This window comes from Roseivirga seohaensis subsp. aquiponti (assembly GCF_001267955.1).
GTDB lineage: Bacteria > Bacteroidota > Bacteroidia > Cytophagales > Cyclobacteriaceae > Roseivirga > Roseivirga seohaensis.
In genome coordinates this window covers 1-115,343 of sequence record NZ_JSVA01000008.1, presented here as the reverse complement: position 1 = coordinate 115,343, position 115,343 = coordinate 1, and the positions used below count along the sequence as shown (strand labels likewise).

Here is a 115,343-nt window from a genome sequence, read left to right as displayed (position 1 = left end):
ACCATATCGTTAAACGAAATTTTCACTGGTGAAACTTCATTCATACTAGCTCTTGCCTCAATGGCCTTATCCATGTTGATTTCCATGGTAAGGTAGAAATGAGGCGCAGTAAATTTACTTTCGGCTAAACGCTTGGCTATGGTTTTTCGCATTTGCGATACCCTTAGCTCTTCAAAACTTTCTTCACCTACAATCTTAGGAAGCTCCACTGCAGGCGTTGATGATTTTTGGGCTGGAGCTGCAGATTTGGTCTGTTCAGCTTTAACAGGAACAAAATCTTCTACATCTCTTTTTATAATTCTTCCGCCATCGCCAGAACCTTTCACTTCTGAAATATTGATTCCCTTTTCTTGAGCCAATCTCTTAGCCAAAGGGGACGCTTTAATTCTTCCGTTATTAGTTTGGGTTTGTACAGTGCTTTCTTCTTTCTTAGGTTCAGAAGTTTCTTGCTTTGGACTAGCTTTCGCAGGCTCTTCTTTGGCCGGCTCTGTCTCACTTTCTGTTTGACTTTCAGCCTTTAAAAGCGTTTCAAAGTCAGTTCCTTTTTCGCCTACAATGGCCAAAACACCATTTACAGCTACTGACTCTCCTTCTTTAGCGCCAAGATACAATACAGTTCCATCATTGTAAGACTCGTATTCCATGGTAGCCTTATCGGTCTCGATCTCAGCCATCAGTTCACCTGACTCTACCGTATCGCCTACCTTTTTATGCCAAGCCGAAATAACACCCTCTTCCATGGTGTCGCTCATTTTCGGCATTCTCACCACTTCTGCTTTGATGTTACTTGTATCTATCGCCTCGGCATCAGCTTTCTTCGCCTCTGCTGGTTTTTCTTCATTATCACCCGAGCCATTTTCACTTGACTCATTCAGAAGCGCCTTATAATCCTCGCCTTTTTCTCCAACAATGGCCAAAATGCCATTGATTTGAACGGCCTCACCTTCTTCTGCGCCAAGGTATAATACGGTTCCTTCATTATATGATTCGTAGTCCATCGTAGCCTTATCGGTTTCGATTTCGGCCATTAACTCACCTGATTCTACTTTATCACCTACTTTTTTATGCCAAACAGCGATCACCCCTTCTTCCATGGTGTCACTCATTTTCGGCATCCTAACGATTTCTGCCATAAGATTTGTGAAAATTGAGCCCAAAAATAGTTTTAAACAACCGATATTCAAATTATTGAATGACCTATTGCCCTAAGCTTTTGTTATCATTTTATAATCGGTTAATCTTCAATAGAATAATTCTGCAACTTAGCTCCTCGGTGAATGGTTCGAAGTATTAGTATTTATGAACCTGATCACTTAAATTTCTAAAAAAGTTTAATATGCCATCCAGCTATTCCATTGCCAGTTCTGCTAAAGTTATTGAAGAATATTTCAATGTTGAAGTGACTGGACAGTATAAAGAAAAGTATAATGCTTCGCCTACAAAATTACTCCCTGTAATTACTGCAGAAAACCCAGACGGACTTTCTTTTTTCTACTGGGGAATTAACCCGGCATTTGTAAAAAACCATAGTGTTAGCGAAAAACTAATTTTTGCGCCAGTAGATCAAATACTAAACAAGGCCAGCCTAAAAAAGAATTTAAAAACTCAACGCTGTGTAATAATTGCAGATGGTTTTTATGCTTGGAAAAGCATTTCAAAAAAAGAAAAAATCCCTTATCGTTTTCATTTGGCTGATAAAAGTCCCTTTGGCATTGCTGGATTATGGGATGAATTTGAAGATGAAAACGGAGAGTCGGTGCATACTTTCATGATGATAACGACCAAGGCTAATTCAGATGTAGAAGATATTACTGACCGAATGCCAGCCATACTCGACAGCGATTTGATGATAGATTGGCTAAATGAATCTAATACAGAGGAAAGCGTAATCAACTTCATTACCCCTTACAGAGAAAAACCATTAGATCGCTTCTCCATCACACCTAAAATCAGCAACCCCGATTTCGATAGCCCGGAGCTTCTCAAAAAAGCACCCCCCGCAAACCAATTCGGAAGTTTTACGCTGTTTGGATAATTTGGGATTAACGAGTTACTTGAACGTTCTCGAGATCAATTCTTGAAATTTCTCTTAGCTGATCCGTTTGGAAAGCATAATCCAGTTCGTGGGCAGGAAAATCACTATCAATAGTGTAATTGATATAATCTTGAAATAGCACTCCATTTACTTCCCTTTGGTTGTATGCTTCACGGAACCTCACTCCGCCACCATTTATATAATAGCTATACGCTAAGTAATCAATAGTGTGCGTTTTTTGGTTGATCCAGTAAACAAAAATATTTTCGAAATTCTTTCCCCCACCATTCTTTCCGTAAGTCACCTCTACTTTATAATAAGTGTCTTCTTTTATTTTTATAGAAGGCATAAGGTGTTTGTTAATGACTTCTCGGTTAGCAGCATATGGAAGCAACGCGAAATAAACCACAGACCTGGTATCACCAGCCAAAATACTAGAAATTGAATCTTCTTCCATTCGAACTTCCTTTTGGTTTACCCTTCTTATAAAGGTATTGGAAGTAACAATGTCTTCAAGTTCATTTCCATCTTTATAAGAGGTACGCTTATAAACATCTCCTTTATCAGAAATTCTAGCGTTGTAGTGATTACCACGAAAATCAAACTGAATTTCTAACGGTTCACCAGATTTATATCCATGTTTTTGTATGGCCGAATCCAGTATTTGCTGAGCGGTGGGCTCATTCACAGCACAGCTTGAAGACACCATAACCCAGGTCAGCACAATAAAAACACTTGGATTAACTCTTATCATTTTACACAAATCAATTCTTCCGTAAGCCATTACGCTAATATTCCCAATTAGTTACTTTCATTACTTGGGCGGCCGAAGAAATTCCTTTGAATCGAGTAGAACAACACATGCTGTGATGAATGGCCTTAATTTCCTTTTAAATAAGTAAGCATACAGAAACAATTTCGAACTATCGGATATTTCTTTACTTTGTATCCATAAATAGAATTGCCATGAAGAGTTCCAGAATTGTTGGTTTAGGTCATTATGTACCGAAAAACATTGTTAAGAACACAGACTTAGAAAAAATAATAGACACTAGTAATGAATGGATTATAGAGCGAACTGGTATTGAAGAGCGCAGATGGTTCGATCCTGAACAGGACACAGTATCTAATATGGCCACCAAAGCAGCAAAGATAGCGCTCGAAAGAGCAAAAACAGATGTTAGTGAAGTTGACTTTATTGTTTTTGCCACCATTACTCCAGATTATTTTTTCCCAGGCTCTGGCGTTTTAATGCAAAGAGAACTTGGGCTTCAAGGCATTGGCGCATTAGATATCAGGAACGCATGCAGTGGGTTTATCTACGCACTCTCAATTGCCGATCAATTTATTAAAACGGGCATGTATAAAACCGTTTTAGTGGTTGGTGCCGAAATTCAATCTTCGGCCATTGACAAATCTACAGCCGGGAGGTCAAGCGCGGTAATTTTTGCCGATGGTGCCGGAGCTGCTGTTCTTAAAGCTGCAGAACCTTCTGAGGGGGGAATTCTGTCTACTCACCTACATGCCGATGGTGATTTTGCCGAAGAACTTTATGTAAAAGACCCTGGCAGTAGCAGGACTGTAAGGCTTTCTCAAGAACTAATTGAAGGCTCCACTTTCCATCTTACCATGAACGGGAATGCTGTATTCAAACATGCAGTGGTTCGTTTTAGCGAAGTAATTGCAGAAGCTTTGGCCGATAACAACCTAATGGCAGAAGATATTGATCTTTTAGTTCCGCATCAGGCCAACTTGCGCATCAGTAATTATGTGCAAAAGCAATTAAACATGCCAGATGAAAAAGTATTCAACAACATTATGCACTACGGCAACACTACAGCGGCATCAATACCAATTGCCTTAAGTGAGGCCTGGGAACAAGGTAAAATCAAAGAAGGTGATTTAGTTTGTTTAGCGGCCTTTGGTAGCGGATTCACATGGGCTTCGGCATTAATTCGCTGGTAAGTCGACTACGAATTCTCAAGTGCCATTTTCGTTGACAAACCTCCTCCGTTTTGAACCAAAAACGGCTTTAAATGTTAGGTATGTAGCTCAAAAACGTTTATTGGAAGCCTGAATTGATAATCAATTTAGCAAATCCTAACGAACGTTTTTTAGTGTTGATTAAAAGACGTCATGGGGTGCAATGTTTTGAGCTTTCTTGGCGTAATATTTGAGAAGAAAGATCCGAATCATTTTTCATGAAACCCAATTGCATGCAATCCGATATACGTTCTATGCGCTTTCGTCAATTCATACTTTCAAGTTTATTTTTTACAGTGTTCAGCCTTTCAGGCTTTGCTCAAGAGGAAAGCTATGAACTAATATTCCCCTCTGACGACCCCACACTGAAGAAAGAAGGAAAAACCAAAGAAGGCAAACGTGATGGACTTTGGACCATGTACAATGCAGACAGTAGTTTTCTACAAAGAGGCTATTATGTTGAAGGTAAAAAAGCTGGGGCATGGATGATCTTTCTAGACCGACAAGAAAGGGCCAGACTCAAGTACGACAACAACGTTTTAAATGGAGCTTATGTACTTTTTAATGAAGAAGGAAAATCGACAGTCCTCACCAATTATACATCAGGTAAACTTAACGGCACATGGTCTTCATACTATGGTTCTGGCCAACTATATGAAAAAGGTGAGTTTGAAAACGGCTTAAAAACCGGAATATGGAATAGTTATTATGACAATGGTGCCCTTCAAATCAAAAGTCAATACAAAAAAGGTAAGCTCGATGGGCCATTTCAGCAATACGATCCTTTTGGTTCACTTATGATTGAAACCAATTACAAAGAAGGTTACCTCAACGGTGATTGGGTTAAATACGATGGGGCTATTGTTATTGAAAAAGGCCAGTTTGTTTATGGTGAAAGAGATGGAGAGTGGTTGTATTATGAATTCAGTGAATTCTCACCTTCAATAAAAGAGTATTATGACAAGGGTAAGAAAACGGGGACTTGGACAACTTTTCATGAAAGTGGCAGAATGGCAAGTCAAATTACGTATGTAGACGATAAACCAATTGGCACTTCTAAAGAATGGTATTCAAATGGCCAAGTGGCAAGTGAAAGCCGATATAGATTGGGTTTTATTGACAGTACTTTTACCGCCTACTACGACAATAAAGTAGTAGCAGAAACAGGTGATTTTAAGTTAGGCCTTAGGGAAGGCGTGTGGAAATACTACCACGATAATGGTATGATTTCAGAGTTTGGAAGCTACAAGAACGATCTAAGGATTGGGAATTGGAAAAGCTTTAGTCCGCGAGGAAAACTGATTTCTGAAGGCGATTACCGATTAGGAAAACAGCAAGGCCAATGGTTCACTTATCATGAAAGCGGGCAATTATCATCTATTGGAAGTTATTTGACTGGTGAAAAAGACGGGCTTTGGGGCTATTTTCATGAAGATGGTTCACCAATGCTAGAAGAAACCTACGACAAAGGAAAGCTCATGAAAGTATCTGAATTTACAGACGATGACGGTGACAAGCACAGCTCAGGCACGATAATCAATGGAGAAGGAATTAAAATTGGCTATTACCCTGATGGGACTAAATTCTCTGAAGGACCTTACAAAAACGGGCTCCCAAATGGTAATTGGACATTCTTTGATGAAAGAGGTCGCAAATTGAGTACTGGAAAATTAGAGAATGGCATAAAAGAAGATGGCTGGAACATCTACGCGAAAAACGGAAAACTCATCAGAATAGAAGTGTACGAAAAGGGAGAATTAATTGATGAAGTAAATCGTTAAACATTCTCTTTCAATTACTGTTATTTCAATCATGGGATTATTTTCAAGGAAAACAGAAAAGGAAAAGCTTCAGGCAAAGTATAAAAAGCTAATTGATGAGGCCTACAAGCTTTCGCACACCAACCGTAGAGCAAGTGATTTAAAAACAGCTGAAGCAGATGAACTTCTCAAGCAAATTGAAACATTGAATTGATTAACGCTTTGCGAATCCTTTGAGCTGTTCAACAAGTTCTTTTTTAGCGCTAGGTCTTTTAATCCCTTCTCTTATCAGCTTGCCTTCTTTTGTAATTACCATATAAGTAGGGAAGCCAGTAATGTTTACAGCCTGATCAAACTTGGCATATTGGGCGTCATCTAAAAAGAAATTCTCTCCCTTTAGCTCATGCTTTTTCACCATAGTCTCCCATGATTTCTTTTCAGATTGGGCACCTAGGTAAACAAAAACCACATTATCATCCTCTTTAAAATTGGCCTTGATTTCTGGTAAGTGAGAAAACTCCGTGATGCATGGCCCACACCAAGTAGCCCAAACATCTATATAAACCACTTTACCAGGGTAAGTTTTTTTCAGTTGACTTAGCACATCACCTTCTGAATCAACTATTTCTATTCCGTTGACAAACTTCTTATCCTTCAAAATCACAAAGTCGCTATACTTACGTTCTAGCACACTTCTGGCTGTACTATTCAAGTTTAAGGTTTTCACTTTACCCCATACTACTTGAGGAAGCTCATTTCCTCGACTAAAGTAGCTCTCATCTATATAAGTAGCGATGATACTAGATTTAGACATTGGGTCTAACTTGTCGATCCTCATTAACAAATCATCCCAAGTAATTTTTTGGTTTAATTCTAAAAGTTCTTTTGAAAACTCTTCTGTTCTGACCTTTAATGGGTCGCTTAGCTTAACATAGCCAAAATGTTTTTCTCTTTTTTTCTCTTCAATTTTCCATTCCTCAATCTCAGCCCTTCCGGTTTCAGAAATAATTTTAGACTTCAAAAAACCATAAACCTGTTCTATTCTGTAATCGTGCATTGCCTCTCTCTCTTTAGGCATCATGGCCATCGAAAACTCTCGCATTAAATCACCAAACTCTCCAGCAAGCATATTCAAAGGCTCATCATCTATCATTTCTTTAACTTTTGCCTCATAAGCCTCAGGTAAATCAATTGGAGTTAAAGCACCATTATCTGCGCCATGTAACCAGCGATACCTCATTAAATCATTTGCTGCATACAGATTGATATTTCGCTCGCTGTATTCTTTTACTATTCGGCTTGGGATATTTTCACTAAAGTAATTCTGATAAAAATTCTGATGCTCTTTTAGTAAATCTAAGCGGGACTCTAAATATTCCATGGGCTCCAAAGCCTTTTGCAAACTGTCGTTTTCAAAGTAGTTTCTCACCTTCATATACTTTGGCTTTACCACTCTCAGCTCCTCGTTTTCCTTTGCCAAAGCTCCCATAAACGAAATTGGAGATTCTGCATACCAACCATCAATACCACTAACTGCTTTTTCTTCATCTACAAATACTGCCATTTTGCTATCGGGCTCGGCTAAAAACATAGTAAAGACCTCTCCCACCCTAAACATTATATCTTGTGGATTATCTAAAGGGAAAAATATTTTGAATCGTCCCTGTTCATCTACATTCACCGTAAACTTTTGTTGCCCAGAGCTAAAGGCATGATTATAAATAACGGAAGCCGTTAAAGGCATTTCTCCTTTAGGTTTTACCACACCAGAAAGGGTTACTTGACTACTTTTGAAAAAGTCATCTTGCCAAACATGTTGGTTAGGCATTCTCTGACGGTCATCATCCAATTTATTTTTACTCAATCGTTAAATAATTCTTCCGTCTTCCAAAATCAAAAAATCACCAACCTCTCTTATTATGATTTGTCTTGCTTTTCCTGGTTGAGAAAGATTAACATGCCATTCTTTGCCTTTCTTACTAGGATCTTTGAAGCTCCAGAAATCTGATTCATACATCATATAATTATCTGAAACCCTTAATTCAAGTGTATTGGAGCCATCTACCAAAAACCAATTACCCTTTATAGAGCTAGGCAAAGAAGATTGAGCATTGAGATGAGCAACCGAAAGAACTGATAAGAGTAAAGTGAAAAACGCTTTCATAATTTCAATTTATTCAGGAAAATAACAATTATACTTAGCCAAAACAAAACTCATTTTATTTAACAATAAAAATATATCAAACTGATTTTCATAAACATTAACTTCAAGCGCCCATCATAATTTAGTTCCTTCAAATACCTTTCCTCAAAATATTGACGTTTATCCATTCTAAAACCTTCACCTTTTCCTAATTCCTATATCTTTGCTGTATGCACCATTTGACAATACTCTCCTACATCGTTTGGGATCCCATGAAAGAAATCATCAGGGGAATTCAACCGCCCGTTTGGTACAGTGTACTTTTTGCACTTGGCTTTATTATAGGCTATCAAATCATGGTCTATATTTTCAAAAAAGAAGGTAAAGACCCGCTTAACGTAGATACACTTACCGTACATATGGTATTGGCCACCATAATTGGTGCTCGTTTGGGGCATTTATTGTTTTATGAACCCGATCGCTTTTTAGCAGACCCGCTAATGTTCTTCAGAACTTGGGAAGGCGGTTTAGCGAGCCATGGTGCAGCTTTTGGGATTTTAGCAGCCCTTTTCCTATACAGAAATTACTTCATAACAGTTGGTTGGTTTCCTCCACTCAAATTCAAAAAACAGAAAAAAGCCGGCCAGAGTTATCTCTGGATTGTAGATAGAATTGTAATTACTGTGGCTCTAGCCGCAGTTTTTATTCGAATGGGCAATTTTGTGAACTCCGAAATTGTAGGAAAACCAACAGGAACCGACCAAGGGGTAGTATTTGGGCGCATTGCCGAAATGTATTTTGAAGATGGCATTAACGGTGTGGACCGTGCCGAAGCTTCTAAAGGCACAAGCACAGAAGATTTAGAACCTGGTATCGTACCAGTAGATATTTATGTAACTTTTGAAGGTACAAGCAGCACAGAGCAAGAAATAAGAGCAAAAATAGAACGCGAGTTCAAACCCATGCTTACGCGCTACCCCGTTAATGAGCATTATCAAGAACCACTAGGAACTCCTTTGAATTATGAGTTAACACCAATAGGTAGGCAGTGGGCTGCTACAATCCATACTTATGGAATTGTTCGATACCCTGCTCAGCTGTATGAGTCGGCAACATCCCTCATATTATTCTTTATTTTACTTGCGCTTTGGCTCAAATACAAGGAAAGAACGCCAGAAGGCTTACTCTTAGGAATCTTCCTTATCTGGATTTTTGGGCTACGTGTTTTTCACGAAACTTTCAAAGAAAACCAAGTGGCTTTTGAAGAAGGAATGAAATACAATATGGGACAACTATTGAGTATTCCTTTGGTGCTTATCGGATTCTTTGTTTTAATCCGCTCTATGGTTGTAAGCAAGAAAAAAGAGTGATCGACATTAAGGTAAAAAAAGGCTTAAAGGGCGGAATAATTTTATTCCTTCTGTTGATTTTCAGTCTAAATGGTTTTGGGCAAAACACTTCTGTTGAAGACAGTTTGGGTTCTGTGGCTATCAATGTTGGAAAAATCTACATTACAGGAAATAAAAAAACGAAAGCTGAAATTATTCTTAGAGAGCTAGATTTTGTTGAAGGCCAACAAATTAGTGCTAGAGAATTCAGCCAATCGATTGTTTTAAGTCAGCAAAAGCTAATCAATACGCGACTATTTGTTATTGCTGAAGTTGTCCCTCTTTTTATGTCCGACACTCAAGTCGATATTCTTATTCGACTGCAAGAGCGTTGGTATATTTTTCCATTGCCTATTTTTAAGCTTGCCGACAGGAACTTCACAGAATGGTGGGTGAATCAAAAACGTGATTTCTCAAGGGTGAATTATGGAGTTCAACTTTATCATTTCAACCTAACAGGCTATAACGACAAACTAATTTTCAGGTCGCAATTCGGCTTTACAAAGCAGTACGAATTACAATATCAGCGACCGTATATCAATAAATCACAAACCTTAGGGCTTACACTACGAACCAGCTTCGCAAATAACAAAACGGTTGCCACCAACACCGATGGGCACCGACTACAATTTGAACAGTCGGACGATATTAACCGTAGAATTTTTTCTTCTAGCGGAACACTTACTTATCGTCCATCTTTTTACAGCAGGCATTCCATTGATGCGGGCTTTAGCCGAGCAAGTGTTAGCGAGCTTATCACCAATGCCAACCCCAACTATTTTCAGAATGGAGAACAGTTGCAAAAATACTTTCGCTTGAGTTATGTGTACTCTTGGGACAACCGCGATTACTTCGCCTACCCCCTTTCTGGTAACCTGTTTAGAGGCGAAGTCAGCAACTATGGTTTAGGTATTTTCAATGACCTAAATATGTTTTCTGTCCGTGGTTCAACCAGTAACTTTTTTGATTTAGGAGGGAAATTATACTTAGCTAATTCACTTGAAGGATACTATAATTTTAGTGACGAAATCCCTTATATGCTCCGTTCTGGCTTTGGCTATAAACCAGATTTTATTCGAGGCTACGAGCGCTATGTAGTTGAAAGTAAAGCCTTTGTATCAAACCGAAGCGAATTCAAATACAAATTCCTTTCGGGTATTCAAGAACTGAACAGAAGAAGCCTGATCGATCAATTTAGAACGATGCCTTATGCTTTTTACCTTAAAGCATTTGTAGACATGGGCTATGCTGGTGAAGCCATTCGTTCTACCACTAATAATTTCTACAATAAAGAATTAATGTACAGCGCTGGTCTCGGCCTCGACATTGTTACTTATTACGACTTTGTAGTCCGTTTTGAGTTCAGCGTGAATAGAGAAAGGCAAACAGGGTTCTTTGTCAACTTCATGTCGGCACTGTAGTGTGAAAAATCAAATATTCACCTCCTCAATTTTGTAAAACATATTTATAGGATTTATTCCAAATATTGTATTTTTAGTCTGTGAAGATTGTATATACTCTTTTAATCGCACTTTGCTTTTCCTTCAATACCTCTGCTCAATTAGCCAGCAGAGCACCTGTGGGGCCACGAGCCCTCGGTATGGGTGGTGTTTCTTCCGTCTTTCACGATAGTTGGTCCATATTCAACAACCCAGCGGGCCTAACTGAAACAGAGCAACTTACCGCACTATTTGCCTACAAAACTATTTTCGATTTTGCACCTTTCAATACTGTTTCGGCTGGTGTTGCCATGCCTACTAGTTTGGGTAGTATGGGCTTTTCAGTATTCAGGTTTGGCGATGATATTTTCAATAGCCAAATGGCCAGTCTCTCTTTTGCCAGAAAAACCGGTATTATTCGACTAGGTGTAAAGTTGAATTATTTACAATATAACATCGAGGGTTTCGGAAGTAAAAGCACCCTTCTTTCGGATATTGGAGTTGTGGCCGACCTCACTCCTCAACTCACTTTTGGGGCGCACATTTATAATTTCACCCAGTCTTCAATTGCAGCAGATAATCGAGAAAAAGTACCTACAGTAATTAATTTAGGCATTGCTTATAAGCCTTTTGAAGAAATCACTTTGGTAATTGAAGGCGAAAAAGACATTGACCTTGACCCAGACTTAAAGTTAGGTTTGGAGTACCAAGTCATAGAAAAAGTAAAAGCCAGAACGGGCTTTTCAACCTTAACCAACACCCATTCGTTTGGAGCAGGTTTACAACTCAGTCGTTTTGGTTTGGATTACGGAATTCGAATTGACAGAAAATTAGGCCACACTCACAACTTCGGTTTAACCTTCCAAATCAATGAGTAATGAAGCGGGCTCGAGTATTCATATTAGCGCTTACGGCTTTACTTCTTTGTGAAGGAAAAACACTAGCACAAAAAGAAGAACAATTTGATCTAGAATTATTTATTGAAGAACTCTTCAACCTTCAGGACGAAGACATTAATTATGAAGACCTCTATGAGACTTTGCTTACTCTTTATCAAAATCCGTTAAACCTCAACACAGCCAACACCTACGAGTTACAGAGCTTGTATATACTTTCCAGTGTTCAAATTCAAAACCTGCAAAATTACATCTTAGAAAAAGGAAAGCTGATTACACTTTATGAACTACAGGTAATCGAGGGTTTTGATTTTGCAACTATAGAACGCTTAAAGCCTTTTGTAACGGTTGATTCTAAAGATGCCCTAGTAGATGATCGTCCGCTTTTGCAGCGAATTTTAGAAGAACGAAATAATTATCTCATTTCTCGCTACGAACGAATCTTAAACCAAAAGAAAGGCAACAGCCCAAAAGAATCTCCTGATGATTCGCGTTATGCTGGCTCGGCAGACAAATTTTACCTTCGGTATCGAGTTTCTAAGCCCAATGATTTTAGCATTGGGTTTACCACAGAAAAAGACGCAGGAGAACAACTTCATTGGAACCCAAAAAGCAAAACCTATTTCAGCGATTTCTGGTCGGCCCATTTTATGCTCGAAAATCAAGGTAAATGGCAAAAATTAATTGTTGGAGACTACCAATTACAATTTGGGCAGGGCTTAATATTTGGTGCTGGATTTGGGGTTGGAAAAGGCTCTGAAACAGTAAATACAGCCAACCGAGTCACATTAGGAATCAAGCCTTATACTTCAGTTTTGGAAGGTGGCTTTTTGAGAGGAGCCGCAGCCAGTTATACATTGAACAAAAAGCTTACAGCCACCACTTTTATATCTTATTTAAAGCAAGACGCCAATGTTCAAACAGGTGGAAATAATGAGGATTTTGAATCCTATTTTTCTTCTATACAACTTACCGGAATGCACCGAACGCCAACAGAATTGGCCAACAAAAAACAGGTAGGTGAAACTGTTTTGGGAATGAATCTTAATTACCGACCAAACGACCGCACCGAAGCAGGTTTTATCGCAAGTACCAATCATTTCTCAACCCCAATTTTACGTAGCGACAAACACTATAATAAGTTTGAATTTAAAGGCCAATCCAACCTGAACATGGGTGTGTATGGGAAATACCAATGGAAGCATTTTCTGCTTTTTGGCGAAAGTGCCATCTCCAAAAGTGGAGCAATTGGTGCTGTTGGTGGCTTTACAACCAGCTTAACTCCTCGTGTCGAATTTGCTATGGTGCTTCGATCTTACCAAAAGAATTTCCACACTTTTCGTGGAACCTCATTTGCCGAAGGAAGCCGTAACATCAACGAAAAAGGCGTCTATTGGGGTATCAAATACACCCTGAATCGAAAATTCTATCTCACTGCTTATTATGACACATACCATTTCCCGTGGTTAAGATTTCGGGTTGACGCGCCTTCTAATGGTCATGATTATTTGCTTAGGCTAAATTATAACCCTGGCAGCAGAATAAAACTGTATGGCCAATTCAGACGAGAGTTCAAGGACACCAATGTGAGTAGTGAAACTTTAAACAACAATATTATTGCTTCAGGGCGAAAAGATCAGTACCTCATTAATCTGGAATATGCCTCGGGCATTCGGTTTAGTTTTAAATCACGAGTACAATTCAGCGAATACCGTCTGATTACTGAAAAAACAATGGGCTATGCTTTTATTCAAGATGCCGTTTATAAAAATGGTGACTGGGTTTTTAGTGCAAGAATGGCGCTATTCGATACAGAAGGAAGCCAAAACAGACAATATGCATATGAGCGTGATGTACTCTATGCCTTTTCAATTCCAGCATACAGCGGCAGAGGCATTAGAAACTACCTACTGGTTCACTATAAAGCATTCCGAAAAATGGACCTATGGGCAAGAATTGCCAGAACTACTTATTACGACCGGAACGAAATTGGAACAGGACTAGAAACGATTAATGGAAATAAACGGACAGAGGTTAAATTTCAGGTACGGTATAAATTAAACTAAGCCCGACAAAACGGTTTAAGTTCGTAAATTTCATCCTACCAAATTTCAATTCTGTTTACTCCTGAAACAATAAATCCTACCACTCGAAAATATTGTTTTGGACTGCTGGCATCCGTTTAATACTTTACATCTTTAAACTTAAAAGACGATGACGAAAAAAATTGGAAGTTACTTCCTTTCCATGGCCTTGCTAATGTTTAGCTTACAGGCCTGTTCTCAAGGAAACGGACCTGCGGCAACAAAGCCCGACAATGAGCGATGGCAACAAGCCATTGAATACAAAATGGAAATTGATATGGACGTGAAAACCAACAGGTTTCAGGGCGTTCAGAATGTTAAATACACTAATAATTCTCCGGATGCCTTAGACCAAGTTTTCTACCACCTCTATTTTAATGCCTTCCAACCAGGAAGCATGATGGATGTTAGATCAAGAACTATTGCCGATCCAGATAGAAGAGTAAGAGATAGAATTTTCAATTTGAAAGAAGATGAAATCGGATACCAAAAAATCAAATCTTTAAAACTAAACGGTAAGCCTGTAAAATACGAAGTGGTAGGAACGGTTTTAGAGGTTCAACTTGATCAACCAATTGCCCCAGGAAGCACTGTTGATTTTGATATGGAATTTGAAGCACAGGTTCCAGTTCAAATTAGAAGAACAGGCCGCGATAATGCCGAAGGTGTACGTTACTCAATGGCGCAATGGTTCCCTAAAATGGCTGAATACGATTACCAAGGCTGGCATGCGGACGAATACATTGGCCGTGAGTTTTATGGTGTTTGGGGTAACTTTGATGTAAAAATCAAGATCGACAAAGATTATTTAATTGGCGGTACTGGTTATTTACAAAACCCTCTAGAGATTGGGCATGGATACGAAAACGAAGGAGAAACCGTGAATCAGAAAGTTGAAAACGGAAAGCTTACTTGGCATTTTGTAGCACCAAACGTTCATGATTTCATGTGGGCTGCCGACCCTGAGTACACACACAAAAAGTTGACTACCAAAGACGGTTTGGAACTTCATTTCATCCACAAAAAAGGTCAGAATGAAGAAAACTGGAATAAAGTAATGCCTCAAACAGAAATGTTATTTGAGTATGCGAGCAAACACTTTGGTAAATACCCTTACAAGCAATTCTCAGTAATTCAAGGCGGAGATGGTGGTATGGAATACCCAATGTCTACTTTGATTACAGGCTCAAGAGGAAGCTTAATAGGCGTAACCGTTCATGAAGCAATGCACGATTGGTATCATGGTATTTTAGGCAGTAACGAAGCGCTTCACCCTTGGATGGACGAAGGTTTTGCTTCATATGCTTCAACTAGAATTATGGATTACATTAACCGTAAAACTAAAGGTGAATCTGAGCCAGAAGTAACCCTTGAAAACTTAGGTAATAATTCTGGTCAAAGAAGCTATGTAGGTTTATCGAAAAGCGGAAGAGAAGAGCCTTTGAGCACACACTCAGACCATTACAACCTCAATGGAGCATATAGTAGTTCAGCATATGGAAAAGGAGCTGCTTGGATGAGCCAATTGGGCTATGTAATTGGTGAGAAAAACTTAGACAAAGGTTTACTTACCTATTTTGAGGATTGGAAGTTTAAACACCCAAATCCAAACGATGTTTTGAGATCTTTCGAAAAAGTTTCGGGCTTAGAGTTAGATTGGTACAATGAATACTTTGTATACACTACAAAATCAATTGATTATGGAGTGAAAGAAGTAAAAGGTGAAGGCAATAAAACCAACGTTACACTAGAAAGAGTTGGTATGATGCCAATGCCAATGGATGTGGTTGTAACCTATAAAGATGGTACAAAAGAAGTACACTACATGGCCTTGAGAATGATGCGTGGCGAAAAACCAGCTGAAACTCAAGACAAAAGAATTGTACACCCTGACTGGGCATGGGTAAGCCCTACTTATGATTTCTCAATTGACAGACCAATGTCTGACATTGCTTCAATTGAAATTGATCCCTCTGGTAGAATGGCCGATGTAGAAAGAGGAAATAACAAATGGGAAGTGAATTCACTGAAAACAAATAAGTAGTCTGTTTTAAACAAGAGTTAATGAAGCAGCTCAGCCGAAAGGTTGAGCTGCTTTTTTATGTTCTTCCCTAAAAACAGAAAGTTTCTTCAATCATTCTCGTTCGCAATATTAAAAGTATTACTACCGAAATAGTTTGTTTTAATTTTTATTTCAAAAGTATTTAAACCTTTTCTGAAAGTAGGCGTTAGGTTTAGGCGATATGAATAATTTAATTAGCCAAATGCAAATCCAAGTGAATGAGAAAGTCTTTTTAAAAGACCCAAACTCATCTGAACTTGGAAAAAAAATTATCGCCAAAAGTATCGAACTGATTGTTGAAATGGGGTTTGAAAGCTTTACATTCAGGAAGTTAGCTACTAAACTAGAAACTACCGAAAGCTCAATCTACCGTTATTTCGAAAGCAAGCACAAACTACTTTTATACCTTACTTCTTGGTACTGGGGCTGGTTAGAATATCACTTAGTATTTTCAACTGCTAATATTTTGTCTGCCGAAGAAAGGTTGAAAGCAGCAATAAAGGTGATATCAAAAGACATTCCCGATAATGAAATGTTTGGTCATATCAATCTGGGCTTGCTTAACAAAATCGTAATTTCAGAATCATCTAAAGCATACCTTACCAAGCAGGTAGACGATGCCAATAAGGAGGGCTTCTATGCAGGTTACAAACGTATGGTGCTTCGCATTAGTGAAATTATAAAAGAATTAAATCCGAATTTTGGTTTTGCCAGTACACTCACCTCAACAATTATAGAAGGTATTCAAGATCAAAAATACTTTGCCGAGCACCTTCCTACTCTAACAGATATTTCTGGTGACTCATCAATTTTAACACAGTTTTATACCGACATGGCCATTTCAACCATACAGCAAAACAATACACCATGAACCCTGCAATAAGTATTTCTCCTGTAAAAAGGTTTTTAAACATGCTTAAAGTGGATAAGCGTGAAATTATAAGCGTGTACGTATATGCACTCTTTAATGGCGTTATCACACTTTCACTACCCTTAGGAATTCAAGCGATCATCAATCTTATTAGTGGCGGGCAGGTATCTACCTCATGGTTTATTTTAGTGATTTTCGTAATCGTTGGAGTAATAGCCTCAGGTGTAATGCAAATTATGCAACTCACCATTACGGAAAATATTCAGCAGAAAATATTTACTCGTTCCGCTTTTGAGTTTGCCTACCGTATTCCTAGAATGAAAATGGAATCGATTAAGAATACCTATATCCCTGAGTTGGCCAATCGTTTTTTCGACACCCTATCGGTTCAGAAAGGGCTATCAAAAATATTAATCGACTTTTCGAGTGCATCGTTGCAGGTAGTTTTTGGCCTGATTTTACTTTCGCTTTACCATCCGTTTTTCATCATGTTCGGATTGCTCTTGGTGGTTGTAGTGTATTTAATATTTCGTTTTACCGCACCAAAAGGCCTTAAAACCAGCATTATAGAATCCAAAAACAAGTATATGGTTGCGCATTGGTTAGAAGAGTTGGCCCGCGCTATGGAAACTTTCAAACTGGCTGGTCAAACACCTCTACCTTTAGAGCGAACAGATGATGTTGTAGAAGGTTACCTGACCTCCAGAAAAGCTCATTTTAAAACCCTACTTACTCAATACATTAACCTGGTAGGCTTTAAAGTATTGGTTACCGCAGGTTTACTTTTAATCGGTGGTCTTTTAGTGATTAACCAGCAAATGAACATTGGCCAATTTGTAGCGGCTGAAATCATTATCATTTTGGTTTTAAACTCAGTTGAAAAGCTAATTCTGAGCATGGAAACCATTTATGATGTGCTTACTTCAATTGAAAAAATAGGAAATGTAACAGACATTCCGCTTGACAGCGACAGTGGTACTACAGCAGATACATCGGACGATCAAGGCCTTTCTATAAACATCACCAATTTAGGTTACAGGTTCAGTTACCTGAAAGAAGACACTATCAAAAATGTAAACCTAAGTATTGAAGCAGGTGAAAAGATTTGTTTATCAGGCTATAACGGTTCGGGAAAATCTTTGCTTCTACATGTTGTTTCTGGTTTATACGATGAATACAGTGGTTCAATTTCAAGCCAAGGCGTACCATTAACAAGTTGGTGTAAAGCAGATTTCCACAAACTTATTGGCGATAACCTTACGCGTGGCGACATTTTCAATGCAACTCTTTTTGAAAACATCTCATTAGGAAAACCTGAAATCACAATGAGTCGCGTTCAGCAAGTAGCAGAAATTGTAGGACTCAAAGATTTTGTAGATGCCATTCCACAGGGCTATTACACTACCTTATTACCCGAAGGCCGAAACCTACCGCAAAGCATAATTCTAAGAATAATGTTGGCCAGAAGTATTGCCGGAAATTTTAAAATGATTCTACTAGAAGACAATTTTAATCAACTGAATGAGAAAGATAAGGCTTCATTCTTGGACTTCCTTCTTAGCCAGCAATGGACAGTAATAGCGGTTTCAAACGACCCATTTGTAGCAGACAAATTTGACCGAACCATTGTGATGGAAAAGGGAGAAATTATTGCAAAGGGTACGGTATCATCAATGACGACTTACCCATGGTATTCAAACATTTTTTCTAAAAAATAATCATAGCATGCTAAACATCAGTCCAAACAAAATTGAGGGGAAGGTTGAAACATCAAAATTCCGATCGTTTGCCATGGTAAAAGATTATTATGCTGGTAAAATCTTTACTAGGCTTATTGCCATATTCTTTGCACTATTTATACTAGCCTTGTTTTTACCATGGACACAGAACATTAGGTCAACTGGTGTGGTAACTACTTTGCAGCCCGATCAACGTCCGCAAACAGTAAACTCAATTATTAGTGGTAGAATAGAAAAATGGTATGTGAGGGAAGGCAATTATGTAAATAAGGGAGATACCATTTTATACATATCAGAAGTAAAAGACGACTATTTCGATCCTGAACTTTTGTCTAGAACCCAAGAACAAATTACTTCGAAATCTTCTAGCTTGGATTCCTATTCAGGAAAAATAAATGCTTTAGACAATCAGTTAGAAGCCTTGTTAAGAACCAAGGAGCTTAAGCTTGAGCAAGCGAAAAACTACATTCGACAAATTGAGCTCAAAATCCAGTCAGATAGCATTGATTTTCAAGCTTCTAAAACAAACAATGCAATAGCCGAGAATCAATTAAAAAGGATGGAGCAACTTTATGAAAGTGGTTTGAAATCACTTACCGATCTGGAAAAATCTCGATTAAAGCTTCAAGAAACCCAAGCCAAAAAGATTAGTGCCGAAAACAAATTACTCAGCAGCAGAAATGAACTGATAAATGCTCAAGTTGAGGTTAACTCCATTGAGACCCAATACCAAGATAAAATTGCCAAAACAGAATCAGAAAAATTCACAGCCATGTCGAATAAATTTGATACGGAGGCTACGGTATCTAAAATGGAGAATCAGTATAAGAACTATTCTGTTAGAATGGGTATGCATTACATTACTGCTCCACAAAACGGATACATTACAGAAACCATTAAATCTGGTATAGGAGAAACCTTAAAAGAAGGTGAGCAACTTTTGACAATTATGCCATCAGATTATGACTTAGCCGTTTCCCTTTACATAAAACCAATGGACCTACCGCTCATTAGAGAAGGTCAACCGATACGTTTCATCTTCGATGGCTGGCCGTCTATTGCTTTTTCTGGTTGGCCAAACCTGTCGTACGGAACGTTCGGAGGAAATGTAGTAGCCATAGACAATTTCACAAGTGCAAATGGTCAGTATAGGGTTTTAGTAGCCCCAGACCCAAGTGATGAACCTTGGCCAGAAGGTTTGCGGGTGGGTTCTGGCGCTAATGGAATGGCCTTATTAAAAGATGTACCTATATGGTATGAACTGTGGCGTAAGCTCAATGGCTTTCCAGCAGACTACTATGTAGCCGAAAACAGTACTGATAAAAGCTCAAAAAAGAAGTAATGAATAGATTGATAAAAACCATCTTATTACTTTCAATCGGCTTCCATTTTGTTCAGGGTCAAGAAGAGCGTTCAATATTTACCCAAGATCAACTTCTTTGGTACATAGAAAACTATCACCCTATTGCGCAACAAGGTAAACTATTAATTCAACAAGGAGAAAGTTCAGTTAGGGCCGCCCGTGGTGGCTTCGACCCTAAATTATTCGCTAACCTAGATCAAAAGCAATTTGACGACAAAGAATATTACAGCATTCTGAATAGCGGTTTAAAAATTCCAACATGGTATGGTCTGGAGTTTAAAACTGGATTTGACCAAAACAGAGGTGTATACCTAAATCCAGAAAACAAAGTGCCAAATGGAGGTCTTTGGTATGGTGGTGTTTCAGTTTCGTTGGGCCAAGGTTTGTTTATTGACCAAAGAAGGGCCGAACTGCAAAAAGCTAAAGTATTTGCTTTATCCTCAGCGGCAGAGCAAAGGGCACTGATGAACGAACTTTACTTTGATGCCATAAAACAATATTGGAAATGGGTACAAGCCTATAATGAATATCAAGTTTATGAAGAATCTGTGACCTTGGCCGTCACACGTTTTACAGCAGTAAAAAACAGCTATTTACTTGGCGACAAACCAGCAATAGACACACTAGAAGCTAAAATTCAGGTTCAAAATAGAGAACTAGCCCGTAACGAGTATAGACTTGCTTACCAAAACGCTACGCTCGAACTTTCAAACTACTTATGGTTTGAAAACAATACTCCTTTAGAGATTACTGACGAACTCAGACCTCCGCTTTTCGATGAAATTGAGTTGAGTAACACTACCTCCTTTGATACTTTACAAGCCTTTGTTAATGCTGTACCTAATGCTCATCCCGACATGCAGATTTATCAATTCAAGCTGTCAACATTAGAAATTGAAAGAAAATTGAAAGCAGAGAAAATAAAACCAAAACTCAACCTGAACTATAATTTTCTAAGCGAACCTGTAGGAGACAATTTCCTGAATAATGTTTCGAGCCAAAACTACAAATGGGGTATTGAATTTAGCTTACCTATTTTTTTAAGAGAACAACGTGGCAACCTGCAATTGGCCAAGTACAAAATAGAGAATACCACCTTTGGGCAACGACAAAAACAGTTGGAAATAGAAAATAAAGTACTGAGTTACTTTAATGAGCATGTTGCATTAAGAAAACAGGTAGATATATATAGAGATGCGGTAAGCAACTACAGTAGCTTACTTGAAGGAGAAAGAATCAAATTTAATATAGGCGAGAGTTCTCTTTTCTTAGTCAATTCCCGCGAATCTAGTTTGATAGAAGCCCGACTCAAAGCCATTGCTCTAGTGTCTAAATACAATATTTCTAGCGCTGGAATTGACTATGCCTCTGGTAGACTTTATAAGTAATTAAGTACCCCAATATTAATATGTAGGGTTCTCAAATCGAATTGACTTATATTGAACAGCTAAACCATTCCCTCATGGAGAATACTTCACTTTATATCATGAGTGCCATGTACATTTTAGCTGGCATTATGCATTTTGTCAAACCCAAGGCCTACCTCAGGATTATGCCGAGGTATCTTCCCTACCATTTGCCCTTAGTATATTTGAGTGGTGTTTTCGAAATCGTTTTTGGTACATTACTCCTCTTTCCTTCTACTCAAGAAATTGGTGCTTGGGGAATTATAGCCGTACTCATTGGCGTTTTTCCTGCCAATATCCATATGCTCCAAACGAACAAAGTAAAAAAGACATGGTACATAATTGCCCTGTGGGTAAGGCTTCCCCTGCAGGGTTTTTTAATTTACTGGGCTTGGTTATTTACATAAAAAAAGGAGTCCGAAGACTCCATTTCTATTTCAATTTCTCTTTAAAGTGAACTAGCTAGCCTGATACCATTTAATATCCTTCTCATTATCTCCCAGAAGGTGTTCGGTTATTCTGATGTTTAAAGGTGGGTTTCAAACTGTCTGTATCGGGCGTTTCAATACCAATAAATACGGTGGTAAATAGGCGCCCAAAAGCGTGTGAGGGAAATAAGGTACTTAAAAAGAACATTACTAGTAGCGAAAAAACACACCAAATTATCAATTTACTTTTTGCTTGTAATCAAAATTTAATTTGGAAATAAGAACTAAAGTGGAGGTTACCATTAAACTACAGCACCCTACGCCCGTCTAAAAAACAACCCAATATTGATTCGGCCGCTGTTTTCAGTATATTCCTTAACTTTTCACATAGCAGTACAACCTTAAACCACAGTATGCAAGCCCCTTCTCGTTATCGATCAATCTTCTTATTGATTTTATTTCTGTCGGCCTCCCAGTATTTGTTTTCTCAAACCAATGAGTTTAAGAATTACACTTATTCCGAGTTTTTCGAAATGATAGAAAACTCTAGTGACTCTGTTTTTAGGCTTGAAAATGCGATTATCAAATATGCCCAAGGCATCGATAACCGCTTTAGTTATACAAGTTTCCCAGGAAGTTCGGTAAACACCTTCGATAACTCTGATTCAATTTATGTAAACAAAGACTTACAGCTTACCAATGTGCATTTTGATGCCCCAGACAGACGACAGCCCAGTGCTTTGCACCATATACAATTCAACAAGAACGTGATGCTCCGCAACACTTCATCAGTGCACTTTATGAACTGCACTTTTGAAGGAAGACTAACCATTATGTCGACAGAATCAATGGCCAAAACCATAGAATTGCTGGATAGAAATAGTCGTGCGATAAACTTAGCATTAACGGTAACCAACAGTAAGTTGAAAAAGAGTGTAAACATGGATTTGGGTACCACAGATGAGAAAATGCGTTCTAGAATTAGGTTTGAAAACTCTGAAATCTGGGGGTCTAAAGAAGGTAGGGGCTCTAGGTTCAATGGCATTTCGGTAGTATCTGTTACTGTTAAAAATTGTACTTTCTACGATCAAGGTAGAGTAACAATTACAGGAAATTTAACCGACCAAGTAGATATTTCAGGAAACAACTTTGGAGATTGGATTGCTGAAATAAAGGTTCTAGGCTCGATGGAACTCAACACTTCCATTTTGGAAGAAAACACATTCAACAATCATGTATTGTTGGATTTTGATGACTTAACCACCAGCAGCACTTTTGAATGGTCACAATGGGGCAATCAACTGATCTCTTCACAAGGCTATAACGACTATTTCAACACACTTTCAGATTCTGTTAAAATGAGTAGCTTCATTAGTTTTGAAGCCAATAACAGCATTCTGACCAATTATAAAAATGACATCGTTCAATTTGGAAAGTCATATAAGCAAGAAGTAAAATTGAGAGGCAAACTTCTTGATTTGTATAAGGCCCAACACGATTTGGAAGATGTAAATACAGTTTACATTGGCATTAAAAATATGGAAACTGAGCGTCTTGCTTACCTCTATTCTCAAGACCCTTCTTTTAACACTTTCTTTAAGTGGAAGGTGAATCAGTTCCTTAAGGTGTTTTCTGATTACGGAACTGAGCCCTCGAAAGCAATAGTTTTTTCGGTAAACGTGGTTATTCTATTTGCCTTAGTTTATCTCTTTTTCCCCAACAGCTGGGACGAGCAGGGTAAGCATAGAATCCTTCATCGTTTTGATTTCTTCCAAAAATATCTGCGGAGTAAAGAAGGCATGAACGATATCTATCTGGTAGAAAAAAAGAAAGAACTTAGTGAGTATGAAGCTTTCAAAAAACGGATTGAAGATGGGAAGTTAGAGCTACCTCGTTTCTTTATTGCTTGGTCCAAGCCAGTGTATAATATGGCAATGATAAGTACAAAACTGACAAGTAGAGTGCTTAAAAATACAGATATTTTGAGCGGTGAATGGCATACGCTCAACCCTTCACAAAAACGTTGGAAAAATATACAAATTGGCACCTACCTGGTGATTGGCGTTGGTTTCGATCTTTCTATACGTGTACTTAATGCACTTATGTTAAGCATTAATGCCTTCACTACTCTAGGCTTTGGCGAAATCCCTATCAAAGGCCTCCCCCGCTACTTAGCAATTATTGAGGGGTTTATTGGTTGGTTTATGCTGACTATTTTTAGCGTATCACTTATTTCTCAATTACTCAATTAAGCTACAGCATAAAAAAAGAGCAGCACCAAGGGGTACTGCTCTCAATTCTTCTTTAAGAAAGTAATTTTACTTACGCTCTATCTTCAACTTGTTTTCGCTATCGATTACTAAATGGCGAATAAAGAACTCCATCATTCGCTCTGTGTTTACTGCAGTATGACCTCTATCTGGCCCTACTTGAACTTCGAAGCTCTTGCCTGCATCTTGTAAAGCTTTGATCAATTGCATTGAGTTAGAAGGGTGCACGTTATTGTCAGCCGTTCCGTAATAAATCATCAATTCACCTTTCAAGTTTGGCGCATACTTAGCTAATCTGAAGTTATCATAACCCGCTTTATTGTCCTCTAGAAGGTTCATGTAACGCTCCGTATAGATGTTATCATAAAAAACCCAGTCCGCAACTGCTGAATTTGCAACAGCCGCTTGGTATACATCTGGGAATCTCAATAAACTCATTGCAGCCGTAGTTCCTCCATAAGAAGTTCCGTAAACACCTACTCTATTCTTATCGAAGTAAGGGCGGTTATAAAGTGACTTGATACCTTCAGCAAAATCATCTTGCTCTACGATTCCTAGGTGGCCATAAAGTTGATCAAGTAATCTCTTACCTCTACCTCTCACGTTTCTACCATCAATACTAACGATCAAAAATCCGTACTCAGTCAATGGGCTTGGAAGGGAGAAATTCTCAGAGAATTCGTTTGTAGCCGGACCACCATAGTTAGCCAAAAGTGTAGGGTATTTCTTGTTAGGGTCGAAGTTAGAAGGGAAGTGAATCATACCGTGTAACTCAGTAACCCCGTCAGCTGAAGTGAAGGTAAATACCTCTGCTTTTTTCAATCCTAATTCATTGAATTTAGTCAAATCGCTTTGAGCCAATTCAGCAACTATTTTACCTTTTGAATCAACCAAGTTGGTAAAAGGTGCAATGTTATGCGTTTGAGCAACATCCACAAAATACTTACCGTCAGGAGAAATATTTACGCTATGGTTAAATTTAGGGTCAGTTAAACGAGTGTCTTTTGTGCCGTCTAACTTCACTCGGTGCAATTGCATTTTCATGTGGTTTTCACCACTTCTGGCCATGTAATACATTTCGCCAGCTTTCTCGTCTATCTTAACAATGTTAGCTACTTCAAAAGGATGGTTTGTAATGGCATTGATTAAAGTACCATCGAAATTGTATAGGTAATAGTTGTTGAAACCTGTACGCTCAGAGGCCCAAACGAAACGTTTCCCGTCTTCCAGCACTCTAATTTCAGGCGTATTTTTAGTAAAACTTGGCAACCACTCTTCTCGAACTACAACTCTAGATTTTCCTGTAACCGGGTCAGCCGCACGGTATTCCATGATGTCTTGCTTACGGTTGGTACTGTGGAAAAGCAATTCCTTTCCATCAGGCGTCCAATCCATGCCATAAAGGTAAGTTCCTACAGCACCATCATTAAATGGTTTACCGTCACGAACATCCAATTTCTTCATTTGCTTGGTGTCTACATCATACAACATTAAATCCACAGGTAAGTTGTCGGCACCTACTTTAGGATATGACATTACCTCAAGAGAATCGTATAGCTTTAATTGATCTAAAAGCACGTAATATTTTTGAGCATTCTTCTCGTCAAATCTGTAGAAAGCAATTTTCTTGCTATCAGGCGACCACCACATTGCAGTGCGTTGTCCTAATTCTTCACCATAAACCCAAGTGGCAATACCGTATTTGATTTGGTTTTCAGCATTACCATCTGTAGTTATGGCAATTACATTGCTTCCGTCAGGGTTACTCAAGTACATGTTTCTGTCCTTGGTAAAGGCCTTTAGTTTACCATCAGGAGAATCTGCCGAAGGAAATTGTCTACCTCTGGCTGGGCCACGGCTAAAACCTCTGCCTCTTGAGGCTGGCTCAGGCATTTCGATTTCCGTAGCCTTTTTCTTTTTAACATCGTAACGGTATCTTTTACCATCCTTTGTATATTCAAAAGACGATCCATCGTCACTCCACTGAACGAAGAGACTACCCGGAACAACGGATGATCTAATTTGAGGAGCTATCTTCTGGTATTGATCATAACCAGGCATGCTTTTCAGCTTATCCTGCGCTTTCAAAATGCTCGTACTGCCAGCCAAAATGACCACAGCGGCTATCACTGATGCAAGTTTCTTTTTCATTGAGTTCATTTTAATATCGTTTTTCATTCCAAAAAGGGAATACGTGGCTAATACTACTACTTTCGGCTGTAAAAAAATAGCATAAAGTTATTATACGGTATATACATTACAGCGACAGTACATTTAGAATTATTACAACTTACTCGACTTCATAGCCAAAAAAGAGAGATAAAGCATAAGGCCAAATACTACATTGCTTATCTTCGCAGCAAAAGGATTCAGCCCAATGAGCCACTTAAAAACACTACGTTTACTCGCCATTTTAGAAGGAATAAGCTATTTACTTCTGTTAGGAATTTGCGTACCCTTAAAATACATTTTCAATATTCCAGAACCCACCCACCCCGTAGGCTTAGCCCATGGGGTCTTATTTGTGAGTTACTGTTTATGGGTACTGATTGTAGCCAAACAAAAACAATGGTCTATTGGAGTTACATTTCTGTCATTACTGGCTTCACTCCTTCCCTTTGGCACTTTTGTAGCCGAAAAAAAATATTTTCAGGATGATGTTTGAATCAGCCTCACAATCAAAAATTTTATATTAGCAAGAAATAAAGCATTATGAATACACCCAATTGGACTACCGTTAAAGAATATCAAGACATCACCTATAAAAAATCAGGCGATGGTGTAGCTAGAATTGCATTCAATCGCCCCGAAGTGCGCAATGCTTTTCGACCTAAAACTGTAGCAGAACTTTTTGATGCTTTTTTGGATGCCCGCGAAGACACTTCCATTGGAGTGGTGTTACTTTCAGGCGAAGGCCCATCGCCCAAAGATGGTGGCTGGGCATTTTGCAGCGGTGGCGACCAAAACGCGAGAGGACACCAAGGCTATGTAGATGACGATGGAATGCCAAGGTTGAATATTCTGGAAGTTCAGCGTTTAATCCGTTTTATGTCGAAAGTAGTGATTGCCGTGGTGCCAGGCTGGGCTGTTGGTGGTGGACATAGCCTCCACACGGTTTGTGATCTTACTTTGGCCAGTAAAGAACATGCCATTTTCAAGCAAACCGATGCTGATGTTACAAGCTTTGATGGCGGTTACGGATCAGCTTATTTGGCTAAAATGGTAGGCCAGAAAAAGGCGAGAGAAATCTTCTTTTTAGGAAGAAACTACTCAGCTCAAGATGCTTTTGATATGGGAATGGTGAATGCCGTGATTCCGCATGACGAGCTGGAGGACACCGCTTACCAATGGGCGCAAGAAATTTTGGAAAAATCTCCGACCTCTATTAAAATGCTAAAATTCGCCATGAACTTGACGGATGACGGCATGGTGGGGCAACAGGTATTTGCTGGAGAAGCCACAAGGCTTGCTTATATGACAGACGAAGCTAAAGAGGGTAGAAATGCTTTCTTAGAAAAGCGTAAACCCAACTTTAAAGACATTAAGTGGATTCCTTAAACGAAGCAGTCTTAAAACAGCCGTTTCTGTAATATGAAAGGAGAGATTGCTTCGTGTAATCGGCACTTCTACAAATAGCATTAACAGGCTCGCAATGACCAAAAAGAAGCCCTGTCAGTTTTACAACTAACAGGGCTTTTGTTTTAAGTTAAAGGGAGTTTTCTATAAATCTCTTTTCAATACTAATCTTGTAGTAGCCCAATAAAACAAAGCACCCCACAATATCACAAGCCCCATTTCGTGCCAAGCAATGTAATCCTGCACTTCCATAAAAACATATTTAGGGAATGGGTTATGAATTAACGCATTAATACTTTTTACAGGAAGAAGGTATTCAACCCAATCAATACTCTTCACCTTGCTCCAAACGTAAAACCCATTTTCAACAGCTAAAACCCAAAAGATCAGTAGCCCCATAGCAATAATTGATTTTCTTATCAGCGTTCCCACAAAAAGAGTAAATAATAAGAATGCAAATAGCTGGAAGAAAAAGGCCAACAGGAAATAAACATCGCTAAAAACAAGCGAGAAAGATATTTCACTCGAATAAATAAAGCCTGTAATCAAACCTAACACGAACAAGGCTATTGTCGACATCGCACTTAAAAACCCAGCCATAATAATTTTCGACCAGATAAATTCATTCTTAGTAAGACCGTCAATTACGTTTTGCCTGATGGTTCTGTATGAATATTCATTAGTAATGGAGAATATTAAACTAAAGCCCAACAACATTTTGAACCAAATCATTACACTTGTAAGGTTCTGCCAAATGTCTGGGAATTCATAAAACGGAATAATAGTGGGATCAATTCCATCCATATCAAAATCTGCAAACTTAGATTTTAAGTATTGAAAGAATGGCATAACACCCATACTGATAATCACCATCGCCACAATGTACATAATGGCCAATACCCGAAATGCGCGGTTTGGCATTACTTTTTTCAGTTCTATTTTCAGTAATCTCATCATTGGGCACCTCCTTCTTTATTACCAGCTAAAATTTCTAAGAATTGCTTTTCAAGGCTCTTCGATTGCACAAGTAAATGCTTGGCAGTGATTCCTTGCTTGAACAAATAGGCATTCAACTCGGCAGCGGAATGATCTCCCTCCATCGTCATGATGTACTTATCAAGTTCTCGCTTCACTTTAGTTCCAAGGCCAGACTCTTCCAAAACAGTTTGTAAGTCGTCATGGTCAGCTTTTACTTCTACCGAAACTGAACCTTTACCTACGTCTTCCACCAACCCGTTATAAATCAGTTTACCGCGCTGAAGCACACAAAAGTGCGAACATACCTTTTGAACTTCATCTAGTAAATGACTAGCAATAATGATGGTTTTCCCACTATTGGCAATTTCAATGATGAGTTCTCTGATTTCGGCAATTCCTTGAGGATCAAGACCATTGGTAGGCTCATCAAGAATCATTACCGTAGGGTTACAAAGCAATGCTGACGCAATGGACAGACGCTGTTTCATACCTAGCGAGAAGGTTTTGAATTTCGTATCCTTGCGTTCATCAAGTCCCACTTGCGTCAATACCTCGTCTACCCTTTCGTAAGGGACTTCCTTGATATCGCAAACAATTTTGAGGTTTTGAACCGCAGTGAGGTATGGGTAAAAAATGGGGTGCTCTAAAATGGCTCCAATCTTTTTTCGGGTATCCTTGTTGGCTTTTTCACCAAACCATTCAAACTGACCGCTGGTTTGGTTGATTACACTTAAGATAATACCGAGGGTAGTCGTTTTTCCGCTACCGTTAGGGCCGAGAATTCCGAAGACGTCTCCTTTCTTCACCTCAAGATTGAGGTTATCAAGTGCCCTGACCTTTCCATATTGCTTGGAGAGGCCTTTAATTGACAATACAGTTTCCAAATCGTGTTTTTGAGTTTTATTGATATTCAGCAACTGGCCCATCCAAAACCAGCTCCTGTACTTTACTAATTAAAAGCGTCCATGATCGACTCTAGGCCGCTAGTATTTTTGCTCATAAATTCTGAGAATTTCATGATTTGCTTTAAGTCTGGGTAGCCTTCAATATCTACCAAACTAACTCCTTCTTCTGAACGCATTACTACTACAAAGCCCTTAGGTTTTTCAGCCGTTCCCTTCATTAAAAAATTCATGTTAGCTCCAGACATTCGCGCTGACATCATGGATTCATAGCCCTCAGAAAGAATGTCTTCTTCGAGTTTAGAAAACATAGGGTCATCCATTTCATAAGTATCCTTATCGAATACAAAAAACTTGACCTTTTCGATGTTCTTAATCACGGAAGAGAAATCGGGTAATTCTTGCATTTCGTCTGCCATTTTCATCTGTATGTTGGCAAACATTTTAAGTGTACTCTTATAAAAAAAGAGCTTCAATGTAGGCTCGTTGTCACTCCTAAATTTCTCAACACTCTTGCTTTGACCAAAAGCAAGAGTGGAGAATAAGACCAGTGTTAATATCAGTGTTGTTTTGCGCATAATTCAAATATAAAAAACTGTTGAGTTTTTGAATTCCAAAAAGGATAAGGGGCTTATTTACCCCCTAAGTGTTTGAATTCGTCCATCCCTAGATTTTTAGAAAGTCTATACAATTGGTTGATATCGATACCATCACCTACAATGCTAATCATTCCAAACTCATTAGTTCCACCCATTACCATAAAGAGTTCGTCAATTTTATTGCCTTTCTCTTTGATGTAGAATTTGATGTCTTTGTCTTCATCTCTTACCGACATTAACTCTTCAAAATCTTTGCCTTTGATAGCGCCCATTACTTCTTTATACATAGCGGCACCATCAACATTTTTCTGAGCAAAGAGAACCTTTACTCCTTTGATTTTACCTAAAGACTCGACCAAAGCCCTATCTTCATCATCTTCTACCTGAATAGAATTGATCATTGCAAACATTTTACCACTGAATGATACCGCACTAAATTTTTCAGTATCCTTTTCATATTTCGCGAAATACTTTGAAATCGCATCATTTTGAGCTTGTACTCCAAAGGCCATTACAGCCATTACCATAATCATTACTAACTTTTTCATTGTGTTCTATTTTAAGTTTTTAAAATTCGCTTTCTAAAATATTCATTTCACTAATTGGCTCCATTCCTCTGGCGGCATCTCCCATATACTTAAGACTTTCCATTCCTGCATCCATTTTGCTCATGCTACCAAGTTTATCAAGATTACTTGAGCCTGAATTCATATAGTTTGAAACCATTAACAGTTGCTTTTTAAGTTCTTGAAGCGCCAATTCAGGAGAGTCAAAAGTATCTTCTTGCTCATATGTTTTTTGCTGTTGCATAAAGAAGTACGAGCTTGTAATTAACACCAGCATTGCTGCGGCTACTCCTGCATACCTTTTAAAATAGCCCGATATGTTTATTACTTTCGTTTCAGGTTCTGCCTCAATCATGGCTAAAACTTCCTGATCGAAATCATCACCCAAACTAAGCTCTTGCTCCGACTGAAAGTACCCAAATAAGGCCTTCAGTTCTTCCATCTCTTCTGAATTGTCGGCATTGGCCACCAATTCCTTCAATTCTTTTTCTTCTTGAATACTTGACTCTGAAGCCCAGTATTTTTCTAACAATTGCTCTATTCTAGAGTCCATAAGCATTTTCTTTAATAAGGCTTTCCTTCAATTTTCTGCGTGCTCTAAACAAATTCGTTTTCACCAAATTGATGTCAATCTCCAGCATATCTGCTATTTCTTTATAGCTATAGCCTTCAATATCTCTTAACTGCATCACCTCTCGTTGTCGACTAGGAAGTGCATCAATTAAAAATTGAATGCGGTTCATAATTTCGTTTCGTTCGGTAAGTACAACTGGCGTGTCCTTTTCTTTTCTAGTGTCAAATTCCACTTCAAAAAGATCCGTTTTCTTAACATGTTTAGACCGTAGCTTATCTAGGGCCTTGTTTCTGGTTACTTGCATACACCAAGCTTCCAGGTTATTAATGTGTTTTACTTCATCCCTTTTTTCCCACACCTTAATCATACATTCTTGCACCACATCTTTGGCCAATTCTTCATCTTTTACAATGTTGAAGGCAAAGCGGTAAAGTTTGTTCTTTAAAGGCAGAACGTCCGTTTTGAACTGTGCTACATCCATAATCAAAGGGTAGACGGCATGTTGTTAAGACTTGTTAACATTAGTATTGAAAATTATTTCAAGAAACAAAAAAACCGCCTTTCAGATATAAAAGGCGGCAGGGGCTTTCGAGGAAAAGGTCTTATTCTTTACTTACAATACTTTTTTATAAGCATCTCTTTTTCTGAAGATTCTGACAACGAAAATTTAGCGCAGGCTTCATCCATTCTATCTAATTCAACCAATACTAAACCCCAATAATGATTAAGTAAAGGAATGGAGTCATCATACTGCGCGGCCAGTTCTATATTTCTTAAAGCTGCATCGAAGCTCTTATTGTCATAGTAGAAAATAGCCTTATTTCGGTAAGCCCAAGGGTTACTAGGGTCAAGTTTGATCCCCATATTTATATCTGCTTCGGCTTTTTCTAGCTCGCCTAAATTTAAGTATATAAAACCTCTGTTATTACTGAAGTAGCCATTTCTGCTATCTATCTCTATGGCTTGATTTACTTGCTTCAAAGCTTCCTGGAAATCACCTTCTTGAGTAGCTATTAAGGCCAAAGTATTATAAATATTTGCTTCGGTTGCATCAATGCTTATTGCCTTCTGAAGTAATTCACGAGCTTTTTCATATCTATTGGACATATAATATGCATTGGCTTGGTTTACCACAGCTTCTACATTCTCAGGATCCTTCTGGTAAGCCATATCAAATTTAGAAATGGCCTCATCATAGCGCTTAAGGTCGGTTAGTGCCAAACCTTGATAAAGGTAAGTATAGGCGCTGTCGGGGTAAACAGTAGCCAAGTATTCCGCATCTTCCAAAGCCCGTTGGTAGCTGCCTGAAACCAAATTCACTTCGAATCTATTTTTATATGCATCGGTATACCTTGGATCTATTTGCACTATCGCGAAAGTGTAATCATTGAGGGCTTCTGCGTAATGGCCACTTTTATAAAGTGCTACACCTCTATTATTATAAGCCTCTTTAAACTGTGGGTCTTTGCCTATGGCCTCAGTATATAATCTAATGGCTTCTTTATAGTTTAAATTGGCCAATTCATTATTTCCCATCAATAAAAATCTTCCAGCTTTTGCCTTGTCATTATCGCAGCTCAAGGTGGTGCAGAAGAGTATAAGGATTAGGTAGAAATATTTAGTTTTTTGCATAACGCCCAAAATTAGTCCTCGTGCTTTTACGAACCTACTTTTCATTGCGTTATAAATCTTCTTACTTTTAACGGATGTCTGAAAAATTCTCAGTTTTGGCAAGGTTAAAAAGCTTCAATTTTGCTTTCAAAGGGCTTTGGCATGTAGTTCGGCACGAACATAACTTCAGAGTTCATTTGTTCGCAGCATTGTTGGTTATTGCTTTGAGCGCTTATGTAAACTTGACTATTAACGAGTGGTTGTGGGTGATTTCAGCAATCGCAATGGTTTTGGTGGCCGAACTTTTTAACTCATCTATCGAAAAGCTAGTTGACTTGGTTTCTCCAGCATTTAACCCCAAGGCAGGAATTGTAAAGGATATTGCCGCTGCGGCTGTTCTGATTACAGCTGTTGCCGCTGCAATTATAGGCATACTTATTTTTTACCCATATTTTTTTTAACTCATGACAAAAGCACAAAACAAGACTACCGAAACTAATGCAAGTGTTTGCGATTTTTTAAACAGTATAGCAGAGGAAAAGAAAAAGAACGATTGCGTTCTGATTAACACCCTAATGGAAGAGATCACTGGAGAAGCTCCAAAAATGTGGGGGCCTTCCATTGTTGGTTTTGGTACTTATCATTACAAATATGACAGCGGAAGAGAAGGTGATTTTCTGAAAATCGGATTTTCTCCAAGGGTTCAAAATCTTACGCTATATATAATGCCCGGTTTTGAAAAATACGAAGATTATATGGCAAGGCTGGGCAAGTACAAAACGGGAAAATCATGTCTATACATTAAGAAAATTGAAGACGTTGATATTGAAATATTGAAGCTCTTAATTAAGGATTCCTACGAATACATGACTAACAAATATGGATGATAGAAGAACGCGTTCCGAGCGCTTTGGAATAAAATGGAGATGGTTATTTCTAGTGGGTGGAATAATCTATTTGGCTAATGGAATCAGCACTATAATTAAACCTAAAGAAATATACAGCTATTTAGGCTTTGATTTTAACCGCTGGCTTTACATTGCGCTTCACCTGTTTGTTGCTTTTCTTCTGCTACTATTATTTATTAAAAACCAGAAGTTGCTAAGACAACAAATTAAGGATGAAGTTATGAGGCAGCACAATGAGGAACATTAGTCGAAAATTACTTTCTAGGTGATTCACCTATTTTGAACAAATTCAAGAAAACAAAGTGGGGTATTCACTATCAAATTGGTAGTAGTTGAAGTCAATGAAATACACTTTTACCTCACTACTTCTATTGGGAGTTTTGTTCACCAGATGCAACTCTCATGATGATCTAAGTCGTTCTGAAAATATTCAGAATGAAGACAGCATGATTCATAGAAACATGCATAAAGAAGCGTCTGAATTACTTAAGGACATGAGTTCAATTATCCAATCTGGCCTCTTCAAATTCGAGATTTATAACATAGAAGGAGTATTGATTGAAGTATTAAACAACACATCAGATATTTCAAGTGGTTTTATCAAGAAGTTTGACCCATGCCATATGAGCATCAAACCGGTTAAAGTAGAAGGAAAATTCATAATCGAAACATCAACCACCTCAGAACTATAATACTAAACTGCCACTTTAATGGCCCATTCTGGCTTGGTGGTTTTTACCTTCGCTTTCAATTCATTCAAGATATTATAGAGACCAAAGTACGTACGGTTAATATACAGTCCATCTCTTGCTCCCCTAGCCCTTTCACTCTCTCTGAACTTAGGTGACTGAGAAATCACTTCACCCATCTCGTAGATCTTTCTAAAGTAACTATCATCACCAAAATCGAATTCATCTTGATGAAATGGCTGACCCAAAATTCCCATCATATCTTTGATAACAGCAGAAAAATAGGCTTTATCGTCTGCTTTGTCATCGGGGTAAATAAACTGTAGTTGAGTAAAAAGTTCTTCCAACTCTTTATCTTCATGAAGAATATCCTTTCTGATTAGCTTGAAATATGGATCATAAAACTCATTGGGAATTACCTTAACACAGCCAAAATCGATTACTCCCAAAACGGCATCATCGCTAATAATAAAATTACCAGGGTGTGGGTCGGCATGTACTTGCCTTAAAGTATGGATTTGGAAATCGTAAAAATCCCAAAGCGCCTGCCCTACCTTGTTTCGGTCGGCTTGCGATGGGTTCGACTTTATAAACTCCTTAAGCACTTTGCCATCCATCCAGTCCATGGTGATAACACGCTCGTCTGAAAGCTCGGGATAATACTTCGGGAATCGAATATTTTCTATGTGAGCACAGGCCTCTGAGATTTCTACTGACCGCTGCACTTCTAACAAATAATCGGTTTCTTCAATCAGCTTTGTTTCTACCTCTTCCATATAATGGTCGAGATCCTTTTCATTTAAATTCATTAACCGAACCGCAAACGGACGCACCAATTTAAGGTCGGAACGAACACTAGACGCTACTCCAGGGTATTGAATTTTAACCGCGTATTCCTTTCCGTTTAAAGTAGCTTTGTGCACCTGCCCAATAGAGGCTGCATTTACTGCATTTTTAGTGAAGGTTTCGAAAATTTGAGTGGGCGATTTTTTAAAGTATTGCTGAAAGGTTTTTACCACCAAAGGGTAAGACAATGGAGGGGCACTGTATTGTGCCATAGAGAATTTATCTTGGTAAGCTGTTGGAAGCATGTTTTTATCCATGCTCATCATCTGCGCTACCTTTAGTGCACTACCCTTTAGCTCGCTCAAAGAATTATAAATATCCCGAGCATTGTCTTCGTGCAGTTGATCTTTTGAAAGAGACGGATTCATTACTTTTTTGGCGTAATGTTTCATGTAATTACCTCCCACTTTGGCGCCTGTAGTTACAAACTTAGCCGCCCTCTGCACTTTTCCTGTAGGTATTTTTGATTGTTCTTTCATCTTATATATTACAACCTTCCTAAGTTTTAAAATCCTTGGAAGGTTAGTTTCATTTATCTATTCTGAAAAAGGAATTTTCCAAAGTCAATCATGGCATCCAATGGCCCTCTCCCCATTAGATCAAAAGATAAATTGACAGCTTTTTCAATGGCTTCATCCGTTTTCTCGAATGCTTTGGAGTCGTCTTTCATCCAGAAATTGAATACGAATAAAAACTGAAGCCAAATTCCTTCATCGTACTTATCGCCAATATAAGGTCTGTTTTGCACCTCTTCAGTTTCTTTAGCTTCGGTCAAAACTTCATTCACAAAATCCTTAAAATCTTTTCTGAATTCTTTAAGATGTGCAGGAGTAAACTCTGGCTTGATTGTTTTCTTAACAGTGAGAAGAATGAAACTTCGGTTACTTTTCAGCACTTCTATGAAGGTGAAATAAAAGGCCAAAAGTTTTTCTCGAGCCGAATATTCCGCATAAACCTCTTCGGCTTTAATTGCCGTAATGGTTTCTTGGAGCCAATCGCGCCAAAGCTCCTTTTCTAGGGTATCAAAAGAATTGAAGTTTTCGTAAAAAGCCTCTTCCTTAATCTTCAGTTCTTTCACAAACTTAAAGATAGAAGCAGGTCTGTTTCCGTGTTCAAGAATGTGCTCGATGTAGGCCTTCTTGAGTTTTTCTGAATCGTTTACCTTCGCTTTAGAAGATTTACTTGTAGTCTTCTTTTCCATGATTCGATTAACCTAAGTTGTAAGCAAAAGGTTATTGTAGAAGGGTATTATTTTCAAAAAAACATTCATTCAAATCCTAAACTGTTCTACGCTGAATTTCGCTCAAAAAATCCTCCTTATATGACTCTCCTATTGGAATCCATTGTTCCTTAATTTTCACTTTGCTCTTTTCAATAATATCGATGGCATCTAAAGCAATTACAAAGGATTTGTGTACCCGTGAAAATCGGTTTGAAGGCAAAGTGGGCAAGAGTTTAGAGAAGCTTTGCAGAATCATAATCTTCTCGTTCGAGGTAACTATGCGCAAATAATCTTTCATGCCTTCTATGTATAAAATATCGGACAGGCGTATTTTCTTTGTTTTGTATTCTGTCTTCACAAACACAAAATCATTCGCTTCCTTTTCTAATGGCTCTTGCGATCCTTTGATGCGCTGAACAGACTTAAGAAAACGTTCAAATGAAATTGGTTTGAGTAGGTAATCTTTCGCTTCCAGTTCAAAACCCTCTACCGCATAATGGTTATAGGCCGTAGTAAAAATCACATCACACTTTTTCCCAATCAATTGAGCCACTTGTATGCCCGAGAGGTCAGGCATTTGAATATCTAAAAAAAGTAAATCAACCTCATTGTTATTAATATGTTCAATGGCCTCTACACCTTTATCAAAGCTTCCGACAAAATTTAACCACGGCACTTTGTTTATATACTCTTCCAAAATCTCTATGGCCAATGGCTCGTCATCGACTACCATGCATCTAATTTTATCCATGATTTCTAATGGTTAGTTTTATGTTGAAATGCAATTCGGTTTGCTCTACTTCTAAGTCGAAGTCAGAAGGATAAATAAGCTCTAATCTACGCCTAATATTCCCCAGCCCTATTCCGCCTACACTGTCTTTTTGTTGTTTATCATTCCTCCCAACCACTCCATTCCTCACCTCATACACCAAATCATCTTTGACCTTCAAACTAATTTGAATGGCATCAGGGCCATTAAGTTGGGCACCATGCTTAAAAGCGTTTTCAACAAAAGGAAACAAGATCAGTGGTGCAATATGCTTTTCAGAAACATCACCTTCTACCTTAAAACTCACAATTCCTTGGGCTTTAAACCGAAGTTCTTGAAGATCGATAAAGCTTTGGAGGTATTGAAGTTCTTTCTTCAAGGGCACCAAATCAGTATTCGAATCATAAATCATATAGCGCATCAGTTCCGAAAGCTTCATTATGGCCTCTGGTGCTCCATCTGCCTTTTTATAGGCCAACGTGTGAATATTATTGAGCGTATTGAAAAGGAAATGAGGGTTAATTTGTGACTTAAGGAAAGCCAGTTCACTGGTGAGGTTTTGATTTTCAAGCTCTCTTCTGATTCGTAAATTTTTGAACCAGTCGAATGTGAACTTACCAATACCCGCCATCATTACCACAAATAAACAAGACAACACCCGCACCCCATAAGCTGTCCAAAAGCGTGATTTTGCTAAAGCCGCTATGGGCGTAATATCTGTAGGAAAGAAATGTATTAAAGCCGAATTCATTAAAAACACCAAAAATGGGTATACGGCAAGCATCAATAATATCAGACCAAAAAACCGACCTGCTTTTCGATTCATTAGCAATTTGGGTATGCTAATGCTATAGAGGTAGTAGAATACACTCATATCGACAATAGCCACTGAAATAAAGTACCAAACACTAAATTCAGTACTAAAACGGCTACTCAAAAAAGTCAGTTTGATAAAGGAAAAGTAAAGCCCCCAAGCAATAACATGCAGAACGACTATTACCAAGTCTTCCTGATGCTGCTCAAGCCAAGTCTTAAAATTCTTCATTTCCTAAGAGGACGATTGAAATGAAGAAAGGTCTCAAAGCAATTTCAAGTATAAATAATCAATATACTAACACTATATAGTTTCAAAATTAAAGGTTCGAAAAAATAAAAATCGTTAGATTAATGGGTATATAAACCTATAGAATTTTTAAAACCCAATAGGTTTGATACAAATGAAAGGCCTAGAGAAATTTGAACCCGAAACGTACTATCATATCGTAAACCATGCGATAGGTGACGAAAATCTATTTCGAAACGATGATAACTATCGCTACTTTCTAAGGCGTTACGCTAATTATATGCCCTCCGTTTGTGGTACTTTAGCTTATTGTCTAATGCCCAATCACATCCATTTTTTAATTAAAACTCACAATGAAGAAACCCTTACAAAGCATCCCAAGTATCATAATGATTTTCATAAACTCATTATGCAGCAGCTCAGCAATTTACTGAACTCATATGCCAAAGCTTATAACAAGAAATACAATCGCAGAGGAGCTTTATGGATCGATTATACTAAAAGGTTTCAGATCAATTCGGACCACTACTTAACAAGAGCTATTAATTACATTCATCAGAACCCCATAAAACATGGTTTTACCAGAAATATTGATGATTGGGTTTATAGCTCTTACCAATCAATTTCATCTAACAAACCAACATTGCTATCTAGAAATGAAGTTGTAGGATGGTTTGGCGATATCAAAGAATACATTTCTTTCCACAGTGATCATACGGCTGAACTACTAGAAGAATGGGAGTATTAAAAATAAACTAATAAACCAAACCTATAAGGTTTTGAAAACCTTATAGGTCTAGATCGGGCATTTCATAGACAAAATTTCCTAGTTGGTCGAGTAGTTCAATGTTTAGTTACACAAAACTAGAAAGCCCATCGTCTTTCCCCTAAATACTAAAAAATGCCAAAGTCAATTATTCAAACCAACAATTTAACCTTCAATTTCGGCAGCTTTAAAGCATTAGATCAAGTAAATCTAAATGTACCCGAAGGTAGCATTTATGGTTTCTTGGGGCCAAATGGAGCAGGTAAAACCACTACCATTAGAATTCTACTCGATCTTTTTCATTCCAAACCGGGACAAGTAAAATTATTCAACAAAGAACTTCTTGCCAACAAGGTAGAACTCTTAGGTAAGGTAGGCGCACTGATTGAAAACCCTTCTATCTATAAACACCTTACTGGTCGACAAAACCTTGAAGTGGTCAGGCGCATGATTGGCGCTCCAAAGTCTAGAATTGACGAAGTGCTAAAAATCGTTCGGCTGACGGATAACGCCAATAAAAAAGCGAAGAACTATTCTTTGGGAATGTGCCAAAGGCTCGGGCTTGCTTCTGCCCTACTCAGCGACCCTGATCTGCTCATCTTAGACGAGCCCACAAACGGACTTGACCCGAGTGGTATTATCGAAATGCGCGAATTGATTATTCGCTTGAATAAAGAACACGGTAAAACGATTTTCCTATCGAGCCATATTCTTACTGAAATCGAAAAAATGGCCACCGATGTAGCCATTATAGACCAAGGCAAAATCATGTATGAAGGCAAGCTCGATGGGCTTCATAACAACGACTCTAGTCAGTTTTTAGAAATTAAGCTCGACAACTCTCAAAAGGCAATCGAAATAATCAAAGAGTTGAATTACACCATCTCTGAGCATGACAGTAAAACGATAACGTTGCCGGTTACTGACAAAACTGATATCTCAAGAATCAACAAAGCTTTGGTGCAAAACGATATTGAAGTCTATCAGCTAAAATCTACCGAGGAAACCCTCGAATCCATCTTCTTAAACCTTACCAAAAAATTAGACCAATGAATATAGCAATACAACTCAAAAGAGGGATTTCAGCAGAAATATTTAAGTACAAAAAGACCTTTACCCTCTGGCTGCTCATTTTAGCACCCGCTTTTGTGCCCGTTATTAACTTTATTATTTTCTGGCGAAAAGGCCCCCAAATTATTAATGAAGGAATGAACGCTTGGTCAACTTTACTTGGAAACAGTATTGACCCTGCTAATTTTCTCTTTCCATTTTTTGTAATGATGGTTGCTCTTTTGGTCAACAATATTGAGTACAGTTCGAATACTTGGAAATTGATATATGCGCAACCACTCTCGCGTTTGGCGCTCTACCTATCAAAAATGAAGGTGTTCATTGTCATGATCTTTATCAGCCTAATGCTTTTTGGCACCTTTACAATTCTTGTCGGTTTGTCCATGCGCATTGTACAGCCGGGTTTAGGTTTCGAAGAAAGTTTCAGTTTCAGTTTTGAATATGCGCTAATGGTTAAAATTTTCTTAGCCACTTTAGGCATGGCCTCAATCCAATTCTTTATTAGTCAACAATCAAAAAATCTGATTTTACCGCTGGGTATTGGTATTGCCGGGCTCATCTCCTTTATGATTGTTGTCAGAGGCTGGGAATACGCTCCATACCATCCATATGGCTATTCTATTCTCGCCACTGGTGGGGTAAGGCAAGAAGGCTTTCAAGTTTGGGCAGATATGGCTTCTGTGTATAAGAGCTTAATCGTTGCGGTTGTAATGTTTACCCTCGCAGGAGTGACTCAACTCAGAAAACGAATTATTTAAACAAAGGAAGTCTTCCAAATTCAATACCTATGAAAGTATTCAAAACTTCAGGCATGTTAATGATAGTAATGCTGGCCTTAACAAATAACTTCAGCTTTGCTCAGTCTAAATTCTCGAAAAAAACCCAGCAAAAGATTGAAGCTGTAGAAAGCAATTTAGCCGCAAGTACAATGACCAAAGAGCAACCTACTTGGACATTGCAGGAGCGAATGGAAACCTACAATGTACAAGGACTGAGCATAGCTGTTATTGATGGAGGTGAAATTCAGTGGACCAAAGGTTATGGCTTTACAGATGTGGCCTCGAAAACAAAAGTAGAATCAAATACCTTGTTTCAAGCGGCATCTATAAGCAAATCACTTAATGCTATGGCCATACTCAAGCTAGCACAGGATCAAGAAATCAACCTTGATGCAGACATTAATGATTATTTAAGCACTTGGAAATTCCCCTACGAATCTGGCAACAAACCCATTTCCACAGCCCATCTGCTTAGCCATACAGCAGGTCTTAACGTACATGGCTTTCCGGGTTATACATTTGAAGAACCTAAACCTTCAGTAATTCAAATATTGAATGGAGAAAGTCCTTCGAATACCGAAGCCATTAAATCCCTTTTTGAGCCCGGCATTCGGTACCAATATTCAGGAGGAGGAACATTGATAAGCCAACTAATACTTGAAGATGTCACCCATAAAAAATATAGCGATTTTTTAAAGGAAAAAGTGCTGAGTCCTCTGCAAATGAACAATAGCTTTTTTGGAGCCGGTGACCCCAAAAAAGGATCAATGTTCTCAACGGCTTACGAAAACGATGGAACAGAAGTAGAAGGCAAATTCCATATCTACCCCGAATTAGCCGCAGCAGGTTTGTGGACTACTCCCACTGACCTTGCTAAATTCATTATAGAAATGCAGCTTTCAGCCAAAAACCAATCGAATAAGGTGCTTAACCAAGATTTTACTAAGCTAATGCTTAGCCCTTTCATTGAGTCCAGCGATATCAGCATGGGCACTTTCATCGAAAAGCATGGAGAAGAATTATACTTTACACATTCCGGAGCAAACTGGGGCTTCAACTGCATTTACATCGGTGGAATTGAAAATGGTAAAGGGGTGGTAATTATGGCTAATTCAGACAACCCCCAGATACTTTATGAAATAGTAACAAGTGTGACCACAGTTTATGGTTGGGAAGGTTATGACTTACCCGAAATCAAAGATCTTTATCCTGTTAGTGATGACCAGTTAAACGAGTATGTAGGCGAGTATTCCATCAATGAGCAAATAAAGATCAATATCGCCACTGGTGATAAAGTTTTAATGCTCACGCTTCCGGGAAGACCAGCCTTTGAAATATACCCTGAATCAAAAGATAAGTTTTTTCCCATTGCATTACCTGGTCAAATAGAATTTGTAAGAAATGATAAAAATGAGATTATCAAGCTTATAGTGCACGCCAATGGGAGTTCCACTAGCGCAAATAAAACCAAGTAATAAATTCACTCATATGAAAAAGATACTTTGGATTCCGTATCCCACGGTTATACTACTCATCAGGGTATTCTTGGGCTTAATCTTCTTTGGTGCCGGAATGAGCAAGTTGTATTTCGAACATAAATTCCCAGGCATTATTGGGCCTGTTTGGCTCGAAGACGAATTAGCTCCTTATGGACTTGGACTCTATGCTAGGTTCATCGCTATTTCACAAATCATTGTCGGTTTATTATTACTTACTCAGCGATTTGCTACACTAGGTGCAGTCTTGCTTTTCCCTGTATTGCTCAATATTCTGATGGTGACGATCTCACTAGACTGGAAAGGCACACCTTATGTGAATGGATTATTCTTGCTATTGAATACTTGGCTTTTACTTTACGACTGGCCAAAGCTAAAATTTATATTTTCAGACCATACGGAATCCGTCAAGCACATTCCCCTTAAACGGACTTCTAGAAAAGCTGACAGAGGATGGGTAGTGCTGTGTATTGTTATCTTACTCACAATTCCCATTTCGTATTTAAACCTTACACTAGCTTGGGTAATTTGTGCAGGAGCTATTTTGGGTTTAATAGCGAACCAAATGATTGCCAGAAAACAAAAAAGTAATTTAAAGAAACATTGACGATTTTCAATCGTCTTAAAGGCAACCCTCGAGTAGGGTTATTTTACATCCAAATCGTGCCCTGGCTGATTATCAGTCGGGGTTTTTTTATTTTATTTTTCAGCTTCTAGGTTCTTTCTTATCTTGTGGGTCATTTAATTAAAACAATGAGCGCACAACAAGACATTAAGGTCATAGAAAATCACGAATTCATCAAATATTCGCATGTACACTATTCACTGGAAGAAATGAAAGCCCGTAGTGCGAAATTCTACGACTGGATGGAAACGCGAAGGTCTGTGCGTGATTTTTCTGACAAGCCTGTTCCTAAGGAAGTTATCGAGAATGTAATCATGTCGGCTTCTACAGCGCCCTCAGGTGCGCATAAACAACCATGGACGTTTTGTGTAGTGAGCAATCCTGAAATTAAAAAGCAGATTCGCGAAGCCGCAGAAAAAGAAGAATACGAAAGCTACACCAAACGCATGAGCGAAGAGTGGCTGGATGATTTAAAACCAATGGGCACAAACTGGGAAAAGCCTTTTCTAGAAACAGCGCCTTATTTAATCATTGTTTTCAAACGCCCATTTGAATTTGATGCTGAAGGAAAAAAGCATCAGAACTATTATGTGGCAGAATCGGTAGGCTTGGCAGCTGGCTTTTTAATTACCGCTATTCACGATGCTGGCTTAGTTACTTTAACGCACACCCCCAGCCCAATGAATTTTTTAGCGAAAATTTTAAACCGACCAGAAAACGAAAGAGCATTTTTACTTTTACCAGTGGGGTATGAGGCCGAAGAAGTATACGTACCCAATAACAGAAGAAAGTCGCTAGATGAAGTGGCCGTCTTTTATGAGTAAAAAGCTACTCATATTATTGATATGCTCTATAATCAGCATTCAAGGCCTGCATGCTCAGAGATATTCTAAGAAGAAAATTCTTAAAGACTTAAAAGACTTACCCGGTTTTGAGCAAGCCTTTGTTGGATTTAAATTGGTTGATTCAAAAAATGGAAAAACCATTGCAAGTCAGTTCGAGGATAAATACATGACTCCCGCTTCGAACACCAAGCTTTTCACCTTATATGCTGGCATCCATTTTCTTGGAAATAATATTCCAGCCCTACAGTATATCATTAAAGATGACTCATTGATTTTTTGGGGAACAGGCAATCCGCTCTTCCTTCACCCTGAATATAATGACACCACCGCATTTCATTTTCTAAAGTCAAGAACGGAGAAGCTCTACTATTGGCCGCGCCCAATGGAAGATGATAGGTTTGGCCCGGGGTGGGGTTGGGATGACTACAATGGTTATTATTCAGCCGAAAAATCTGTTTTTCCGATTTATAGAAATAGTGTTACAGCATACCTTAATAAGGAGAAGAAAACAATTGACGTATCACCATCTTATTTCAAACCTAATTTTAAACTTAAGAAAGACTCTCTTATTCGCCTGAGAAGTTACACACAGAGAGAAGAGTTTGAAAACCAATACGAATATGCCTTCCCCAGCAATCACGACTTTGATATCGTGGGCTATTCAGCGATCGATACCTTAACAAGGCCATTTCATTATTCAACCGATTTATTTACCGCATTACTTTCCGATACTCTCAAAAAGGAAATCACTCTAGTTGAAAAGCCAAAAAACTTTAGGTTCGCTCAAACCTTATATACCTCTCTTTCAGACACTCTATATAAGCACATGCTTCAGGAAAGCGACAACCTGTTTGCAGAGCAGATACTATTAATGGCTAGTGGGCTGGAAAGCGATACACTAAGCACCGAGGCTATCATTCAAAAAACGAAAACATCTTTGTTTAGAAATCAACCAGATGAATTGGTTTGGGAAGATGGATCTGGGTTATCGCGTTACAATATGTTCACCCCAAGAACCATTACCAACTTGCTCTCAAAACTTCATAAAGAACTTGGCGAGGAGAGGCTGTTTGAGCTACTTCCAGCAGGAGGTATTTCTGGAACCCTGAAAGATTGGTATGCCGGAGAGACCGAGCCCTATATTTATGCCAAATCTGGCTCGTTGCGGAACAACTATACATTAAGCGGTTACCTTAAAACTAGAAAGGGTAGAATATTAATATTTAGCTTTATTGTTAACCATTACGAACATTCCTCCGATCAGGTTAAAGAAAGCATAGAGGCATTATTGTCTAAAATAAGGGCTTTCTATTAAAAAGGATTTTATAAAACACTAAACTGAGGGGATAGTGCGTAACCGAAGTTTTGCAAAACCTACCCTTAGTCACTTTAAAAACGCAACATAGAGGCAAATATGTGTTTTTCAGCCATATAACAACATATATCACTGCTCATCAAAAACAAAAGCTGTAAATACTCTTTTATCGCCACAAGCGATGTAGTTTAAATTATTATTATTATTTTGGTATCCTTAATCAGAATCCATATCCTAGATACGGCTCTGAGGAACTACTAAAACTACTAGACTTAATGAACTACAGGCGGGAAATCAATTCCAACTTTCTACTTATTTTTTTGTACGAAAAAACAAATCGAGTAACCATTTAATGATGGAAAAACGACTTGTTAATATTACTAAAGTAGGCTTAGTTACTGCGGCTATATTCTTTCATAAGAAACAAACCGAGTCTGACACCTTCTATATCATTTCTAGCAGCAAACTAAGTCACAGAGGCTTTAATAAGGGTTATTCAATTCTTTACAATATTTATTCGAGCTCAATCAAGCCATACGCCTTCTTCAGGAATGCTATTACAAAGATCTTCTCTAACATCAATGAAACTTTTTTTGATTTTACTACAGGTTTCATTAGTGCTAGACCTATTACTAAAGCAAATAATTACATAACTAACTTAACAATTAAAATGCCTATGACAGAACCTATTACTACAACTCCCATGACGCGCTATTGCAGTAGAGCGCCATGGTCTTACAAACTATGTTTAACTAAAACACAACTTTATCTATGAAAAAGAAATGTATAAACGCCCTCTATCGAGGCGCTAAGTACTCTCTATTTGGCATTGTGATACAGACATTCGTAATGTCTTCGATGTTTGCAAATGGAGTTTTAAACGAAGACGTTAATGGTAAAACCATTGAGTCTGTAAATGTACAAGACAGAACTATTACTGGTAAAGTAACTAGTGCTGAGGATGGGCTTCCATTGATAAGCTTATCTGTTTACATCAAAGGTACAACCAGTGGTGTTGTTACTGAAAGTGATGGATCTTATAGCATAACTGTTCCACAGTCTGCTACTACTCTTGTTTTTAGATACTTAGGTTTTATTACCCAAGAAGTTCAAATCAACGGTAGAAATAACATCAATGTAGTTATGCAGCCTGAGGTAGTGGATTTCGGTGAAGTTATTGTAACTGCCTTGAACATTCCTAGAGATGCAAAAACGCTACCTTACACTGCACAACAGGTAAATGCTAAAGATTTGAACATGGCTCAGCAGCAAAACGTAACAAACGCGCTTGCTGGTAAAGTAGCTGGGGTTCAAATCAGAACAGAGTCTGGTGCTAGACTTGGTTCTAACGCTTCTGTTAGAATTAGAGGTAACATCAGTTTAACATCTGATGGTGGTGCTCTTTGGGTTGTTGATGGTACTCCAGGTATTAACCCAAGTAGTATTAACATGGATGACGTTGAGAGTGTTAACATTTTGAAAGGACCAAACGCAACTGCCCTTTACGGACAAAGAGCTGCGGATGGTGTTGTAATGATTACAACAAAACGTGCTGCTAAAGGCGACATGGCTGTTGATTTCACTACAGGTATCACTTTCGAAGAAGTAGGACGTCAGCCTAAATACCAAAACGTATATGGTGGTGGTGGTTCTGCTAACTGGATCACTTATAACTGGAATCCTAATCACCCTGCTGAATGGCAAGTATTTGATGGTAAAAAATACCACGATTATACTGATGATGCGAGCTGGGGTCCTAAAATGGATGGTTCTGAGTACATTCCTTGGTATGCTTGGTACCCTGGTTCTAAGTATTCTTTCAAGACTGCTACTTTTGATCCACAACCAAACAACATTAGAGACTACTGGGAAACTGGTAAAACTTTAAGAAACAACATCAGTTTCTCAAAAGGTGGCGAAGGTTACTCTGTTAGAGTTTCTTACACTAATGAGCAACAAACTGGTTTGATTCCTAACTCTGAGTTAAAGAAAAACTATATCTCAGCTAAATTAGATTTCGATGTTTCTGAGCGTTTCTCTATCAGAACAAACGTAAACTACCAAGATCAAGAAGTTCAAGGTGATTTCAACGATGGTTACTCAAACAATGCAACTGGTAACTTCAACTCATGGTTCCATAGAAACTTGGATATGGACATTTTGAGAGAGCTATCTCAGTTCAAAACTCCTACTGGCAATATTGCTTCTTGGAACCACAGTAACGTATCGGCTACCACAAACTTCTCTACTGCAAACTTCAATAGAGGTAACTACTGGTATAACCCATACACTTATTTTGAGTTATTGGATAATAGATCAAATACTAACAGAGTATTCGGAGATATCTCTTTAACTTATAAGTTAAACGACAAATTTTCAATCACTGGTACTGCTAGAAGATATGAAGTATTTGGACGTGGAGAAACTAGACTTCCTGCTTTATTGGCTAATTCAGCCTCTCAGGCTGGTTATTTCAACTCATATTCAACAAACCAGTCTCGTTATACTGAAGATAACTTCGAATTCTTAGCTACTTACTCTGAAACTTTCGGTGACCTTTCTGTTGACTTCAACCTTGGAGGAAACCTTAGAAACAACTTAAGTACTAGTATCAATGGTGCTACTTCTGGAGGTATGGTGGTACCAGATCTTTGGTCATTAGCTAACACTGTAAACCCTAGAGTAACAGGTCATGGCTATTCTTTGCAAAAAACTAGAAGTGCGTTTGCAAGAACTACTTTAGGTTATAAAGAATATTTATTCTTAGAAGCTACGCTTAGAAATGACTTGAGCTCTAGCTTACCAAAAGGTAAAAATGGTTATATCTACCCTTCAGTAGGTGGATCTTTTGTATTCTCTGAATTCACAGAAGACTTACTTCCTGCTTTAAGTTATGGTAAAATCAGAGCTGGTTATGCAGAGTCTGGTAGTGACCTTGGAGCTTATACAACAGAAGCATACTACGGAATCGGTGCTAACCAATTCAGTGGCAACCTATTAATGTCAGTTCCAAGCCGTCTTGTTGATCCAAACCTTTCTCCAGTAACTAACTCTTCTGTTGAATTTGGTACAGATCTTAAATTCTTTGAAAGAAGAGCTGGTATTAGCTTTACTTACTATAATGAGAAACACAGAGATGATATCCTTTCTGCGCAAATTGCTACTGGTTCAGGTTATAGCTCTATTCTTCAGAATGCTGGTTCAACAAAAAGATCTGGTATTGAGTTAGTGCTTTCTGGTACTCCAGTTCGTTCTGGTGACTTCCAGTGGGACTTAACTGTTAACTGGGCTAAGAACAAGTCTGAAATCGTAAGCATTGCTGATAACTTAGAAAGTTTAATCTATAGCTCTGGCTCATTCGGATTTGCAAGAACTGTACACCAAGAAGGAAAAGAGTGGGGTCAATTAAGAGGAACTGCCATTGCAAGAAATGCAGAAGGTCTTCCTATTCTAGATGCTAACGGTCTTTTCACTCCTGAGCAAAACGTATACTTCGGTTCTGTATTACCAGATTTCAACGGTGGTATTATCTCTACTTTAACTTGGAAAGACTTGACATTGAACATGTCATTTGACTACCAAAAAGGTGGTAAGTTCTTCTCTCTATCAGAGCACTGGGGTAACTACTCAGGTCTTTTAGATGAGACTGCAGCCATCAACGAAAATGGTAAAAACGTAAGAGATGCTGTTGCTGATGGCGGTGGTATCCGTATGGTAGGTGTTGACGCTAATGGTAACCCAGTAGATAGATATGTTTCTGCTTTCAGCTATTTCCACCAGTTCTATGGTAAAAATAGAATGGCCGAAACTATGATTTATGACGCTACTTACCTTAAAATGCGTGAGCTTTCTGTGAACTACAGAGTTCCAGTAACTAAAGTATTTGGTAACTCTCCATTCAACAGTATCAACGTGTCGTTCATTGCTAGAAACCCATGGTTAATTGCAACTGCGAAAGGTCAAGACAACTGGGATCCTTCTGATCAGTCTGCCTCTTACGGTGAAAACGGACAGCTTCCTAGTACTAGAAGCTACGGTTTGAGCGTTAAATTTGGATTTTAAAACTTATTAAAATGAGAAAAATGAAACCAATTATAAAAACGAAAAGCATATTAGCATCACTTTTGGTGTCTGTGCTATTCTTAGCGAGCTCATGTGAAGAGTATGATTTTGGAGATACTAACGTAAACCCAGCGCAAACTGGTACACCGTTACCAAATGCATTGCTTACAAGTGCTCTGTGGTCAGTTTCTGGGTACGAAACCCAAACTGCACCATCTCTTTATGTTCAGTATTTATCTGAAACACAATACCCTGAAACCTCATTATATGCAGTAGGACCTGTAAGTTGGGGCGAATACACTGGTGTATTGCAGAACTTAAATACGATCATTAACTATAACACTGATGCAGATACTAAGACAAAAGCTGCAGATTATGGTTCAAACGCGAACCAAATCGCTGTTGCTAGAATCTTAAAAGCTCATGTGTTCTCTAAAGTGACCGACAAGTGGGGTGATGTTCCTTACTCTGAAGCTTTGAATGGAAACACTTTCCCTTCATACGACACTCAAGAAAGTATCTATAAAGATATTTTAAAAGAGTTGACTGAGGCTGAAAACGGTTTTGACAATGGTGCAATGCCTTCTGGTGACATCTTGTTGAATGGCGACAAAGCTAAATGGAAGAAATTAGCAAATTCATTAAGAATGATCTATTCTCTTCGTTTATCTAAGCGCTACCCTGGAGCTGGTGATTATGCTGCTACGCAATTTAACGCTGCTTTGAATGATTCAGACGGATACATTGCTTCAAATGCAGATAACATCCTATACCCTCACTTGGACAACAACAACTTTGCAAACAGATGGTATTCTCTATTCTTAACTAGAGCCGATTATACCATTAGTGACGTGATGATTGATGAGCTTATTGCTAAAAACGACCCAAGATTAGAGGTGTATGCAAACAAAAACACCAATGGTGCTTATGTAGGCCTTCCATATGGTTATACTAGAGATCAATTGATCGCTTGGACTGCAAACAATCAGTATTCTTTGATGGGTGATGCTATCACAGGTCAAACTTCTGATAGTTACTTCATCACATCTTCTTACATCGCACTTACTCGTGCTGAAGCTGCTGAATTAGGTTGGACAACTGAAGTTGCTGCCACTCTATACGCTAAAGGTATCGAAGATTCTTGGAGACAAAGAGGTGTATATGATGCAGTTGATTTTGCAGCATATTTAGCTGATCCTCAAAATGCTTATGCAGGTAATGTTGCTGAAAAAATCGGAGATCAAAAGTGGATTTCTTTATTCCCTGATGGGTTCGAAATGTGGGCTGATTGGAGAAGAACAGGATACCCTGTGTTAACTCCAACTCCAAATTTCTTGAATGACAATGGTAATATCCCTTTGAGATATAACTACCCTTCAAATGAGTCTGATTTGAACAGTGAGAACTATGACGCTGCTGTAGCTAGATTAGCAAACGGTGACAACGATGACTCTCCAGTTTGGTGGGATAATTAATTCACCATGAATTAAAATAAAATATACTATGCAATTATAGTTAGTTAGTAGTTAGTATATTTTGCTTAAAAGGCCGATTCCAACTTTGGAATCGGCTTTTTTCATTCAGCATCTCTACAATTGATTCTCCTTAATTATAAAATCAAGTAAACCCTGTGCAGAGCGATCAATAATATCAAACACTTCTTGAAAGCCACGCTGACCTCCGTAGTATGGATCTGGAACATCTTTATTTAAACCTGCTTCATCAAAACTCCGCATTAGCTTAATTTGTCTATCATTACCTTTAGGTCTAAGCATCTCAATATTCCTAAGGTTACTCGAATCCATGGCAACTATATAATCGAAATCATTATAGTCTTGAACGGTGAACTGCCTACCTTGATGATTGAGCCGAACTCCATTGGCTAATGCATTTTTAACGGTTCGCCTGTCGGGCTGCTCTCCAATATGGTAATTAGAAGTACCACAAGAATCAATAAAAAAACGATCGGCTAGTTCCTTCTCTTCTACCTTCTTCTTAAACACACCTTCTGCCAAAGGAGACCTACATATATTTCCCAAGCAAACAAATAGCACCTTCACCTTAGACATTCCCATTTCTTTCTATTTTTGTTTAGTGATCTAAAAAACAAACCTAACCTATGGAATTTATCAAAGTAAATAAAGCTTACGCCAAACACATTGCACTAATTCAGTTGAACAGACCTAAAGAACTAAACGCGTTGAACCTGCAACTTATGGGTGAAATTAGGGATTGCCTAAAAGAATTAGATCAAGACGATGAAGTTCGAGTAATCATTATTACGGGGGATGAAAGAGCCTTCGCAGCAGGTGCCGACATCAAGCAAATGGCTGGCAAGTCTACCATTGATATGTGGAAAGTAGATCAGTTTAGCACATGGGATCAGATTAATAAAACTCGTAAACCTATTATTGCAGCAGTATCTGGTTTTGCATTAGGCGGTGGTTGCGAATTGGCAATGACCTGCGATATGATAGTAGCGTCTGAAACGGCTCAATTTGGCCAGCCTGAAATTAAAATTGGGGTAATGCCAGGAGCAGGAGGCACCCAACGACTCACTAAAGCCTTAGGCAAGGCAAAGGCCATGGAATTGGTATTAACAGGGAAATTTATCTCAGCCGAAGAAGCCCTTGGTTATGGACTGATAAATAAAGTTGTACCTGTTGAAGTATATTTAAAAGAAGCCGTTAGCCTTGCCAGTGAAATTGCGGCAATGTCCCCTATCGCTGTTCAAATGGCTAAGGAAGCCGTAAAAAGATCTTTTGAAGTACCATTAGAAGAAGGCCTTCATTTTGAAAGGAAAAACTTCTACATGTTATTTTCTTCCGAAGATCAGAAAGAAGGAATGAATGCTTTTGTGGAAAAACGAAAACCTGACTTTAAGGGGAAGTAATAATAAAAAAGGGGCTTGAGCCCCTTTTTTATTATATCACAATGTAGTACTTCTTAAATACCTGGTACAATTGGAATGTTTGTATTGCTGGCTCCTTCTCTAAAGCTAAAACCAATACCTACAGTAGCTGTATTGTATTCTTGGAAAGAGTATTCACCAAAAATGTTCAGGAATAACAATCTGACTCTTAATCCAACATTTGCCTTTACTCCACCATTTTCATAAGCTAAATCGATTGGATCAGTGTAGCTACTAGTTTCAGTAGTATATACTCCCTTCAACCCAAAAGTTGTTTTAGATTTTGCATAGCCTAAGCCTCCATAAACTGTAAGAAGTGCTATTTTTTTTGAAACCAATGCCTGAACTACAGTTCCCTTAGTTTCAAACTCCGCAGTTTGATTTAAGTCTGAATCTACAACAAACCCCGTTTTCAAATTTGTATACCCTACAAACATGGAAAGATCGAAAGGCAACTTCTTCACTACTGGCAAGTATTGCTTAATATCGTGCATTACTCCAATACCAAATAATTTCACATTGGCTTCTTCTTCATCGCCAAACGACATGTCTGGTGTATATCTAATCTTAAGGTCAGTTCCTTTTATCAAACCAACCCCTAATTGAATCATTGGAGAAGGTACTGCGTTTGTTGGAAACTCCTCTTCTAAACCTAAACCTGTTGGTGCTGAAATACGAATAGTTTCATTACCACTGTTATCCATAAATGTCAATTCCGGAAGATCATCAGCACCCAAATTAGGGCCAAATAAAGTAGGCAGTTGTGCTGAAGTACCATTCGATAATTTCACATTTGAATAATCAGAGTTTTTGAAAGTAAAGAACTCACCACTGGAAGGTACAATTGCGGCATTCACAGAAATATTCAGGTCGAAACCTAAAGTTTTATGTGGCCTAGCCGTATTATACCAACCTGCATTTACACCATAGCCAATACCTTGAAAAGCAGGCGCCATGTAAGCCTCTAATAGCTTATTAGCATCTGCCAAACCCGCTTCTAAAAAAGAGTCAAAATCAAATTGTGCTTTAGAAACATTCGCCATTGACACCATTAGTCCAGCGATCAATAATATTCTTGTATAAATTTTCATGTCAAAATGCTTTTAAAAAATTAATCTAACTGAACTCTGGCGGTTACATCAAACTTGAATAAGAAATCAAATGTGTCGCTAGCTGTTTGAAAAGTAACATTCTTCCCAACTAATACTAGTTCAATTTTGAAAGAAGTACCATTCAATAAAGCGCTTTCGATGACTGATACAGCAGCAGGATTTACATCGCCAGGAGCTGCCTTATCGAAAAGAAGCACATCTTCTGTTTTAAGATGGGCATCAACAATTGTAGTTTCCAAAAGTTCGGTTGAATTACCTCCACTGATGATATTCAAAGTAACATCCAAATCAGCTTCATTTCCAGCATTAAAGCCTTCAACCTTATACCAAATCTTGTTGATGGTAAAACGCTGAAGTTCATCCATGTACTCATCAAACTCATCCGAGGTAATATTGATTTCACCTGTTTCTACAGTAACTGGTGGAGTTTCATTGATCAATTGACCAATTGCCACCGCAGGAACATCAAGAGTTACTGTAACAGGATCAGTTTCCACAACTTGGGAGATATCTGATTGAATACCAGCTTCTCCGCAGGCACTAATGATAGTGGCCATTAGCAAAATTAACAGTACGTTTTTTTTCATTGTTAAGGTTTTAAAAAGAATGCTAAATAATTATAAGGTTGAACAGTTAAAAATATACTCAGTTAGTGTTTTGTGAAATAGAAGCGGTAATATCCCAAACTACCTCAACAGTAAAATCACTTTCAATGTCTTTATCAAAGCCTGCAGTCACGATTAAATTAAAAGGCTCTTGGTTATCTATAATAGCTTCTAAACTGGCCACTTGGGCTGCGCTAAGTTGAGAAGACGCGTTTCCGCTTTCAAAAGCAGTAAAAAGTCCATTCGCTAACGTAATACCAGTAACCGATAACACCTCTGTGGTGGTACCATTTAATTCTGTAGAAAGACTTAAACTCATAAGAACATCATTACCCGCAGTGCCAGAATAATCTGAAATCTCATAAGTCAGCTGGTTAAGCGTAATATTCTTAATCAGTTCTGAATCTTCTGTAAATAATGCCGATGGATCCACCAATCGCTCAGCGGTATAGCTGTTATTTGTGCTACCATTGGCTTCGTCACTGTTGATAGTGAATTCATAGTTACCTACAGAAGGCACAGTAATTAAAATTCCGCCTTCATCGCAAGCAGAAAGCGTAATTAGAAACATAAGAAATAGGCAGATCTTCTTCATTGATTTTGTATTAACAGGTTACGTAAAGTTAACAATAAATTCGAAGCCTGTATTTTACATTTATATGGCTTAAAACTAATCCTGATTTATCCTAAAAGAAAAACTTCAAGCATTTGATTCGACTCTATTGACAGTTATCTTTGCAGCCGAAAACACGTGAAAGACAATTTCATCAATAAATAAAAGGTGGGATTTGACTAATTTGAGTGGTCTCTTAACGTAAAGATTAGTAAAAGAAATTAATTATTCAATTCAAATAAAAAACAAATGTCATTAGTTGGAAAAAAAGCACCAATATTTAGCGCACCAGCGGTAATTAACGGAGAAGAAATAGTAGAGGGATTTTCTCTTGAGCAGTACATCGGTAAAAAAGATGTAGTATTTTTCTTCTACCCGAAAGATTTCACTTTTGTGTGCCCTACTGAAATTTTGGCTTTTCAAGAGAAGCTAGGTGAATTCGAGAAAAGAGGCGTTGCGGTAGTTGCAGCTTCTTGCGACACTGAAGAAAGCCATTTGGCTTGGTTAATGACTCCTAAAAATCAAGGTGGTATTGAAGGTGTTACCTATCCTATAGTAGCAGATACGGCTAAAACAATTGCTCATAATTATGGCGTTTTAGCAGGAGATTGGAACTACAACGAAGAAGGCGAACTTACTTTCGAAGGAGCTCCTATTGCTTACAGAGGTACATTCTTAATCGACAAAGAAGGAACTGTAAGGCAAGAAACTATCAACGATTTGCCATTAGGTAGAAATATCGATGAAATGATCCGTTTGGTTGACGCCCTTCACCATGTTGAAAAATACGGTGAGGTTTGCCCTGCAAACTGGGAAGAAGGAAAAGAAGCAATGAAAGCTACTAAAGATGGCGTTGCTGATTACCTTTCAAAAAACTAAGCTGAATTAAATATTTCGTATAAAAGCCCTCCTTAATGGAGGGTTTTTTATTTTTGTTCTGAATGGCTATTATTCTCTATAATTTATCCGTCCGTTTTTATCGCCTTGTTATTGGCTTGGTAGCCCCATTCAATGAAAAAGCAAAAAAGTTCGTAAGCGGTAGAGTAGGGATATTTGATCGCCTAGCAAAGGATTTTTCAGACATCAAAAAGCCTGTGATTTGGTTTCATTGTGCCTCACTAGGTGAATTTGAACAAGGTCGCCCAGTAATTGAGGCATTTCGTAATTCAAAACCTAATAATAAAATACTCATTACATTTTTCTCTCCATCAGGTTACGAGCTCAGGAAGAATTACACCGAAGCCGATTTTGTTTACTATTTACCAATCGATACAAAAAAGAACGCCAAACGCTTTTTAGATATCGTCAATCCAGCCTTGGTGATTTTCGTGAAATACGAATTTTGGTATCATTACCTCAAGCAAACCAACGAACGTAATATTCCGCTGTATTGCATTTCAGCCTTATTCAATGAAAAACAGCGTTTTTTCAAACCCAATGGAGGTTTTTTCAGAAAAACGCTCAACTTGTTCGATCACATTTTTGTTCAAAACGAAAAGTCTGAAAAGCTACTGCAGCAAATTAACATCAAACAAGTCTCTGTTGCTGGCGACACCCGTTTTGACAGGGTAGTAGACACCGTGAGCAACCCAAAGCATTTTCCGTTAGTAGCTCAATTCAGTAAAAACGCACTCACTATGGTAATTGGAAGTTGCTGGCCTGCCGATATGGCCTTCCTCTTCCCTATTATCAATCATTCCAAAAACATTAAGTTCATTATTGCTCCGCATGATGTGAGCGAAAACAGCATCAAGCAATTAGAAAAGGGCTTGAAGTTACCCCATTGCCGAATTACAGAAGCTACACCAGAAAACATTGATCAATCTCGAATCATAATTATCAACACCATAGGCATGCTTTCTTCGCTCTATCAATATGGACAATTTTCGTACATTGGCGGAGCCTTTGGAGACGGGCTACACAATATATTAGAAGCGGTAACTTTTGGGCTACCCGTAATTTTCGGAAACAACAACCTAGAAAAATTCCCTGAATCGTTGGCGCTAATTGAAAAAGGAGGCGCATTTTCATTCACGCAACAATCAGAAATTGAAGAGCATTTCGCAAAACTATCTACCGATACTAATTTCAGGAACAAAGCATCTGAGCAGTGTAAAGCTTATATTCAAGAAAATACTGGTGCCACGGCAAAAATTATGGACAGTTTAACCCAATGGAACAAATGAGAGGAAGAGTCATTCGATCTACGGGTTCTTGGTATGAAGTAAAAACCGAAAGCGAAGAAGTTTTCAAAGCTAGATTACGCGGTAAATTTAAGCAAGACAAGCTGAAGGTTAATAACCCAATTGCGGTAGGCGACTGGGTAACGCTTGAACAAGAAGGTGAAGAAGGTTCGGCCGTAATCAAAACCATTGAGCCACGTACTAATTACATAATTCGTAAATCCACCCGTAAGTCTAATTTCTCGCACATTATCGCGTCTAATTTAGACCAAGCACTTCTGGTGGCAACACTTGCCTTTCCACGCACTTCTTTAGGCTTTATAGATCGTTTTTTGGTCAGTGCCGAATCGTTTAGAATCCCATGTATTTTAGTTATTAACAAAAGCGATTTACTCGATGAGGAAGGTTTAGAAATTGCAGCACAATTAAAGGAACTCTACGAGAGTATTGGTTATAGAACTCTGCTTATTTCTGTGCTGGAAGAAAAAGGATTAGATGAAATTAAAGCAGCGTTAAAGGGCAAAACCTCTTTAATTTCTGGCCATTCTGGTGTAGGCAAATCTTCTTTACTAAATGCATTGGTACCCGAACTAGGTTTACGAATTGGTGAGGTTTCTACCTTTGCTAATAAAGGAACTCACACCACCACTTTTGCCGAAATGTTTGAAACCGAAGATAATGCCCGAATCATAGATACGCCTGGAATTAAAGAGTTAGGCTTGGTAGAAATGGAGCAAGATGAAATTAGCGACTACTTTCCTGAAATGAGGGCATTTTTAGGCCAATGCAAATTCAACAATTGCCTCCACGTAAACGAACCAGGCTGCGCAGTGCTAGAGGCCTTTGTGAATGGAGAAATTGCAGACTCACGCTACACGAGCTACCTAAGCATGCTGGAAGATTCGGACAATAGAAGGTAGCTGGTTTTATTTATTTACATTAAAACCAAACATAATTACAAGTTCCAGTATCTACATTATATTGGTAGAGATTAATAACCACTCAATGACTACAAACAAGCTTGTAGAAAGCGCAACCCTATGGCTTTCCAACCCCATTCCCTCTAGCCTTGAAGAAGGTATACAAAATGCTAATGAACTTCTTATTGACCTACAATCAGCGGTAGACAATAACCGAAGCTCAAAGCAAATCATTGGCCCTCTACTAGGTAAAGTAAAAGCCATGCAAAAGAGAATTGAAAACATGGAGCTCGTAAACTGGGTAGCCATTGGAAAAGGATATTTGACGATTGGACACCGGCCAAGCACGAAACTTACTGAAGATTTAAGACTTCAAAATTGTACACACATCTTGACCTTGCTTTCAGAAAACGAAGGCGCTAAAAAAATTAAAATCCTTACCGACAAATCAAATTTAAAATGGCTTTGGCTACCCATGGAAAGTGCAAAGCCATTGGCAGAAGAAAGAACCGAAGAACTCGGTGCTTTACTTTCGGGAATGAAAGATATTTTAGAGCAAGGCGGTAAGATATACCTTCACTGTTCTGCGGGAATTCATAGAACAGGGATGATCGCATATGCATTTCTTCGGTTTATAGGTTTAAGCGCAGAAGATGCCATGCAGAAGCTTAAAGAGTTGCGACTAGATACTTACGAAGGGGCTGGGGAAGAAAGAACGACTTGGGGCGAAGAGATTGTGATGAGGTTAAAAACTAAATAAAATAGGAAGTAAGAGAAATAGCTCTTCCCCCTATTTTATTTGTTCTTGCTAATTATAAACTGAGTCTATCTTTAACATATTCAATCTTGGTTTTACCGTGTTCAGCAGGCTTTCCGTCCTCGCCTAGGTTTACCATAATAATCTTATCAATACTCAAAATATCTTCTCTAGTAAGCTTATTTCGTACTTCACACCTTAATGTGATTGAAGTACGACCAAAGGCCACAGCCTCAATTCCAATTTCTATAATATCTCCCTGCCTAGGGGCATTTATAAAATTGATTTCAGAGATGAATTTGGTTACTATATGTCTGTTTTCAAGTTGAACAATAGTATAGAGTGCGGCCTCTTCATCTATCCATTCCAAAAGCCTACCTCCAAACAAAGTTGAATTAGGATTTAAATCTGTGGGGCGTACCCATTTTCTAGTGTGAAAGTTCATAATTCGTTTTCCGTGAGTTTTTAACCTTACCCGATTTATTTAATAGCATAAATTTCTGCCTTTCGGAACTATTAATCAAATTAATGGTATCTATATTAGTATAGACTAAAGCTATACAATGACCTTACAACAACTTGAATACATCGTTGCGCTTGATACGCATCGCCATTTTGTAACTGCCGCTTCGCATTGTTTTGTAACACAACCCACGCTCACCCTTCAAGTTCAAAAACTTGAAGATGAAATGAATACCCTGATTTTTGATCGTTCGAGGCACCCAATTGTACCTACTCCAACAGGAGAACTGATTATTAACAAAGCTCGACAAATTTTGAGAGAGGCGCATCAGCTAAAAGAGTTGGTGAACTTAGAAAAAGACACCATTACTGGTAGTTTTAGAATTGCGGTTATACCTACGGTAGCCCCCTATTTGATGCCTAGATTTTTAAAAAGTTTTTCTGAAAAACACCCTAACACACATTTACAAATTAGGGAAATGGAATCAGAAGAAATTATTCATGCCTTAAAAAATGATTTTGTCGACATTGGTATTTTAGCCACTCCGTTAGAAGAATCATCTATTCGAGAAATCCCATTATACAATGAGCCTTTTCTAATATACAGCTCAGAAAATCACTCGCTTTACGGGAAAAGCAATATTAAACCAGACAGCCTACCCTTGTACGGTCTTTGGCTCTTAAATCAAGGGCATTGTTTCCGAAATCAAGTACTGAATATTTGTGATAAAAAGAAACAATCTGACAACCCAGGCTTTTCATATGAAAGCGGTTCTATCGAAACACTGAAAAACATGGTGCGCTCAAACATGGGCTATACGCTTGTTCCGGAGTTATCGGTGATAGAAGAATTGGACGATCCAAGAGTAAAGCGCTTAGAAAGCCCTGAACCTATAAGAGAAATTAGTTTAGTAGTACATAAGAGCTTTACCAAAGAATCACTTATTGAAAAATTGCGTGAAGAAATCCTTTCAAACATCCCAGATCATTTTCAAAAAGGGAAGAAGTTCATTAAAGTGAAATGGAGATAATTTTTACCTAAAATTTTAAATAAGAGAATCACTTAGATATTCGTTTTGACAACCAGCTACTTTTGATTCATCATAAACAAAGAACAAAATGAATATTGATAGCACACTTCTGAGCCTTGCCTTATTCTACTCTGGAATTATAACTTTCATTGTATTGAAAGTTAGAAGCCATTGGAAAAAATATCACTATTAAGCAGACTTCCTTTTCACCTAAAGGAAAAATATACTACTAAATACAGCCCAATGCAATGTGTCAATCGCCATTGTAATTGGGCTGTATTTATTCTACCCAAAAATTAAGCTTTGCTATAAGCTCCATTTTTAAATCCTCTAGCTCAATACCTCTCATTCGTGCAGTACTACTAGCCTTTAACTTTTTTACTTCCAAAAGGTGCTTTCCTCTTCCCAGCTCAATAACATCTATCACCGCTAAGTACCCTTTTTCGCCATTTGAAGCATGGGTTTTGAAAGCGTAATCTAGGTTAGGATATAATATGCCATCAATGTATACCTCAAAAAGCTGAGTTTGACATGCCAAAGACTGTTCCAAACGCGCTTCATAATTCTTATCGCGCACTAAATCATCTACATTCAGAGTAGTGTCCATTTGAACTTTCATTCCAGCTTTGAAACCTTGCAAAACACCTTCATCTGGGCTAAGCTTATAACTATCTGGGCACAGCAATTCAAGCGTACTATTATCCTTTGGGTTGTAGCGTAAAAAAAGCTCAAGAAAACCATTCTCAACATATTTAGAAGGCAAACTAAGCTCACGAATAAATTGGTCATCTGCCCTTAAATCATCGTAAAAGCCCTCAACCATATATCCTTCAGAAATATTAGTCCGCTCTGGGTAGAACACATTTACATCCAGCGCATCGGCCCTGAGAGTGACCAGAAGCACCAACAATAGCACCGAGGAAACTCCTATGATCTGCTTTTTCTTATAGGTGGTAATAAGGTGATAATAAATTGACCGGTATAAAATAGATAAGGTGATTACCGAAAAGAAGCGATAAATGGGGTAATACAACACCGAAAACCATTTTGATTTCTTGAAAGCACTAAAAAACAAGGTGTCGAGAAAGAAGATTATAGCCAACACAAAATAGAAAATGACCGCAAAAATTGCTACCAAATTCATTATCCCTACCCATATTGTCAGTTCATTAGAAGTACTGAGCATTACAGTCACACTCAGCAAGCTTACCCCTATGGCTACAACAATTACTACGGAAACAATGGAAAAGACCAGCAGAAATGTATAGGCAAAAATTACACTAGAAATCTTATCTAGGTGAACGATCAGTTCGTCAAGAGAGCGAACCTTCTCTGGCATATATTTCCTGAACTTTCCTTTAAACGCAAGTTTATCATAGTCGATAAAACTTGACACCGAACTAAGACCTACAATACCAATCCAAAACCCTCTGAGCAAGAGGTGAATTAATAAGTTAATAAGGAAGAATTTCATCCCTATTGGGATGGTGTCTAAAATGAAGTTAATAGAAATACTGAGCAGCGGATTGATTCCATTCGCTCCTGGGTTCAGCTTATTCTCCTGAATATTTCGGTTGATTTCGGCATACTCACCAATACCAGTAACAAGCAAAAAAATGGAAAAACCAGTAATAAGAAGCTCCAGCTGCCAACTTTCTAACTGAAGATTGGCCACCCATCGCCTCAGTTTACTTTCATCTTTACCTTTGGGTCTATCAATGTTTGTCATGGTTGAATAAGGTTAATCAACCAAAATAAACAATTCTCACCTATAAATCTTAGCAACAAGATTTGAACTACGTTTTCATTATTGGTTTATGGCCAACAAAAAAAGGGACAGTCTTTCAACAGTCCCTTCAAATATGTAAAAAGAGTAAATTACTCTTCTGTTTTCTCTGCCTCTTCTTTTTTAGCTTTTGGCTTAGCCTCAGCTTTAGTTGAAGTTTCAAATGAAGCTTTTAGTGCTTCAGCGTCAATTTTAGCAATTACAGGGGTACTTGTCAATTGCTTGATTTTATTAACCCTATCAGCAGACCTCTGCTTATTTCTTCTCGCTTTTCTTTTTAATCTCGTTATCCCCATGATAGTACTTGTTCGAAATGAGGTGCAAAGATAAGAGTTTGAATAGAATTTATAAACCCCTAGCGAAATAAAATTCACATAAGTTTTCAATATTCTGTTTTAGACCCTCCAGATTAGCCTTGTGTTTAGTAGTTTTGTATGATTAAAACCAACAAGAATGGCTCAAAAACCTTCATTACCCAAAGGCGTACGCGATTTCGGACCGGAACAAATGTTTCGTAGAAATTATCTTCTCGATACTATTAAAGGCGTTTTTAAGAAATATGGCTTTATGCCACTAGAAACTCCCGCAATTGAAAACCTTTCTACACTAACTGGAAAATATGGTGATGAAGGCGACCAACTCTTGTTTAAGATTCTAAACTCTGGTGATTTTCTATCAAAAACAGATTTCAGTGATTTTGAAGCTGGCGCTAAAGAATTGAGCAAGAAGATTACCGAAAAAGGACTAAAATACGACCTCACCGTCCCCTTTGCAAGGTATGTGGTAATGAACCAAAACGACATCACCTTCCCTTTTAAACGTTATCAGGTGCAGCCCGTTTGGCGTGCCGATAGACCACAAAAAGGCAGATACAGAGAATTCTATCAGTGCGATGCAGACATCATCGGTACCAATTCCTTAGTTTGCGAAGCCGAGTTAATGGCCATGGTGAACGAAATTTTCTGTAAACTAGAGCTAAAGGATTATCAGGTTTCAATCAGTAGCCGAAAAATTCTTGAAGGTTTGGCCGATGTTATTGGCGCAACAGACAAGTTTTCTGCCTTCTGCGTTATTTTGGACAAACTGGATAAAATCGGTTTGGAGAAAATGCTAGAAGAAATGTCGCAGTTGGGCATTCCAAAACCTGGACTTGACCGATTGACCGCTATTCTGGAACTTGAAGAAGACAATACCGATAAAATTGAAACCCTCAGAAAAGTATTCATTGGCTCGGAAGTAGGAATTGAAGGCTTGAACGAAGTTGAAACTACATTAAAACACATGACCAGTTTGGGGGTTGCTCACGACAAAACTCACTTTGACCTTACCTTGGCTCGTGGCCTTTCTTACTATACAGGAATCATATATGAGGTAAAACCTACCTCCGTAAAAATGGGCACTATTACCGCTGGCGGCCGTTACGATAACCTTACTGGCGTATTTGGTTTAGATGGTGTTTCGGGCGTAGGTATTTCTTTTGGTGTAGATAGAATTTATGACGTTCTGGAGGAGCTTAACCTTTTTCCTTCAAATCAACTGGGCAACACCAAGGTGATGATTACCAATTTTGATGAGAATTGTTTGGAGCACGCTTTAGGTCTTTCTTCTCGTTTGCGGAACAACAATGTGAATTGTGAAGTATATCCCGAGCCAGCCAAAATGAAAAAACAATTGGGTTATGCCAACAAGAAAAACATACCTTTTGTAGTTATGGTTGGGCAAGAAGAAGTTGACACTAATATTTACACGGTAAAAAACATGGAGAGTGGTGAGCAACACAAACAAACTTTATTAGAGCTTATTGATTTTTTGGCTACACAATAAATAAGCGATAGGTAAAGCCATCGTTTTGAATAAGTTTAGCGATAATGTACCGTTAATCAAGAAGCATAATCAAATTAGCACCTGAATTGAAAATTGACGCAAAAGCACTTTCAAAGTTTATTACACCTTTTGGTGTTCTGATTTTATTGCTTTTTGTGCTTTCGAATCACGTAAGCGGGCAAACCCAAAGCCAACTCACTGCTAATTTTGAAGTTGATCACGTAATTGGGTGCGCCCCCTTTACACTTAACATCACTAATGTAAAGGCCTCAACTCAGTTCGATTACCTTAACACCACAGACCCTAATAATTGCAGTACGTTCCAACAAGACCCTGGCCAGTGCTTCACTAACTTTCAAGCGGAACAGCAATTTGAATACACCCAGCCAGGGGTATATTATGTAATAGGCATTAGTCAATCCTTACCAAACGGAGAGCAATCTGATTATATCAAAATCACCGTAATAGAAGCCATAGAACCTACCTACAATGTATTTGCCTGCGCTAACAATGAGGTTTTTCTAGATATAGATTTTACCCAAGACAGCTACGATAGTTATTCCATTGATTTTGGAGATGGAAGCCCTATACAAACAATTGACAAAGCAACTGATTCAAATGAACTGCCCTATACTTATGCCGCTGCGGGAAATTATAGCATTACCGTACAAGGACTAGCTTCGGGGAATGCCACAAGCTGTTCTGACTTTACAAAGTCAATTACCACACTCGACAGCTCCCCTACTCCAGTAATCAATAGCCTGAAAGTATTGGGTGCCACTACTCTTGAAATCAATTATGAAAGCTTGGACAGTAGGATTGTACACACATTAATGATTGAATCAGAAGACGGAAACCAAACAGACCTTGTTATTTTAGACCCAAGTACAAACCCAACAAACTACACTTACACCAACAGTAATTTCGATTTTGTTAATACGGTGTATTCGGTAAAAATTGAAAGCACTACCCAATGCGATAACACAGCAATACCATCTGAAACAGTGCATACTGTGGCGGCCCAATCTAATTCCGCCTATGTAAACTCAGATATTCAAATTGATTTTGACTTCAGCTCAAACTCCAATGGTCTTACTCAAATGCAGTTCTACGAAAACAGCAGCCCTCAAGAAACTTTCACCACAAATACAGGCTCAGTGCAACGCATGTTGAGTAATTGTACATTGGTAGAAAGCTATTATTTTGAAGCTACTTTCGGGGCCGCTACTTCTAAGAGTGCTCCAATTATCCCCGATTTAAGTGGCACTCTCAGTCCGCCTGCAATACAATCTATGGATGGAGAATTAGTGAATGCCACTTTCGAGCTAGAGTTTAATGAAGCACCAGTTGGTACATCAAATTATACGATTTACAAAAAGAACCCAGACGACACCTTTAGTGCTATTGGAACATCGTCTAGCCCAGAGTTTACCGATACCAATTTAAAATCAGGGCAATTAGAACTTTGCTATACTGTAGCTTATGAAGATGACTGCGGGAATACTTCAGAAATGAGCTCAGAGTTTTGCTTCCCGCTATCTGTAGGCACCATTCGACTACCAAACGCATTTACTCCAAACGGTGATGGAATCAATGATACCTTTACGGTTGGAGATGGCGTCTTCATCAACTTTCAGATGCAAATTTTTGATCGCTGGGGTAACTTAATTTTCAATTCTACCAACCCGAGTCTTGGTTGGGATGGGACTTATAATGGCACTCCTGCTAGTATAGGTGGCTATGCTTACCGTGTTTCGTTTCAAGATGCAGGAAATACCACCATCCAACAGACCGGAACTTTAGTATTAATTCGATAGTTTTGGGTAAAAAATAACAAGCTTATGTTCGATATGATGAAAATGATGGGCAAGGTGAAGGAGATGCAGTCCAAAATGAAGGAAGCCCAGGACAAGCTAGAATACATTCAAGAAACAGGCGAGGCTGGTGCCGGAATGGTAAAAGCTACCGTTAATGGGAAAAAGCAAGTCATTTCAATTGAAATTGATGAAGCTTTAATGAGCAAAGAAGATAAAGAAACAGTTCAAGACCTTACTGTAGCCGCCATTAACAATGCGCTTGATAAAGCAGACATTAGCGCAAAAGAGGAAATCAGAAAAAGCACAGAAGGTATTATGCCTAACATCCCTGGAATGGACCTAGGTAATATGTTCTAATGTCAAACCTATCCGTTGCCCTTCTTAATTATAACGGCAAAACTCATCTAGAAAACTTCTTGCCTTCTGTTGTGCAATTCAGCACAGGACATGACGTTATTGTGATTGATAATGGATCAACAGATGGCTCTGTGGAGTTTGTTACAAACAACTTCCCATCCGTTAGATTAATTACCTATTCAAAAAATTATGGCTTTTGTGGAGGCTACAATAAAGCACTAAAAGAGTTAGATCATGAATTTGTAGTACTGCTTAATACCGATGTTCAGGTGTCTGAAGGTTGGATTTCTCCAATTTTAAAACTGATGGAATCGGATAGTAGTTTGGCGGCAGTTCAGCCAAAAATTTTAGACCTAAAAAAGCAAACCCACTTTGAGTATGCTGGTGCCTCGGGTGGTTATCTTGACATTCTAGGATATCCATTTTGCCGAGGCAGAGTATTTCATACCATAGAAGAAGACCAAAATCAATATCAAGAAACCCAAGATGTGTTTTGGGCTTCGGGGGCTTCTCTTTTTGTTAGGCGTTCGGCTTATTTTGAAGCTGGTGGTCTAGACGAAGACTTCTTCGCTCATATGGAAGAGATTGATCTTTGCTGGCGCTTTTGGAATTTAGGTTATAAAGTAAAAGTATGTCCTGAAAGTGTAGTTTACCATTTAGGCGGTGGAACATTAGATAAATCCAGTCCAAGAAAGACCTATCTAAATTTCAGAAATGGGCTAACTATTCTTTTAAAGAATGAAATCACTTCTGACCTCTTCTGGAAATTTCCAATCCGATTGATTTTAGATTGGCTTGCCATTGCTCAATTCTCAATTCTGAGTGGACTTCCACACGGGTTCGCAATCATCAGAGCCCATTTCGATTTTATGAGGTCTATTCCTAGCCAAATCAAAAAACGAAAGTCTGCAAAAAGACTATCGCAAAACAATCCAAGATATAGGGGCTTAGTGATTTGGGATTACTTTTTAAGGCAGAAAAAAACCTATCAAAAAATAAATCCTTAATTGTACCAAACAGGATTTTGTCTTCTACGTAAATGCTTCCGAAAATTGATCACATAGGCTAGGCCTAAATAAATCAATAAAGGTGAACCAAAAGTAATAAATGAAGCATAGATGAAGAACAAGCGAATAGAAGAAGCCGACAGATTAAGCTTCTCACCTAATTTGGTACAAACACCGTAGGCTTGGCTTTCAAAAAAACGTTGAATTCTTTCCATTGGACAAATATTACATCAAATTTACAAAAGAATTTATTAAAGGTTAAAATCGGAATCCATTAAAATTTTATTAAACTTGCAGTCCTAAAATTAAGGCTATACTGTTCTAAATCAATCAAAATAATATGAAAACCCAAACAGCTAAACTATTTTTTCCATTCTTGATACTTGGTGTCCTATCAATGTCTGGTTGCGCACTAAGCAAAATGGCAAGAATGTCTAAAGACCAAGGACTTACAGTTGAGCCATCTCCATTGGAAGTTCACGGGAACGAAGTAAAATTCACAATGTCGGCAAACCTGCCTGTTAAAATGTTAAAACCTAAAAAGGTTTACACATTAAACACATATTACCAATACGGCACTCAAGAAAAACAATTGGCTCCAGTTGTTTTCAATGAGAAAGATTTCCCTAACGCTTCAACAGAGCAGCCTAAAGCATCTAAAGAATACTCTTTCGCATATGACCCTGCTATGTCTCGCGGAAACCTTTTAGTTCAAGGTGTTGCTTCAAACCCTAAAACTGGAAACTTTGTAGAATCTGAAAAACTTATCATTGCTGAAGGTTTAATTACTACTTCTACTTTGGTTCAGCCTTCTTACTTTACTTCATATGCTCCTCATGGCTACAATGATAAAGAAGAACTAATCCCTACTAACGTAGAGTTTTTCTTTGAGCAAGGAAGATCGGTTTTAAGGCCAGTAGAAAAAAACAGTGATAGAGGTTCAAGGTTTGCTGCTTTCATTGCAGAAAAGAATGCAACTAAAACAGTTACCATCACTGGTACTCACTCTCCAGAAGGTAAAGACAGAATTAACGCTGACTTAGCAAAAGAAAGAGCTGTAGCCATCGAAACATGGTACAGAGAGCAAATGGATAAATATGACTACCAAGGAATGGCAAGTCAAATCAGATTCATCACTAAACCAGTTGTTGACGATTGGAATGAATTGAAAGCCATGCTTTCTAGCTACAATGGCATTTCTTCTGCTCAAAAATCAGAATGGACTAACATTATCAATGGTTCAGGTTCTTTCGAACAAAAAGAAAAACAACTTCAGAAGTTGAGTACTTACAAGCAAGTATTTAAAGACATCTATCCTCAGTTGAGAACAGCTAAAACTGAAGTGTTAACTATTAAGCCTAAAAAATCAAGAGAAGAAATTATTTCTTTAGCAAAATCTATTGCACAAGGAAGAGGATCTGCTGATCAACTTTCTGCTGAAGAGTTGGCTTATGCTGCTTCATTCACTCCTTCTTTAGAAGAGAAAAAATCAATCTACGAAGCTGCTGCTAAAAAGAACGATACTTGGGCAATCCACAACAACCTTGGTGCAGTATCTATGGAAATGGCAATGGCTGCTTCTGGAAGAGAAAAAACTAACATGTTGAGAGATGCGATCAACCATTTCGAAATTTCAAACCAAAAGAATGCTAACGTTCATGCGCAAGCAAACTTAGGAATGGCGCAAGCAATGCAAAATAACAACCAAGCGGCTCTTGATGCTTTAAACAAAGCATTAACAATGAACCCTGGTAACGATGTGAGACAAGGTGTAAACGGTGCTAAAGGCGCTATTGAAATCAAAATGGCTAGCTACGATGCAGCATTAAGCTCATTGGGCAATGCTACAAACCGTTCGGTTGACCAATACAACAAAGGTATGGCTCAGTTCTTGAAAGGCGATTTCAGAAGCGCTCAGTCTACTTTTGAAACTGTAATCTCTAACGATAGAGCATTTGTTTGGGCTCATTACTTAGCGGCAGTTGCTGCTGCTCGTCAAGGAAACGAGAACAAAGTAATTGAGAACTTAAGAAATGCTGTAAACGCTGACGCTTCATTGAAAGCAAAAGCTTTATCTGATTTAGAGTTCAGAGAGTTTAGTGGTAATCAAGCATTTATCGACATCTTGAAGTAATCGAGTATAAAAATTCAAAAAAGGGCTCTGGATGTAAATTCAGAGCCTTTTTTTATACCCATTACTCTTGTCAATCTTTCTTTGTGAATTGAGTACTGAATGTTTATTTTTACGGCCTTTAAAACCCTAGATTAATGAGAGAAATACAGTTTCGTGAAGCCCTGAGAGAAGCCATGTCTGAGGAAATGAGAAAGGATGATAAAATCTTTCTTATGGGAGAAGAAGTGGCCGAGTATAATGGTGCTTACAAAGTGAGCCAAGGCATGTTAGACGAGTTTGGCCCGGAAAGAGTAATCGACACCCCCATTGCGGAACTAGGGTTCGCAGGAATTGGTGTTGGTGCCGCTATGAATGGTCTTAAGCCAATTATCGAATTCATGACCTTCAACTTCTCACTGGTAGCTATTGATCAAGTAATCAACTCTGCTGCTAAAATGATGTCAATGTCTGGCGGACAATACTCAGTTCCTATCGTGTTTAGAGGACCTACAGGTAACGCAGGCATGTTGAGCTCTCAGCACTCTCAAAACTTTGAGAACTGGTATGCAAACACCCCAGGATTAAAAGTGGTAGTACCTTCTACTCCATACGATGCCAAAGGTTTATTGAAAGCCGCCATCCGCGATAGTGACCCAGTGATTTTTATGGAGTCTGAATTAATGTATGGCGACAAAGGCGAAGTACCTGAAGAAGAATACGTATTAGAAATTGGTAAAGCGCACATTGAGCGCGAAGGATCTGATGTTACTTTGGTTTCTTTCGGTAAAATGATGAAAATAGCCCACGAGGCAGCTGATGAATTGGCCAAAGACGGAATTAGCGCAGAGGTAATTAACCTTCGTTCTGTAAGACCTTTGGACTACCCTACCATTATTAAATCGGTAAAGAAAACAAACCGTTTGGTGATTGTAGAAGAAGCATGGCCATTGTCTTCATTGGCAACAGACATCGCTTTCAACGTACAAAAAGATGCATTTGATTATTTAGATGCGCCAATCAAAAGAGTAAACAGCATGGACTTACCATTGCCTTATGCTCCAACTTTGATTGATGTAATTTTGCCAAATGTAAAAAGAACGCTAGATGCTGTACATTCAGTAATGTATAAGTAGTCTTTTTTTAAAATGATATTTAGGAATCCGAGCCTTATAGGTTCGGATTTTTTATTTTTAGCCATGTCTACCGTAATCGCTATTGGAGGAGTTTCAAGGTCAGGTAAATCTACGCTGGCAGATTGGCTTGGAACTCAGCTAAAGAACGCCACAGTGCTCCATCAGGACGATTACGCGCTATCAAAAGATCAGCTACCAAAAATTAAAGACCTGCCCGACTGGGAAGTCCCAGAGTCTATTGATTGGGATGCTTGGCACAAAGCCATCACTCAAGCAAAAAAGCATTATGATTATGTCATCATTGAGGGCATTCTGGTGTTCGCTAATACCAATATCAATGCCTTAATCAACCAATCCATTTTTCTAAATATTGATAAAGAAAACTTCTTAAAAAGAAGGCTAAAGGAAAAACGCTGGGGAAAAGAACCAGAATGGTTTATTGAATATGTATGGGAAGCTCATTTAAAATATGGCCTTCCGCCCAGTGATTTAAAGGCTATTCAAATCAAGGACATCACAACTAACCAATACTTTGAGGTTTTGACGGCAGTAATAAAAGAGCATTGATTTTGCTTTTTTTTGATTACCCTTTCATTTTTTCGGGAGACTGTCGGGAATCGAAAAAATCCGTGATATAGACCGTTTCTTTTTCAATCTTGTAAATGATCTTAAAATGACCCTCTATAATTCTTCTGTGTCCTTCTTTCAAGTCTTTTAGATATTCTTCTTGTTGACCTTTTAATGGATTTATCGCTAAACTATCGGCTCTGTCAAACAGACTGTTTTTTAAACGGGAAGCTTATTCAGGTGAGAGCTTTTGTTTTTCAACAAGGAACTCAAGCGCTTCCTCAAGGCTATTAATAGACTGATCTGTATAAATTACTCTCATATGCCCAGACGGCCCTTAATTTTAGCTTCTGCTTCTTGTCGGCTATGTACCCTTCCTGCCTTAATATCTTCGTTGGCTTTTAAAGCTCTGGAGATAAGTTTTTCCTTTAGGACAGGGTCAGTGCTTTTTCGCTCTTTTTTAAGAACAGATTCCAATTTATCGATAATCGACTCTCTATTTATCGCGAGTACCTCTTCAATAAAATGTAGTTTTCTCGTCTGTAAATCCATACTCAAAGTTAACGTTTTATACAATTTTTGTTGCTGTTACTCAGCGATTATAGAAATCGACTCTTAAAACTTCAGTATGAACCGGCCTTTCTGTTACTCTAAATGATGTACTCAAAGAACATCACAAAACAGATTTCACCAAAGATATACTTGCTGTGCAGGCAAGCATCAAATATCATAGGGGCTAAATTAAACACCTTAGGGTTAAACGTTTTTAAACACCTTGATCAATACGGCTAATACCAAAAGTCCAACAATAATCACAGAATCTAGAGCCAAAATGTATTTCCTTAAGTAATTATCAAGAATGAAAATGTAATCTAGAATAAATACAGCAATGATAGTTAAGTAGTATGGCGACCTTTTCTTTATAATCACCAATGCATCTCTTTTTCCAAATCGCTCAAATGTTCTATAAACGACCACTAGCATTATGACTGGAAGTGAAATAGCCATCATAACTGCGCTCCAGTACAACATTTCACGAAACCCATAAATTACACCTAAGAGCAAAAGCCCAATAATAGATGTGATCAAAAAAGTAGCATCCTCTTTAATTGATTTCACCAATTTCATCTTGTCAATCTTTACTAATTAACTTACCTAATATCCCTTGTAGGAGTTTGATCTACTATGCTCTGATTCGTACCCACCGCCTCCAACAGAATACTTCCCCCTACTTTATTATTGGTTAACACCATCTCTTGAATTTTTCCCTTAATCATTCCAACGATTATTTAGACTTCCTAATTAGCCTCTCAGTATAGAATGTCAAGGCTATCGAACCTAGCAGTAAAATGATCCTTGCTATACCAAATATGTAATCATCGATGGGGAAAAAGATCCCTTGTACTACAACTGCAATTATAATAACATATGATACTCTATTTACTGTTTTCATCATCTAGGCCTCCAACCCTTTTTGAACTATCAACTCTTCCATGGGGAGATTCCCTTCTTCAAGCATCCCCATCCTAAGCTTTCTTTTCTAAAAGTAACGGATTCCTATAAATAGTAACATGTACATCCCAAATTTTGCTTACTCATTAATTTCTCCTACATTAACGTAAAAATTAGTTCTGTATTGAAGAAGATAGTTCAGCCGTTTTTACTGATTACCACTCTCTTATTTGCTATAGGTTGTAGTGCTCCTAAAAAGGAAGTTCCTCAGAAAAAAGTTGAGGAAGTAGAACCAGCCCCAAGGGTACCAATTGCCTCAGTAAACAGTTCGGTACCAAAATACAAAGTATCATTTTCCTCGTTGGAATTGGGCATGCCTATTTCGGAACTCGATCAAAGGGTTTTTAAACATTATGGCGAGTTTTACACCAAAGACTTTTCGGTGTATAGTTTAGACCAAATGGACTATTTGGCCGAATCTCATTATATCAACAATATTGATTTGTTCTTTATCGACAGCCTATTGGTACAAATTCAAGCTTATTTAACTGTAGACAAATCCAATGAGTTAATCAATCAATTTGGCAGGGCTAAATTAGTGATCAACGACTACCATAATAAAACCCTTCTGGAAACAGAAAAGGCGATTACAAAAACCAGTAATGGATATTCTATTAACAAAAACCTAGACCACTACAAATTGAAATGGGTCAGAATAGGTGCCGATATTGAATATGAAGTAAATAAAAAACTTAATACGGATTCTACTAGCGCTAACTTAGCTCGCTTCTCTTCGATGGGAAACCCCAACGGATCAAAATATAAGCTCACCTTTCAGACTAGTGATTTTCAATACCAAATGGCATTAATTGAATGGGAATCCACTCGATAATTAGAATACTAATCAGTTAGTTACGAAGGACTATCGTCTCATTCCTCCAAGGTTGGCTAAGGCTCTTTTTCCTCCCCCCATCTTGTTCATGGTTTTCATCATTTTGCGCATGTCCGCAAACTGCTTCATTAGGTTGTTTACTTCCTGAATAGTTCTTCCGCTACCACTTGCAATTCTCTTTTTTCTACTGCCATCAATCAAATCTGGATTGGCCCTTTCAGCCTTTGTCATCGATTTGATAATGGCCTCAATTGGCTTGAATGAATCGTCATCAATATCTAGTCCTTTTATGGCTTTCCCCATGCCAGGGATCATCCCCAAAAGGTCTTTAATATTACCCATTTTCTTGATTTGCTCGAGCTGAGAAAGAAAGTCTTCAAAGTCGAATTTATTCTGACGAATCTTCTTATTCAGCTTGCGTGTTTCTTCCTCGTCAAAGTTTTCTTGTGCCTTTTCTACCAAGGACACCACATCACCCATACCAAGAATTCTGCTAGCCATCCTATCAGGATAGAAAAGATCGATGGCATCCATCTTCTCGCCAGTAGACATGAACTTGATTGGTTTGTCCACCACCGTTCTGATAGAAAGGGCAGCTCCACCACGGGTATCACCATCTAATTTGGTCAGAACAACACCATCAAAATCGAGACGTTCGTTAAAGGTTTTGGCTGTATTTACCGCATCCTGTCCTGTCATCGAATCGACAACAAACAAGGTTTCGGTAGGATTAAGGGCTCTTTTAAGCTCCTCAATTTCATTCATCATTTGTTCGTCTACCGCCAAACGACCGGCAGTATCCACAATTACAATTTTCTTACCCGTTGCCTTAGCGTGTTTGATCGCGTTGTTGGCAATTTGAAGGGCATTCTTATTCTCTGGCTCGGCATATACCTCTACTCCTACTTGCTCTCCTAACACTTTCAATTGGTCAATCGCAGCGGGTCTATAAATATCACAAGCGGTTAGCAATACCTGACGACCTTGCTTTTTAAGCATATTGGCCAGTTTACCAGAGAAAGTGGTTTTACCCGAACCTTGAAGTCCAGAAATCAAGATGACAGCTGGGTCGCCCTTCACATTGAAGTCGGCCTTTTCGCCCCCCATCATTTTGGTAAGCTCTTCGCTTACAATCTTCACTAAAAGTTGGCCTGGTTTAACAGAAATCAATACGTCACGCCCAAGTGCTTCTTCCTTAATTCTATCCGTTACATCTTTGGCTACTTTAAAGTTAACATCGGCAGAGATTAAAGCCCTTCTGATTTCCTTTACCGTAGAGGCAACGTTAATTTCAGTTATTGTCCCTTGTCCTTTCAGCGTTTTAAACGCCTGATCCAGCTTACCACTTAAATTATCAAACATATTCTCAATTGTAATTGACTGCAAAAATATAAAAATAATCGTCAGCGCGAAGGATGAATTCGCATTGAAAAACCCAAAAAAAACAATTCACCTTTTTAAATACATTTGATATGAAGATATTGGTGCCTTCATAACATTCCCAAACATGATCAAAGTCGATTTTAAGAAGGACGTATTGCCTCATATTGTAGCGATTGCCATTTTTTTAGTGCTTACGCTTATCCTTTTCAAACCCGTTTTTTTTGAAAACAAGAGTTTAACCCAAGGCGATATTTTGCAATGGGAAGGTGGCGCGAAGGAGATTTTGGATTACAGGGCTGAAACTGGCGAAGAAGGCCTTTGGACCAACTCCATGTTTAGTGGAATGCCAGCCTATATGGTGAGCGTGAAATGGGGGAATGAATTGATCAAAACCATGCATGCGGTAATCAGTTTTGGACTACCTCACCCCGTTAGAATCATCTTTGTTTCGATGATTTCTTTCTACATCATGCTCCTTTGCTTTAAAGTGAGGCCTTATTTAGCCATTATTGGCGCAGTCACCTTTGCGCTTTCTTCTTACAATATCATAGGCATAACGGCCGGGCACAATGCTCGAATTTCGGCAGTTTCACTGATGCCATTGGTTATGGGCGGAATTCACCTCTGCTTCACCAGAAATAAATGGCTAGGTTTCAGCCTTACTGCTTTGGCTTTGGCCATGCAAATGCGGGTAAACCACCTTCAAATCACTTATTACTTGGCTTTTATTGTTGCTATTTACGGATTACTTCAGCTGATTCATGCGGCAAAGCAAGGCGAATTAAAGCCTTTTACCCAACGTTTGGGCCTACTGGTTTTAGCGGCAGTTTTAGCCGTAGGCACTTTCTTTGGTGAATTTTATGCGACTTACGAGTACGGAAAATATTCAAACCGAGGTCAGTCTGAATTAACTCAACAAACCGACCAAGACTTAAACGAAGACGGCTTATCTAAAACCTACGCTTTTCAATACAGCAATGGCCTTGCCGACCCCTTCACTTTATTTATCCCAAATGCTTTAGGAGGAAATGATGTATTAGGAACCGACTCAAACAGCGCAGATGTTTTGCGAAAAGCGGGTGCTACTGAAGCCCAAGTAAGACAAACCCTTCCGCAACTTAGAACCTATTGGGGCAAAGAATCGCCAACTACTTACTATGCAGGTGCAATCATGGTATTCCTTTGTGTAGTGGGGATGTTCTTTGTAGAAAGAAGGTATGTGACTTGGCTTGTGGCCGTTTCCATTTTAGGGATTTTAATGAGCTACGGCCGAAACCTACCTAGCCTGAATTACTTTCTCTTCGATTACTTCCCAGGCTATAACAAATTCAGATCGGTGAGTTTCACTATTATGATGCCCATTTTCGGTATTGTTTTCTTAGGAATGTTGGGCCTAGAAAAGGTAATAGACCAAAAACTGAATAAAGCGCAGCAAAAGAAATTATGGATTGCATTGGGCACTACAGGAGGCTTGGCTTTACTATTAGCAATCATTCCAAGTGTATTAGGTTTCAGTTCGGTCTTTGACGGACAGTTACCTGTAGAATACGCAAATGCTCTAAAAGAAGACCGTAAGGATTTATTCCGAAGTGATGCATTCCGAGCCTTTATTTTCATTGCTCTTTTTGCAGGCACTTACTTTTTGTACTCCATCAAAAAACTAGGAAAACCTACGGCTTTCGGACTAATGATTTTGCTTGGGATTTTAGATGTAAGTCTCGTTGCTGGACGTTTTATTGGAGAGGCTAACTTTGCTAAATCGCCAAGAGCGCAGTTTTTTACCGAAACCAATGCAGACAGATATATTAAACAAAACGAAAGTTTAGGAGACCGTGTACTAAACCTCACTTCATCATTTTACAACGCTCAGTCGTCTTACCATCACCATACCATCAATGGGTATCATGGTGCGCGCTTGAGAAGATATCAAGAATTAATCGACAATAACATCTTTCCTGAAATGCAGGAATTGACCGAAAGAATTAAGAATGGCGACAGCAACCTTCGTGGTTTCGAGGTTTTGAATATGTTGAATACCCGTTACTTAATTATAGATCCCAACTCAAATCAAGGTGTTCTGACGAATAATTCAGCGAATGGAGCCGCTTGGTTTGTTGACAATCTATTTAAAGTTAATTCTCCAGATGAAGCTTTTAATAAGATTGGAGATATTGAGACCAAGACACAAGCGATTGTCAATGCTAGCGAATTCGATTTAAAAATTGATGATCCAAGCAGCGAAGGGCAGATTAACTTAATAGACTACCACCCTGGTTATTGGAAATACAACAGCCAGAATTCAGGAGATGGCTTTGCTGTATTCTCTGAAATTTATTACCCAAAAGGGTTTAAAGTAACCATTGATGGTCAGCCAGTAGAAATGCTTCGCGCCAACTATGTGCTTCGTGCATTGGAAATCCCTGCTGGAAATCATGAAATCGTTTTCGAGTTCAAACCTACCATCTACAGTACGGGGAAAATCGTAATGAGGATTTTCTCTATTTTGGTGGTGTTGCTGTTTTTGGGAACAGTTTACTGGAGTTTAAAACCTAAAAAAACTACGCCAGTAACTTAATTAAATAATGTACAATTCTTTCTGAAGCTTTCCCGTCCCAGAACGGAGGAATCTGGCTTTCTTTCCATCTTCCCGTTTGGATTTGAAGGAGAGCCTCCGCCAATGCATTCATATCATTTCCAATGAGTTGGTTACTGCCAATCTCAATGGTTTCTGGTCTTTCCGTATTTGGTCTTAGGGTAAGACAAGGTACTTTTAAATAAGTGGTTTCTTCTTGTATCCCTCCGGAATCTGTAATTACGGCACTGGCTCCCTTCATTAAGAATAGAAACTCTAAATAAGGCAAAGGAGGTACAAAGTGAATATTCTTAAACACTCCTTTATCACTTATTTGAGCTTCTGTACGAGGATGAATTGGGAAGATTACTTTTCTGCCATTAGCGAGCCTGTCTACTGTTTGCAGTAAATTTAATAACTGACTTTGTTGATCTACATTTGATGGGCGATGTAAAGTAAGAAGATAGTAATCATCTAAATTCAAACCTGCGATGCTATCTGGTTTTTTGATTTTATCTAAGGAGTACACTAAACTATCGATCATTGTATTTCCTACCAAAACGATACGGTCATCGCTTACCCCTTCTCGCTTCAAATGTTGATTTGCAATTTCACTGGTGGTAAAAAAGTAATCTGAAATTGAATCCGTCACCAGCCTATTGATTTCCTCTGGCATGGTCATATCGCCTGACCTAAGTCCGCCTTCAACATGTACCACCTTGATATTCATTTTCTTAGCCACAATCGCACAAGCCATAGTAGAATTGACATCTCCTACAACCAAAACGCAGTCCGTAGCGTGCTCCATTAAATACGCTTCAAAGGCCACCATAATTCGGGCTGTCTGTTCAGCATGAGAATGTGAGCCTACATTTAAGTTAACATCTGGAGCCGGAATATTGAGGTCATCAAAAAACGAATCACTCATCTGCTTATCATAATGCTGTCCTGTGTGCACAAGCGCATATTCTATTCGAGGCTTAGTTGACTCGTTATGTGCTTGAATAGCATGAATAATAGGTGAAATTTTAACGAAATTAGGCCTAGCACCAGCGATAAGAGTAATATGCATGTCGGAAATTTATGTAAAAAAACGACCTCATCCCTCATAATCAAAAATTCAATCCTAAATTTGAAGCTATGGGCAAGAAAATCTGCATGCTTCTACACGAATTTTACCCGAATGACATTCGAGTAACCAAAGAAGCAAGTGCACTTATCAAGGCTGGCTTTGAAATACACCTCATATGCTTACAACGGAAAAATGAACAAGATTTCGAAGTCGTTAATGGTATAAAAGTGCACAGGATACCTGTTGCTCAAACTTTTTTCTGGCGAGGCATTTGGGACATCCTTTTGGTTGCTTTCGGCTTCTTCCAACCTAAATTTCATAAAAAACTATTTTGGCTCAACCAAAAAGAGAGCTTCGATGCATTGCATGTTCACGACTTGCCCTTAGCGAAAACAGCTTTACAGCTTAAGCAAAAAAATCCATCGTTAAAGGTGATTCTCGATTTTCATGAAAACTACCCAGAAGCTTTAAAGGTGTGGTTTATGTGGAAAAAGAACCCCCTTATTCGTTTTAAGAACAACTTATTCTTTGACTTCAATAAGTGGTTGAAGTATGAAAAAGAAATGGCTCAATCGGCCGACAAAGTGATTGTAGTGGTTGAAGAAATGGCAGAAAGGATTCATCAGCTTCACAACATTCCATATTCCAAAATCATTACCATCACCAATTCCGAAGGAAAAGACTTCTTAAATCAAGAGTCGTTTGAGGATATTTATGAAAAAAAGGAAGGCGACTTTATACTTGCTTACACTGGAGGTGTAGGGCCTCACAGAGGCGTGGATGTAGCCATTGAAGGCTTGGCATTTCTAAAGCATCACCCTCAAATCAGGTTAGAACTTACGGGTACACTTTCAGCAGCCACCCATAATTGGTTAGAAGAGTTGATTAAGAAGCATGGCATTCAGAATCAAGTAAAAATCAATGGCTATCAGCCCTTTACTAAGTTCTTTTCATACATGGCTTTTGCAGACGTAAACTTGATTCCGCACAACAGAAATGGGCACACCGACAACACTATTCCCCACAAGCTTTATCAGGGCATGATGGTCGGGAAGCCAGTGCTGGTCAGCGATGCGCCACCACTGAAGCGAGTGGTAGAAAAACTCAATAGCGGGTTAGTTTTTGAAGGCGGAAACTCAAAAGATTTCGCAGATAAAGTTGAAGCACTATATTTGAATAAGGTACTTTATCTCCAGCTTGGCAAAAATGGTTATGAAGCCACAGTAAATCAGAACGAAAATTGGGAAGCTACAGGCGAAATACTCATTAACGAATACCAGCAATTACTTGAATCCAATGACTGATAAAAACAAACACATTACCAAGTACAGAAGATTCGAGCAAACCCTTGAATTCATGAAAGCATCTCTTCCGAAAGGAAGTAAAATTTTGGATTTGGGAACTCCAAATGATATGTCGGCATATTTGACAGACTATGGTTACCAAGTAGATAATGCTTATGGCGTGGACTTCGACCTAAACCCCGAAATTATTGCAAAAGAGGGGTATGATGCCGTTACCATGTTTGAAGTATTAGAGCATTTAATCAACCCAATGGGAATTCTTTCTCAAGTAAAAGCACCTAAACTTTTTGCGTCAGTTCCTCTGAGCCTATGGTTTGCAAAAGCCTACCGCAATAAATTAGACGAATGGGATCAACATTTTCATGAATTTGAAGATTGGCAATTCGACTGGCTTGTGGAGAAATCGGGGTGGAAAATTCTTAATAGGGAAAAATGGGTTAGCCCTGTTCAAAAACTCGGTTTCAGACCAATTTTAAGAAAATTCACGCCACGCTATTATATCATCGAGGCGGAAAGATAACCTGTGGGCATCGTAATTAAACAAAGCATTCGTTCTTCAGTCATCGCCTACCTTGGGGTGCTGATTGGTTACATCAATGTACTTTGGCTTTTCCCTTATTTTCTAGAAGCAGATCAAATTGGCCTGTTCAGGTTAATTCAAAGCAGTGCGTTTTTAATGGCAACTTTTGGGCAGTTTGGTTTGAGCTCTGCTTTGGTCAAATTCTTTCCAAAACTGAAAGATCAAAAAGGCTTTCTCAGCTTTATTATTTTAGGAGGAGTTTTTGGCTTCGTTTTATTTGCCACATTTACCTTTCTGTTCAAAACCGAAATAACTGCTTACTTCGCCAAAGAATCAGGGTTGTTTATCGAGTATTTTGGAATTACTCTACTGATTAGCCTTCTACTTATTCAATTTCAATTGTTAGAGGCTTATTGCAGAAGTTTACTAAAAATTGTTATTCCTACACTAATTCGAGACATACAACTCAGGCTTTCCGTCACGGTTCTTGTTGCGCTTTATGCCTTAAACATCATCACTTTTAATGGACTTATTCAGTGGCTATCTGCCGCCTACCTGCTGATGGTGATCACCGTTATTTTTTATCTACGCCAGCTTAAGGCTTTTCAGCTCAGCTTCAACTTTAAATTCATCAACACAGCGCTACTGAAGCAAATCATAACCTATGCGGTTTATATGATGATTGGCGCAGGCGGTACGCAAATCGTGCTACAAATTGATAGTATTATGGTGAGCGGAGCTTTGGGCTTAGATGCCACAGGGATTTACACAGTTGCCTTTTTTATTGGGGTGGTGATTGAAATGCCTAAACGTTCCATTACTCAAATTTCTGCTCCACTTATTTCTCAAGCCTTCGAGAAGAATGATATGCCTGCTGTAGAGAAACTCTATAAGCAAACCTCTATTAACCAAATGATTATAGGAAGCTTGCTGCTTATTGGTATTTGGGCAAATTTAGAAAGCCTCTATTCATTTATCCCCAATGGTGAAGTGTACATTCAAGGCATTAACGTGGTGTTATTTATAGGCTTAGGAAAGCTAAGCGATATGATTTTCGGCACCAATGGAGAAATCATCGTAATGTCCAAACACTACAAATTCAATGTAGTTGCAGTGGGTATTTTAGCCATCCTTACCATTGTGCTTAATTTATTATTGATTCCAAAATATGGAATTGAAGGAGCTGCCATAGCTTCGTTTTTAGCCATGCTTACTTTTAACCTAAGTAAGTTTTTATTCGTTTGGGTGAAATTTAAAATTCAACCGTTTTCAATGGGAAGCATCAAATTACTAGCGATTATTGGTTTGGTACTTTGGGTAAATCAATGGATTCCTACACTGGAGCAAACGCTTTTGGATATCCTTATCCGCTCCACCGTTATTAGTGTTCTACTTGTTGGGCTCACCATTGGGCTCAAGGTATCACAAGAGGTGAATAGTCTTGTATTTGGTTTTTTAAATCGTTTAAAGAAGAATTAGCGAGTACCCAAGGTATATAGTAATTCACTTAACTTTTGTGTTAGGCTTCGTCTTCCAAACTCACATATTCCTTCAGCATTAGAAACCAAATTTCCATTCTTCCAATCTTGATAGGTTTCTCTTAAAAAGGATTTTAACTGATCTGCATCTGTCTGCTCAAACACGCTTCCCGATTTTGTCCTGTCAAGAATTTCCGCCAAATCGCTTTCCTTATTCCCAACACAAAGTATTCTTCGATCGGCACCTAAATACTCAAAGAACTTCCCAGGCAAATGGCCTTTTGCATTTTCGGAATTATTCTGAAGCAATAGCAGTACAGAAGATTGTCTGTACTTCTCTAACACCTCTGTATGAGGTAAATAATTATACTTCTGAATAAGTGGAGCGAGATGAGTATGATCTTGAAATGTAGCCAGCACATCATCGCTGAGAATTCCCACAAACTCAATTTCTAAATCGTTATCAAATTCGTTTGCGGCAACCATTTCATTCAGGGCCTTCCAAAACCATTCTGGATTTCTGAAAACATTGAGCATGCCTACATGACTAATTCTAAATTTATCTGAGTTTGTAACTGAAACGGAAGTCTTAAAATCTTCATCATCAAAACCGTTGGTAATCACTTTTGCTCTTCTGGCTCCTAAGTCTTCAAAATCGTTCTTCCAACTTTCGCTCACAGTCAGCACACAGTCGGCCGCGCGTATTACCTGCTGCTCTAAGCTCTTGTGTTTCCGCCAAACCAATGCAGTCATATTGAATTTCTGAAGAATATCCCATTTCGACCAAGGATCACGGAAATCGGCTACCCAAGTGATGGCTGGATTTTTCATCTTGAGTTTTAGCCCAATCAAATGCATAGAATGAGGTGGCCCGGTGGTAACTATGGTCTGTATGTTGTTACTCTCTAAAATAGAAGCGATGTAATCAACCGAAGGTTTTACCCAAAACACCTTAGGGTCAGGAATAAAAATATTACCTCGAAGCCAAATGGCTAAGCGTGACATAAAGCCCTTCTTCCCTCCTTCTAGTACCTGACCTTGTTTTAATTCTTTTCTTCCAGAAAGCTTTTTGAATATTGAATAAGGTTCCCAAATGGGGAATTTTAAGACCTCGGTTTGTGAAGAAACATCTTTGGCCAAAGATTTATCTTTCAAATCGAAATCAGGATTTTCAGGCGTAAAAATCACTGGTTCCCAACCGTATTCAGGCAAGTATTTAGAAAACTTAAGCCAACGTTGCACTCCACCACCAGCGCTTGGCGGCCAGTAATAGGTAACAATCAAAACTTTTTTATTGACAGAATCAGTCATTGGTCAAATATGATAAGAAAACCGATAATGACATAAAACAATGGGGTATTAAGCCGCTATTAAGGGTTAACTTTGCTTTTGTTCTCAAAAAAAATTTACTTCGAACAAATTAGGTCAAATACAAAACAAACAACAATGGGTTACATGCCAATTATAGTCGCATTATTAGGGTTCACCCTTCTATTTTCGATTTACATATACAATCAAATAAAACCTAGAAAAGCTAACATTACCAAAACCATTGACAGAATGGAGGAGGTAAGCCGTGAAAGAAAACAGTTAATATTAGGTTACCACAACAGCAACGAGGTTTCACCATTGGCGGAAGTGGCCATGCAGTTGAAAAAGACATCAACTGATAGGTTTCAAAGCTTTAATAAAGAAGAGGCGTTGATTGATGAAATTAATTTGGCTGCCCCTCAAATATCGGACAAACCATTATCTACCCAAATTCAGCGATTGAATGAAGAGCAGAAGCAACTGTTACGTAAACTGAGAACCACTTCAGGAGAATACAATAGATTTATCGCTTCCCCGGCAAATAAAATGGTGGCCTCACTTTTCGGATTCAAGACTTTTTGATTCAATTTCAGACAATACATATTTTAACACGCCTTCGTTGTCAGTAGCTTCAAACCATTTGACTTGCTCATTTTTCTTAAACCAAGTCATTTGGCGTTTGGCATATCTTCTTGAATTCCTTTTGAGCAATCGGATGGCCTCTTCTTTATCGTATTCTCCGGCCAAATAGCCGAAAATTTCTTTATACCCCACTGTTTGAAGTGCATTAAGATTACGTTCTGTATAGAATTTTTCGGCCTCTTCAAACAGACCGTTTTCGATCATTTGATCCATTCTTAAATCAATTCGCTCATACAGCTTTTCTCGCTCCATTTCTAGCCCTACCATAATTACATGAAACGGTCGGTCTACTTTCTTACCTGTTCTAAAGCTACTAAAGGGCTTTCCCGTTGAGCGAACAACCTCTAAAGCTCGAATTACACGTTGTGGGTTTTTAAGGTCGGCATGTTTACAATACTCTGGGTCGGATTCCATTAATTCATTCACAAGCGATTGAAGCCCATTCGTATTGAGTTCGTGAGTTAGTTCATCTCTTAATTCAGAAGGTACTTGTGGTAAATCATCCAATCCATAACAAACTGCATCAACAAACAACCCTGAACCGCCCACCATAACAGCAGTTTTAATTGTGGAAAAAATATCGTCTAAAATTTTCAAAGCATCGTTTTCAAATTTTCTAACATCATAATGATCATGAATTGACAACGAGTTGATCAAATGGTGCTTTACAGTAGAAAGCTCTTCAGCGCTAGGCTTTGCGGTACCAATTTCTAATTCTCTATAAAACTGTCGTGAGTCAGCCGAAACAATTTCACTTTCAAGGTTTTTAGCCAAGATTATTGATTGCGCTGTTTTCCCTACAGCCGTGGGACCAACCACACAAATTAAAAAGTTAAACTTAATCACACCTCCTATTTGAATCGTCATAATTAATGAATAAACTTGCCAGACTTCGACCTAGACATCCCATTTTGAGCAGAAAAATACTCATCGTAGACGATAATGACATAAATCGTCAATACTTACGTTCCGTTTTATCGGACGAAGATACAGAATTGTTATCAGCTTCAAGCGGCCATATTGCCCTGAAATTTCTTGAAAATCACATTCCAGATGTTATACTTATGGATATTCAAATGCCGGAAATGGATGGCTTTGAATGCCTAAATCTTATTAAGGAAAGACACCCCGATTACCCTTCACTGATTTTTGCCGTCACTGGTTTTTCAGACGATTTTGGAAATACCTCATTCAAACAACTAGGTTTTGATGAACTATTTTTAAAACCGATAAAAGCCACCATTTTCAAGGATCAAATCGGAGAACTTCTTCAGAAATGGAGGGAAGAAAAATCTGCTTCAAATCAAGCTCTGAGGCTATCAGATGCAGAATTGATTGATATAAAAACGATTAAAGAGCTCGAAAAATATGCTTCTCAGAAAGAGCTATTAGAAATATATAAAGAATTTGAAACAGAGACGAACGAGGCCATAGAGCAGTTAAAATCTCACGTTGCATCAAATGATATTGACAAAATTTTAAGTATCTTGCATACCATCAAGGGAAATTCGGCATCTTTAGGACTGACTCCCATTGCCGAGTTTTCTGAAAAGGCAGAAATCGAAATAAAAAATCATAAAACAACAGATTTAGAAAATTATTTACGGCAATTACTTGCTTTATTCACCACTTTCGTAAGTAATTACGGAAGAATTCTAAACTTAAACTAAATGACTGAAGTGGATTATAAGAACGTACTCGTTGCGGAAGACAGCTCCGTAATTCAAAACCTTTTGAAAAAAATCCTGCTTTTCGAAAACTGCAAAATCACCTCTGCCAAAGATGGACAAAGCGTTTTGGATAAATATGAAAAAGGTGATTACGATCTGATTATAATGGACTTCAACCTTCCGGTATTAAGCGGGTTAGAGGCCACGAAAAAGATCAGATCCATTAAAAACAAAAAGGGAAAAGTGCCTATTATTGGTATCTCAGGAAATGCTAAAAACCTTCCTGAAAGCACTTTTTTCGAGGCCGGAATCAATGAGTATATGCAAAAACCATTGGATTACGATAAGCTCATCGAATTGGTAAAAAAATACACTGCTTCTGCTGAATGACTATTAGGTACACGAAACAATTTTTGAGCAAACTCGAAGATATATTCGCTGAATCTGACTACATATTACGTTATGAGAAAGGCAGTTTCAAATCAGGTTACTGCCTTTTGAATGACACCAAAATAGCAATCGTTAATAAATACTACACTACCGAAGGTAAAATCTCTTGCCTGATTGACATACTGAAGTCCGTTCAAATAGACAAATCTAAGCTCAACGAAAAGAACCGAAAGCTCTTAATGGAGTTGTCTCAAACTGAAATAGATCTGTGAAAGTTACTTTTTTAGGCACCGGAACCTCTCAAGGAATTCCCGTAATTGGATGCACCTGTGAGGTTTGTCGTTCGCTTGACTTTAGAGACAAAAGGCTTAGGACTTCCATCCATGTAGAAGTTGACGGATTAAGTATAATTTTTGACTCTGGCCCTGACTTTAGACAGCAAATCCTTAGGGAGCACATCACTCGATTAGACGCTCTTGTTTTTACACACGAACACAAAGACCACACGGCTGGCATGGACGACATTAGGTCATTCAACTTTCTTCAAAAAAAGGATATGCCTGTTTATGCCCGAAAAAATGTGGTAGAACAACTGAAAAGGGAGTTTGCTTATATCTTCAGTGAAAATAAGTACCCAGGTATTCCTAGGGTTGAAATTCAAGAAATCGACAACTCGCCTTTCTTTATAGAAAAAACAAAAATTACTCCTATTGAAGTATCCCATTTTCAGCTACCTGTTTTTGGGTTTAGAATTAAAGATTTTACCTACATAACAGACGCCAAAACGATCTCTGACAAAGAAAAGGATAAAATAAGGGGTTCAAAAACCTTAGTGATAAATGCACTTCAAATTGACGAACACCTTAGCCACATGACCCTGAATGAAGCCATTAGTTTAGCTAAAGAAATCAATGCAGACCACACTTATTTCACACATTTGAGTCATAGAATGGGTACTCATAAAAAAACAGAGAAACTTCTGCCAGAAAATATCGAAATAGCTTACGATGGGCTAAAAATCGAAATCTAGTGCACCTTAATTATTACGTTTTAAAAAGACTTTCAAAATCTCTAGAGCAATTACTTCTGGGAGCAGAGTTAGTTGAATCCTTTAGCCAAGAAAAAGACGAACTAATTCTAGGCTTTTTATTAAAAGACAAGAACAGTTTTTATCTCAGAGCCACGCTTCAGAGTGATTTCACAGCCCTATCTTTTCCTAAAAACTTTGCTCGAAGTAAACGAAACAGTGCTGACATTTTCCCTTTTTTGGTTCGATGTAAGGTTCAATCGATTCACCAATACGGAAATGAAAGGGCCTTTCACATTGGCTTTAAAAATGGCGCTGTGCTACTTTTCAAAATGCACGGAAATAGATCTAATATCATCTTAATTCCCAAAGGTCAAAACCCTCAGTTATTTAAAAAGAAGTTAATAGCAGACAAGTCGATTACCCTCTCTTCTTTAGAAAGACCGATCGACCGCTCAGAAGCTCTTTATTTGACCAAACCTGACTACAGCAAGTTCTACCCTACTTTCGGAAAACTAATCAAAGAGCACCTATTAACGGGCCGTTTCCACGAACTCACTGCTACCGAGCAGTGGAGCAAGTTATCAGAGTTGGTTCATAAACTAGAAACTAGCCCATTTTATATTACTGAAATCAACGGAAGACCGTCATTAAGTTTAATTGAATACGGCACAATAAAAGAGGTACTTTCAACCGACCCTGTAGAAGCACTAAATCGTTTTTATCAGGTTTTTCACACCGAGTATTTTTTTGAAAAAGAAAAAGGCAGTGCCATACAACTGCTCAATAAAAAAATCAGTCAAGCCAAGAGCTACATTCATAAAACACTACAGCAATTAGATAAGCTTGAATCAGCCACTGCACCTAATGAAATTGCGGACATTATTATGGCTAACCTCCATGCAATTCCCTCAGGAGAAACAACGATTAACCTATTCAACTTCTACACAAACGAGAATATTGACATTAAGCTTAACAGGTTACTTTCCCCACAAAAAAATGCTGAAAATTATTACCGTAAGTCGAAGAATAGAAAAATCGAAGTTGAAAAACTCACAGAAAACATTTTAAATAAAGAAGAACAGCTAATTAGTTTTCAAAACCAGAAAGAAGCAATTGAGAAAACCGAAAACCTCAAAGCCCTGAGGTTAATCATAAAAAGTAGCGACTTGGCTGGAAATAAGGGCAACCAAGAAGTTCATTTACCTTACAAAACCTTTTTGGTTCAGGGCTATCAGGTTTGGGTAGGAAAAAATGCAAAATCTAATGATGAGCTCACTTTGAAACACTCCTTCAAGGAAGACCTTTGGCTACATGCCAAAGATGTTCCTGGCTCTCATGTATTGATTAAACATCAGGCAGGTAAAAGCATTCCAACATCTGTTATTGAACGAGCTGCTGGATTTGCAGCATACTATTCAAAAAGAAAAACCGATACATTAGTACCGGTTATTTATACGCCTGTTAAACATGTGCGAAAAAAGAAAGGCACGGCTCCAGGGCAAGTATTTGTGGCTCAAGAAAAGGTAATAATGGTTCCTTCTCAAGGGCCACAAACAGAAGCTTAATCTGCAATATTAAGCTTTAACATATTGGTTCTACCTCTTTCTCGAATAGGCATACTCGCGGTGGTAATAAATACATCTCCCTTCTCTAAATGTCCGTTTGCCTTGAGAATATTTTCGTGATCTTTAAACGTTTGATCCGTAGACTCTTGGCTATCGTAGAAGTATCCTCTAACTCCCCAAACCAAAGCCAGCTTCGTCAACAAACTCTTTTTCGGAGTGAAAATGAAGATATGTGACTTGGGTCTATGTGAGGATAGTTTAAAAGCTGTATAACCTGACACTGTATTTCCCAAAACCGCAGTGGCTTCGATTCTTTCTGCCAAACGACAAGCTGACAACATAATGTTATCATTCATATAAGTATCGCTTGATTCTAAAGGCTCATAAAAATTACTGTAAATACTTTGAGCAGATGATTCCACCGAGGCAATAGTCTTTGCCATACTCTTAATAGTCTGTACTGGGTATTTACCAGCAGCAGTTTCTGCAGAAAGCATTAATGCATCAGCACCATCCAACACAGCATTCGCAACATCGTTTGTTTCGGCTCTAGTAGGACGTGGATTGTAAATCATGCTCTCCATCATTTGAGTTGCAATGATTACTGGTTTAGCAGCCAAATTGCACTTTTCAACAATCATTTTTTGAGCGATTGGCACTTCCTCCATAACGATTTCAACTCCCAAATCTCCACGAGCAACCATTAGCGCATCGGATTCAGCTATGATTTCATCTATATTTTGAAGCGCTTCTGGCTTTTCAATTTTAGCTATAATTCTACAATCCTTATCTGCCGCCTGAATTCTTGATCTTAAATCGCGAATATCATCAGCATGTCGAACGAAAGATAAAGCAATCCAGTCAACATCATTTTCAAGGCCAAATGCCAAGTCTTCAATATCTTTTGGAGTAAGAGAAGGGGCAGATACCTTTGTGAATGGAAGGTTAATTCCTTTTTTAGATTTCAGCATTCCACCGTATTTAACAACGCAGGTAACATCTGCACCATTAATCGATTTAACCGTAAGCTCTAGGTTACCATCATCAATCAGAATCATATCACCAATACTTACATCAGTAGATAGATTTTCGTAAACAGTAGAAACTTTTTTGCTATTCCCCACCATCTGTTCGGTGGTAATCACTATTTCTTGGCCAGCAGTAATTAATACTTCACCGCCTTCAATTTCACCTACCCTTATTTTAGGCCCTTGCAAATCTTGAAGTATAGAGCAATAGGTACCTAACTCATTATTAAGTTCTCTTATCCTCTCTATTATTTGAGACTTATTTGCATGATCTCCATGCGAAAAATTTAAGCGAAAAACATTTACCCCCGCATAGATCAATTCCTTTAGCATCTCTTTAGAGTCGCTTGCGGGACCTACCGTGGCCACAATTTTAGCTTTATTGATATTCTTATTATAACCCATGTTAAAATATTAAATTGTCCTTAGACTTTAATGTCGCAGCATCCATTAACACCGCGAATTGAACGAAAGGTATTTCTTTGATTTTTGAAATGAAAGTATTTAGGTCAAAACCAACAGATTCATTTTCTATCATAATGAAAAAGTCGAAATTCTTTAACTCAGGAATAATAAACGCATTATATTGCTCCTCTCCCTCAATCGCTCTATTCCTGATTAGTCTGAAAATCTGATACTCAGTTTGGTACAAATAGTTTGAGATTAACATCCCTCTATTTCCTGTAAAATCCAGTTTGATATTCTCATTTTTGACCAAATTCCACCCTAGGGTTTTGTTTAACATCCAAGCAAGTTTATACTCCTTAACACTGGCATTAATCGCTATCAGCTCAAAATCGATCTCATAAGAAATTTCAAGTTTATTTTTTGCCATAGATGCTAAAAAAACAGGTTTCTGAACACTCAAAGTACCTACGACAAGATTAAAAAATATGTTTGACATTATTGTTAATTTGCATTTCTTTGCAACACGTTTTAACTAAAATTTTCCAAAATGTCGGACATTGCATCAAAAGTAAAGGATATCATCATTGATAAACTAGGAGTAGAAGAATCAGAGGTGACTCCCGAAGCAAGCTTCACTAATGATCTTGGAGCAGATTCACTTGACACTGTTGAGTTAATCATGGAGTTCGAGAAAGAATTCAACATTTCAATTCCAGATGATCAAGCAGAGAACATTGGCACCGTAGGTGATGCCATCTCTTACCTGGAAGCTAACGTTAGCAATTAATAAGTATTACTTACTACTCTTATATGCAATTAAAGCGAGTTGTAGTAACAGGCCTTGGCGCACTAACACCTTTAGGGAACAATCTTGATACATATTGGGATAACCTAATTAAAGGTGTAAGTGGTGCTGGGCCTATCACCCGTTTCAATCCAGAAAAATTCAAAACTCAGTTTGCCTGCGAAGTAAAGGATTACGATCCTTTAAATTATTTCGACAGGAAGGAGGTTCGTAAGATGGATCTCTTTACTCAGTTCGCAATGGTTGCGGCTACTGAAGCTTTTGAAAATTCAGGCTTGGACTTAGCGTCTATTGACCTATCCAAAGCCGGAGTAATTTGGGGATCAGGAATTGGAGGACTTAAAACCTTTCAGGATGAAGTAATGTCATTCGCTCAAGGTGATGGTACCCCAAGGTTCAATCCTTTCTTTATTCCAAAAATGATTGCAGACATATCTGCGGGTATGATTTCAATCAAATACGGTTTTCGCGGCCCTAACTTTGTAACAGTTTCAGCTTGTGCATCAGCTACTAACGCCATGATTGACGCTATGACCTATATTAAATTAGGGAAAGCTAAAGTGATGATTACTGGTGGCTCAGAAGCATCTGTAACCGAAGCAGGAATGGGTGGATTTAACTCTATGAAAGCACTTTCTGAGAGAAATGACAGTCCGCAAACAGCATCAAGACCTTTTGACAAAGACAGAGATGGTTTTGTTTTGGGAGAAGGCGCTGGGGCTTTAATTCTTGAAGAATATGAGCATGCGAAAGCACGTGGAGCCAAAATCTATGCAGAAATTGTTGGTGGTGGAATGTCGGCTGATGCCTATCATATTACCGCACCACATCCTGAAGGCTTAGGGGCTACAAGTGTAATGATTAATGCGCTTGAAGACGCTCAAATGAAGCCTGAGGAAATTGATTATATCAATGTTCATGGAACATCTACTCCTTTGGGAGATATGAGTGAAGTGATTGCTATTGAAAAAGTATTTGGTGAGCATGCGTATAACCTGAACATCAGTTCTACCAAGTCGATGACAGGCCACCTTTTAGGAGCTGCTGGAGCTATTGAGGCGATTGCAGCAATAAAATCAATTGAACATCAAATTGTTCCTCCAACCATCAATCATTTTACTGATGATGACCAGTTCAATCCTAAGTTGAATTTCACATTCAATAAAGCTCAGGAAAGGACAATCAATGCCTGTTTGAGTAATACTTTCGGCTTTGGTGGTCACAATACATCAGTTGTATTTAGAAAACTGGATTGAAAGTGCGGTTGTGGTTAACCCAATTTAAAACCCTTTCAAAAGAAGATAAAAAGCTTATTGCCTCAATTAAAACAATTGTGGGCAGTAAGCCTTTTAATTTAAAGCCTTACAAAATTGCGACCCAGCACACATCTGTGGCCAAATCGGTAAAAGATGGAGTAAAAGAGTCGAACGAAAGGTTAGAGTACCTAGGCGATGCCGTTTTAGGGCTTGTAGTCGCTAATTACATCTTCAAAAAATACCCTTACAAAGACGAGGGTTTTCTTACAGAAATAAGATCTAGAATTGTAAGCAGAGACTCCTTAAACCTTCTCGCTCGAAAAATCGGAGTAAATCACATTGTTCAATTCGATACGAGAAGAAAAACCCCCAATTCACATAAATCTATATACGGCAATACACTAGAAGCTCTTATTGGTGCTGTCTATGTAGACCAAGGTTTTAATCGCTCTCAAAAATTTATCGTCAACAAACTCCTTATTCCCCATTTCGATATTGAGGAAATTATCAGCACCACAAAAAACTATAAGAGCAAACTCATAGAATGGTCGCAGAAGAATGGGAAAACCACTAGCTTTGAACTGCTTGAAACCAAGGAAAAAACCCACTTTAAAGAGTTTGTGATTCAAGTTTTAATTGATGACGAACCAATAGCCAAGGGGCATGGTTTAAGCAAAAAGAAAGCAGAGCAAGATGCAGCCCGTGAGGCATGCATTTCACTTGAAATTGAATAAATGGGAATTTATCGCATTGGTACTGCCACAGTAAACCAAACCCCTCTCGACTGGACGAACAATATTCTTCAACTCAAAAAGGCTTTAAATGAAGCCCGGAATGAAGGAATTGAAATTTTATGTCTTCCTGAGCTATCGGTAACCTCTTATGGGTGTGAAGACCTTTTTCTGAGCCATTGGCTTCCAGAAAAAGCCAAGTCCTTTCTTCCTGAACTTGTAGCGGAAACAAAGGATTTGTTTACCAGCTTCAATCTTCCACTTTATTTTACTGGTAAACTTTATAATTGCGCTGTAGTAGTTTACAACCAAGAAATTTTAGGCGTGTATGCCAAGCAGTATATGGCGCTAGACGGAGTGCACTACGAACCTAGATGGTTTACTCCATGGCCAATTGGGGAAGTTCTAGAAATTGAATTAGGAGGAAAAAATTATCCTATCGGAGACCTTACTTTCGATTATAAAGATTGGAAAATTGGCTTCGAAATATGTGAAGATGCTTGGAGGGGTGTTGTACGCCCTGCACACAGACTTTGTGAAAAAGAAGTAAACCTAATACTCAACCCAAGTGCGAGCCACTTTGCAATGGAGAAAACCTTGCAACGAATTGACTTGGTTAAGAAATCTTCAACAGACTTTAAGTGCACTTATGTGTATGCCAACCTTTTGGGAAACGAAGCTGGTAGAATGATTTTTGATGGGGAAATGATGATTGCCCAGAACGGAGAACTCATCTTAAGGAATGAATTGCTTTCTTTCAAGCCACATCAGGTCATTTGGGCAGATGTAAATTCAGAAGGAAACACGCAGCCACACAATGTTAGCCCGATTGACCCAAAGGAAATTGAGTTCCCTAAAGCCGCTGGTTTAGCATTGTTTGATTATTTAAGAAAAAGCCGAAGCAATGGCTATGCGTTATCAATAAGTGGTGGCGCTGACTCGGCTACTTGTGCAGTGTTAGTAGCCGAAATGGTAAAAAGAGCCATTGAAACTTTAGGAAAATCAGCGTTTCTGAAAAGCATTAACCGACTGGATTTAGAAGGAAAAAATCAAAAAGAAATCGTTGGTGAAATTTTCGCCACAGCCTACCAAGGATCGATTAACTCATCGGATGATACGTTAAATGCGGCTCAAGAACTTGCCAATTCCATAGGAGCTGCTTTCTATCATTGGACAATCGACAAGGCTGTTGAGAATTATACTTCGACCATAGAAACGGCCCTCCATAGAAAACTGGATTGGGAAACCGATGACATCACGCTTCAGAATATTCAGGCCCGCTCCAGGAGCCCTATTATATGGATGCTCTCCAATATTAAGAACAGAGTGCTACTTACTACTTCGAACCGAAGCGAGGGCAGTGTGGGTTACGCAACGATGGATGGAGACACCAGCGGTAGCCTAGCTCCTATATCAAGTGTAGACAAAGTCTTTATCAGAAAGTGGTTAGTTTATGCAGAAGAACAATTGGGCTATACTGGCTTAGCCAAGATTAACGCCTTAGCGCCAACAGCTGAACTAAGGCCAAAAGATCAGCATCAAACCGATGAGGATGATTTAATGCCTTACCCTATTTTGCTCGCCATTGAGCAATTGGCCATTCGAGATCATCAATCGCCCAAAGAGGTTTTCGAAAATCTAAAAAAGAAAGAGCTTGAAGATGAAAATCTTTTAAAAGATCATATTATCAAGTTTTACAAACTTTGGAGTAGAAACCAATGGAAAAGAGAACGACTTGCCCCTGCGTTTCACTTAGATGAATTCAATGTGGACCCGCGTACTTGGTGCCGATTCCCTATTTTATCAGCTGGTTTTATAGAAGAGTTGAAAGAATTGTAGGGGAAATGGAGCTTAAAGTTGACTTTGTACAACCATACGAATTCCCTGCGATTGTTGATGTTTGGGAAGCTTCAGTTAGGGCTACTCACCATTTTCTGAAAGAAGAAGATATTCTCTATTTCAAACCTTTGATTCTAAACGAGTATTTGAAAGCCGTTGATTTGCGCTGTGTTCGCGATAGCAATAAAAACATCATTGGTTTTCTGGGAGTAGCTGAACAAAACATTGAAATGCTTTTTATTCACCCAGACGCTCGTGGTAAAGGAATTGGGAAAATACTTGCCCAATATGCTATTAGAACACTTCATTCTTCTAAGGTAGATGTAAATGAAGACAACGAACAAGCCGTTGGATTCTACCAAAATATGGGTTTCAAAATCATTGACCGCTCTGAACTTGATGGCACAGGCAAGCCCTACCCCATTTTACACATGGAATTATAATTGCCATTATCCATTGTGGTGGGTTTAAGTGAATTCATTTAGCTTTAATGATGTTAACACGGAATGGCAATGAAACTTAACGAACTCAGTAAAATTTCCTCATCTTTTTCCAATACAGAGAAAATGCCTGTACTCTTTCTTGGGCATGGAAACCCAATGAATGCCATTGAAGAAAATGAGTTCGTGGAAGGCTTTAGGAAAGTAGCCACAGAAATCCCTAAACCTAATGCCATTCTCTGTATTTCAGCCCACTGGGAAACAAGCGGCACTTTTGTTACCGCCATGGGGTATCCTAAAACCATTCATGATTTTGGAGGCTTCCCAAAACAACTTTTTGAAGTGCAATACCCAGCCCCTGGAAGTCCAGCGCTGGCGGAAGAAACCAAAAGAATTGTTACAAAAACAGCCATTGGACTTGACCATGATTGGGGGCTCGACCATGGCGCTTGGAGTGTGATAAAACACCTATACCCCAACGCAGATGTGCCAGTGATTCAAATGAGTTTAGACTATAATCAGCCTCCTCAATACCACTATGACCTAGCGAAGCAGTTATCTGTACTAAGGCGAAAAGGTGTTCTGATTATTGGAAGCGGAAATATGGTTCATAATTTACGCTTAGTAGCTTGGAACCAAATTAATACCGTTGGCTATGCCCACGATTGGGCTTTGGAAGCCAAAGAAAAGATGAATGATTTTATTCTGAATGGTAACCACGATTCATTGATTAATTACAAGGCGAATGGACGAGCTTTTGAGCTTTCAATTCCAACTCCTGAGCATTATCTCCCTTTACTTTACACCTTGGCATTGAAAGGTAAAAATGAGCCTATATCACTGTTCAACGACAAGTCGATAGCTGGTTCTTTGACTATGACTTCAGTGAAAATTGGAGGATAAACCGGACTTCAGAACATCTATTCGTTACCAACCTCTTCCTCCTTTATCGCTTCTTCATTGTTCTTCTTGTCTTTCTTTTTCTCTTTAGGAGGTTTGGCTGCTTTGTCCTTCTTCTTAAACATACCAAAAACACCTTTCTTTTCAGTAGAAAGTGTATCTGCTGCAGCAGCGTCTTTCAAAGCTTTTTTATAAGCTACAGAATCTATTGGGTCTGGTAGAGGAGGAGGCTGAGGGAACAAATGACCGAACTTCTTATTGTAATTGAGCTGGTCAACATTATAGCCATTATAGCCTTCAGGAGTGGTTAAAATAGTTTCTGTAACCACCTTCTTTTTAGCCGCAGAATCTAAGGCCATCGTATCGTTTAGGGCTTGCACTTCCGTTTCAAGGGAATCTAGAATACCAATATGGATTAGCTCTGGCACTACAATGTCTAACTTGTAAAAGGGACGTTTCTTTAAAATTCGATCAAGGAGATATGGATTTTCTAAAACAGGTCTCTCGGGGCTAGACCAAATTCTGGCAATAAATGATGAGCGCTTTCGATTACTATACTCAAAGCCTTCCTTCTCCATAGAATACGCTCGTCCCTTTTGAACTCTAAATCCCTTACCTTCAGCAGCGGCATAAAAAGATTCATCCAATTCATCAGTTCTATCTTTTACAAAGCCATAAGGCATTTTTGGAATGGTATCGCCTTCAAAAACAGTAAATGGTGAAAACATCTGTTGGCGGTAATCATTGTCTAGAATTAGAGAAGTTTGATACGCAGGACATATTAACCTCTCTGTACATGAAAAGAGGACACTGCAAAGGCAGAGCAATATGATAGGTTTACAATTCATTAGTCCCTTAAAGGGTTTCCCAGATTTACTAATGTGCTGTTAGGCCTCAAACCTAACAATTTAATTTAATCCTTCAACAAAGAATCTACTCGGTCATTTTCCACGCTATAAATGACCAAAACATAGTTTTATACTTTAAGTTTACATAGTTAATGAAGCAATTCGATTATATAATAGCGGGAGGTGGAGCAGCGGGATTGACCCTCGCTTATTTGCTGTTGGCACACGAAAATAGTGAAAAAACCATACTTATTATCGATAAGGACGATAAATCGACAAATGATCGTACTTGGTGCTTCTGGGAAAAAGACGCAAATCTATTCGAAAACCTTGTTTGCAAACAGTGGAGCAAAGCTTCGTTTCATGGCCCCACTTTCAGTCAAACATTTGCCCTTTCGCCCTACTCATACAAAATGATAAGAGGTAAGGATTTCTATGATTTTATAAAATACGAGCTGAGCAAATTCAATAATCTTACTTGGCTTAAGGAAAGTATTATTGAAATTGACCCTCTAGGAATTGTGAAAACAAGCACCGAAATCTATTCGGGAAATATGATTTTCAACAGCATTACAGGGCTGAAAGACTTCAATATTCCATCCAAGCACGTACAGTTTTTACAGCATTTTAAAGGACGGTTTATACAAACTGACGAGCCTTACTTCGATGCCGAAGCAATGACCTACATGGATTTCAGAATAGATCAAAAAGGCGACTGCCGATTTGGTTATGTACTTCCATTTTCTCCCAATGAGGCCTTGGTAGAATACACCATTTTTAGTGAACAATTGCTTCAACCCGAAGCGTACGATTTAGGATTGGATGACTATCTCAACAATTTTCTAAAAATAGAGGATTACAAGGTTTTGGAAGAAGAGTTTGGTGTGATTCCGATGACTGACTTTCCTTTTCTAGCGAAGGATGGTAAAATTATCAACATTGGTATTAGTGGTGGTTTTGCAAAACCCTCCACTGGATATACTTTTTTGCGATCACAACACATCTTAAAGAAGATGGCGAGTAATCTAGCCAAGCAAAAAGATCCATTAGCAGATTTACCTCATCAGAAAAAGAGGTTCCAGAAATATGACAGTACATTGTTAAATGTATTGAAGAGTGGCCGACATTCTGGGGCTCAAATATTCTCTGACCTGTTTGAGAAAAACGGTGCGAAAGCCGTATTTAAATTTTTAGATGAGGAAACCAATCTAGCCGAAGAAATGAAAATAATGTCTTCTACCCCTATTTTGGCTTTTGGAAAAGCCTTCATAAAAACCTTCGGAAAGTAATTTTAAAGAGATTTTACCAAGGATAGAAAATTACACCAGAAGATGAATCTTTCGAAGCACCCGTTACAGAACTTAGGCAATTAATTTCTCCCTCACTTCTCAACACGCCCATAAAAGCAAAAACGATGGCTTCTTTAAAGTCGATTACTGAGGTTTCGGGAATTACTACTTCTATTGAATTGCCTAAATAATACTGAATCATTTCTATGAGAAATAAATTCTTAGCTCCTCCGCCCGTCACCAACATTTTGTTATTCATTGCTGCATAAGGCTTCAAGCTTTCACTAATCTGAAAAGCAATGTGATGCACCGCAGTATGCAATTGATCTTCAACATTCGCCTGCGAATCATCAATCATAGGCATCATTTCATCTCTGAACCATTCATAGCCCAACGACTTTGGGAATGGCTGCTGATAAAAGCCTAATGCATTTAGCGCATTCCATAACGGTTCAACCAATTTACCAGAACTCGCCATTTTGCCCTCATCATCAAAACACTTCCCTGTCGATTTCAATATATAGCTTAACAACATATTAGCAGGCGAAATATCGAAGGCTTTCCTCATTCCATTGATTCGGAAGGAAGCGTTAGAAATACCGCCCAAATTCAAGCAGAAATCATAATCAGAGAAAAGGAGTTCATCGCCTATGGGTACCAAAGGCGCACCTTGTCCTCCGAGTGTTACATCGAGCGTACGGAAGTCGCAAATCACTTTTTGACCAGCAGCATTGGCCAATGTCTGCCCTGCTCCTATTTGGTATGTGAGTTCTTTGTCTATTTGGTGAAAAACGGTATGTCCGTGGCTGGAAACAAAATCAACTTCTAACTGATTCTTGTTTATGAAAGTTTTAGCCTGCTCACCCATCCACTTGCCAAATTCATTGTTGAGCAGCAATAAATCTAAAGCAGAAAGCTCAATAGAACATTTAAGCTTCTCCTGAAAATCAGGGGAATATTCTATACAAGTGGATTTGTTCAATGAAAAGCACCACCGACCATCCTCTTTCCAAAAAGAACAGTACGCCATGTCCAGGCCATCCAATGATGTGCCCGACATCAAACCTAAAACATGGTAGGTTTCTTTCATCTCAGTATTTGAAATTAGCCAAACAGCGCACCTGCAATTGTTGCGGTCATCATGGTGGCCAAGGTTGCGGCCATTAATGCCTTAACTCCCAGCCTCGATAAATCTCCTTGACGATTTGGCGCTAAACCACCAATACCTCCAATTTGAATTGCGATGGATGAGAAGTTCGCAAAACCGCATAGCGCATAAGTGGCGATAATTATGGATTTCTCACTAAGATCACCAGCAGCCTTCATATCGGCCAAACTTAAATAAGCCACAAACTCGTTGATTACGGTTTTCTGACCAATCAAGCTTCCTACTTGCAGGGTTTCAGACCATTCTACCCCCATTATAAAGGCAAACACTCTAAAAACCTGACCCAATATGTACTCAAGACTAAAACCGCTAAACACGCCATTTGTGCTTGAAACCACATATGTATTTAAACCTGTCCAAGCACCAATTCCATCTACCAAAACCCAGTTAAGGGAATAGATTACTGCGATAAAAGCGAGCAGCATAGCAGCGATGTTCATCGCCAATTTCATTCCGTCTGATGCGCCACCAGCCAGGGCATCAATCACGTTAACACCAATCTGATCTTTATTCACCTTCAATCGCGAATCGATTTTTTCTGGCTCTAATTCTGGCAAGAATATTTTAGACATTACAATGGCCGCAGGGGCATTCATAATAGATGCACTCAAAAGATAGGTGGCAAACTTGGCTTGTTGGGCTGGATCTCCTCCTCCTAAAAAAGACACATAAGCTCCCAATACTGATCCAGCAATAGTAGCCATTCCGCCTGTCATTAAGCAGAGCAATTCAGAGTTGGTCATTTTACCGATAAAAGGCTTTACCAAAAGCGGAGCTTCGGTTTGACCTAGAAAGATATTTCCGGCAGCAGACATTGATTCAGCACCTGACAAACGCATAGTTTTGGCCATGATCCATGCAAAACCATAAACGATTTTTTGAAGGATTCCCAAGTAATATAGACCTGCTGTAACCGCAGAAAAGAAAATTACTGTGGGTAAAGCTTGAAAAACAAAGAGAAAACCCAAACTGTGATTTACGCCTTCTGTAGCACTGCTATTTTTTGCCAAATCACCATACAAAAATTCAGCACCATTAAGCGAAAAGCCCAAAAAAGTAACAAAAGCTTGACTCACTTTATCGAATGCCAATTGAATAAAGCCTACTTCTGAAATAAGCAGTGCAATTACTAATTGTATAACGACTCCAACCCCTACTAATCTCCAATCAACCTTCTTTCTTCTGCTTGATAGTAAATAGGCGATTCCGATTAACACTATCAATCCAATTATTCCTCTTACAATGGCCATGATTAACTGCTCACATGTGAATTTCTGATATTAAAAAAGTGACTTAAAAACCACTCCATTGTGACCTCGAAAGAATTACTCAAGAGATCAGCCTGTTAAAGTTAACAGAACTTATTAAACACAATAAAGCCCTTCCGATTTTATTCAGAAAGGCTTTATATATTTTACTAGCTTCTTCTATTCATTTCATCCCTAATCTTAGCCGCCTTTTCGTAATCTTCATTACCCAAGGCTTCATCCAGCATTTGCTGAAGCTTATCTAAGGTGAAATCTTGCAATCGATCTCCTTTTGGCTTTTCTACAACTGGAGCGTCTTCCATGTCCTCGGCTACTTCTTCCTCATCAGTAAGTATGATTCCGGCTTCTGAAAGCACAGTTTCATAAGTATAGAAAGGAACATCGAATCGGATTCCGATAGCAATGGCATCAGAGGGTCTTGCATCAATATCGATGGTTTTGATACCATCGGTACAAACGATTTTAGCAAAAAAGACGCCTTCTTTTAAATCGGATATGATTATATGTTCGACACTAAAGCCAAAACCATTAGCGAATGATTTAAATAAATCATGCGTCATTGGGCGGTTAGGAACAATCTTTTCAATTTCCAGCGCAATGGCTTGGGCCTCGAACATCCCGATAATAATGGGCAATCTTCTTTCGCCTTCCACTTCACCGAGCACAAGTGCGAAAGAACCAGAAGTTTGCGACTGACTGGAGGAAAGACCCAGGATTTCGATTTGTATTTTTTTCAAAATAGTAGAAAACTAGGCTAAAGCTTTTTTAAGGGCTTCGTTCAACTTAGGCAATACTTCAAAAGCATCACCAACAATACCATAATCAGCAGCTTTGAAAAATGGTGCTTCTTCATCTTTGTTGATTACAACAATGTATTTTGAAGAGTTAACACCAGCCAAATGCTGAATAGCGCCAGAAATACCTACCGCGATATACAGTGAAGGGCTCACTTTTACACCTGTTTGACCAACGTGCTCATGGTGAGGTCTCCAGTCCATATCCGAAACTGGTTTTGAGCAGCCTGTAGCTGCGCCAAGCGTTTTCGCTAAGTCTTCAATAATTCCCCAGTTTTCAGGGCCTTTTAATCCTCGACCACCAGATACTACGATATCTGCTTCAGGTAACAATACATCACCCTCTGCTTTTTCGGAAGAAGTGATTTTTGCACCGAATAACGCATCATCTAGTGCCACATCAAAAGCCTCTACTGAAGCTGCTGCTCCGTCTGTTTTTAGCTCAATGGCATTTTTCTTTATGGCCAATATTTTCTTGTCGGTAGTTAAAGTAGTGTTTACAAAAGCTTTACCTGTGTAAATGCTTTGCTTCACTACAAAACCGCTATCCGTTGTTGGTAATTCCGATACATTCGAAGCCAAAGCGACTCCTAATTTTACTGAAACTCTACCTACTACTGCGTCTGCTAATGATGATTTTGCGGTTACCAATACTTCGGCACCAGTACTTTCAAATGCTTTGGCAATTACTTCTGTATAAGGCTGAATCAAACCCGCATTAAGTTTTTCATCAGCAGCATGTAATACCTTAGTGGCACCATTTACTCCGGCTGAAGCCAATTCTTCGTTCGATACCGAACCTAAAGCAATGGCGGTTACTTCCCCAATCGCAGCTCCATATGAAATGGCCTCTCTTGAGGATTTCTTAATTTTTCCGTCTTCTGTTTCTATAAATACTAAAACTGACATGTTATTTGCGTTTGGAGGTTTAAATTACTTTCGCTTCGTTTTTGAGTAGGTTTACCAACTCTTCCACATTGTCTGCATCAATCATTTTCACCGCTCCTTTTGGTGCTGGCAATTCATATTGAGCAATCTCAGTAAGTTTTGTATTGTCGGTAGGCTCTACCACATTCAATGGCTTAGTTCTGGCCGACATAATACCTCTCATGTTAGGGATTTTCCATTCTGCGATAGGCTCTTGACAACCTGCAACGAAAGGCAAATTCACTTCTAGCTTTTCTTTTCCTCCTTCGATTTCACGGGTGATTTTAGCCGTATTTCCCTCCATTTCTAACACCATTACTGGAGAGAATGAAGGCAAGCCTAGCATTTCGCCAACCATACCGTGTACCATGCCACCGTTAAAGTCGATCGACTCACGGCCCATCAAAATCAAATCGTATTCACCTTGTTTTGCCACATCGGCAATTTGCTTGGCAACGAAGTAAGAATCAGAAGGGAATGCGTTTACTCTTATGGCTTCATCGGCTCCAATGGCCAATGCTTTTCTCAAAGTTGGTTCAGTTTCAGCTTCTCCAACATTTAAAACGGTTACTTTACCTCCATTGGCTTCCTTCAACTCTACCGCTCTGGCAAGTGCGTAATCATCGTATGGGCCGATGATAAATTGTACACCATTCTTATCGAACTTGGTATTGTTTTCTGTGAAAGCGATGCGCGAAGTAGTATCAGGTACGTGGGTGATACAAACGAGTATATTCATGCTTGCTTTATGATTTTTTGAATAATGAATTTCTACAATAAACCCCTCATTTGGCCTTGTGTTCAACTTTAAGTTAAAAAGTCCTTTATTTGAGGGAAACGATATAAAAAGAAGGCTTAAACCTTAAATTTGCCCCGAAGATAGTCAATAATGAAGTAAATAAAAATCAATGTAAACGATGAACGAACAGAGATTGAGCATGTTAAAAAAGTTTGCAGCGGAAGAACCCAACGACCCGTTTAACTGGTACGCTTTGGCCAATGAATATTTGAATGAATCACCCGAAAAAGCCAAAGAATATTTTGACAAGCTGCTTTCAGAATTCCCTGACTACCTTCCCACTTATTATCATGCAGCCCAAGTGTACATCGACTTAATGGAAGATGAAAAAGCCTTAAGCATTTACGCTCAGGGAATTGCTTTGGCTAAAAAACAACAGAATTCAAAAGCACAACGTGAGCTGAGTGCTGCTCACCAAAATTTATTATTCGAAATGGATTAATTCAGCTTTGAATAATCTGATCAGCCTGTTACATTTAGAGGGAATTTTTAATGCCTTTCAAATGATTCGAGCTACACTCTGTTTACTCTCATTCCTTCTATGCTTCAGTGCATTTTCTCAAAAAATAGATACCACCTATTTTGATAAAAAAAATAAGGAAGTTGCTAAAAATGATGTATCGGTATTTCGGTATGACGTCACCTCCACGAAAGGTAAAAGTAGTTCTATTCATAAATACTTAAAGGACGGTACTTTAATAGAAACTCTAAACTTGGTTAAAGACGAGAGGCATGGTGATTATTATGTTTTTAACCTTGAAGACTCATCTCAAACTACAGGGCAATATAAAAATGGTGTAAAAGTTGGCGAATGGATAATAGAAGACGTTAAAAACGGCCACTCCTTTATTGAGGTTTATGACAAGAAAGGACTTTTAACTAATAAGGATGCTACTTTATCAACTGACAACAGGATTTATGCGACAGCCGACCTTGACATACCGCCCGATTACACCACAGGCCAAAATGGTTGGAACAAACACCTTTTAATGAATTTAAAATACCCTAGAGAGGCAGCGATAAATGAAACCAGTGGAGATGTTAATCTAAGACTAACAATTTTGAGCGATGGCAGAATAGTTAAAGCGGAAGTTCAAAACGACAAAGTCAATAAACACCTAGCCAAAGAAGCTATTCGTGTAGCTCTACTCTCTGAAGATTGGAACCCTGGAATAAAAGACGGCAAAGCAGTTAACTGCTTTATGGATATAAAAATAGTTTTTAGAACTAATTAGCACCCACTGCACTAACTAAACTATGCATCTCCCTCCAAAACTCACTTTGAGACCAACGTTGTTCTAAGCTGTAAAAATGTTGACGGGCTTCTTTGTATTGTTCGTACTGATGCAAAACTTCCTTTTCGAAGTACGGAAGAGCTTCGTTAGCCCCATTTTTACAATGCGCGATAATTTCTGCCGCACGCATGCCTTGCGTTATAGATTTGATGATACCTTGGGAAGTAATCGGGTCGTAAGCCGAGGCTGCATCTCCTATGGCCATCCAATTTTCGCCCACAATATGATCTAAGCAAAAAGACTGTGCAGGAAAACCGAGTAACTTCTGATCAATCGGTTCCATTTGAGCAATCCATTGATGCGTATTCGGAGATTGCTGCAAAAGTTGAATCCAGTTTTTAAGGTCGTTCAGGCCTAATTTTTTTACCGTTTCAGCATTGGTGTAAAGTGTTACCAATAATTGTTCGTTCGGAATTCTGGCGGCATACCACCAACCATTTTCCACGGATTCTAAATGCGTGAGTTTAGATACTTCGCGAAGCCCCTTATTTTTGAACCTTAAAGCCAAACACACCAAAGGCGTTTCGTGCTGCTTCTTACTTCCTTGATCGGTAGCAAAAACACTCCGCACACCAGAAGCATCCACTACAAAATCAGCTTCTATTGAATCAATTTCACCAAATTCATTTTTCAGACTGAGTTGATAACCGTGCTCAGTTTTTGCACTACTCTGATAACTGTGTCCCGACAAAACTTTAGCCCCACGTTCAACAGCCTCATTTACTAAAAATTGATTGAATTTGGCTCGGTCTAAATGCCAACCATGCCCGAACGGACTCAAAATACTATCGTTATAACCTCGTTTTTCACTTCTCCAATAAGAACAACTTCCAAAACAAGGTTCATGGCCTTGAGCCTGAAAAGCTTCGGCAACACCCAATTCACGTAGAATAGGATTCATTTCAGGCGGAATACTTTCACCAATATGAAACTTGCCTGTTTTCGAAGTATCTACCAAAGTGACATTTGCTATGCCTACATTTAAAATAGCAATGGCGCAGGAACACCCTGCGGGTCCTGCGCCAATTATTGCCACATTATAGTTGGGAACTATATCCAAAATTAATTTTTAGGAGGGTACACTTCGTCATCGACAACATTTGGCCAGAAAACGACCAAGTTACTGTCATCTTTATCGAAAAGGCTTTCCACCTCCAAGTAATAATCCTTATTAAAACCATCAGGATAACCATCAATGGCTGGCCCCTGCATAATCGTACCGATTTTCACCCATTCCGTAAGAATATTTCTACGGTTCTGATAACGACCTACATTCATTGCAGCGGTATCGAAACCTGATGAAGCTGGGCAACCCGGAGTCGATAAATTCTCCTGCGCTGCAGTACCTTCTCCACGTACTGAAAAACGCTGTTTCGTAGATTTGATATCGCCATTATTGGCCGATAAATCATTGAAAGTATATACAGCTACCGGGCGTTGTGCTGGCCAAGACCAGAACAAAGTAGTATTCACCGTTCCGCTATACACGTTCTTTTCGGTAATATCTCCGCCTGGATTTGGCGCTGGCGTATGCGTAGCACAAGAGTTATAGTCGGTGTGCCAAGGAATAGCCATAAACTTACACAAGTCACCTGGCTGAACAGGGTCTGACCTTAAAGGCGTATAGCCTACTCCCAAAAAGGGCTGATCTTTAGTGGCCGATGCATAATTCAATTCTTCGGCATTAATTCTAAAAGGCCCGATTGCTGGGTTCTGCCAATCTTTATTATATAAATCTGGGTCACGAACAATAAAAGTCAAATCAATTCCAGGGCTAAAACGACCACCGAGGCAATTCACCAAAATCGTTTTATCGAGTTGCTCGCCTTCGCCTATTGGCAGCGGACTCGCCCCCACACTCAATCCTTTATTCCATTGTTCCATAAAGAAATATTGCTGACGCGAAACAGTTAAAAAAGCCTGATTGGCGTCACCCAATGACAAGGGCATTAGTGGCGCACCATTGTTATTCTGGCTACCATCTGGGTTCCGAATAAACTTCATCATGTCGAAAGGCGGCTTTTGTTCCGTTAACAACTTGACTCTTTCGTGAGCCGAAATGGCCTGATCTGGTAAATTCGTATTCCACATTTGCATGTGTGCCGAATTCAATGTGGGGAAAATATCATCTTGGAAGTAAGGCTTGTATTCGGGATTATATTTCCCATTGCTAAACACCTCTGGCTGAAGGTTGAAGTTTTCTAACCAAGTGTTATAAACATCATCCCAAAGATTTACCACATTCAGAGTTTGAGGTGCATAAGCAGGGTCAGTAACCACTGCCCAAGCACTCCCTTCAATCGCCTGTTGGGTTCCATCTTCAAAAACCAAAACTGCAGTTACAGGTCCGTCAGAAGTATCATCTAACCAATTGTTATTATCTACATCTTTACACAGCGGTTGACTTGCATCAAAATTACCTTGATTATCGAAAGCACAAGCCAAACCATGTCCGCCTAAAACCAAAAGCCTACCATTTGGCTCAGTAATAATTTCCCCCAAATAACTAATCGGATCGCTTCCATTCGATCCACTTCCATTAGTTGCAGGAAACTGAATTGGATAATTGGCTTGATTGGTAATTGCCCCCAAACTCTGATCGTAATAACTGGCCTGAGTTGTGTTATCAAATTTTACAGGCGTAGTTCCTTGACTTGCCTTTATTGCACGAGGCCCAGCATCGATCACCAGTTTCTTTAAACGGTCGGTATCTGCTGGATTTACCGTATAAGGGTTTTGAGGTGAAGTGCTATCAAAATCTGGGTTTCTCAATGGCGGTGTACTCACCGTCATGGTTTTCCCATCTACCGTTACTTCATGTGGTTTATAAAGCTCAATGCCCAAATTGGCATCTTCATCAATTTCCCAACAATTGGCTTTTTTATTTGCCAAATGAGCGGTCCAAATAATGTCTTTCACTTTTTTACCGTCTACAGTAGACCCGATCAACACTTCTTCTCCTCCTTGAGTTGGGAAGGTAAGTTTATCACCTTCATTAGGATATTGAAATATCTTAAAGCGAGCCGCTTGCCTTTTCAACCTACCTTGTGCATCGCGCAAATCACCACTGGTAATGGTAGTGTTTTCGGTGCCCGGTTTTATTGGAAGCCCACCAGTAAGCGCTTGCCCCTCTTGCGGAGATGCGGCCATAGTTTCTGGCCCTAAATAATATTCTGTACTATTTCCAACTCTGGCCATGCCAATAGCTGGATGTATTCTTAAGCTTGAATTTGCCATTTTATTTTTATGGTTAGGTTGAATTAATTAGAACGCTTTACTTCGCCACCGCCTTGGTAATTCTTTAAAAGAATATGACTGGTATTGGCATTCTTGCCTGGCAGCACCTTAGTAGAGAGCGGTACATTTGTAACAGGGAATGTGTTGTGACAGCTGAAGCAACTGTTTTGAGAGCGCACTTTTTGCGTAAACGTTTCGATTGTTGCATTAGACAGTGTTAACGAACCTGTCACCATAGTTGAATCTACATTCGGATTCCAATCTGGCTTTAGCACTCCTTTTTCGGTATTGAACCATACGGCACCTACCTCAAAGTAATTCTCCCAAATCGAGCCTTCCTTTTTTAATTGGTCTTTCGCATTTGCATTTAGGTGATCGATATTACCACGATTGGTAGAGCTTCCTCCACCTTGCGCATACTGACGTGCCACTTGAGTTACTGGCGTAAGTGTCTGCTTACTTTCATCTACAAACTCTAGTATTTCAGCATTATTCGCATTGGTTTTTCTGGCTGTAGTATTGGCAGTATATAGCAACCAATTCTTATCCGATACTGGGTCGTTCATGCCTTGCACCACTACACCGCTTGCATCTTCTTTAAAGTTTGGCGCATTGCCATCAAATTCGAAAGTGGCCCAAATAAATTCTGGATGCCCCTCTACTACAACAGCAATGTGTAAGCCTATTAAAGCTACTTCTACATCTTTCTGAATTTGCGGATTATCTTCAGGAATTCTAGGCTCACCATCCACCATCGTCAATAATTGAATATCGGCTTTGGTGGTGTACAAATTACTCACATCTTCTCCTGGCTGCACCAATTTCCAGTTGGCTTTTAACGACATAGAGCCTACCGGAAAATCAGCAGTTGCGTCAAAATCTACAAATACTTCAGGGTCATACAACTTATTATCAAGTACCCAATCGCGATAGATGTCATTGATCATAATGTTGCTGTACACTGCTCTTCCATGCTGATCGATCAAAATCCCCTTAGAAAGCGCTTGCTCTACAATATCCAATACCTGATAGGTGTCATCTTTAGTTTCTGGATGAATGGCATTACTGGTATAGAGGTTTTCAAAGCGTAGCTTTCCATTTACTTCTTCTGTCAGCCATAGAAAGTACTGCCAAGAAATTAAATGGAAGTCGCAGTTGGTTACATCATCTCCTTGAGGGAAATTTTGCGGTTGTGGCGTAGGAACAGCCCCAGTAAACCATTCAGGAGGTGCAACACAGTTACCATCCACTCCATTGATTCCGCCCGTATTCGAAGCGGCCACTGCCAAAGTTTCTGTTTTCTCCTTGGGTGAAGAATTACAAGCCACCAAGCAGGTAACTAGTAAAAGGAAAAAACATTGATTTACGATGTTTTTCATAGTTTAAAAATTTAGGTTGATTAATAGATTTTTTCAACGGCAAGTATTATCCATTCACAATTTCAATAATTTTAGGAATAGAAAGTTTACCAAAATATTACCCTTATATATTCTATGTAGGTAATTAATAACTGATTTAAAAAAGTATAACTAAAACATGTGTTGATATACTTTTTAAAGTTATAAAATAATTAACCAAAAATCAGAGCCATCTCTAAGTTATTTTTCGATTTGTTATAGAATAGGTGCTTTTCCGTTTTGAACAGTACCTTTGCCTTTGATAAACTCATATGGATATGTCTGAAAGAAGAGAAAGGAAAACACCTAATAAAAAATCGAGTAAAGACAATACTCCTGCTACCAAGCCAAAGCTTCACCCTAGAAACAAACATAGAGGCCGCTATGACTTACCTCAGCTTATTAAGGGAACCCCTGAATTAGGCGACTTCGTTCAACCCAATAAGTATGGTGACGATTCCATTGATTTTGCCAACCCGGCTGCAGTAAAGGCATTGAATAAAGCTTTATTGAAACACCAATACAAATTAGAATTCTGGGACATTCCCGAAAACTATTTATGTCCGCCAATACCAGGACGGGCCGATTATATTCATCATATGGCCGATGTACTATGCGCAAGCAATTACGGAAAAATACCTACTGGCAAGAAAGTAACTGGCATTGATGTGGGTGTTGGCGCCAATTGCGTTTACCCCATTATTGGCACGCAAGAATATGGCTGGTCGTTTATTGGTACTGATATTGATTCCATTTCCCTTAAATCTGCGCAGGCCATTGTAGATCAGAACCCCAACTTGGCGGGAAAAATAGAATTGAGAAGACAGCCCGAGCCAAAGGATATTTTCTACGGTATTTTGAGAAAAGAAGACCGTGTTGACTTTACAATATGCAACCCTCCCTTCCACCGTTCTCCCGATGAAGCCCAAGAAAGTGCTTCGCGAAAAGTGAACAACTTGGCCAAGAAAAAAGTAGCCGACCCTGTATTGAATTTTGGCGGAAGAAGCAAGGAACTCTGGTGCGATGGCGGAGAACGAAAGTTTATTCAAACCATGATTCGCGAAAGCAAAAATTTTGGTGAATCATGCTATTGGTTTTCCAGCTTGGTTTCAAAGTCTTCGAACCTGCCTGTAATTCTAGAATCGCTAGAAAAAGCAGCAGCGGTTGAAGTAAAAACCATTCCCATGGGGCAAGGCAATAAAAGTAGCCGCATTGTAGCTTGGACCTTCCTCACCCCTGCACAACAAAAAGAATGGAAAAACACGAGATGGAAAGAAAAAGAAGATTTATCAAAAACACCTGAGTAGATGTAAATGGTGAAAACCATTATGTATGATATATCAAAAATATAGCCCAGGGTTTAAACCGTGGGCTATATTTTTAGAGTGCACTCTCAGAACCGGTAACGGTTTATATTAATGTTTGAATACAACAGTAGTCCTACAATCAGGGAGGAGCGGGTTTTTTGTTGAGGTTTGGCGGGTAAGATGCTTTTTTTTCTATCTTGAATTTAAAACACTAAGAATTGCTGAAGTTAGAAGCCATATCAACCAAGGGTGAACAATATATTGGTTTGGCAATTCCGTATGATCAATCTCTAATCGATAAAGCAAAAAAACTGAACGGTCGTTGGGATCCAAAACTAAGACTTTGGCTATTTAAACATTCCTCGTCTACTGAAGCTAAAATCAAACTAGAATTCAACATTGAAGATGATCTCGCCTCTAACCACACAATTAGAAATAAAAGTATTAACGTCCCAAAAGAGTACCTAGATCAGCTTGAGCGCAAGAGATATAGCCCCAATACAATCAGCACATATATTTCTCTTTTTGAACAATTTTTAAATCACTTTCCCCAAGTTAGCCCAGAAACATTGAGTGATGACCATGTTGCTAAATTTCAAACCTATTTAGTGAACACAAAAAAGGTTTCAATCAGTACTCAAAACCAATATATCAATTCAATTAAGTTCTACTTCGAGAAAGTATTGGGACGAGAAAAGGGTTATTATCATATTGATAGGCCTATCCAAGAGTTCAAATTACCAAAAGTACTTACAGAAAAAGAAGTAATTGCTTTACTAAAAACTGTAACCAACTTAAAGCACAAAGCAATGCTCTTCATCGTGTACAGTTCTGGATTAAGAGCAGGTGAGTTAATTAACTTGAGAATCTCGGATATTGATGGAGAGCAAATGAGAGTTTTTATTAGAGGAGGGAAAGGAAAAAAAGATAGAGTTAGCATACTTTCAGTAAAAGCGCTTGAAACGCTAAGGATTTACTTTAAAGAATTTCGACCCAAAGAGTATTTATTTGAGGGACAAAATGGTGGTCGGTATACTACATCAAGCCTTAGAAAAGTCTTTTACACAGCGTTGGTTAAAAGCAAAATTAGAAAAAAGGTAACACTCCATTCACTGAGGCATTCATTTGCTACTCACTTATTGGAAAAGGGAGTTGACATAAGATATATTCAAATATTACTAGGTCATAATTCGAGTAAAACAACTGAAGTTTATACTCATATTACTCATAAGGGCTGGAAAAAAATAAAATCACCTTTAGACAATATAGACCTTCAATAAACTTCCTTATAGCGACCAATATTTGGATGCTATGAGGAAGTTTTGATAAATTACATGAGATATATGCGCCACAAACGTGGCGTATACATAACGTTGGGCAACATGCAAAAAAATGACTGCTAACTACAAAATACTCTGCGACATTGGAGACAAACCAAATTTCTTAATTGGTGGTCAAGGGAAATCAGTGGACTTTCACGAAATTGAAAAAAGCGAGAATCTAAATAGGATTTATCGTTTTCAATTCAAACAACCACCAAAAAACGGACAACTCGACCGAGTAATTTCAGCTATTAAAAAACGACCTGAAATAGAACTTCGATTCTACGGAGACTATTCCGAAGAATTAATTGATTGGGACAGTCTGATTGAAATTGAAAATCTTCAAATTGATTTGTGGGAAACGAATGACTTAAAAGAAGTAAGCAGACTAAGGAACTTAAAAAGTCTTGGGATAACAAAGAATGTAAAATCAAAGGTTTCATTAGAAATCCTTGAACCTTTGCGAAATCTAAAGACTTTTTACACCTCAATTTCCAAAAACGTTGAGACAATTTCAAAGCTTCCGAATCTCGAATTTTTGAGTTTTAATGAAATCAAAACGGACAACCTTGACTTTCTGATAAATCTAAAAAACCTTCAAGTCCTATTGTTATCAATGGGTAGCTTCAAGGACTTCTCGGGATTATCAAGAATCGAGAATTTGCAAAGGCTTCAAGTCCATCAAGTAAGAGGTTTTGAAAGTGAAGTTATCAATTCTATACTAAAAGAATGTTCACAACTTTGGGCTTTGAAACTTGACAACTTAAAGAGTATCAAAAATCTTGACTTCATCTCGAGTATGCCTAAAATCAAGTACTTGTCAATGGAAGGAATCAAAAACCTCGACACTTATGCCCCAATCAAAAATTCCAAGACAATGGAAACCATAGCGGGCTATAATTGCAGACCAGCTGATAAATCACTTGAAGGACTGATAAACCTTAAAGAAATTTGGTTAGGAGACTCTTACACAAAGAGTGAAATCGAAAGACTTTTGAATGCAAATGACGCAGAGAGTATTTGGATTAGGGGTAAGAACTTGAAAGGAACGGGTAAATTAAATAACCCATTTGACCTAAAATAAAAAAGCACGATTGCCCAATCGAGTAGACGGCCGTGAGCCATAAGCCCACGGTGCGCCTCTCACACCACCCAGCGTACGGTTCTCGTACTGGGCGGTTCATTGAATTTGAGGTTGCGTTTTTAAGTAGTAGTCTAGCATTGTTTTATAACCTTTTCGTCTTAGTCTTGATAAGGTAATCGTAGTTCTCAAAATTGGACTTTGGGCTACAGCCCAGCCCCCCATTCTTGTTCTACTCCAAGCATAAGCTTGCCCTTGTTCTATCCCCAATCGGATTAGGTTCTTACGTTTCCGCTCTAGCTTTTTCCAGTCGTGCCATATACAATATCTCAAACGGTTTCGTAACCACTCATCGAGCGTTTTAAGTTTGGCCTGAATACTTGCCAATCGGTAGTTGTTCACCCAGCCTTGCCACACTTGTTTAAGCTTCTCTAACCGCTCTTCGAAACTGTAGGGCAATGTTTTCTTGGTTATCACTTTGAGCTTACGTTTCAAACTCTGCCAGCTCCCTTGTTTTACAACTAATTGATATTTGCCTTTCTCGCCCTTTTTGTAGGTTGGTGTAAATCCATGACCTAACAACTCAAAAGTATTTGGTCTACGGATGCCGCTTTTTGCTCGGTTGATGGGTAAGTCTAGTTTCTCTTTCAAGAACAAATACACTTCATTCCCCAACTTCTTTGCCTCGGCTTTTGATTTAGCATAAATACTAAAATCATCTGCATAGCGCACAAAACGCAATCCCTTCCTTTGGAGTTCTTTGTCCAGTACATCGAGCAATATGTTCGATAATAATGGGCTCAAAGGACTTCCTTGTGGCACGCCTTTTCTGCGTTGCTGCAACTTCCCTTTTACAAGGATTGGTGCTCGCAACCATTTGCGGATGAGCCATAGTGTAGTCGGACATTTTACCTTGTTGTAAATCAACTGTAGTAGCTTGTAGTGTTGCACTTCATCAAAGAAGCTCTTTAGGTCAATGTCTACAATATCCTGATACCCATCATTGATGTATTTCAAGCTTTGCTGGACTGCCTTATGGATGTTTCTCTGCGGACGAAATCCGTAGCTCTGCTCTTCAAATTCTAACTCGAATTTTGTAGCTAGCTGACGGCCTACCGCTTGTTGCAACCACCTGTCTACTACGGTGGGCACTCCCAATAGTCGGGTTTTACCGTTCCCTTTGGGTATTTCTACTCCTTTGATAGCCTGTGGCACATACTTCCTGTTCAAAATTGAGTTGGCGAGTGATTGGACGTTCGCTTCTCTGAAAGAAGCTAACTCGTAAACACTCATCTTGTCAACCCCTGCGCTCCCTTTATTTCTTACTACTTGGTAGTATGATCTTGTCAGGTTGCGTGGATGTAGTACTTTTCCTATCATTACTCTTTCTCTGTCCGCTTAAGCAAAGGCTATCCGTAGATTCCTTTGCGAATTGAGACGCAATTCAATGTTCAGTCCTTCGCTAACTCGTGAGAACTCCGACTTTATCCATTTAGGTGTCGGCTCATGTCCTGTTAACTACTATGACCTCGGCTGACTTCTCAGTCTCCAACTCGTGAAGTCCGAGATCTCCCTCGGTAAGGTAAATATCCTTGTATGTATTCCTGCTACATCTACTATTTCGGTACACTCCCTATCTTGATAAACAAAATAGGGCTTTGGACTTCGGCAGCATGTGGTACCTCATCCGACCTAATAGCCTCTGTATGTAGTTTCTGTTCGTCAGTACACATACCGCAGTCTGGCTTACTTCACTGCATGGATCACTCCAAACCAGCTTGCCACTTACTTAGCTTCCGGGCACGACCCCAGCGCTTAAGGGACTTTCACCCGTTGGAACGGCCATCTTTTTGGCCTATATTCACCATTCAAGGCACACACAACGGCTATACCCAATGCGGGATTTATGGGGTTTATCACGTTTAGTTTTTCAATTTTATATTTGTTCACGTTCGAAAGTGAAGTGCTTTGAAAACCCGCACTGTGCATAGCCAAACCGTTGTATGCCATTTGAAAAAACACTAAGATGCCAGTGAAGCCAATCATAGACGAGATTGAAAAAGAAGTTATTGATGTAACACAAACAAGTTTTGAATACTTGGATACATCAGTAGTTCCAGGTATGAGTGATTCAGGCTTGACTTATGAAAGGGGGATTGCGAAAAAGGGAAAGAAATTACAGACTTGTGTTCTATATGTTGACATACGTAATTCGGTTGCACTCCAAGAAAAACACCAAACCCAAACAATGGGTAGAATTTATACTGCCTTTACTAAGGCAGTTTTAAAGTTAGGGAGACATCACAAAGGTCACACTAGAAATATAATTGGAGATAGGGTAATGGTAGTATTTCCTGAAAAGAATTGCTTTGTTAATGCTGTTCACTGCGCTCTTTCAATCCATCATGTAGCAGAGAAGATTATAGATAAGAAGTTTGCGGTAGATTTTAAATGCGGTATTGGTATTGACTTTGGTGAGTTAAGGGTTATTAAGGTCGGCATTCAAAGAAATGGGACTGAAAATGCAGAAAATAAAGGTCTCGTTTGGGTAGGTTATCCAGCGAACTTAGCATCTCGATTAACAGATGTAGCAAATAAATCATTTGAAGAAGATTTTTTTCAAGTGACTAGACATCCAATAAATCCAAGAGCAATAAAGCCACTCTTTTCTTTTGATACATTTTTAGGTAGCACTAGCAACTATGACCCCAATGCTCCTTTTTACCTAAATACCGTGGAAACCGTTGAGATGTCAGTTGATGAATTTGCAAACTCAATTGCGCATTACGATGACGGAAGACTTTTTACAGGTGGTGGTAAAAACATCAAGTTTGAAAAGAAAAAAAGGACATATAAATATCCTGCTATTTTACTTAGTGAAGCTGTTTATAAAGGATACAAAAGCGCAAATTCTAAAGCAAATGATATCGTTAACAATTGGTGGAAAGAACAGTCCAAGCCAATTCAAAATGTTAAAGGTAAAGTATATGGCAGCAATTTAACTTGGAAAATATGAGTCTAAAATCTGATACCGACAATATAACCCAACAGCTTTATCAAGTATTTAATAATGTAAATGATTGGCTAAAGTTTGCTGAAGCTAAAAATGCTATGCTAATTGCCTTTAATGGCGCATCAATCTTTGGGATAATCAAATTACTCAGTTTAGATTTTGTATCAAATTCAAGATTTATTGAGAACTATCTTTTATTCGTCATCATTTCCCTGATATTTTCTACTGTGAATTGTCTTATTTCATTTGCTCCCAGAGTAAAAATTATTAAGGGTGGTTTTTATGATTCGGGAAAAGTTCCAAATGTCTTATTCTTTGAATACCTAAAGGGGAAGAATAATTTAGAGATTATCGAAGAAGTAACAGGAGACAGGGATAAAGAGAACTATACAACTTTGCAAAAGGATATTGCGGAACAAATAAAACAAAACTCAATAATCGCAAGTAGAAAGTACTCACACTTTACTATTTCGGTATGGATTACGATATCTGCATATATCACTGTGATATTGGCGGGAATATTTTGCTTGTACACATATTTAAACGAATAAAAACGGCATACAATCGAGTAGACGGCCGTGAG

Annotated in this window: 111 protein-coding genes and 1 pseudogene (1 of these 112 running past the window's edge); 68 read left to right on the top strand and 44 right to left on the bottom strand. The window is 38.6% G+C overall.

Annotation, left to right across the window (positions count from 1 at the left end; translation table 11 throughout):
* Positions 1-1,133, bottom strand: partial view of a pyruvate dehydrogenase complex dihydrolipoamide acetyltransferase gene (locus OB69_RS07475; protein ID WP_053223086.1) — the 5' portion only. It extends 499 nt beyond the left edge of the window; the window shows 1,133 of its 1,632 coding nt (coding positions 1-1,133); it begins with the start codon at positions 1,131-1,133; its stop codon lies off the left edge, out of view.
* 203 nt (positions 1,134-1,336) lie between these two features.
* Here OB69_RS07475 and OB69_RS07470 point away from each other — a divergent pair, with 203 nt between their 5' ends.
* Positions 1,337-2,035 carry an SOS response-associated peptidase gene (locus OB69_RS07470; RefSeq protein ID WP_053223085.1) on the top strand — a complete coding sequence of 233 codons (699 nt, stop codon included), beginning with the start codon at positions 1,337-1,339 and terminating at the stop codon, positions 2,033-2,035.
* 7 nt (positions 2,036-2,042) lie between these two features.
* Here the strand turns inward: OB69_RS07470 and OB69_RS07465 are convergent, their stop codons facing one another.
* Complete coding sequence (locus OB69_RS07465; RefSeq protein WP_071426747.1) at positions 2,043-2,789, bottom strand: DUF6503 family protein; 747 nt, start codon at positions 2,787-2,789, stop codon at positions 2,043-2,045.
* 212 nt (positions 2,790-3,001) lie between these two features.
* On the opposite strand from OB69_RS07465, the gene OB69_RS07460 reads away from it, so the two are divergent.
* From OB69_RS07460 to OB69_RS18575, 3 genes are all read left to right on the top strand, one after another.
* Positions 3,002-4,000: a 3-oxoacyl-ACP synthase III family protein gene (locus tag OB69_RS07460; protein WP_053223083.1), complete on the top strand. Its 999-nt coding sequence runs from the start codon at positions 3,002-3,004 to the stop codon at positions 3,998-4,000.
* A 251-nt stretch (positions 4,001-4,251) separates the two neighbouring features.
* Complete coding sequence (locus OB69_RS07455) at positions 4,252-5,799, top strand: toxin-antitoxin system YwqK family antitoxin (RefSeq protein WP_185096880.1); 1,548 nt, start codon at positions 4,252-4,254, stop codon at positions 5,797-5,799.
* Positions 5,800-5,830: 31 nt separating this feature from the next.
* Entirely contained in the window at positions 5,831-5,992 is a 162-nt protein-coding gene (locus OB69_RS18575) for a Lacal_2735 family protein (RefSeq protein ID WP_316931878.1), read from the top strand.
* Here the strand turns inward: OB69_RS18575 and OB69_RS07445 are convergent, their stop codons facing one another.
* Together OB69_RS07445 and OB69_RS07440 are read right to left on the bottom strand one after the other, a co-directional pair.
* Positions 5,993-7,642 carry a TlpA family protein disulfide reductase gene (locus tag OB69_RS07445; protein WP_053223080.1) on the bottom strand — a complete coding sequence of 550 codons (1,650 nt, stop codon included), beginning with the start codon at positions 7,640-7,642 and terminating at the stop codon, positions 5,993-5,995. It lies immediately after the preceding gene.
* A 3-nt stretch (positions 7,643-7,645) separates the two neighbouring features.
* On the bottom strand, positions 7,646-7,942 hold the full coding sequence (locus OB69_RS07440; RefSeq protein WP_053223079.1) for a hypothetical protein: 297 nt from the start codon (positions 7,940-7,942) through the stop codon (positions 7,646-7,648).
* 209 nt (positions 7,943-8,151) lie between these two features.
* Between OB69_RS07440 and OB69_RS07435 the strand changes: the two genes are divergently transcribed.
* From OB69_RS07435 to OB69_RS07385, 11 genes are all read left to right on the top strand, one after another.
* Complete coding sequence (locus OB69_RS07435) at positions 8,152-9,291, top strand: prolipoprotein diacylglyceryl transferase (protein WP_071426740.1); 1,140 nt, start codon at positions 8,152-8,154, stop codon at positions 9,289-9,291.
* The gene (locus tag OB69_RS07430; protein WP_053223077.1) at positions 9,288-10,730 is read left to right on the top strand and encodes a POTRA domain-containing protein; all 1,443 of its coding nucleotides are present in this window, start codon (positions 9,288-9,290) and stop codon (positions 10,728-10,730) included. Before OB69_RS07435 ends, OB69_RS07430 begins: the two co-directional genes overlap by 4 nt.
* 80 nt (positions 10,731-10,810) lie before the next feature.
* A complete protein-coding gene (locus OB69_RS07425) occupies positions 10,811-11,626 on the top strand; it encodes a PorV/PorQ family protein (protein WP_053223076.1) in 816 nt (271 codons plus the stop codon).
* On the top strand, positions 11,626-13,710 hold the full coding sequence (locus OB69_RS07420) for a ComEA family DNA-binding protein (RefSeq protein WP_053223075.1): 2,085 nt from the start codon (positions 11,626-11,628) through the stop codon (positions 13,708-13,710). The genes OB69_RS07425 and OB69_RS07420 overlap by 1 nt, the downstream gene beginning before the upstream one ends.
* A 148-nt stretch (positions 13,711-13,858) precedes the next feature.
* Positions 13,859-15,772: a M1 family metallopeptidase gene (locus OB69_RS07415; protein WP_082338116.1), complete on the top strand. Its 1,914-nt coding sequence runs from the start codon at positions 13,859-13,861 to the stop codon at positions 15,770-15,772.
* Positions 15,773-15,971: 199 nt separating this feature from the next.
* Positions 15,972-16,661 (top strand): TetR/AcrR family transcriptional regulator, encoded by a 690-nt coding sequence (locus OB69_RS07410; RefSeq protein ID WP_053223074.1) that lies wholly within the window; start codon positions 15,972-15,974, stop codon positions 16,659-16,661.
* Positions 16,658-18,379: a peptidase domain-containing ABC transporter gene (locus tag OB69_RS07405; RefSeq protein WP_053223073.1), complete on the top strand. Its 1,722-nt coding sequence runs from the start codon at positions 16,658-16,660 to the stop codon at positions 18,377-18,379. The genes OB69_RS07410 and OB69_RS07405 overlap by 4 nt, the downstream gene beginning before the upstream one ends.
* A 7-nt stretch (positions 18,380-18,386) precedes the next feature.
* Positions 18,387-19,742: an HlyD family secretion protein gene (locus OB69_RS07400; RefSeq protein WP_053223072.1), complete on the top strand. Its 1,356-nt coding sequence runs from the start codon at positions 18,387-18,389 to the stop codon at positions 19,740-19,742.
* The gene (locus tag OB69_RS07395) at positions 19,742-21,151 is read left to right on the top strand and encodes a TolC family protein (RefSeq protein WP_053223071.1); all 1,410 of its coding nucleotides are present in this window, start codon (positions 19,742-19,744) and stop codon (positions 21,149-21,151) included. Before OB69_RS07400 ends, OB69_RS07395 begins: the two co-directional genes overlap by 1 nt.
* 74 nt (positions 21,152-21,225) lie before the next feature.
* The gene (locus OB69_RS07390; RefSeq protein ID WP_053223070.1) at positions 21,226-21,576 is read left to right on the top strand and encodes a DoxX family protein; all 351 of its coding nucleotides are present in this window, start codon (positions 21,226-21,228) and stop codon (positions 21,574-21,576) included.
* A gap of 434 nt (positions 21,577-22,010) precedes the next feature.
* A complete protein-coding gene (locus OB69_RS07385; RefSeq protein WP_053223069.1) occupies positions 22,011-23,849 on the top strand; it encodes a potassium channel family protein in 1,839 nt (612 codons plus the stop codon).
* 66 nt (positions 23,850-23,915) lie between these two features.
* On the opposite strand, the gene OB69_RS07380 is transcribed toward OB69_RS07385, so the two are convergent.
* Positions 23,916-26,018: a S9 family peptidase gene (locus OB69_RS07380; protein ID WP_053223303.1), complete on the bottom strand. Its 2,103-nt coding sequence runs from the start codon at positions 26,016-26,018 to the stop codon at positions 23,916-23,918.
* 226 nt (positions 26,019-26,244) lie between these two features.
* Here OB69_RS07380 and OB69_RS07375 point away from each other — a divergent pair, with 226 nt between their 5' ends.
* Positions 26,245-26,532: a DUF3817 domain-containing protein gene (locus tag OB69_RS07375; protein WP_053223068.1), complete on the top strand. Its 288-nt coding sequence runs from the start codon at positions 26,245-26,247 to the stop codon at positions 26,530-26,532.
* Positions 26,533-26,579: 47 nt separating this feature from the next.
* Complete coding sequence (locus OB69_RS07370; protein ID WP_053223067.1) at positions 26,580-27,425, top strand: 1,4-dihydroxy-2-naphthoyl-CoA synthase; 846 nt, start codon at positions 26,580-26,582, stop codon at positions 27,423-27,425.
* A gap of 162 nt (positions 27,426-27,587) precedes the next feature.
* Here OB69_RS07370 and OB69_RS07365 read toward each other — a convergent pair whose 3' ends face one another.
* From OB69_RS07365 to OB69_RS07335, 7 genes are all read right to left on the bottom strand, one after another.
* Complete coding sequence (locus OB69_RS07365; RefSeq protein ID WP_053223066.1) at positions 27,588-28,400, bottom strand: ABC transporter permease; 813 nt, start codon at positions 28,398-28,400, stop codon at positions 27,588-27,590.
* The gene (locus OB69_RS07360) at positions 28,397-29,305 is read right to left on the bottom strand and encodes an ABC transporter ATP-binding protein (RefSeq protein WP_053223302.1); all 909 of its coding nucleotides are present in this window, start codon (positions 29,303-29,305) and stop codon (positions 28,397-28,399) included. Before OB69_RS07360 ends, OB69_RS07365 begins: the two co-directional genes overlap by 4 nt.
* Positions 29,306-29,370: 65 nt before the next feature.
* Positions 29,371-29,901, bottom strand: a complete 531-nt coding sequence (locus tag OB69_RS07355) for a DUF4252 domain-containing protein (RefSeq protein WP_053223065.1) — start codon at positions 29,899-29,901, stop codon at positions 29,371-29,373.
* A gap of 53 nt (positions 29,902-29,954) precedes the next feature.
* Complete coding sequence (locus OB69_RS07350; RefSeq protein ID WP_053223064.1) at positions 29,955-30,470, bottom strand: DUF4252 domain-containing protein; 516 nt, start codon at positions 30,468-30,470, stop codon at positions 29,955-29,957.
* A gap of 19 nt (positions 30,471-30,489) precedes the next feature.
* Positions 30,490-31,041, bottom strand: a complete 552-nt coding sequence (locus OB69_RS07345; RefSeq protein WP_053223063.1) for a hypothetical protein — start codon at positions 31,039-31,041, stop codon at positions 30,490-30,492.
* Positions 31,031-31,543, bottom strand: coding sequence for an RNA polymerase sigma factor (locus tag OB69_RS07340; protein WP_053223062.1), 513 nt, complete (start codon positions 31,541-31,543; stop codon positions 31,031-31,033). The genes OB69_RS07345 and OB69_RS07340 overlap by 11 nt, the downstream gene beginning before the upstream one ends.
* Before the next feature lie 128 nt (positions 31,544-31,671).
* On the bottom strand, positions 31,672-32,694 hold the full coding sequence (locus tag OB69_RS07335; protein ID WP_185096879.1) for a tetratricopeptide repeat protein: 1,023 nt from the start codon (positions 32,692-32,694) through the stop codon (positions 31,672-31,674).
* A gap of 74 nt (positions 32,695-32,768) precedes the next feature.
* Here OB69_RS07335 and OB69_RS07330 point away from each other — a divergent pair, with 74 nt between their 5' ends.
* The 4 genes from OB69_RS07330 to OB69_RS07315 all read left to right on the top strand — a co-directional run bounded on the left by OB69_RS07330 (position 32,769) and on the right by OB69_RS07315 (position 34,273).
* Entirely contained in the window at positions 32,769-33,134 is a 366-nt protein-coding gene (locus OB69_RS07330; RefSeq protein ID WP_053223060.1) for a diacylglycerol kinase family protein, read from the top strand.
* Positions 33,135-33,137: 3 nt separating this feature from the next.
* Positions 33,138-33,560, top strand: a complete 423-nt coding sequence (locus OB69_RS07325; RefSeq protein ID WP_053223059.1) for a DUF1801 domain-containing protein — start codon at positions 33,138-33,140, stop codon at positions 33,558-33,560.
* Positions 33,553-33,828: a hypothetical protein gene (locus OB69_RS07320; protein ID WP_053223058.1), complete on the top strand. Its 276-nt coding sequence runs from the start codon at positions 33,553-33,555 to the stop codon at positions 33,826-33,828. Before OB69_RS07325 ends, OB69_RS07320 begins: the two co-directional genes overlap by 8 nt.
* Positions 33,829-33,922: 94 nt before the next feature.
* Positions 33,923-34,273, top strand: coding sequence for a hypothetical protein (locus OB69_RS07315; RefSeq protein ID WP_053223057.1), 351 nt, complete (start codon positions 33,923-33,925; stop codon positions 34,271-34,273).
* 2 nt (positions 34,274-34,275) lie between these two features.
* On the opposite strand, the gene OB69_RS07310 is transcribed toward OB69_RS07315, so the two are convergent.
* The 4 genes from OB69_RS07310 to OB69_RS07295 form a co-directional block, all read right to left on the bottom strand.
* Positions 34,276-35,595, bottom strand: coding sequence for an ABC1 kinase family protein (locus OB69_RS07310; protein ID WP_053223056.1), 1,320 nt, complete (start codon positions 35,593-35,595; stop codon positions 34,276-34,278).
* Between the two features lie 53 nt (positions 35,596-35,648).
* On the bottom strand, positions 35,649-36,317 hold the full coding sequence (locus OB69_RS07305; RefSeq protein ID WP_053223055.1) for a TetR/AcrR family transcriptional regulator: 669 nt from the start codon (positions 36,315-36,317) through the stop codon (positions 35,649-35,651).
* Between the two features lie 76 nt (positions 36,318-36,393).
* Entirely contained in the window at positions 36,394-37,089 is a 696-nt protein-coding gene (locus tag OB69_RS07300; RefSeq protein ID WP_053223054.1) for a LytR/AlgR family response regulator transcription factor, read from the bottom strand.
* Complete coding sequence (locus tag OB69_RS07295) at positions 37,082-38,152, bottom strand: sensor histidine kinase (protein ID WP_053223053.1); 1,071 nt, start codon at positions 38,150-38,152, stop codon at positions 37,082-37,084. Before OB69_RS07295 ends, OB69_RS07300 begins: the two co-directional genes overlap by 8 nt.
* Before the next feature lie 172 nt (positions 38,153-38,324).
* Here OB69_RS07295 and OB69_RS07290 point away from each other — a divergent pair, with 172 nt between their 5' ends.
* The 9 genes from OB69_RS07290 (at position 38,325) to OB69_RS07245 (ending at position 50,604) form a co-directional block, all read left to right on the top strand.
* Positions 38,325-38,918, top strand: coding sequence for a transposase (locus tag OB69_RS07290; protein WP_071426739.1), 594 nt, complete (start codon positions 38,325-38,327; stop codon positions 38,916-38,918).
* A gap of 153 nt (positions 38,919-39,071) precedes the next feature.
* On the top strand, positions 39,072-39,989 hold the full coding sequence (locus OB69_RS07285) for an ABC transporter ATP-binding protein (protein ID WP_053223051.1): 918 nt from the start codon (positions 39,072-39,074) through the stop codon (positions 39,987-39,989).
* Positions 39,986-40,765, top strand: coding sequence for an ABC transporter permease (locus OB69_RS07280; protein WP_053223050.1), 780 nt, complete (start codon positions 39,986-39,988; stop codon positions 40,763-40,765). Before OB69_RS07285 ends, OB69_RS07280 begins: the two co-directional genes overlap by 4 nt.
* 29 nt (positions 40,766-40,794) lie before the next feature.
* Positions 40,795-42,261 carry a serine hydrolase domain-containing protein gene (locus OB69_RS07275; protein WP_053223049.1) on the top strand — a complete coding sequence of 489 codons (1,467 nt, stop codon included), beginning with the start codon at positions 40,795-40,797 and terminating at the stop codon, positions 42,259-42,261.
* Positions 42,262-42,274: 13 nt separating this feature from the next.
* On the top strand, positions 42,275-42,889 hold the full coding sequence (locus tag OB69_RS07270) for a DoxX family protein (protein ID WP_185096878.1): 615 nt from the start codon (positions 42,275-42,277) through the stop codon (positions 42,887-42,889).
* 146 nt (positions 42,890-43,035) lie between these two features.
* Positions 43,036-43,731, top strand: coding sequence for a nitroreductase family protein (locus OB69_RS07265; RefSeq protein WP_053223047.1), 696 nt, complete (start codon positions 43,036-43,038; stop codon positions 43,729-43,731).
* Positions 43,724-45,067, top strand: coding sequence for a D-alanyl-D-alanine carboxypeptidase/D-alanyl-D-alanine-endopeptidase (locus OB69_RS07260; protein WP_071426738.1), 1,344 nt, complete (start codon positions 43,724-43,726; stop codon positions 45,065-45,067). Before OB69_RS07265 ends, OB69_RS07260 begins: the two co-directional genes overlap by 8 nt.
* A gap of 771 nt (positions 45,068-45,838) precedes the next feature.
* Complete coding sequence (locus OB69_RS07250) at positions 45,839-49,129, top strand: SusC/RagA family TonB-linked outer membrane protein (RefSeq protein ID WP_082338114.1); 3,291 nt, start codon at positions 45,839-45,841, stop codon at positions 49,127-49,129.
* 20 nt (positions 49,130-49,149) lie between these two features.
* Entirely contained in the window at positions 49,150-50,604 is a 1,455-nt protein-coding gene (locus OB69_RS07245; protein WP_185096877.1) for a SusD/RagB family nutrient-binding outer membrane lipoprotein, read from the top strand.
* Positions 50,605-50,718: 114 nt separating this feature from the next.
* On the opposite strand, the gene OB69_RS07240 is transcribed toward OB69_RS07245, so the two are convergent.
* Positions 50,719-51,198: a low molecular weight protein-tyrosine-phosphatase gene (locus OB69_RS07240; RefSeq protein WP_053223301.1), complete on the bottom strand. Its 480-nt coding sequence runs from the start codon at positions 51,196-51,198 to the stop codon at positions 50,719-50,721.
* Between the two features lie 50 nt (positions 51,199-51,248).
* Here OB69_RS07240 and OB69_RS07235 point away from each other — a divergent pair, with 50 nt between their 5' ends.
* Complete coding sequence (locus OB69_RS07235) at positions 51,249-52,022, top strand: enoyl-CoA hydratase-related protein (RefSeq protein WP_053223042.1); 774 nt, start codon at positions 51,249-51,251, stop codon at positions 52,020-52,022.
* 53 nt (positions 52,023-52,075) lie between these two features.
* Here OB69_RS07235 and OB69_RS07230 read toward each other — a convergent pair whose 3' ends face one another.
* From OB69_RS07230 to OB69_RS07220, 3 genes are read right to left on the bottom strand one after another with little or no spacing between them, the layout of a single operon-like run.
* Positions 52,076-53,131 carry a DUF6588 family protein gene (locus tag OB69_RS07230; RefSeq protein ID WP_053223041.1) on the bottom strand — a complete coding sequence of 352 codons (1,056 nt, stop codon included), beginning with the start codon at positions 53,129-53,131 and terminating at the stop codon, positions 52,076-52,078.
* Positions 53,132-53,151: 20 nt separating this feature from the next.
* On the bottom strand, positions 53,152-53,739 hold the full coding sequence (locus OB69_RS07225) for a hypothetical protein (protein WP_053223040.1): 588 nt from the start codon (positions 53,737-53,739) through the stop codon (positions 53,152-53,154).
* Between the two features lie 58 nt (positions 53,740-53,797).
* Positions 53,798-54,352 (bottom strand): hypothetical protein, encoded by a 555-nt coding sequence (locus OB69_RS07220; protein WP_157608506.1) that lies wholly within the window; start codon positions 54,350-54,352, stop codon positions 53,798-53,800.
* Positions 54,353-54,619: 267 nt separating this feature from the next.
* Here OB69_RS07220 and OB69_RS07215 point away from each other — a divergent pair, with 267 nt between their 5' ends.
* The 4 genes from OB69_RS07215 to OB69_RS07200 all read left to right on the top strand — a co-directional run bounded on the left by OB69_RS07215 (position 54,620) and on the right by OB69_RS07200 (position 58,233).
* Positions 54,620-55,249, top strand: coding sequence for a peroxiredoxin (locus tag OB69_RS07215; RefSeq protein WP_053223038.1), 630 nt, complete (start codon positions 54,620-54,622; stop codon positions 55,247-55,249).
* Positions 55,250-55,311: 62 nt separating this feature from the next.
* Positions 55,312-56,556 (top strand): 3-deoxy-D-manno-octulosonic acid transferase, encoded by a 1,245-nt coding sequence (locus tag OB69_RS07210; RefSeq protein ID WP_053223037.1) that lies wholly within the window; start codon positions 55,312-55,314, stop codon positions 56,554-56,556.
* Entirely contained in the window at positions 56,544-57,473 is a 930-nt protein-coding gene (rsgA, locus tag OB69_RS07205; RefSeq protein ID WP_053223036.1) for a ribosome small subunit-dependent GTPase A, read from the top strand. Before OB69_RS07210 ends, rsgA begins: the two co-directional genes overlap by 13 nt.
* Before the next feature lie 85 nt (positions 57,474-57,558).
* The gene (locus OB69_RS07200) at positions 57,559-58,233 is read left to right on the top strand and encodes a protein-tyrosine phosphatase family protein (protein ID WP_053223035.1); all 675 of its coding nucleotides are present in this window, start codon (positions 57,559-57,561) and stop codon (positions 58,231-58,233) included.
* Between the two features lie 52 nt (positions 58,234-58,285).
* On the opposite strand, the gene OB69_RS07195 is transcribed toward OB69_RS07200, so the two are convergent.
* The gene (locus OB69_RS07195; protein WP_053223034.1) at positions 58,286-58,675 is read right to left on the bottom strand and encodes an acyl-CoA thioesterase; all 390 of its coding nucleotides are present in this window, start codon (positions 58,673-58,675) and stop codon (positions 58,286-58,288) included.
* 118 nt (positions 58,676-58,793) lie between these two features.
* Here OB69_RS07195 and OB69_RS07190 point away from each other — a divergent pair, with 118 nt between their 5' ends.
* Positions 58,794-59,723: a hydrogen peroxide-inducible genes activator gene (locus tag OB69_RS07190; protein WP_053223033.1), complete on the top strand. Its 930-nt coding sequence runs from the start codon at positions 58,794-58,796 to the stop codon at positions 59,721-59,723.
* A gap of 280 nt (positions 59,724-60,003) precedes the next feature.
* Here OB69_RS07190 and OB69_RS07185 read toward each other — a convergent pair whose 3' ends face one another.
* Entirely contained in the window at positions 60,004-61,452 is a 1,449-nt protein-coding gene (locus tag OB69_RS07185; protein ID WP_053223032.1) for a hypothetical protein, read from the bottom strand.
* A 149-nt stretch (positions 61,453-61,601) separates the two neighbouring features.
* The gene (locus OB69_RS07180; protein WP_053223031.1) at positions 61,602-61,805 is read right to left on the bottom strand and encodes a hypothetical protein; all 204 of its coding nucleotides are present in this window, start codon (positions 61,803-61,805) and stop codon (positions 61,602-61,604) included.
* 157 nt (positions 61,806-61,962) lie between these two features.
* Here OB69_RS07180 and hisS point away from each other — a divergent pair, with 157 nt between their 5' ends.
* The 4 genes from hisS to OB69_RS07160 all read left to right on the top strand — a co-directional run bounded on the left by hisS (position 61,963) and on the right by OB69_RS07160 (position 66,514).
* Positions 61,963-63,333, top strand: a complete 1,371-nt coding sequence (hisS, locus tag OB69_RS07175) for a histidine--tRNA ligase (RefSeq protein WP_053223030.1) — start codon at positions 61,963-61,965, stop codon at positions 63,331-63,333.
* 86 nt (positions 63,334-63,419) lie between these two features.
* Positions 63,420-65,150 (top strand): gliding motility-associated C-terminal domain-containing protein, encoded by a 1,731-nt coding sequence (locus tag OB69_RS07170; RefSeq protein ID WP_053223029.1) that lies wholly within the window; start codon positions 63,420-63,422, stop codon positions 65,148-65,150.
* A gap of 24 nt (positions 65,151-65,174) precedes the next feature.
* Positions 65,175-65,507, top strand: a complete 333-nt coding sequence (locus OB69_RS07165; protein WP_053223028.1) for a YbaB/EbfC family nucleoid-associated protein — start codon at positions 65,175-65,177, stop codon at positions 65,505-65,507.
* Positions 65,507-66,514 (top strand): glycosyltransferase family 2 protein, encoded by a 1,008-nt coding sequence (locus OB69_RS07160; RefSeq protein WP_053223027.1) that lies wholly within the window; start codon positions 65,507-65,509, stop codon positions 66,512-66,514. The genes OB69_RS07165 and OB69_RS07160 overlap by 1 nt, the downstream gene beginning before the upstream one ends.
* Here the strand turns inward: OB69_RS07160 and OB69_RS07155 are convergent.
* Positions 66,511-66,729, bottom strand: coding sequence for a PspC domain-containing protein (locus tag OB69_RS07155; protein WP_053223026.1), 219 nt, complete (start codon positions 66,727-66,729; stop codon positions 66,511-66,513). The two genes, OB69_RS07160 and OB69_RS07155, sit on opposite strands and share 4 nt — an antisense overlap.
* A 215-nt stretch (positions 66,730-66,944) precedes the next feature.
* Between OB69_RS07155 and OB69_RS07150 the strand changes: the two genes are divergently transcribed.
* The 3 genes from OB69_RS07150 (at position 66,945) to OB69_RS07140 (ending at position 70,327) form a co-directional block, all read left to right on the top strand.
* Complete coding sequence (locus OB69_RS07150; RefSeq protein ID WP_245620791.1) at positions 66,945-68,648, top strand: tetratricopeptide repeat protein; 1,704 nt, start codon at positions 66,945-66,947, stop codon at positions 68,646-68,648.
* A gap of 134 nt (positions 68,649-68,782) precedes the next feature.
* Positions 68,783-69,760: a pyruvate dehydrogenase complex E1 component subunit beta gene (locus tag OB69_RS07145; RefSeq protein WP_053223024.1), complete on the top strand. Its 978-nt coding sequence runs from the start codon at positions 68,783-68,785 to the stop codon at positions 69,758-69,760.
* Between the two features lie 63 nt (positions 69,761-69,823).
* The gene (locus OB69_RS07140) at positions 69,824-70,327 is read left to right on the top strand and encodes a nucleoside/nucleotide kinase family protein (protein WP_053223023.1); all 504 of its coding nucleotides are present in this window, start codon (positions 69,824-69,826) and stop codon (positions 70,325-70,327) included.
* A 16-nt stretch (positions 70,328-70,343) separates the two neighbouring features.
* Here OB69_RS07140 and OB69_RS18975 read toward each other — a convergent pair.
* The 4 genes and pseudogenes from OB69_RS18975 to OB69_RS18915 all read right to left on the bottom strand — a co-directional run.
* Positions 70,344-70,547: pseudogene (locus OB69_RS18975) on the bottom strand (type II toxin-antitoxin system RelE/ParE family toxin); the annotation flags it as partial.
* Positions 70,548-70,645: 98 nt separating this feature from the next.
* Positions 70,646-70,879, bottom strand: coding sequence for a hypothetical protein (locus OB69_RS07135; protein ID WP_053223022.1), 234 nt, complete (start codon positions 70,877-70,879; stop codon positions 70,646-70,648).
* Positions 70,880-71,083: 204 nt separating this feature from the next.
* Positions 71,084-71,455: a hypothetical protein gene (locus OB69_RS07130; protein ID WP_053223021.1), complete on the bottom strand. Its 372-nt coding sequence runs from the start codon at positions 71,453-71,455 to the stop codon at positions 71,084-71,086.
* A 23-nt stretch (positions 71,456-71,478) separates the two neighbouring features.
* Positions 71,479-71,604: a hypothetical protein gene (locus OB69_RS18915; RefSeq protein WP_262501305.1), complete on the bottom strand. Its 126-nt coding sequence runs from the start codon at positions 71,602-71,604 to the stop codon at positions 71,479-71,481.
* A gap of 359 nt (positions 71,605-71,963) precedes the next feature.
* On the opposite strand from OB69_RS18915, the gene OB69_RS07125 reads away from it, so the two are divergent.
* A complete protein-coding gene (locus tag OB69_RS07125; protein ID WP_157608505.1) occupies positions 71,964-72,671 on the top strand; it encodes a hypothetical protein in 708 nt (235 codons plus the stop codon).
* 30 nt (positions 72,672-72,701) lie between these two features.
* Here OB69_RS07125 and ffh read toward each other — a convergent pair whose 3' ends face one another.
* Positions 72,702-74,033 (bottom strand): signal recognition particle protein, encoded by a 1,332-nt coding sequence (gene ffh, locus OB69_RS07120; RefSeq protein WP_053223019.1) that lies wholly within the window; start codon positions 74,031-74,033, stop codon positions 72,702-72,704.
* 145 nt (positions 74,034-74,178) lie between these two features.
* Here ffh and OB69_RS07115 point away from each other — a divergent pair, with 145 nt between their 5' ends.
* A complete protein-coding gene (locus OB69_RS07115; RefSeq protein WP_053223018.1) occupies positions 74,179-76,629 on the top strand; it encodes a YfhO family protein in 2,451 nt (816 codons plus the stop codon).
* Here OB69_RS07115 and wecB read toward each other — a convergent pair.
* Positions 76,613-77,698 (bottom strand): non-hydrolyzing UDP-N-acetylglucosamine 2-epimerase, encoded by a 1,086-nt coding sequence (gene wecB / locus OB69_RS07110; protein WP_053223017.1) that lies wholly within the window; start codon positions 77,696-77,698, stop codon positions 76,613-76,615. The genes OB69_RS07115 and wecB overlap by 17 nt on opposite strands.
* Before the next feature lie 68 nt (positions 77,699-77,766).
* Here wecB and OB69_RS07105 point away from each other — a divergent pair, with 68 nt between their 5' ends.
* From OB69_RS07105 to OB69_RS07095, 3 genes are read left to right on the top strand one after another with little or no spacing between them, the layout of a single operon-like run.
* Positions 77,767-79,002 carry a glycosyltransferase family 4 protein gene (locus tag OB69_RS07105; protein WP_053223016.1) on the top strand — a complete coding sequence of 412 codons (1,236 nt, stop codon included), beginning with the start codon at positions 77,767-77,769 and terminating at the stop codon, positions 79,000-79,002.
* Positions 78,995-79,522: a class I SAM-dependent methyltransferase gene (locus tag OB69_RS07100; protein WP_053223015.1), complete on the top strand. Its 528-nt coding sequence runs from the start codon at positions 78,995-78,997 to the stop codon at positions 79,520-79,522. Before OB69_RS07105 ends, OB69_RS07100 begins: the two co-directional genes overlap by 8 nt.
* Positions 79,523-79,525: 3 nt before the next feature.
* Positions 79,526-81,001: an oligosaccharide flippase family protein gene (locus OB69_RS07095; protein WP_053223014.1), complete on the top strand. Its 1,476-nt coding sequence runs from the start codon at positions 79,526-79,528 to the stop codon at positions 80,999-81,001.
* Here the strand turns inward: OB69_RS07095 and OB69_RS07090 are convergent.
* The gene (locus OB69_RS07090; protein ID WP_053223013.1) at positions 80,998-82,311 is read right to left on the bottom strand and encodes a glycosyltransferase family protein; all 1,314 of its coding nucleotides are present in this window, start codon (positions 82,309-82,311) and stop codon (positions 80,998-81,000) included. The two genes, OB69_RS07095 and OB69_RS07090, sit on opposite strands and share 4 nt — an antisense overlap.
* Before the next feature lie 144 nt (positions 82,312-82,455).
* Here OB69_RS07090 and OB69_RS07085 point away from each other — a divergent pair, with 144 nt between their 5' ends.
* Complete coding sequence (locus OB69_RS07085; RefSeq protein WP_157608504.1) at positions 82,456-82,893, top strand: hypothetical protein; 438 nt, start codon at positions 82,456-82,458, stop codon at positions 82,891-82,893.
* Here the strand turns inward: OB69_RS07085 and miaA are convergent.
* On the bottom strand, positions 82,867-83,820 hold the full coding sequence (gene miaA, locus OB69_RS07080; RefSeq protein ID WP_053223011.1) for a tRNA (adenosine(37)-N6)-dimethylallyltransferase MiaA: 954 nt from the start codon (positions 83,818-83,820) through the stop codon (positions 82,867-82,869). The two genes, OB69_RS07085 and miaA, sit on opposite strands and share 27 nt — an antisense overlap.
* Positions 83,821-83,825: 5 nt before the next feature.
* On the opposite strand from miaA, the gene OB69_RS07075 reads away from it, so the two are divergent.
* The 5 genes from OB69_RS07075 to OB69_RS07055 are packed head-to-tail and all read left to right on the top strand — an operon-like array spanning position 83,826 to position 87,608.
* Complete coding sequence (locus tag OB69_RS07075) at positions 83,826-84,623, top strand: Hpt domain-containing response regulator (protein WP_053223010.1); 798 nt, start codon at positions 83,826-83,828, stop codon at positions 84,621-84,623.
* Complete coding sequence (locus OB69_RS07070; protein ID WP_053223009.1) at positions 84,624-85,013, top strand: response regulator; 390 nt, start codon at positions 84,624-84,626, stop codon at positions 85,011-85,013.
* Entirely contained in the window at positions 85,010-85,285 is a 276-nt protein-coding gene (locus OB69_RS07065; protein ID WP_053223008.1) for a hypothetical protein, read from the top strand. Before OB69_RS07070 ends, OB69_RS07065 begins: the two co-directional genes overlap by 4 nt.
* Positions 85,282-86,043, top strand: a complete 762-nt coding sequence (locus tag OB69_RS07060; RefSeq protein WP_053223007.1) for an MBL fold metallo-hydrolase — start codon at positions 85,282-85,284, stop codon at positions 86,041-86,043. Before OB69_RS07065 ends, OB69_RS07060 begins: the two co-directional genes overlap by 4 nt.
* On the top strand, positions 86,043-87,608 hold the full coding sequence (locus OB69_RS07055; protein ID WP_053223006.1) for an NFACT RNA binding domain-containing protein: 1,566 nt from the start codon (positions 86,043-86,045) through the stop codon (positions 87,606-87,608). Before OB69_RS07060 ends, OB69_RS07055 begins: the two co-directional genes overlap by 1 nt.
* On the opposite strand, the gene pyk is transcribed toward OB69_RS07055, so the two are convergent.
* Both pyk and OB69_RS07045 read right to left on the bottom strand, forming a co-directional pair.
* Positions 87,605-89,041 carry a pyruvate kinase gene (gene pyk, locus OB69_RS07050; RefSeq protein WP_053223005.1) on the bottom strand — a complete coding sequence of 479 codons (1,437 nt, stop codon included), beginning with the start codon at positions 89,039-89,041 and terminating at the stop codon, positions 87,605-87,607. The two genes, OB69_RS07055 and pyk, sit on opposite strands and share 4 nt — an antisense overlap.
* 1 nt (position 89,042) lies before the next feature.
* The gene (locus OB69_RS07045) at positions 89,043-89,540 is read right to left on the bottom strand and encodes an IPExxxVDY family protein (protein ID WP_053223004.1); all 498 of its coding nucleotides are present in this window, start codon (positions 89,538-89,540) and stop codon (positions 89,043-89,045) included.
* 51 nt (positions 89,541-89,591) lie between these two features.
* On the opposite strand from OB69_RS07045, the gene OB69_RS07040 reads away from it, so the two are divergent.
* The 6 genes from OB69_RS07040 (at position 89,592) to ygiD (ending at position 95,018) form a co-directional block, all read left to right on the top strand.
* Positions 89,592-89,831 carry an acyl carrier protein gene (locus OB69_RS07040; protein WP_053223003.1) on the top strand — a complete coding sequence of 80 codons (240 nt, stop codon included), beginning with the start codon at positions 89,592-89,594 and terminating at the stop codon, positions 89,829-89,831.
* Between the two features lie 23 nt (positions 89,832-89,854).
* On the top strand, positions 89,855-91,105 hold the full coding sequence (fabF, locus tag OB69_RS07035) for a beta-ketoacyl-ACP synthase II (RefSeq protein WP_053223002.1): 1,251 nt from the start codon (positions 89,855-89,857) through the stop codon (positions 91,103-91,105).
* A 2-nt stretch (positions 91,106-91,107) separates the two neighbouring features.
* Positions 91,108-91,839, top strand: coding sequence for a ribonuclease III (gene rnc, locus OB69_RS07030; RefSeq protein WP_245620790.1), 732 nt, complete (start codon positions 91,108-91,110; stop codon positions 91,837-91,839).
* Positions 91,840-93,675, top strand: coding sequence for an NAD(+) synthase (nadE, locus tag OB69_RS07025; protein WP_053223000.1), 1,836 nt, complete (start codon positions 91,840-91,842; stop codon positions 93,673-93,675).
* A gap of 5 nt (positions 93,676-93,680) precedes the next feature.
* The gene (locus OB69_RS07020; protein WP_053222999.1) at positions 93,681-94,118 is read left to right on the top strand and encodes a GNAT family N-acetyltransferase; all 438 of its coding nucleotides are present in this window, start codon (positions 93,681-93,683) and stop codon (positions 94,116-94,118) included.
* 69 nt (positions 94,119-94,187) lie between these two features.
* Positions 94,188-95,018, top strand: coding sequence for a 4,5-DOPA-extradiol-dioxygenase (gene ygiD, locus OB69_RS07015; protein ID WP_053223300.1), 831 nt, complete (start codon positions 94,188-94,190; stop codon positions 95,016-95,018).
* A 17-nt stretch (positions 95,019-95,035) separates the two neighbouring features.
* On the opposite strand, the gene OB69_RS07010 is transcribed toward ygiD, so the two are convergent.
* Entirely contained in the window at positions 95,036-95,743 is a 708-nt protein-coding gene (locus OB69_RS07010; protein ID WP_053222998.1) for a hypothetical protein, read from the bottom strand.
* 272 nt (positions 95,744-96,015) lie between these two features.
* Here OB69_RS07010 and OB69_RS07005 point away from each other — a divergent pair, with 272 nt between their 5' ends.
* Positions 96,016-97,152, top strand: a complete 1,137-nt coding sequence (locus OB69_RS07005) for a lycopene cyclase family protein (RefSeq protein WP_053222997.1) — start codon at positions 96,016-96,018, stop codon at positions 97,150-97,152.
* A gap of 13 nt (positions 97,153-97,165) precedes the next feature.
* On the opposite strand, the gene OB69_RS07000 is transcribed toward OB69_RS07005, so the two are convergent.
* From OB69_RS07000 to OB69_RS06980, 5 genes are all read right to left on the bottom strand, one after another.
* Positions 97,166-98,242: an anhydro-N-acetylmuramic acid kinase gene (locus OB69_RS07000; RefSeq protein ID WP_053222996.1), complete on the bottom strand. Its 1,077-nt coding sequence runs from the start codon at positions 98,240-98,242 to the stop codon at positions 97,166-97,168.
* Between the two features lie 14 nt (positions 98,243-98,256).
* Positions 98,257-99,570: a NupC/NupG family nucleoside CNT transporter gene (locus OB69_RS06995; RefSeq protein ID WP_053222995.1), complete on the bottom strand. Its 1,314-nt coding sequence runs from the start codon at positions 99,568-99,570 to the stop codon at positions 98,257-98,259.
* Between the two features lie 167 nt (positions 99,571-99,737).
* Positions 99,738-100,325 (bottom strand): bifunctional nuclease family protein, encoded by a 588-nt coding sequence (locus OB69_RS06990; RefSeq protein WP_053222994.1) that lies wholly within the window; start codon positions 100,323-100,325, stop codon positions 99,738-99,740.
* Between the two features lie 12 nt (positions 100,326-100,337).
* On the bottom strand, positions 100,338-101,291 hold the full coding sequence (locus OB69_RS06985; RefSeq protein ID WP_053222993.1) for an electron transfer flavoprotein subunit alpha/FixB family protein: 954 nt from the start codon (positions 101,289-101,291) through the stop codon (positions 100,338-100,340).
* A gap of 19 nt (positions 101,292-101,310) precedes the next feature.
* Positions 101,311-102,048 carry an electron transfer flavoprotein subunit beta/FixA family protein gene (locus OB69_RS06980; RefSeq protein WP_053223299.1) on the bottom strand — a complete coding sequence of 246 codons (738 nt, stop codon included), beginning with the start codon at positions 102,046-102,048 and terminating at the stop codon, positions 101,311-101,313.
* A gap of 178 nt (positions 102,049-102,226) precedes the next feature.
* On the opposite strand from OB69_RS06980, the gene OB69_RS06975 reads away from it, so the two are divergent.
* On the top strand, positions 102,227-102,550 hold the full coding sequence (locus OB69_RS06975; protein WP_053222992.1) for a tetratricopeptide repeat protein: 324 nt from the start codon (positions 102,227-102,229) through the stop codon (positions 102,548-102,550).
* 7 nt (positions 102,551-102,557) lie between these two features.
* Complete coding sequence (locus tag OB69_RS06970) at positions 102,558-103,343, top strand: energy transducer TonB (RefSeq protein WP_221404860.1); 786 nt, start codon at positions 102,558-102,560, stop codon at positions 103,341-103,343.
* Here OB69_RS06970 and OB69_RS06965 read toward each other — a convergent pair.
* Genes OB69_RS06965 through OB69_RS06955 form a run of 3 tightly spaced genes read right to left on the bottom strand, consistent with a single transcriptional unit; the run spans position 103,336 to position 108,019 of the window.
* Positions 103,336-104,463 (bottom strand): NAD(P)/FAD-dependent oxidoreductase, encoded by a 1,128-nt coding sequence (locus tag OB69_RS06965; RefSeq protein WP_185096876.1) that lies wholly within the window; start codon positions 104,461-104,463, stop codon positions 103,336-103,338. The two genes, OB69_RS06970 and OB69_RS06965, sit on opposite strands and share 8 nt — an antisense overlap.
* A 2-nt stretch (positions 104,464-104,465) precedes the next feature.
* A complete protein-coding gene (locus OB69_RS06960; protein WP_053222989.1) occupies positions 104,466-106,640 on the bottom strand; it encodes a LodA/GoxA family CTQ-dependent oxidase in 2,175 nt (724 codons plus the stop codon).
* 23 nt (positions 106,641-106,663) lie between these two features.
* A complete protein-coding gene (locus OB69_RS06955) occupies positions 106,664-108,019 on the bottom strand; it encodes a hypothetical protein (protein ID WP_053222988.1) in 1,356 nt (451 codons plus the stop codon).
* A 296-nt stretch (positions 108,020-108,315) separates the two neighbouring features.
* Here OB69_RS06955 and rlmF point away from each other — a divergent pair, with 296 nt between their 5' ends.
* The 3 genes from rlmF to OB69_RS06940 all read left to right on the top strand — a co-directional run bounded on the left by rlmF (position 108,316) and on the right by OB69_RS06940 (position 111,750).
* The gene (rlmF, locus tag OB69_RS06950; protein ID WP_053223298.1) at positions 108,316-109,344 is read left to right on the top strand and encodes a 23S rRNA (adenine(1618)-N(6))-methyltransferase RlmF; all 1,029 of its coding nucleotides are present in this window, start codon (positions 108,316-108,318) and stop codon (positions 109,342-109,344) included.
* A 218-nt stretch (positions 109,345-109,562) separates the two neighbouring features.
* A complete protein-coding gene (locus tag OB69_RS06945) occupies positions 109,563-110,624 on the top strand; it encodes a tyrosine-type recombinase/integrase (protein WP_221404859.1) in 1,062 nt (353 codons plus the stop codon).
* A gap of 112 nt (positions 110,625-110,736) precedes the next feature.
* A complete protein-coding gene (locus OB69_RS06940; protein WP_053222987.1) occupies positions 110,737-111,750 on the top strand; it encodes a hypothetical protein in 1,014 nt (337 codons plus the stop codon).
* Positions 111,751-111,846: 96 nt separating this feature from the next.
* Here OB69_RS06940 and ltrA read toward each other — a convergent pair whose 3' ends face one another.
* Positions 111,847-113,127 (bottom strand): group II intron reverse transcriptase/maturase, encoded by a 1,281-nt coding sequence (gene ltrA, locus OB69_RS06935; RefSeq protein WP_053222986.1) that lies wholly within the window; start codon positions 113,125-113,127, stop codon positions 111,847-111,849.
* A 646-nt stretch (positions 113,128-113,773) separates the two neighbouring features.
* On the opposite strand from ltrA, the gene OB69_RS06925 reads away from it, so the two are divergent.
* Positions 113,774-114,763: an adenylate/guanylate cyclase domain-containing protein gene (locus OB69_RS06925; protein ID WP_053222984.1), complete on the top strand. Its 990-nt coding sequence runs from the start codon at positions 113,774-113,776 to the stop codon at positions 114,761-114,763.
* Complete coding sequence (locus OB69_RS06920) at positions 114,760-115,311, top strand: Pycsar system effector family protein (RefSeq protein WP_053222983.1); 552 nt, start codon at positions 114,760-114,762, stop codon at positions 115,309-115,311. Before OB69_RS06925 ends, OB69_RS06920 begins: the two co-directional genes overlap by 4 nt.
* Positions 115,312-115,343: the final 32 nt, after the last annotated feature.

Coding starts and splice junctions, on each gene's coding strand:
- OB69_RS07470 (WP_053223085.1), top strand. CDS start 1,337: ATGCCATCCAGCTATTCCATTGCCAGTTCTGCTAAAGTTATTGAAGAA.
- OB69_RS07465 (WP_071426747.1), bottom strand. CDS start 2,789: ATGATAAGAGTTAATCCAAGTGTTTTTATTGTGCTGACCTGGGTTATG.
- OB69_RS07460 (WP_053223083.1), top strand. CDS start 3,002: ATGAAGAGTTCCAGAATTGTTGGTTTAGGTCATTATGTACCGAAAAAC.
- OB69_RS07455 (WP_185096880.1), top strand. CDS start 4,252: ATGCAATCCGATATACGTTCTATGCGCTTTCGTCAATTCATACTTTCA.
- OB69_RS18575 (WP_316931878.1), top strand. CDS start 5,831: ATGGGATTATTTTCAAGGAAAACAGAAAAGGAAAAGCTTCAGGCAAAG.
- OB69_RS07440 (WP_053223079.1), bottom strand. CDS start 7,942: ATGAAAGCGTTTTTCACTTTACTCTTATCAGTTCTTTCGGTTGCTCAT.
- OB69_RS07435 (WP_071426740.1), top strand. CDS start 8,152: ATGCACCATTTGACAATACTCTCCTACATCGTTTGGGATCCCATGAAA.
- OB69_RS07420 (WP_053223075.1), top strand. CDS start 11,626: ATGAAGCGGGCTCGAGTATTCATATTAGCGCTTACGGCTTTACTTCTT.
- OB69_RS07415 (WP_082338116.1), top strand. CDS start 13,859: ATGACGAAAAAAATTGGAAGTTACTTCCTTTCCATGGCCTTGCTAATG.
- OB69_RS07410 (WP_053223074.1), top strand. CDS start 15,972: ATGAATAATTTAATTAGCCAAATGCAAATCCAAGTGAATGAGAAAGTC.
- OB69_RS07405 (WP_053223073.1), top strand. CDS start 16,658: ATGAACCCTGCAATAAGTATTTCTCCTGTAAAAAGGTTTTTAAACATG.
- OB69_RS07400 (WP_053223072.1), top strand. CDS start 18,387: ATGCTAAACATCAGTCCAAACAAAATTGAGGGGAAGGTTGAAACATCA.
- OB69_RS07395 (WP_053223071.1), top strand. CDS start 19,742: ATGAATAGATTGATAAAAACCATCTTATTACTTTCAATCGGCTTCCAT.
- OB69_RS07390 (WP_053223070.1), top strand. CDS start 21,226: ATGGAGAATACTTCACTTTATATCATGAGTGCCATGTACATTTTAGCT.
- OB69_RS07385 (WP_053223069.1), top strand. CDS start 22,011: ATGCAAGCCCCTTCTCGTTATCGATCAATCTTCTTATTGATTTTATTT.
- OB69_RS07380 (WP_053223303.1), bottom strand. CDS start 26,018: ATGAAAAAGAAACTTGCATCAGTGATAGCCGCTGTGGTCATTTTGGCT.
- OB69_RS07375 (WP_053223068.1), top strand. CDS start 26,245: ATGAGCCACTTAAAAACACTACGTTTACTCGCCATTTTAGAAGGAATA.
- OB69_RS07370 (WP_053223067.1), top strand. CDS start 26,580: ATGAATACACCCAATTGGACTACCGTTAAAGAATATCAAGACATCACC.
- OB69_RS07365 (WP_053223066.1), bottom strand. CDS start 28,400: ATGATGAGATTACTGAAAATAGAACTGAAAAAAGTAATGCCAAACCGC.
- OB69_RS07355 (WP_053223065.1), bottom strand. CDS start 29,901: ATGCGCAAAACAACACTGATATTAACACTGGTCTTATTCTCCACTCTT.
- OB69_RS07350 (WP_053223064.1), bottom strand. CDS start 30,470: ATGAAAAAGTTAGTAATGATTATGGTAATGGCTGTAATGGCCTTTGGA.
- OB69_RS07345 (WP_053223063.1), bottom strand. CDS start 31,041: ATGGACTCTAGAATAGAGCAATTGTTAGAAAAATACTGGGCTTCAGAG.
- OB69_RS07340 (WP_053223062.1), bottom strand. CDS start 31,543: ATGGATGTAGCACAGTTCAAAACGGACGTTCTGCCTTTAAAGAACAAA.
- OB69_RS07335 (WP_185096879.1), bottom strand. CDS start 32,694: ATGCAAAAAACTAAATATTTCTACCTAATCCTTATACTCTTCTGCACC.
- OB69_RS07330 (WP_053223060.1), top strand. CDS start 32,769: ATGTCTGAAAAATTCTCAGTTTTGGCAAGGTTAAAAAGCTTCAATTTT.
- OB69_RS07325 (WP_053223059.1), top strand. CDS start 33,138: ATGACAAAAGCACAAAACAAGACTACCGAAACTAATGCAAGTGTTTGC.
- OB69_RS07320 (WP_053223058.1), top strand. CDS start 33,553: ATGGATGATAGAAGAACGCGTTCCGAGCGCTTTGGAATAAAATGGAGA.
- OB69_RS07315 (WP_053223057.1), top strand. CDS start 33,923: ATGAAATACACTTTTACCTCACTACTTCTATTGGGAGTTTTGTTCACC.
- OB69_RS07310 (WP_053223056.1), bottom strand. CDS start 35,595: ATGAAAGAACAATCAAAAATACCTACAGGAAAAGTGCAGAGGGCGGCT.
- OB69_RS07305 (WP_053223055.1), bottom strand. CDS start 36,317: ATGGAAAAGAAGACTACAAGTAAATCTTCTAAAGCGAAGGTAAACGAT.
- OB69_RS07300 (WP_053223054.1), bottom strand. CDS start 37,089: ATGGATAAAATTAGATGCATGGTAGTCGATGACGAGCCATTGGCCATA.
- OB69_RS07295 (WP_053223053.1), bottom strand. CDS start 38,152: ATGAAGAATTTTAAGACTTGGCTTGAGCAGCATCAGGAAGACTTGGTA.
- OB69_RS07290 (WP_071426739.1), top strand. CDS start 38,325: ATGAAAGGCCTAGAGAAATTTGAACCCGAAACGTACTATCATATCGTA.
- OB69_RS07285 (WP_053223051.1), top strand. CDS start 39,072: ATGCCAAAGTCAATTATTCAAACCAACAATTTAACCTTCAATTTCGGC.
- OB69_RS07280 (WP_053223050.1), top strand. CDS start 39,986: ATGAATATAGCAATACAACTCAAAAGAGGGATTTCAGCAGAAATATTT.
- OB69_RS07275 (WP_053223049.1), top strand. CDS start 40,795: ATGAAAGTATTCAAAACTTCAGGCATGTTAATGATAGTAATGCTGGCC.
- OB69_RS07270 (WP_185096878.1), top strand. CDS start 42,275: ATGAAAAAGATACTTTGGATTCCGTATCCCACGGTTATACTACTCATC.
- OB69_RS07265 (WP_053223047.1), top strand. CDS start 43,036: ATGAGCGCACAACAAGACATTAAGGTCATAGAAAATCACGAATTCATC.
- OB69_RS07260 (WP_071426738.1), top strand. CDS start 43,724: ATGAGTAAAAAGCTACTCATATTATTGATATGCTCTATAATCAGCATT.
- OB69_RS07250 (WP_082338114.1), top strand. CDS start 45,839: ATGAAAAAGAAATGTATAAACGCCCTCTATCGAGGCGCTAAGTACTCT.
- OB69_RS07245 (WP_185096877.1), top strand. CDS start 49,150: ATGAAACCAATTATAAAAACGAAAAGCATATTAGCATCACTTTTGGTG.
- OB69_RS07240 (WP_053223301.1), bottom strand. CDS start 51,198: ATGTCTAAGGTGAAGGTGCTATTTGTTTGCTTGGGAAATATATGTAGG.
- OB69_RS07235 (WP_053223042.1), top strand. CDS start 51,249: ATGGAATTTATCAAAGTAAATAAAGCTTACGCCAAACACATTGCACTA.
- OB69_RS07230 (WP_053223041.1), bottom strand. CDS start 53,131: ATGAAAATTTATACAAGAATATTATTGATCGCTGGACTAATGGTGTCA.
- OB69_RS07225 (WP_053223040.1), bottom strand. CDS start 53,739: ATGAAAAAAAACGTACTGTTAATTTTGCTAATGGCCACTATCATTAGT.
- OB69_RS07220 (WP_157608506.1), bottom strand. CDS start 54,352: ATGAAGAAGATCTGCCTATTTCTTATGTTTCTAATTACGCTTTCTGCT.
- OB69_RS07215 (WP_053223038.1), top strand. CDS start 54,620: ATGTCATTAGTTGGAAAAAAAGCACCAATATTTAGCGCACCAGCGGTA.
- OB69_RS07210 (WP_053223037.1), top strand. CDS start 55,312: ATGGCTATTATTCTCTATAATTTATCCGTCCGTTTTTATCGCCTTGTT.
- rsgA (WP_053223036.1), top strand. CDS start 56,544: ATGGAACAAATGAGAGGAAGAGTCATTCGATCTACGGGTTCTTGGTAT.
- OB69_RS07200 (WP_053223035.1), top strand. CDS start 57,559: ATGACTACAAACAAGCTTGTAGAAAGCGCAACCCTATGGCTTTCCAAC.
- OB69_RS07195 (WP_053223034.1), bottom strand. CDS start 58,675: ATGAACTTTCACACTAGAAAATGGGTACGCCCCACAGATTTAAATCCT.
- OB69_RS07190 (WP_053223033.1), top strand. CDS start 58,794: ATGACCTTACAACAACTTGAATACATCGTTGCGCTTGATACGCATCGC.
- OB69_RS07185 (WP_053223032.1), bottom strand. CDS start 61,452: ATGACAAACATTGATAGACCCAAAGGTAAAGATGAAAGTAAACTGAGG.
- OB69_RS07180 (WP_053223031.1), bottom strand. CDS start 61,805: ATGGGGATAACGAGATTAAAAAGAAAAGCGAGAAGAAATAAGCAGAGG.
- hisS (WP_053223030.1), top strand. CDS start 61,963: ATGGCTCAAAAACCTTCATTACCCAAAGGCGTACGCGATTTCGGACCG.
- OB69_RS07165 (WP_053223028.1), top strand. CDS start 65,175: ATGTTCGATATGATGAAAATGATGGGCAAGGTGAAGGAGATGCAGTCC.
- OB69_RS07160 (WP_053223027.1), top strand. CDS start 65,507: ATGTCAAACCTATCCGTTGCCCTTCTTAATTATAACGGCAAAACTCAT.
- OB69_RS07155 (WP_053223026.1), bottom strand. CDS start 66,729: ATGGAAAGAATTCAACGTTTTTTTGAAAGCCAAGCCTACGGTGTTTGT.
- OB69_RS07150 (WP_245620791.1), top strand. CDS start 66,945: ATGTCTAAAGACCAAGGACTTACAGTTGAGCCATCTCCATTGGAAGTT.
- OB69_RS07145 (WP_053223024.1), top strand. CDS start 68,783: ATGAGAGAAATACAGTTTCGTGAAGCCCTGAGAGAAGCCATGTCTGAG.
- OB69_RS07140 (WP_053223023.1), top strand. CDS start 69,824: ATGTCTACCGTAATCGCTATTGGAGGAGTTTCAAGGTCAGGTAAATCT.
- OB69_RS07135 (WP_053223022.1), bottom strand. CDS start 70,879: ATGGATTTACAGACGAGAAAACTACATTTTATTGAAGAGGTACTCGCG.
- OB69_RS07130 (WP_053223021.1), bottom strand. CDS start 71,455: ATGAAATTGGTGAAATCAATTAAAGAGGATGCTACTTTTTTGATCACA.
- OB69_RS18915 (WP_262501305.1), bottom strand. CDS start 71,604: ATGATTAAGGGAAAAATTCAAGAGATGGTGTTAACCAATAATAAAGTA.
- ffh (WP_053223019.1), bottom strand. CDS start 74,033: ATGTTTGATAATTTAAGTGGTAAGCTGGATCAGGCGTTTAAAACGCTG.
- OB69_RS07115 (WP_053223018.1), top strand. CDS start 74,179: ATGATCAAAGTCGATTTTAAGAAGGACGTATTGCCTCATATTGTAGCG.
- wecB (WP_053223017.1), bottom strand. CDS start 77,698: ATGCATATTACTCTTATCGCTGGTGCTAGGCCTAATTTCGTTAAAATT.
- OB69_RS07105 (WP_053223016.1), top strand. CDS start 77,767: ATGGGCAAGAAAATCTGCATGCTTCTACACGAATTTTACCCGAATGAC.
- OB69_RS07100 (WP_053223015.1), top strand. CDS start 78,995: ATGACTGATAAAAACAAACACATTACCAAGTACAGAAGATTCGAGCAA.
- OB69_RS07090 (WP_053223013.1), bottom strand. CDS start 82,311: ATGACTGATTCTGTCAATAAAAAAGTTTTGATTGTTACCTATTACTGG.
- OB69_RS07085 (WP_157608504.1), top strand. CDS start 82,456: ATGCCAATTATAGTCGCATTATTAGGGTTCACCCTTCTATTTTCGATT.
- miaA (WP_053223011.1), bottom strand. CDS start 83,820: ATGACGATTCAAATAGGAGGTGTGATTAAGTTTAACTTTTTAATTTGT.
- OB69_RS07075 (WP_053223010.1), top strand. CDS start 83,826: ATGAATAAACTTGCCAGACTTCGACCTAGACATCCCATTTTGAGCAGA.
- OB69_RS07070 (WP_053223009.1), top strand. CDS start 84,624: ATGACTGAAGTGGATTATAAGAACGTACTCGTTGCGGAAGACAGCTCC.
- OB69_RS07065 (WP_053223008.1), top strand. CDS start 85,010: ATGACTATTAGGTACACGAAACAATTTTTGAGCAAACTCGAAGATATA.
- pyk (WP_053223005.1), bottom strand. CDS start 89,041: ATGGGTTATAATAAGAATATCAATAAAGCTAAAATTGTGGCCACGGTA.
- OB69_RS07045 (WP_053223004.1), bottom strand. CDS start 89,540: ATGTCAAACATATTTTTTAATCTTGTCGTAGGTACTTTGAGTGTTCAG.
- OB69_RS07040 (WP_053223003.1), top strand. CDS start 89,592: ATGTCGGACATTGCATCAAAAGTAAAGGATATCATCATTGATAAACTA.
- fabF (WP_053223002.1), top strand. CDS start 89,855: ATGCAATTAAAGCGAGTTGTAGTAACAGGCCTTGGCGCACTAACACCT.
- nadE (WP_053223000.1), top strand. CDS start 91,840: ATGGGAATTTATCGCATTGGTACTGCCACAGTAAACCAAACCCCTCTC.
- OB69_RS07020 (WP_053222999.1), top strand. CDS start 93,681: ATGGAGCTTAAAGTTGACTTTGTACAACCATACGAATTCCCTGCGATT.
- ygiD (WP_053223300.1), top strand. CDS start 94,188: ATGAAACTTAACGAACTCAGTAAAATTTCCTCATCTTTTTCCAATACA.
- OB69_RS07010 (WP_053222998.1), bottom strand. CDS start 95,743: ATGTTTTCACCATTTACTGTTTTTGAAGGCGATACCATTCCAAAAATG.
- OB69_RS07005 (WP_053222997.1), top strand. CDS start 96,016: ATGAAGCAATTCGATTATATAATAGCGGGAGGTGGAGCAGCGGGATTG.
- OB69_RS07000 (WP_053222996.1), bottom strand. CDS start 98,242: ATGAAAGAAACCTACCATGTTTTAGGTTTGATGTCGGGCACATCATTG.
- OB69_RS06995 (WP_053222995.1), bottom strand. CDS start 99,570: ATGGCCATTGTAAGAGGAATAATTGGATTGATAGTGTTAATCGGAATC.
- OB69_RS06985 (WP_053222993.1), bottom strand. CDS start 101,291: ATGTCAGTTTTAGTATTTATAGAAACAGAAGACGGAAAAATTAAGAAA.
- OB69_RS06980 (WP_053223299.1), bottom strand. CDS start 102,048: ATGAATATACTCGTTTGTATCACCCACGTACCTGATACTACTTCGCGC.
- OB69_RS06975 (WP_053222992.1), top strand. CDS start 102,227: ATGAACGAACAGAGATTGAGCATGTTAAAAAAGTTTGCAGCGGAAGAA.
- OB69_RS06960 (WP_053222989.1), bottom strand. CDS start 106,640: ATGGCAAATTCAAGCTTAAGAATACATCCAGCTATTGGCATGGCCAGA.
- OB69_RS06955 (WP_053222988.1), bottom strand. CDS start 108,019: ATGAAAAACATCGTAAATCAATGTTTTTTCCTTTTACTAGTTACCTGC.
- rlmF (WP_053223298.1), top strand. CDS start 108,316: ATGTCTGAAAGAAGAGAAAGGAAAACACCTAATAAAAAATCGAGTAAA.
- OB69_RS06940 (WP_053222987.1), top strand. CDS start 110,737: ATGACTGCTAACTACAAAATACTCTGCGACATTGGAGACAAACCAAAT.
- ltrA (WP_053222986.1), bottom strand. CDS start 113,127: ATGATAGGAAAAGTACTACATCCACGCAACCTGACAAGATCATACTAC.
- OB69_RS06925 (WP_053222984.1), top strand. CDS start 113,774: ATGCCAGTGAAGCCAATCATAGACGAGATTGAAAAAGAAGTTATTGAT.
- OB69_RS06920 (WP_053222983.1), top strand. CDS start 114,760: ATGAGTCTAAAATCTGATACCGACAATATAACCCAACAGCTTTATCAA.